A 115,343-nucleotide genomic window follows, 5' to 3' on the forward strand; every position below is an offset into this window, starting at 1 on the left:
ATATTGGCACCATCAACATAATTCACCCATCCATTGGGATGCGTACCATATTGAATGCACATCGCATGAATGCTCTTCATAATAGTATGCAAACGGGTATCAACTTCCTCTCGAGTCCAATTTAATCGCATGCTATTTTGCGCCATTTCCAATCCAGATACGGCAACCCCACCAGCATTGGCAGCTTTGCCCGGAGCAAATAATATTTGTGCCTGATGAAATTCATGAACGGCTTCTGGGGTACAGGGCATATTCGCTCCTTCAGACACTACCTGGCAACCTCCTTTCAACAATGCTTCTGCATCATTTCCATCTAATTCATTTTCAGTTGCACAAGGCAGAGCCACTTCACAAGCAATCCCCCAAGGACGCTTTCCAGCGTAATACTCACACCCATACTTCTCTGCATACTCCTTAATCCTTCCCCGCTGAACATTTTTTAACTCCATTACATAATCCAGTTTTTCCCGATCAATGCCATCCGGATCATATATAGAACCTGAAGAATCAGACATAGTAACCACCTTTCCTCCCAATTCCAAAACCTTTTCAGCAGCGTATTGGGCTACATTACCAGAACCTGATATTGCTACTGTTTTACCTTGAAACGACTCTCCTTTTCCCTTCATCATTTCCTCAGCAAAATAAACAGCACCATACCCAGTAGCTTCTGGACGAATCAAGCTTCCGCCCCATTCCAAACCTTTCCCAGTCAACACGCCGGTAAATTCATTTCTCAGTCTTTTGTATTGGCCAAATAAAAAGCCAATTTCTCGACCACCAACCCCAATATCACCTGCAGGAACATCCGTATTCGGACCAATATGCCTTTGTAATTCAGTCATAAAACTTTGACAAAATCGCATCACTTCCGAATCGGTTTTATTTTTTGGATCAAAATCAGAGCCTCCCTTGCCACCCCCCATTGGCAAACTGGTCAGGCTGTTTTTAAAAACCTGCTCAAAAGCTAAAAATTTCAAAATACTCATATTTACAGTTGGGTGAAATCGCAAGCCTCCTTTATAAGGACCAATTGCTGAATTCATCTCAATTCTGAATCCACGATTTACATGTATGTTTCCTTTGTCATCAACCCAGGGAACTCTAAACTGAATAACTCTTTCGGGCTCAACCAGACGTTCCAATATTTTCGATTTCAAAAACCGTGGATTGCCTAGCAGAAAAGGTGCTAACGACTCAACTACCTCGTGAACCGCCTGGTGAAACTCACCTTGGTATGGGTCTCTGGCTTTTACGTAAGCCATAAATTCCTCGATAAATTGATCTTTAGTCTTAACCATGTTGAAGTTTTTTATTTTAACTATAAGTTCCTAAATATAAGCGTGTTTTACAAGCTGTTCTTTAACAGTAAGAAAATATCTTCAAATGGAATTTATAAACCAGAAACTTGATCCAAAGGCTATCACATTCGCTTTTTCAGCGAGCAAACCGTGATGGCTTAATCTTTAATAGCTGCTTTTTTAAAGTGGATGCTTTGTTGTATTTTTACACCCTCAATTAAATAATTAAAAATGAAACAAGCAGAAATCCACACCAGTAAAGGAGTAATGAAAGTAGAATTTTATGAAAACGACGCTCCCGGAACTGTTGAAAATTTTATCAAGTTATCAAAAGATGGCTTCTACGATGGGTTGACATTCCATCGGGTCATTCCAAATTTCGTTATTCAGGGAGGATGTCCTGATGGAACAGGAGCAGGTGGCCCCGGATATAGTATCAAGTGCGAATTAGATGGTGACAACCAATATCATGACAGAGGTGTTTTATCAATGGCTCACGCTGGAAGAGACACTGGTGGCTCTCAATTTTTTATTTGCCACAGTCGTGAGAATACTGCTCACCTCGACCGCAGACACACTTGTTTTGGGAAAGTTTTCGAAGGTCTTGAAGTAATCGACGACATTCGCCAGGGAGATGAGATTGAAAAGATTGTAATTATTGAAGAATAATACTGCAACTTTATAATTAGATAAGCGATAGGATTGGGTTTTTCCAATCCTATTAAAATAACTATTTATGCTAGGAGGTGGAGCCATAGCAGCCATGATGCAATCATTGCGAAGCAACCGAAACCTTATTAAAGAACGGCACAATAAACATCAGGCTTTTGAAAAGAATGGGAAATTGCTGCATAAAAAGCTTCAATACAAACAGGTATCTCCCAGGCAAACAGAACTATTCATCCAAAAGATAAAAGCGAGAAAGAAAAAAGAAAAGCAAATCCGGGTTGTCATCTGGGTAATTGCAATCGTCCTGGTGGCAATTACGATCTATTTTATCTCCATCTAAATTCCAAATAAAGTACCACTCCATTAATCTTTTAAGTTTATTCAGCTGTTACTACACTCAAAGTAATAGTTGTATGAAAAAGAAAAACTGGCAAATAAAGCTGGGCATCTTCCTTATGATTTTTAGTGGTGTTTTTTTCGCATTAACCATATTAGTTCCTTTTATGGAACTAGAAACCAACCAAAAGGTATTTTGGTCATCGGCAAGTTTCATCGCAATGGAAGTAGTTTTTTGGATCGGTGGATTAATCGTAGGGAAAGAGCTTTTCACAAAATACAAAGCCCGACTCAACCCGGTTAATTGGTTTAAAGAAAAGAACAAAAAGAAGAATTACTAAACTTCTTTAGCTGGCCGAACTAAAATAACAATTAAGAGAAACATCAAAACAGCAGCACCTGCCCCGGCGATAAAAGCTGAAGATATTCCGCCTAAAGCATAAAAAATTCCTATTAAAAGTGGACCAACAGTTTGTCCGACACGCAAAACCATCGCATTTAGCGACATAAATGCTGCACGTTCCTGAATGGAAGCCAATCCAACCAACATATTCTGAATCGACGGAATTAAGATCCCATGTCCCAGTCCAAATAATACAATAGCAATCAGGGTTCCTTCCCATCCCATCGTGAATGCAAGAAATAACATGGAAAGAAAATATAAACCCGTTGAAATCATTAATTGCTGCCTGGGGGCGATCACTTTATTTATTCGAAATAATTGAGAGGAAGTCAAAGCAGTAACCATCGACATTAATGACATGGTTCCCCCAATGATGACAGAATCAGCTTCGAAACGATTCTCCAAGAGCAATGGGAAATACGTTAGGTATGCTCCGTAAAGAATGACAAACAATAAGATATTGGCAAAAAACAGCCCCCAAACAATTGGACGATTAATGGTGCGCCAAACATTTCCAAAATACTCTTTCAACCCACGATGATTTTGAGGTTCGGGATTGTTCAATCCATAAATTACCCATATACCTAGCGGAATTGCGAGCACAGGCAAAACAAACACATACGACCAGCCAAAAACGGTAAGCAAACCTCCTATTGCCGGATAAGATGCAGTTCCAATGCTCAACACACTCGCATTATACCCCATCGCCGAAGTTCGTTGCTCTCCCGAGAACATATCACCAATCAATGTAATATTAATACTTGCCAACGAACTGGCGCCAACTCCCTGCACAAAACGAAGTACCAGCAGCCATTCATAATCACGGATAAAAGCACAAGACAAACCTGCTATCCCAAAAATAAATAAGGAAGGAACCAATATGATCTTTCTCCCTAAGCGATCAGCCAGCACTCCCGTAACAGGAGTTAAAAAGATACCCGGCAAAGTAAATGAAGCAATTAACCAACCTACCTGCTGAGCTGTAATATCAAAATACTTGATGATAGTCGGAAATGCTGGAGTTATACTTGCAACTCCCATTACTGCAACCAGGGTGGTGCTAAAAATTATATACAGACTTCTGCTTTTGAATATAGACTGATTGCCACTCATGAAGATTCCATTTTAGGGGAATAAATGTAAGTATATTAAGAAAACGGACAAAGGATATACAATGTTCTGGCATAAAAACGGAACCATCATCTAAAGGACTTTGACAATGTTCGGATCACAGATCATATGCTTGAACCGCGTCACGCCCCTTATACTTCATTGAAGTTTGACGGCTTTTCGCTTTCTGTTTCAGCTCGCATTATATTCTTTCGCAAACCCATATGTTTCTTGAAAATTTCTTTCCTTTTTTTTCAACTGAGCAAAAATCAGAAATTTTAAGTTCCGATTTATTTATTAGAGTTTTAATATCAGAGGTAGATACAATGACTATGCGAGTAGCCAATTTAGAGGCCGATTCTATAATATTGAAGTTTATTGTATCATTTGAAGAAGTATATAAATTATACGGAAGGTCAATGATTGCTGCATCGTACTTATTATTAATATCTTTAATATCTGAGCGATATACACTGGCGGCATAGTTATAGTGTGCAAGGTTTTCTCTTGTGTATTTACAAGCTTTCCAATTGATGTCACATCCCTCTATGTCGAATTCGGAAATGCATGCTTCCAACATTACGGTGCCAACGCCACAACAAGCGTCTAATAAACGATTGGCTTTGTTACCTTTTGAAGCAATACTGACCAGTGCTTTAGCAATATCCATGTTTATTGAACTGCTAAACGAACAAGGTTTCTTTTTGTGTTTAAACCAGTCGGTATTGTGTTTCTTTAAAACCCCGAAATACCAGGTATTTTTATAATTGCAGATCGAGTAAGTTATCAATGGGGTAATATAATCGGGATCACCTTCTATACAATATCCTATGTCTTTTAACTTGCTAAGCCTTTCGGTATATATAGTAGAGTCACCATCCAATACCATGTATTCCGCTTTAAATCCATCAACACGAATATTTTCTTCCTTGACCTTTTTTAGCAGCATAGAATAATCTGCTGAAGATGAAATAATCTCAAATCTGTTTTTAATAAAAGGACTGATTGATGGATCAACTTTGATATCCGAAAACAGTAAGTTATTCTTTTCTTCTTCGTCAAAAATTTGCCTCGATTCCAACTTACATAATTCCCTGTTATGAATGTCGTATTTAAATGAATATATGTAGCGGTGATTGGTCATAGTTCATGTCAAATAGTTGTGCGAAATTATTAATTATATCATACATGGTATATAAAAGTTAACTGTTGGTACATGTTGTCGTTGCGGATTTCGAAGAGCGTTCCTGTCCGAAGGACAAGGAACTGCGAAACGAGAATCCGCAGTTGGCGTACCACCAAACCCCGCCCTGCAATATGTTTTTGTTAACGCCTGGCTTTTATTTGTTTTTATTAATAATTTCAATTTTATAGGTTCCAGTTTCATTTGCGGGTTTCTGCAGTTTTCCAATAACTACAACTACTAGAAGAACCACAATTATTGTTATCAAAAAATTTCTCCAAGTTTTAATATTAGATTCATGCGGACCTGACATTTCATCAGATATCGCCCCTTTAAATCCTTTAAGTGCCCAAACAACAAAGGCTCCAATTATTTCAATTACAAAATTTCCAATTGTACCACGCATCAAATTTCTTTTTGAATTGGCAATTTTCTTTTTCTTTTCAAGTCAATGAAAAATAACACAATTGATAATATAAATAGTGCTTCTGCGATCCTGTTTAATGTGCCTAAAAGAGGAAGGCTCCAATACATGCGAATTACTAAAATCAAAAACATTAAAGCACCTGTCGAGAACATTATTAGTCTAAAGACATTAGTACTAATTCCTTTCATGGAGTCAATTAGCCAACCATGGTAATCCTCATTTTTAGGAAAGTCGTGTACAAGCTTTTCAAATCCTTTTATGGATTCTCTATATCGTTTTTTGTAATACAAAGATGAATACTTATAAAACCTCAAATCTTCGTCAAAGTCCAAATCTGAATTTCTATACTTTTTAAATTCATCCAATTTCTCAAACTTTTCAACTGTTTCTAAAATTCTTGAATACCTTGACTTTTCAAGAAGAGAAGCTAAATAGTCAATGTAGATATAATCAATTTCTCCTATTTCATGAGATTTTTTGAATAATAAAGAATCTTCGTTTGTTTCGAAAAAATCGATAATTGATAATAAATCTCCATCTTGAATTTTTTCAAATTCTTCTGCTAAAATTGAGGTCTCCATCATATCTCGTTTTTTTCAAGCTTGGCGTTAACGTACGTGTATATGCCGGGTGCATTATATTTCGAGTATAGCATCCGGTGTGTACATAGCTGATTAAATTCATCTTACAATTAAAAACTACGCCTATCAGACTTTTTATTCTTGCAAGAGATTTTTTGCTTAGGGGCATGATTGTTGGCTTAAAATTTCACCTAATTTACAAAATCAACCCTTAACTATTATTATGCTTAGCTAATTTGGATTGGTTATAAGCGCCCCCCAAATCGATCTTGCGACGGATTTGTCCCCCTACCGGTAAGGGGATGAGGAGTTTGTCCATGAAATGGACATAATAACGGAAGGGGTCAAGCTGAAAAGACTTCTTTTGGAGATACTGCCAATGCAATTTTAAAAACCACCTCCGTGGAGGTTCGTCCAAAGCTAAAAAGTTCCCCAGGGAAGGCATGGAGGTTTATCCAAACCATGAAATGCTAAGCGGAGAAGCTTTGGAGGTTTCTCCATGGCCTGACTTTTACACCGGGAAGCAATGGAGATACCTCCAAACCACAAAATCTGCAAAAGTGAATGCGTGGAGATACGTCCATTTGTTAAAATAGTATAGTAAACGTTTTCAAATGTATCTATCCATAGACACGGAGTTATTTATTACATAATCTTGATACATGTTCAAAAACATGAATAACTATTTACCTTGATTAATTCTATTTATCGTAAATTGTGACACTGTTAATCTAGAAGTGCATCTTCCACCCCAAAAAGCAAACATTCAAGTGTAAGGTGTGCAAAACAATTAAACAAATTTATTATGATCGAAAAAATGATTTATCAAAGTCGTGTGACCGAAGTCAACGCAACCACTACGCGCCTAATTGGTGCTTACCAAAACACCAGTTTGAGCAGCGACACCAACCTTTCTGCCATCCTAAACAGCCTCGAAGCCGAGAACTCACAGTTAACCCTTGCCATTCGTCGAACCAAAGTAGAATCGGAGCTGGAAGAAAAAGATGAGCTTCGCGATAACCCATTGCGGGGACTATTTCATATGGTTACAGGCTATTTGTACCATCCCGACGCACAAATACAAAATTCGGCTGAAACCGTTTATGCCATCCTTGAAAACTATGGCATGTCGATGATTGATGAAAGCTATGCCACCGAATCGTCACTGGTAAGTTCGCTATTAAAAGACCTTGCAAAAGCCAATGTTCTGATAGCCATTGGCAATTTATCGGGTTGCGATGCACTAATCGCCCAATTGCAAACCGCACAGAATGAATTTGAACAGGCCCGCGTTGCTTACGAAACTGAAAAAGCCCAGGAAAGTACCGAGGAAAATGCAACCGAAATAAAAAAGAAAGTGGTTTATCACATCAACAGTAAACTGGTGATTTACCTGCGGGCAATGGTGTTGGTAGATGAGTCAAATTATGGTGATTTTGGCCGCACCATTGCAGAAATCATTGCCGACAATAACTCAACCGTAAAGAAACGCGCAAAAAAAACGGAGCCGGAAGACTAATCTGTTTTGTTTTTTTGATTAGGGGTGTAACAATGAAGCCCGGTCGCTTGCAGACCGGGCTCTTCTTCTTAGGAAAAATTTATTTACCAACCGTTTTCTTTTAAAAGATAAAAATTTCGTCGAACTCAAAAACAGGATATTCTCTAACAATTCAATTCAATATTTCTTAACTTAGGATGCACGATTTAAAGGTTCTGATATAAAACTTTCGTATATGGATGATAAAGTCGAGATAGAGCTACGTAAGTTTGTGGCACCTGAATTTATTTTTGGGAAGGATGCCAGACTAAAAGCGGGGAAATATTGTCGTTACTTTGGAGCTAAAAATGTATTGATTGTCACGGACAAGGGAATAACAAAAACTCCATGGCTAAACGAGGTTATTGCAAGTATTGAGGAAGAAGAAATTCAGTATAAAATATTTTCCTCTGTCTCGCCGAACCCGAGGGATTTTGAGGTAATGCAAGGTGCTCAATATTACCAGGAAAATAAATGCGACATACTGTTGGCAATTGGAGGAGGGAGTGTTCTTGACTGTGCAAAAGGTATCGGAATTGTTTCCACCAATCATAAACAGATCCACGCATTTGAGGGGGTTGATATGATTGATGTCCCCATGCCACCGCTAATTTGCATACCCACAACTGGAGGAACCGCGGCTGATGTCTCTCAATTCGCCATCATCAACAATACCGTTGAGCGATATAAAATGGCAATTATCAGCAAGGCCGTAGTTCCGGATATTGCCCTTATCGATCCCGTTCCGCTAACAAGTATGAACCACTTTCTGACGGCGTGTACGGGAATGGATGTGCTTTCACACGCATTTGAGGCTTTTGTATCAAATGCAAGTTCCAATTTCACCGACCTGCATGCATTGGAATCGATCAGACTTATTAATCAAAATCTGATTCCATCCGTAAAAAATCCATCAGACCTGCAAGCACGCGGGAAAGTGGCTTTAGCAAGCTTGTATGCTGGCCTGGCTTTTTCGAATGCCAGTTTAGGATGTGTTCACTCAATGGCTCACAGCCTTGGTGGGTACCTTGACCTTCCTCATGGAGAATGCAACGCAATACTGCTACCTCATGTGGTCAATTACAATTTTCAAAATGCACCGGAAAAATATAAGACCATTGCTGAGAATATGGATATTAAAACCAATCATCTCACACAAAAACAGATAAAAGAAGAACTGACAAATAAACTAATTGCCTTAAAAAAAGAATTGGATATACTTTCAACACTTAATCAAAAAGGAGTGACAAGTTCTGTGATTCCACAGTTGGCAAAAAAAGCAATAAAAGATCCGTGTAACGCAACGAATCCCAGGCCACCGGAAGAAAGAGATCTTGAAGTTATCTATTCTGAAGCGATGTAAGTCATGAAAAATCAGTGGGAAGAGCATCGAAATAAAATTATTGGGCTTGGAGACCGCTCAGCGAAAAAAAGCTATTACCCTCAACTGCAAAATAAAATTGAGGAGCTAAAGCTATCAATTGAGAGCTTTCAATCTGTTCTGAACAATGCGAATGATATGATCTTTGTTCATGACAAGAAGGGGGAAGTCCTTATGATTAATGAGCAAGTATATCAATCATTGCAAATTCCCAGAAACTTCGCAACTCCTTTAACAATCCACGAATTAAGTTCCCCTAAAAATGATTTGTCTAAACTGGACGATTATTGGTCTGAGGTTCTTGCAGGAAACCCAATGGTTTTTGAATGGATTACTAAAAAGTACCAGTCGGATGAAACCATTTTTGTTGAGGTTGCCTTAAATAAAACAGACTGGCACGGAAAAGAAGCCATTGTTGCGATTGTAAGAGACATTTCAGATCGTAAGAGGTATGAAGAAGATCTCCTGGCAGCGAAATTACATGCAGAGGAAAGCGACCATTTAAAATCTGCTTTTTTGGCAAATATGAGCCACGAAATAAGGACTCCGATGAACAGCATTCTTGGATTCGCAGACTTGCTCAAAGAAAGTACAATCGAACCTGTCACGCAAAAACGATACCTGGATATCATCATGCAAAGTGGGGATCGACTACTTGGTATAATCAACGACTTAATTGATATATCTATTATAGAAGCGGGACAAATAAATATTAAGATAAAAGAAACAGATATCAATCAATTATTAACGGATCAGGTTAGTGCTTTCTCTCCAGAGGCAAAACGAAAAAGCATCTCTCTTATCACAGAAATACCAAATTCCTCAGTTCCTTTCCGCCTAAATTCTGATCCTATTAAATTAGGACAAATAATAACCAACTTAATAAACAATGCCTTAAAATTCACTCAATCGGGATCAATTACAGTTGGGTATACATTCACTTCAGATAAGTTCATTCAATTTTTTGTAAAAGATACAGGTGTAGGCATTCCTGAAGAATTACACGAAATTATTTTCGATCGATTTCACAAAACAGATATTGTTGTTGACAAAATAATTGAAGGAACCGGACTTGGGCTCTCCATATCAAAAGCATTTATCGAATTATTGGGAGGAAAAATATGGGTTGAAAGTACCCCGGAAAAAGGCTCTTGTTTCTATTTTACCCATCCAAATAATATCAACTCACAATCTTGAAAAAAAAGGGATGATTATTTTTAAACCATCCCTTCCTATTTATCTGCAAACTTATTTTACTTGAAATTCCGGATGTCCTGTTTGCCACAAGGCAAAACTGAATATGTCCGCAATTGACTCAAATGTTTTGGATTTGGAATCTCCAATCCCATGCCCGGCTTCAAAATCAACTAACAAGAGTATCGGTTTGTCCGAAGCATTGGCATTTTGAAGTTTTGCTGCAAACTTAGCGGGTTGCCAGGCAATCACCCGGGGATCATTCATACCTGCTGTTACCAGCGTCGCCGGATAATTTTCACCGTCTTCAATGTGATAATAGGAATCCATTTCTATTAAAGCCATACACTCTACAGAATCTTTAACTGTGCCAAACTCCGGGACATTAATAGGGCCATTTGGTGACTCTTCAGCACGAATCGTATTCATACATCCAACCTCTGGAATTGCCACCGCAAATAAATCCGGTCGTTCGGTCATTGCGCGACCAATTAATATTCCGCCAGCACTTCCACCATTAATAGCAATTTTCTTTGCAGAAGTATAATCTTCATTAATCAGGTACTCAGCACACGCAATTAAATCTTTCCATGTATTTGGTTTGTTAGTTTTCATTCCATCCTTATGCCATGCTTCTCCTAACTCGCCTCCACCACGAACATGTGCGATAGCTACCACACAATTCCTGGTAGTTGGCAAAAGGACAAAATTCGGACTGAACCTTGGATTAATTGACATCCCATATGCTCCATAACCAAACATAAATACCGGGTTATTGCCGTCCTTTTTTAAATCATTCTTGTAAATTAGTGATAACGGAACTTTAACACCATCATGTGAAAGCACCATCACTTCCTCAACAACCAGATCATCATACTCTGGATATTCTGCTGTAGATGATAAGTTCTCCAATACAAATTCATTACTTTCGGGGAAATAACGATATCGCATAAAGTCATTGGTCCAACCTGAAATACTCAGCCAGATTTCATTGGAGGAAACATTTTTATTACTCAATAAAACGGTTCCTGCTGCAAAAGGCAACTTAAGTTCTACAGCATCCTTTTCTTCAAATGGAAGCCTGTATGCCTTTGCCTCGACTCCATTTCTAGTTAAATAATAATAGAGTGCATCTTTGGTCAGTATGTAATTATTGATTTTCGCATCTGGAGACTCCGGCACCAAAACTTCCGCTTTTTGAAGATCAGGATCAGAAACTGGCATTGTCAATATCTTGAAATTAGGCGCAGATTTGGGGGTGTAAATAAAAAAGTTTTTCCCATTGGTTCCAAAATTATAAACACTGTCCTTCGGCGCAAATAATCGCTTCCAAGCAATCTTATCTTTATCCAATTCCGAAAGAGGAGCATAAAATACATTCAAGCGATTATCCACACTTGATAATATTCCAAATAACAATTTGGGATCACGATCATAATACATAATTGGTAATTCCTCTGGTTTTATTCCCAGTTCAGGATATTTTGCGCCAGAAAAAACTTCTTTATCCGATAGTGGATCTGTTCCCAGAACATGCAAAAGAGTTTTCGTGTTTTTCTCTCTTTCCATATCATGAACATCACCACTGCTCATTTGATGATATAAAAAGCTTTCTTCACCCGGCAACCAGGATGTAGCCCCCATCCAACAATGATCAATTTTCTCCGGATAGAACTCTTTCTTTTTAACATCCATAATTTGAAGCACTCCGTTTTCGGATCCGTTTGGAGCAACCTCCATGGTTACCTTTGTTCCATCATTTGAGGGAAGGAAGCTACTAATCACGTAATGCTTTGTCGTGTCGTCGCTAAATGTCTCCGGATCATACAATAACGATTCTTCACCTTCAAAACCTTCCCTCATAAACAATTTACCGGTTTCATCTTCAGGAGTCATCTTCAAATAGAAATACCAATTATTATCGGTAATTGCCAGACTGTAAATCCTTGTTGATTTCCGTTGATCTAATTCTTTCAATTTTTCGATTAGCGGAGCTCGCCCCGAAATACTACTAAGAACCTCGCGGGTATAATCCGATTGTTTTTTCATCCAACCGACCACCATGGAATCATCCAGATTTTCCATGTAACGATAGGGATCAGTTATGTCAACGCCAAAATACGTATCACTTACTGGCTGAGCTTCGGCCAAAGGTGGCAGATTCGTGTTTTTCTTTTGACTACAACTAATTAAGAAGAAAATAAACAGAAGAAAGAGAAGGTGTTTTGTTTGCATAATAAAAAAGCTTTGAATTCGAATAAAGGACACAAGTATAAACCCGTGGGGAAAAGAGGATTAGGAACAAAACGATATACAAGTTACGAAAAACACAAGTAACAAACTGACTAATAACAACATTTTCCAACTTTTCGTCAACTACAATTTCAGGCTTTCTCATAATTCAGAAGATTAATAATCTTATGCACTCTTGCCAGTTTTTTCTATCTTTGCGCCTCAATCGAAAATGCTTTTAATCAACCAATACGATGGAATACAAATTCTGGGACATTGAGCCGAAATGGCAAGCTTACTGGGAGGAAAACAAAACCTTCAAAACGGAAAACGATTTTTCGAAACCTAAATATTACATCCTCGACATGTTTCCTTATCCGTCAGGAGCAGGGCTTCATGTGGGACATCCGGAGGGATACACTGCAACAGACATAATCAGTCGTTACAAACGGATGAAAGGTTTTAGCGTGTTACATCCAATGGGATGGGATGCTTTTGGATTACCAGCAGAGCAATATGCCATTCAAACCGGAACCCATCCGGCAATTACTACTCAGAAAAACTGCGACAATTTCCGCCGTCAGATTAAAACACTCGGATTGAGTTACGATTGGGATCGTGAAATCAATACCACCGATCCTAAATATTTCAAATGGACACAATGGATATTCACCAAACTGTATAGCACCTGGTTTGATTACGAACAAGGAAAAGGCAGACCAATTAGCGAACTGCCAATTCCTGAAGAAGTGAAAGCCGAAGGTGATGCAGCCATCAAAGAATACATTAGTAAAAAACGTTTGGCCTATTATGACAATGCCCAGGTTTGGTGGTGCGATAGTTGTAAAACTGTATGTGCAAACGAGGAAGTATTGACCGACGGCTCACATGAAAAGTGTGGGAACCAGGTAATCCGCAAAAACCTAAAGCAATGGTTGCTTCGTATTCCACACTATGCACAACGTTTACTGGAAGGTTTAGATGAGTTGGACTGGCCTGAAGGCGTAAAAGACATGCAGAAAAACTGGATTGGAAAATCCATTGGAGCCGAAGTCGATTTCATTATTGATGGATTAAACGAAAAACTTCGAGTATACACCACCCGCCCTGATACTTTATTTGGAGCAACCTACATGGTAGTTTCTCCTGAACATCCAATGCTATCAAAGCTTGTTGTTGATGAGAAGAAAGCTGAAGTTGAAAAATATACCCAGGCTGCTTCCTTAAAATCGGATCTGGATAGAACAGAATTAGCAAAAGAAAAAACCGGTGTATTTACCGGAAGTTATGCCACGAACCCAGTAACGGGAAAGCTAATTCCAATTTGGGTTGCTGATTATGTATTGATGGGATACGGAACCGGTGCCATCATGGCGGTGCCTGCACACGATACCCGTGACTTTGAGTTTGCTGAGAAATTTGAAATTCCAATCAATTGTATTCTCGACCCAAAAGATGCAGACGAGGAAACCCGCGAAAAGGTACTAGCAGGAAAAGCTTGCTGGACCGAAGATGGTGCTTATATCAATTCATCAAGTGATGCAACCGGGCTCGACATTAATGGATTGAGCAAAAAAGAGGGTATTGCAAAAGTAAACAGTTGGCTGGAAGAAAAAGGTATTGGAAAAGCCACTACCAACTTCAAACTTAGAGACTGGTTATTCAGCCGTCAGCGTTATTGGGGAGAGCCATTCCCTGTTATTCACTGGGAAGATGGAGAAGTAACCGTTGTTCAAGATGAGCTTCCTGTTACCTTGCCTGATATGGAAAAATTTGAACCGGGCGAAGGTGGCGAGTCTCCTCTGGCAAATGCAGGTGATTGGTTAACTGTCGTGGATGAAAATGGCCGCAAAGGTCGTCGTGAAACAAACACGATGCCTCAATGGGCAGGTTCTTGCTGGTATTTCCTTCGTTATATTGACCCGAACAATGATGAGCAAATATTCGACCCAAAACTGGAAAACTACTGGATGCCGGTTGATTTATATATTGGAGGAGCGGAACATGCCGTACTTCACTTATTATATTCACGTTTCTGGCACAAGGTCTTATTTGATTTAGGAGTCGTTTCAACTAATGAACCATTTAAAAAATTATTTAACCAGGGAATGATCCTGGCATTTGCTTACGAAACTCAAACCGGAGCAAAAGTTACTTCGGATTTGGTTGAAGAAAAAGACGGTAAATATTTCCACACTCAAACTGGAGAAGAATTGCGTCAGATTGTAGCAAAAATGTCCAAGTCTTTGAAAAATGTAATTAACCCTGATGATGTTGTTGAAAAGTACGGTGCTGATGCGCTGCGCCTATACGAAATGTTTATGGGTCCTTTAGATGACACCAAACCATGGGCTGAGAATGGAGTGAAAGGTGTTTTCGGATTTTTAGGACGTGCCTACCGCTTCTTTGCCAACATGGATAACATCACTACTGGAGATGAAGATTCTGAAGTATTGAAATTGCTTCAACAAACCATCATTAAGGTTGGTGATGACATTGAAAACCTGAAATTCAACACAGGAATCTCTGCTTTGATGGTTTTCAATAATTTGGCAATAAAAAAAGGTAAAGTAACCAAAGCAACAGCAGAAACCTTTGCCAAAATATTGTCACCTTATGCTCCACACCTTGCAGAGGAACTTTGGCAATTGTATGGCAACGAAAAAACGCTGGCGTACGAGGCATGGCCTGTAGCCGATAAAAGCCTGCTGTTAGAGGATACTCATGAGTACCCGGTTTCATTTAATGGTAAAATGCGTTTCAAACTGGAACTTCCATTAGACATGCCAAAAGATGAAATTGAGAAGATTGTGTTGGAGCATGAACTTTCACAAAAATGGTTGGGAGGCAAATCCCCAAAGAAAATGATTGTCGTTCCAAAGAAAATCATCAATGTAGTAGTATAGCGTTACGACATATATAAAACAGAAAAGGATGGATTCTTTAATTAGTATCCATCCTTTTTCGTTTCAGAACGCATATGAACAGTTTATTTATAAACTAAACCGAGCTTTCCTCCCCCACATTTATCAGCCGCGAAAAAAATATAATCAATTAAAATCCTCTACCAAGAACTTAAATTGAAACTGGATGTCACTAGTCCGTATTACACACTGAAAAACAAAAACTTACTATGGACTTAAATTATACACTAACTTCTATTTTATGAAAAATGCACTTTTGATCTTGTGTTTTATTTTCTTTTCAGCAACAACGGGGGTGGCTCAATCGCCAAATGGCATTATCGTGAAGAACTATAAAAATCAAAAGACTAAATTTATAGAGGAAGGCTCAAAAATTACGGTCAAAAAGTACGGACAGATTTTCAAAGGCACATTTCAACTGGCAAGCAACGAAGCTATTCTTGTAAACTCAGATACAATTCTTATAAGTGAAGTGCAGGAATTGTACTCTAAAACAGCTGGCAGCAACATTGGAGGAATTGCTTCCACAGCAGTTGGAGGATGGGCTGGTGCAGGTGGAATTATTGGGACAGCTGCCGTACTATCAGAGGGCAGTTATGCGATAATACTCATTCCTTTTACTGCTGCCATCGGTGCATTGGGAACATTTGGCGCAATAAAAGGCATTCAGCTTCTTTCCAGAGGCAAAAAATATAAATCGGTAAAATGGGAGTACACCCTTAAATACGATAAAATTCCAAAATAAAAGCGATTCGATTATATCGCACTAAATGACTTTTTCCCATACTTTCTTTTTTAAAAAAGATATTTTTTTGCAGCCAATTTTAGTAGGAGAATTATCCTGCCAACATACAGCAAATAATAACCAGTATAAAAAAGAGAGTAAATGACCCACGAACGGAAATTGAAGTTAAAAACATTATTTACAGACTACCTGATTACCACATTTGGGATGACACTGTATGTTCTTTCCTGGACTATTTTTCTAATCCCTGCAGAAATCACGGGTGGCGGAATTAGTGGATTATCAGCAGTAATCTTTTACAGTTCAAAAATTCCAATCGCAATTTCCTATTTTATTATTAATGTATTTCTGGTTCTGATTGCTATAAAAATTTTAGGAGCAAGCTTCGGCATTAAAACAATTTATAGCATGGGGGTCGCAACATTATTATTTTGGCTGACTCCTAATCTAATTACAGAACCACTGATTGATGATACATTCCTTTCTGCAGTTCTTGGTGCCATGATGGGAGGTATTGGCATTGGGCTGGTATTTACTCGTGGAGGAAGTACCGGAGGAACCGACATCATCGCAATGATCATTAACAAATACAGGAATATTAGTCCGGGCAGAGTCATTATGTACTGCGATGTAATAATAATAGCTTCTTCCTACTTTGTTTTTCAATCGCCTGCCAAACTAGTTTACGGTTATGTTACCATGTGGGTAATTTCGTATACAATCGATGCTTTTTTAAATGGAGCCAATGCTTCTGCTCAAATTTTTATATTTTCGAAAAAGTTTGACGAAATTGCCGATTACATCAATAAAAATGCTGGTAGAGGCGTTACTGTTTTTGATGGAACCGGCTGGTTCACCAAAGAAAAAGTAAAAATTGTAATGACTGTTGTCCGTAAAAGGGAATCAAGCTTAATCTTCAGAAAGCTAAAAGAGATTGATCCCGAAGCCTTTATCTCCATGGGGAGTGTCATGGGAGTTTATGGACAAGGGTTTGATAAGATTAAAATTTGATATGAAAAAATATATTGCAGAAGGTGTCTTAACTTTTATAACTCTTAGCATACTAGTATTCTTTATTATATACCCTCCTGCAAAAAAAGATATTATTCTTGTTGAACCCGAGCCAATAATTACTCCCGAACCTGTTTTAAAATTTGGCTTACCAATTGATTCATTCTTTGTTGAAAAATCGTCAATTGCACGAAATCAAAACCTGTCAGACATTCTTTCAAAAAAGGGGGTCTCTTACCAAACCATTGACCAACTGGCTCGAAAATCAAAACCATTATTTGATGTAAGGAAAATAAAATACAAGAACCCGTACTACTTATTTTTGAGTCGTGATACTGTCCATCAGCCACTATATTTTGTTTATGAAATAGACCCGGTTGATTATGTCGTATTCGAGCTCAATGACAGCCTGGATATTTACCGCGGGCAAAAACCCATTGAGACCAAACTTAAAACGGCCTCCGGAACTATCCAATCTTCGTTATGGAATAGCATGACTGACAACAATGTCAATCCTGTATTGGCGATTGAGCTCTCCGAAATATATGCCTGGACAATTGATTTCTTTGGAATCCAAAAAGGAGACAAATTCAGGGTAATTTATGAAGAACGTTATGTGGATAGTACTTCAGTCGGAATTGGCCGAATTTACGCGAGTCAGTTTCAGCATATGAATGAAGATTTTTATGCTTTCCTTTTTGAACAAGACAGTTTGGAGAGTTTCTTTGATGAGGAAGGAAAAAGCTTGCGAAAAGCTTTTTTGAAAGCGCCTTTACGATTCTCTCGCATCAGTTCACGATTTTCGTATAGTCGAATGCATCCGGTACTTAAATATCGCCGTCCCCATTTAGGTATTGATTATGCAGCTCCCACAGGAACGCCTGTTCAGTCAATTGGAGATGGGATTGTCACGAAAAAAGGTTACCAGAGAAGCGGCGGTGGTAATTATATATACATAAAACACAACTCAGTTTATACTACCTGTTACATGCATTTAAACGGTTATGCAAAAGGAATTGCTCCGGGGGTTCGCGTAAAACAAGGACAGGTGATTGGCTATGTAGGAAAAACAGGACTAGCTTCGGGACCGCATCTTGACTTCAGGGTTTTCAGAAATGGTTCGCCAATGGATCCTTTAAAAGTAAAAGCTCCACCTGTTGAACCCGTAAAAGAAGAAAACCTACCAAACTACAATTTATTCAAAGATTCTCTTATGAATGAATTACAGAAGGTAAGTTTTCCTGAAACGATTGCGGTGAAGAATTAGTCTATTCTTCTTCCTCCATTATGATTTCTTCAATCACACGGGGAAAATGTTCATATTCTAACACATGAACCTTTTTTGCGACATCTTCAGGAGTGTCACTTGGTGAAACTTCACATGTTGTTTGAAAAATAATGTCACCATCATCATACTTCTCGTTCACGTAATGAATAGTGATTCCACTTTCCTTTTCCTTATTCTTAACCACTGCTTCGTGTACAAAACTTCCATACATTCCTTTTCCGCCATAACGAGGTAACAATGCCGGGTGAATGTTAACAATGGTGAATTCTTCCGTTAAACTACGTGGAACTAACCAAAGGAATCCGGCCAACACAATCATGTCGATCTTTCTTTCGTCTAGCATTTCCAACACCTCAACACTATTGTAAAGCTCTTCTCTTCCAAAAGTAAATGTTTCAATCCCAAGCCTTTCAGCTCTAATCAAAGCATATGCATTTTCATTATTCGACCACAAAGAGTCAATTTCAATATAACGGTTGCCCTTAAAATACTCGATAATATTCTGGGCATTAGTGCCTGAGCCCGAAGCAAAAATGGCAATTTTCTTCATAGAGGATATATTTTCTAAAATTTTAAATTGAACATTAGAATAAACTGTTCGATTATAGTTGGACATATATGTTCCGCTAAGCCCCAAACAGCTATTTATTTCAAATTTTCTTTGATATATTTTGGGTAAATTTATTACTTTGCACCGGATTTTTGAAAAACAAATTTGAATATTAACTTAAAATTAGAACTATGTCTGACATTGCAGGTAAAGTAAAAGCAATTATTGTCGACAAATTAGGCGTTGACGAAAGCGAAGTAACCAATGAAGCTTCTTTTACAAATGACTTAGGTGCAGATTCTTTGGACACTGTTGAATTGATCATGGAATTTGAAAAAGAATTTGATTTGGCTATCCCAGACGATCAGGCTGAAAAAATTTCTACAGTAGGCGAAGCTATCTCGCACATCGAAGCTAACGTAAAGTAATAAATCAGAAACAACTTTTATGGAATTTAAACGGGTAGTTGTAACCGGACTTGGAACCATTAACCCGCTTGGTAATTCTATTGAGGAATATTGGGAAGGGATTAAATCTGGGAAAAGTGGTTGCGCTCGAATTACAAAATTCGATGTGGATCTACAAAAAACCCAGTTTGCATGTGAAGTTAAAGACTTTGATCCTACAGTTTATGTAGAGAAAAAAGAAGTGCGTAAGCATGACCTTTATACTTTATTTGCATATGGAGCAGCACAACAGGCAATTGAAGATTCAGGCATTGACCTTGAATCTATTGATACCGACCGTGCCGGCGTGATTTGGGGTGCAGGTATTGGAGGTCTTCAAACATTCTTTGAAGAAGCCAGAGCCTACAACATTGAACGTCCCAAGTTCAATCCTTTCTTCATTCCTAAAATGATTGCTAACATTGCAGGTGGTCTACTCTCTATCCGTTATGGATTCAGGGGGCCTAATTTCACGACGGTATCGGCTTGTGCTTCGGCATCCCATGCTATGATTGAAGCATTCAATTATATACGAATGGGTAAAGCAAACCTATTTATTACCGGAGGTTCAGAAGCTGCAATTAACGAAGCAGGATTAAGTGGTTTTAACTCCATGCGTGCACTTTCTACCAGAAATGATGATCCTACTACTGCATCTCGTCCATTTGACAAAGACCGCGATGGTTTTGTAATGGGAGAAGGTTCTGGAGCCCTCATTTTTGAGGAATATGAACATGCTGTAAAACGTGGAGCAAAAATTTATGGAGAAGTTGTAGGTGGTGGAATGTCAGCAGACGCCTACCACATGACTGCCCCAGACCCGGAAGGAAAAGGCGCTTCATTGGTCATGAACTGGGCACTTGAAGACGCTGGCATAAAACCGGAAGATATTGATTATATCAATGTCCATGGAACCTCTACCCCACTTGGGGATATTGCTGAGCCAAAAGCAATTCAAAAATGTTTTGGCGATCATGCTTATAAATTAAGTATTAGTTCTACCAAATCAATGACTGGCCACTTACTTGGTGCCGCTGGTGCTGTTGAAGGTATTGCATCTATACTTGCCTTAAAAGAAGGTATTGTTCCTCCAACGATTAATCATTTCACTGATGATCCGGAGATCGATAATAAGCTTGATTTCACATTCAACAAAGCTAAAAAACGTGAAATGCAATATGCATTAAGCAACACGTTTGGTTTTGGTGGTCACAATGCGACAGTAATTTTCAAAAAATACTGATAAACGTGATACGAACGATTGTTCAAAAGATAAAACTCTTTTCTTCTAATAGAAAAGAGTTTTATTTATTTCTTAAATCATTGTTCGATATTTATCCCAGCAACTTGAATCTTTACGAAACTGCTTTAATTCATAAATCAGCATCGAAACTGGATTCTCAACAAAACTGGGTAAATAACGAGCGTCTTGAATATCTAGGCGATGCTATTCTCGGGGCTGTAATCGCTGACTTTTTGTATAACCGATATCCGAATATGGATGAAGGTTTTCTAACTCAAATGCGCTCCAAATTAGTCAATCGGAGTTTCTTAACAGAACTCACGTTCCGAATTGGCCTCAATAATTACATCAAGTCAAAAACAAATAACACAGCTGAGAACAGCCACATTTACGGAGATGCTCTGGAAGCATTAATAGGTGCTCTTTATCTAGATAAAGGATACCATACCACCAAACAATTTATAACACGCAAACTTTTACTGGATTACGTTGACTTAATTGAAGTTCAGCGCTCCAATACCAATTACAAAAGCCAACTTATTGAGTGGAGTCAAAAGGTGAAAATGGATATTAGTTTTGAAACTACAGAGCATCCTCAAAACGACAATAATCAACCTTCGTTTATGTCCAAAGTTATTCTGGAATCTGATGAAATTGGGAAAGGAGAAGGAGCATCAAAAAAAGAAGCTCAACAAAATGCATCGGCTAAAGCATTAGCCTATTTGAAACAGAAATACCCGGCAACTTTCTAAAAAGAAAAGGCGGAACTTTGTAGCTCCGCCCTAAAAACCAAAACCTAAATTCACCTTGTAAAACTCAGTTAAACCCAAAACTGAGTGTCGACATTTCCTCAATGCCAGTATCACAAATATAGCTATATTTGAGGGGGTTTATTGCTAATTAATGTTAAAGCCTGTTAAGAATTATTGCCAAATATGCATCCTCGAAATGAAGGCTGTAATCCAATGTTAAATATTGTTAAGCCCTGAAATAACGTATATTTTAAAGGCTATCTTTGTATCTATGAGTAGGAAAATTATTCTTAGTTTGATTGTTTTGATGGCGTTGGTGATGACCAGCCTAATTTTGGTTCAAACCAACTCGATTAAGAAAGCTTTTCAAATTAAAGAAGAACAGTTTGACCAAACAATTAATCGGACAATAGTTGCTGTTGCTCGACTTCTTGAGCAGAACGAAGCATCTTTGTTAATGAGAGAAAATTACATTTCTCAAGGAAATTCCTCAAATCAAATTTTTCCGAATTCTAATCGATCAAATATAATTCAGGGTTCGAACAGTCAGAATAGTATAAGCTTTTCTTATTACCGCTTTTCTCAACAAAAAAACAATTCGTCCAGTAACTTTCAAGAAGAATTATCCATTAGTTTTTCAGATTCACTCGCTGCAAAATCAAACGAACGAGGCCGTCCCGGGGAGTTCCCATCTGCGTTTGATATGATACATGATTACGACACTTATATGCGCGAGCAATATGAACAACGCTTAAATGAGCAGGCAAATTATTACCGAATACTTCGCTATCAATCACTATTTTCAAACCTACCGGTTAAGGACCGAATTAACCAGCAATTACTTGATAGAGCTCTTAAAACAGAATTTAGAAATAGTGGTATTAACCTGGATTTTAAATATGCAGTAAAAGTATACCCTCAAGGAAATGAGCAACATGTTTTGGGAGATCGTGATTATGCTCCGGGCAAACGCAAACAATATCAAAACTTACTGTTCCCAAATGACTTACCGGATCCCAAACCAGTATATTTAAGTGTCTATTTTCCAAAAAGAGAAAGTTTCTTGCTAAAAGAGACTGGAATTATGGTGATACCTACTGCCTTACTTACAGCGTTGTTAATCGCTATTTTTGTATACACCATTTTGATCATTTTAAAGCAAAAAAAATTATCAATGATCAAGAATGACTTTATTAATAACATGACTCATGAGCTGAAAACGCCAATCTCAACGATTTCGTTAGCGAGTCAAATGCTTCACGACAATAGCATTAGCAATACCCCCAGAACCATTGAGCATGTTTCAAATGTTATTTTGCAGGAGAGTAAACGATTAAGTTTCCAGGTTGAGAAAGTGCTGCAGATGGCTGTTTTTAATGAGGGACGTTTAAAATTGAAGTTTAAAGAAGTGCGTATTAATGAGCTTATTAATAATGTAATCCTTAACTTTGAACTACGTGTAAAAAACAAGGATGGGGAATTAACAGCGGACATTCGTGCGGAAAACGACCAAATAAAAGGGGATGAGGTTCACGTTACCAACGTTATTTTTAATTTATTAGATAATGCAGTAAAATATAGCAAAGGGAAACCGATAATCACGGTGTCTACTGAAAATCAAAAAGATGATATCGTAATTACTGTAACAGACAAAGGGATTGGTATTCCAAAAGAACACATTGATCAGATTTTTGAACGCTTTTACAGAGTTCCTACTGGTAATGTGCATGATGTTAAAGGATTTGGCCTTGGATTGAGTTATGTGAAAAAAATTGTCGACTCCCATCAAGCAAAAATTAAGGTGGAGAGTGTCATAAATAAGGGAACAAAATTCACCCTATATTTCCCTCTAAATTTGAAAGAAAATGGAAAAAAAAGTAAAACTATTATTGGCAGAAGACGATGAAAATTTAGGTCTGCTTTTAAAAGAATATCTGATAGCAAAAAATTTTGATGCTGACTTATACGGAGATGGAGAGGTTGCATATCAAGGTTTTCTAAAAAAACAAGATTATGATTTATGTATCCTCGACATCATGATGCCGAAGAAAGACGGAATGTCTCTGGCCAATGATATTCGAATGCAAAATCATGATATCCCTATTATTTTCCTGACGGCAAAAAACTTAAAGGAAGATGTCCTTGAAGGTTTCAAAATGGGAGCTGATGATTATATCACCAAACCATTTAGCATGGAAGAACTCATCTTCCGTATTGAAGCCATTTTGCGGCGCACATCGCAAGAAACAAAAAACAATGAGCAATCCGTTTACAAATTAGGAAAGTTCAGTTTCGATCCAAGAAAACAAACCTTATCGACCGATGAAGATTCGGTAAAACTTACCACCAAAGAATCTGAATTGTTACGATTACTTTGCAACAATGCGAATAAGGTTCTCGAACGAAATTTTGCACTAAAAACGATTTGGATCGATGACAACTACTTTAATGCGCGAAGTATGGATGTTTACATTACCAAACTAAGAAAGCATTTAAAAGATGAACCAACTGTTGAAATCATCAACGTTCACGGTAAAGGATACAAATTAATTCTATGATTTAGGCATCAGCACGGATAACAGAAACGGCTTCTCAAATGAGAAGCCGTTTCTGTTATCTTATATTTTCTGCTTACTCAAACATATCCTTCATCTTCTCGAAGAAATTCTTATCCCCACTTCCAGGTGTTTGCTTAAAGTTCTCCGACTCCTGAAGCTTTTCAAGCATCTTTCGTTCCTCAGATGAAATTTTCTTTGGCGCCCACGCATGAATACGAACTAACAAATCACCTTTTCCATATCCATTTACGTCTGGCAAACCTTTACCTCTCAATCGCAATATTTTCTCAGGCTGAGTACCTTCTTCAATTTTAACTTTCACTTTATTTTCCACCGTTGGAATCTCTGCAGTAGTTCCTAAAATAAAATCCGGCATACTCAAGAAAAGATTGTAAATCAGATTATTTCCATCACGAATCAAATCCGGGTGAGATTCTTCGTGGATAACCACTAGCAAATCTCCGTTCACTCCTCCCCGTCTTCCTGCATTACCTTTACCTGAAACATTCAATTGCATCCCTTCGCCAACACCAGCTGGAATTTTCACAGAAACAACTTCTTCACCACGAACAACGCCTTCGCCATGACAGCTTGTACATTTATTCTTGATGATTTGTCCTTCGCCATTACATGACGGACAAGTAGCGGTAGTCTGCATCTGCCCAAGCAGAGTATTAGTAACACGAGTCACATGACCGCTCCCTCTACAAGTTGAACAGCTGGTAAAATCAGAACCTCCCTGAGCGCCACTTCCATGACAGCTATCGCAGGTTTGATATTTCTTAAGCTTCAGTTTCTTCTCAACACCGTTTGCTATATCTTTCAGGCTTAATACAACTTTTAATCGAAGGTCCGACCCACGGTGAACACGTCGGCTGCTCCCACGACTGCGAGAGCCGCCAAAGCCACCAAAACCGCCAAAGCCGCCTCCTCCAAAAATATCACCAAACATCGAGAATATATCATCCATCGACATATCGTGCTGGCTAAAGCCTCCTGCTCCGCCACTAACCCCGGCATGCCCATACTGATCGTAGCGCTGACGTTTCTCCGGACTGCTTAAAACTTCATACGCTTCAGCAGCCTCCTTGAACTTCTCCTCAGCTTCTTTATTATCCGGGTTTTTATCGGGATGGTATTGAATGGCTTTCTTCCTGTAAGCTTTCTTGATCTCCTCTGCAGAAGCCCCTTTACTCACCCCCAATATTTCGTAAAAATCTCTTTTTGTCATGGTGATTTTTGTTTTGCCTATTCGCCAATTACTACTTTCGAGAAGCGAATAACCTTTTCATTAAGGATATAACCTTTCTGGATTACATCAACAACTTTCCCTTTCAACTCTTCTTTTGGAGCAGGAATTTTGGTAACTGCTTCATGCAAATCAGTGTCAAACTCCTGTTCGATAGCTTCTATTTCCTTAATCCCATTTTGCTTCAAGAAGTCCTGAAACTTTCCATAAATCAAGTTCACGCCTTGCTTCAAAGGATTTTCATCTTCCATTTCACTAAATGCAACAAGTGCACGCTCAAAATCATCAATAACTGGAAGAATATTTACCAATACGCCTTCGCCGCCAGTTTTCATCAATTCCATCTTTTCTTTCAAAGTGCGCTTCCGGTAATTGTCAAACTCAGCCTGCAAACGAATATGTTTATCTTTCATTTCAGCAAGCTCATCTTCAATCTTTTTGATCTTTTCTTCAGCTTTATCTTTTGTTGACTTCTTTTTTTCTGATTTCTTATCCTTTTTGCTTTCTTTTTCAGCAGTTTCAACTTTCTCTGAAGTTTCCTGTTCTTTTAAGTCTTCCACTTCTTGTTCCTTTTTAATTTTTTCCTCTGCCATGTTTTAAGCGATTTAATTTTACGGTTTGACAGTTTACAAAAATATTGCCATTTGTCTTTAAAGGACATTTTGACATTTATTTTCAGAATGAGCTGTCAAAAGTATAAAAAGAAAGGCAGCACCCATGTACTGCCTTCCACAATATTGAATCTGATAATGTTATTTTAAAAGTTTCTCAAGCGTATTTGTCAATAATGGCCCTCTCAGTCCTTTTGCAACAATCACTCCATCTCCATCAATAAGGAAGTTCGCAGGAATTCCTCTCACACCATAAACGGCAGCATACTTTGAACTCCAGCCCATAAGGTCGCTCACGTGGTACTCCCATGAAAGTTTGTCATCACTTATCGCCTGCTTCCAATTCGCTCTGTTTTTATCTAATGAAACGCTAAAAACAGTAAACCCTTTACCACTTTTAAATTTTTTATCTTTGTATGTTTCATACGCTTTTACAACAGTTGGATTTTCGCGTCGGCATGGACCGCACCATGATGCCCAAAAATCAATTAAAACAAGTTGACCTTTCAAATCCGAAAGCTTCAATTCTTTACCATCAATAGATTGTTCAATAATGTTTGGAGCTTTATCACCCACATTGATCCCAGTTTTAGGTTCATCACCTGCAAAACTATTAACACACATCCCTACAATAATGGCAACCAAAATCAAAAATCGTTTTTTCATCATTATTTTTTTTCTGAAGATAAAATATTTGTCAATTATAACAAAAAGAAGAGTTAAATGCTGATTTACAAATCGATAATTTAGAAACATTAACAAAAATCCACCGACATAAAAGGCTAATCTACTCTGGTGATTTTTGCTCCAATTGCATTTAATCGTTGATCAATCTGCTCGTAACCCCTGTCGATTTGCTCTATGTTGAATATTTTGCTTTTACCTTGAGCCGAAAGGGCTGCTATAAGCAAAGCAACACCAGCTCTAATATCAGGAGAAGACATGGTTGTTCCACGCAATTGGTGTTTTTTATTTAAGCCAATTACCGTTGCCCGGTGCGGATCACAAAGAATAATTTGCGCTCCCATATCAATCAATTTATCGACGAAAAACAGCCGACTCTCAAACATCTTCTGATGTATCAGCACGCTTCCTTTGGCCTGTGTGGCAACCACTAAAAATATACTCAGCAAATCCGGAGTCAAGCCGGGCCACGGAGCATCAGCGATGGTCATAATTGAACCATCAATAAAAGTATCAATTTCATATTCATCCTGAGCCGGTACAAAAATATCATCGCCCCGTTTCTCTATGCGAATACCTAATCGTTTAAAGGAATCCGGAATAATACCCAGGTGTTCTATTCCTGCATCAGGAATGGTAATTTCAGAACCAGTCATGGCAGCCAAACCAATAAAACTTCCAACTTCAATCATATCCGGTAAGATATGATGATTGCATCCATTTAAACTATTTACACCTTCAACATGCAAAAGATTTGAACCAATGCCTTCGATTTTCGCCCCCATACTCTCCAACATCCTGCAAAGCTGTTGCAAATAAGGTTCACAAGCAGCATTGTATATTGTGGTTTTTCCTTCTGCCATAACTGCAGCCATCAAAATATTGGCAGTTCCTGTAACTGAAGCTTCATCCAATAGCATGTAGCGACCTTTCAGACCATTGGTTTCTACACTGTAAAAATAATTTTCTGCATCGTAATTAAAAGAAGCGCCCAGATTTTGAAGACCAACAAAATGGGTATCCAACCGACGACGACCAATTTTGTCACCACCTGGCTGAGGAATATATGCCTGGCCAAAACGAGCAAGCAATGGACCAACAATCATAATTGACCCACGCAAGCGAGCTGCTTGCCTGGCAAATTTTTCAGTTTGTAGATAATCGAGATTAACCTGATCGGCTTGAAATGAGTATGTTCCTTTTTGAACCTGTTTCGTTTTTACACCTAGCTCACCTAAAATCTCAATCAATTTGAGTACATCCCGAATTTCCGGGATGTTTGTTATGGTAACAAGTTCTTGTGTAAGGAGTGTGGCACAAATAACTTGTAATGCTTCGTTTTTTGCACCCTGAGGTTTTAATACCCCTTTAAGTTTAGTTCCACCTTCAATTTGAAATGTTGCCATCCCGAATAAGTTGGTTAGTCGTTTTTGCGATGTTTCTTACCTGGACCTCTTCCCACTGTCTTGGTCTTTGGGCGAGCATTTCGATAAAGAATCTCTTTTGTATCTGTCAAATCAAGATCTGTTCTTTTAATTCTACCCTTTGATAAAATTTCAAGATCGGCATAGATCTTTTCATCATCTACGGTGTCCTTATTCCAAACCAGAAAGCATTTTTTCATGTGATTAGCCAAAAGCTTAATTAATTGCTCCTTCTCTTCACCGCTTTCATATGCTGCAGCTTTTTCAATTAATGCCTGCATGGTTTTACCATAGTGACGTTGCCTTATAGTATTTTCACTATAAGGAACTATTTTGGGGCGCTCTTGAAATGTTTCCTTTTTGGGAGGATCATACGGATAATCAATATCCAATTTAAAATCAGACATAATTGCCAGGTGATCCCAAAGTTTATGTTTAAAATCGTTGATATCTCTTAAGTATGGATAAAGGTTTCCCATTATATCAATAATCGTTCTTGCCGCACGATTCCTCTCATCGCGGTCCTCGATGGTCATAATGTGATCCACCATATTTTGAACATTACGCCCATATTCAGGCAGGGGTAACTTCGATCGGTTCGAATTATAATCCATTTAATAAATCTTATCTATAAAATCTTGTATCAAATAAAGGTCGATAAATCAGGTAATTGTCATGGGTAAATGAGCATGAAGGCAATTCTTAACTGCAAATCTAACTGAAAATATCTTGAGAACAAACCTTTTCAATAAATTCTTATCTCTCTCAACCCACAAAAACCTGTATATAAGCATACTAGCGAACTATTTTCAATTTTGCAAATTTGAGTAACAATTGCTTCTGTCCTGTATTCTTAAAAAAAACTGTTGCCTTAAGATTAGGAAAACTTCCTTCTATTTGAAGCACTTTCCCTTTCCCAAAACGCTGATGCTCTACATTCATACCAGCCTGTATATCACGAGGATCATCCCCATCAGCAGTATTTGCTTCCTTTTTTGCCTCCCGAAGTTTTACTAGTTTTTGATTTAATCCCGGCTGATCACTTCGAATGGGTCTTCGATTTTGAATACCAGCATTGGGCTGTGCTCCAAACTTACTTTGGGTTCTATTTAGTGGCTCATCAAATCGAATTTCATTGCTCTCTTCCGGCAGGTCTAAATATTGATTGTCCAAATCTTCGATAAAACGACTGGGATTGCAAAAATCCAATTTTCCCCAGCGATAACGTTGACGTGCATAGCTTATATACGCATTTTCCTCCGCTCGGGTTATTGCTACATAAAAAAGTCTTCGTTCTTCTTCGTATGCCTCCGGACTCATATTATTCCCAAAATTATTAGACGGGAAAAGATTCTCTTCCAATCCAACAATAAACACATTCTTAAATTCCAGACCTTTTGCTGAATGAACCGTCATCAAAGTAACTTTATCCCTATCTTCATCTTTTTCAGAATCCTGGTCTGTCAACAAGGCAACATCTTCCATATAGTTACCTAATGAATTAGGCAAACCTTCTTCTCGTGCATTGATGGTAAATTCCTGAATACCATTCAACAATTCCTGAATATTCTCAAATCTACTTAATCCTTCAGGAGTTTTATCATTGTACAGGTCTTTCATAAGGCCTGTTTGAGTAGCTACTTCTGTCGCCATTTCATACGCATCAGCAAACTGATTCTTTTCTGCAAACTGATTGATAGTTGCAGCAAATTGCTGAATTTTTGTAAGTGTCCCCTTATTCAATCCTGCATGATTTTCAGTACCACTTTGAAGGACAATATCAAAAACACTTGTGCCAACAGCAAGCGCCGCTTGTTCCAACTTGGTTAACGTGGTAGCTCCAATTCCTCTTGCCGGGTAATTAATAATTCGTTTCAGCGCCTCATTATCCTTAGGATTAATTATTAAGCGAAAGTATGAAAGCAAGTCCTTAATTTCTTTCCGTTGATAAAAAGAAAGTCCCCCATAAATTTTGTATGGAATATTACGTTTTCGCAAAGCTTCCTCAAATATTCGGGACTGTGCATTTGTACGATATAAAATGGCATAATCCTCGAACATGTAATGCTTACGCATTCTGGTTTCAGTAATTTCATTGGCCACCAAATATCCCTCTTCATTATCTGTAATAGCCTCCATTACCTTGATCAAATTACCCTGATCTCTTTCCGAAAAAACGCGTTTAGGTATTTGTCTTTTATTTTTGGCAATTACACTATTTGCAGCATTTACAATTGTTTGGGTAGAACGATAATTTTGCTCAAGTTTAAATATCTGATGTTTTGGATAGTCTTTCTGGAAGTTCAGTATATTTTCAATTCTCGCACCGCGGAATGAATAAATACTTTGTGCATCGTCGCCTACCACACAAATATTATGATGAGAAGCAGCCAGGTTCTTGATAATCAAATATTGTGCAAAATTGGTATCCTGATACTCGTCAACCAGCAAATAGTCAAACCGTTGCTGATATTTCTGAAGAACTTCTTTATGGTCTCTAAAAAGAATATTGGTACGTAATAGTAAATCATCAAAGTCCATGGCACCAGCAAGCAGGCAACGCTTATCATATTCCTTATAAATCTCACCAATACGAGGCATTCGAATACTCATATCATACTCGCGAACCTGGGCATTATTTTGGTAGGCAACCGGAAGAATCAAGCTATTTTTTGCTGAGGAAATCCTACCAGAAACAACGTTGGGCTTGTAGGTTTTATCATCCAGCTGAAAATCTTTAATGATGGTTTTTATTAAGCTTTTTGAATCTGCTGAGTCATAAATTGTGAAATTGGATGGGAACCCGATAATCTCAGCTTCTGTCCGCAAAATCCGAGCAAATATGGAGTGAAAAGTACCCATCCACAAATACCGGGCAACGTTTGCACCAACAATCTTCGCAATACGCTCTTTCATTTCCTTCGCAGCCTTGTTTGTAAACGTAAGTGCTAAAATACTGCCAGGTTTTGCCCCCTTCTTTATCAAATGAGCAATTCGATAGGTAAGCACGCGTGTTTTCCCGGATCCTGCACCAGCAATAACCAACGAAGGACCGTCAATTGTCTCAACTGCCTTTCTTTGTGATCCATTCAATTCATCCAAATAATTCACCATCACATATCTTTTTCGAAATGAGCTTCAAAAGTATAACCTATTTTTTACTTTCACGAAACATGGGATTAGGTAGTTTTCAACAATGTTCTTCAGGAAAAAAATCGAAGCCCGTAAAAGATAATTCAATTTTTAGCGTTAACATTGTATTGTTGAATAATACAAGTTGAAATACGATAATGAACCCACGAATCAAAAATAGCATTTTAATTTTTCTTTTTACCCTAATCGCCATTGGCTCAAAAGCACAAATTACAGCAAACGCTGACACATCAGTTGTTACAGATTACACCTCTGGAACCCAAGATTCAATTTATATTTTTTGCGGCAACGAAGGAGATACCAATGCGAATCTAACAGCAAGTTTTTCATCAGGAGCCGGGGCCAATTACGAATGGTTAAAATACGACAATACATCCGGAACTTTTACAGCTTTCCGAAACGATAATAACGGTACAACATCTTCAACAATTGACAATCTGGAAGATGGTGGATACCGGGTGAATGTAACTTCAGGCACCTCAACAGAAACTTACACAGCATGGGTATTTAACAACTGGTATACCGTAACTGCGAATATCGCAGAATCAAATTGCGACTACCTTCAACTGGATGGATCTTTTGATCAAGCTAGTTTCTCCTATTATGATCTTTCAAATGGAAATGCAATTGAGCTTTTTAAAGACGTCAAAGTAAGATGGGAAGCTGATGGAGCAAACATTTCAGTTATCATTGCCCCACAGCTATACAATCCTCCGCCAAGAGAAACAGAATATATACTCACTGCCTATGACCGTTTTAATTGCAGTGGATCTGATACAATCACTTATAATTCAATTGTTACAGAGGCCAAATTCACCGCGTCCCCCATGGAAGGTGAAACACCGCTTGAGGTGAGCTTTATCAATGAATCAGAGAATGCTGATGAGTATGAATGGTTTTTCTTTCGTGATTTGATTGACATTAAAAAGGAAGCCGAAGAAACCGGGACAGTTTCTGATAGCATCATGGATAATGCGATAGACGAAAGTCCAACATATATTTATAACGAATCTGGAACGTATGACGTGAAGCTTGTCACTACGAAAAATTCCGAATTCTACACCTGTACAGACACATTTTACCTGGAAGGTTTTATTGTGGCAGATACTTCCTTTATTGAAGCTCCAAATGTGTTTACACCAAATGGTGACGGAAGTAACGATCAGTTTATTGTGAAGTACTGGTCAATCAAGAAAATTAAAATCAGCATTTTTAATCGCTGGGGTAAAAAAGTGCATTTCTACGAAAATAATAATGTTCCGGGATTTGAAATCACGATGGAAGAATCAGCATGGGATGGCAACATTGGAGGACGAAAAGCGAGTCCAGGAGTTTACTACTATGTAGCTGAAGCCGTTGGCCGTGATGACCGAAAACGGTGGGCTCATGGATTTGTTCACCTTTTCACTGAAAAGTAAAATCCAAAACTTTGTTAGAGGAATTCAACTATCCGTACCACTCCCGTTCCCTGCCGGATAGATTTTTCAACGTATCAATGGCAATATTTACATCGTTTACCAGCTGAAAATCAAACATTCCAACACAAATAAAATCTGCACCATTTTCAAAGGCCCACTTAAATCCATCCTCGGGCTCGATAGCTCCTGCCGCTAACACCTTAAATCCCATAACAGGAACTTTTGCCCGATTTACAAATTCAATGGTCCGATCAGGGAAAAGACAAAATATATTATTGTGAAATTTATTATGATCCAAATAATTCGTTCCATCGACTTCAAAAGGCACCCGGTTTTCCATGGGATGAGCAGACCAATATTGATCATGATGCATCGTTTTCATATAATAATCAGGGATAATTCCTTGTTCTTCACAAGCAATTAGCGAATCTACTGTATGCGATGCCAATCCTGCGGTATATCCCTGAGTGCGAATTTTATCCAACATCTTTTCAATCACATCAAACTTCCCATCACGAACCAACCAATCACACCAATTGCCTTGCACCTGCACAATATCAACACCATAATCAATCGCCTTATTAATATTGACGAAATAATCATTTTTATCCATTTCGGGAGCAACTTGCGAAATGACCTTTATTTTACTTCCGGTCATCTGTTTATACTTTCGAATTAATGGATTCGACGGAAAACCAATATTGATGGTATCAATTCCGGCACTTTCCGCCAGCATTAAAGTTTCATAAACTTTCTTTTCCGTGTTATAAGCCTTAAACAAAGAGGGAACATAAATTAAATCTCGAGAATGAGCCCAACCACCTATTAAATTTCCACCAAGTACCAGCCGGCTTATGGAATGACTTCCAATTTTCCCTTTAGGCAATTCGCCTTTCAATTCACTAAGAGCACTTTGCTTTACTTGAATAGTTGCACCAGACATTACATCCACACTATACTTTTTCTGACTTTGGAATGCGCTTACTCCCACAACTCCAAGTATTGGCAAAGTTGCCAGGTTTTTTAAAGCCTCTCGCCTTGTATTAACTTCGCTAATAGGCTGCTCATCTTTTTTCTCCTTTGACTTTCTCAAATAAGAGATGAAACGATCCACCCCATATCCTCTTTCTTTTAAGAAAAGAAAGAAAACCAACACGACAGCTTCTATAAATATTCTATTGACAATATATACACTGCCTTCGGTCTGCATTACCAGGGATGCTCCAAATGGTGGGTAAGCAAAATAATACATAGAAAGCAATACAATACCTGCTATCGACGCATATCGGATAAATACGCCTAGAAACAAACCAAGACCGATCAGAATCAATCCATAGATATTTAACAAATCAACAACTTGGATCAAAAAAGACGAAGATGCGAGCCAATGATAAAAGATGGAAATAAAACTATTGGAATTAATGAGAAAATTATAAGCTGTCCAATCTTCGGCAAACAACTTTGAAACTCCTTCAAATAGGAAATGCCAACCAATTGCAACACGAAGAATTGTAATGAAAAACTGTCGGGCGTGGAGAGATGACACAGGCTTCATAAGTAGTTAGTTTAAATAGGTTTGACTGCTAATGTAGATATTTTTTAGCAAAAATCTATCAAACAACCAATTTACAAACAAACACCTGTTTTAATCTATCAACTCATGAAACGGAAAAAGGACGAAAAGCATAACTCCCCGTCCTTTTTATATTGTGTGGTTTTGATTTATTTTTTCCCTTTATCGTAGCTATGATCATGAACCGCTCCAACAGACCTTCCAGAAGGATCCGCATTATTTTGGAAAGACTCATCCCAAGCAAGAGCTTCGGCAGTACTACACGCAATAGATGGTACCGATGGCACACAAGACGCTGCAGTGTCTGATGGAAAATGCTCTGCAAAAATTGAACGATAATGATACTCCTCTTTTGATCTTGGAGTATTAATTGGAAAACGGAATTTTGCGTTATCCATCATTTCATCAGTCACCTGGTCACTTGCAACCTGCTTCAATGTATCAATCCATCCATATCCAACGCCATCCGAAAATTGTTCTTTCTGACGCCATGTTACACTTTCAGGTAAAATATCTTCAAAGGCTTTGCGAACAACCCATTTCTCGATTTTTCCATCCTTTGCCATTTTATCTTCCGGATTAATCCGCATTGCTACATCAATGAATTCTTTATCAAGGAAAGGCACACGTCCTTCAACTCCCCATGCAGCAAGAGATTTATTTGCACGCAAACAATCATAAAGATTCAATTTACTAATTTTTCTCAATGTCTCATTGTGGAATTCTTCAGCATTCGGTGCTTTGTGGAAATAAAGGTATCCTCCAAAAATCTCATCTGCTCCTTCTCCTGTCAATACCATTTTAATTCCCATTGATTTGATAACACGCGCCAACATATACATTGGAGTGGAAGCACGAATCGTTGTTACATCGTAAGTCTCAATATGGTAAATTACATCACGAATAGCATCTAACCCTTCTTGAATAGTATAGTGAATTTCGTGGTGAACCGAACCAATATGATCTGCAACTTTACGTGCTGCAGCTAAATCCGGAGAACCTTCCAAACCAATAACGAATGAGTGTAACTGCGGCCACCAAGCATCTCTCTCGTCTCCATCCTCGACTCTCTTGTTTGAGAATTTTTTAGCCAATGCAGAAGTAATAGACGAATCCAAACCTCCTGAAAGAAGCACTCCGTATGGTACATCTGACATCAGTTGACGATGAACTGCATCTTCCATTGCCTTTTTCAAATCGTCAATGCTGGTGGTATTGTTTTTTACATTTTCATAATCCATCCAGTCACGGTTCCACCAACGTTTCAATTCACCGTCTTTGCTAGACATATAATGTGCCGGAGGAAATTCTTTGATTGTTTTACAATACCCCTCCAATGCTTTCAATTCTGAAGCGACATAGAAGTTACCGTGCTCATCCCATCCCATATACAAAGGAATGATACCAATGTGATCACGAGCGATCAAATACTCATCCTTTTCCTGATCGTAAATAGCAAAAGCAAAGATTCCATTCAAGTCTTCCAGAAAATCAACTCCCTTATCTTTGTACAAGGCTAAAATTACTTCACAGTCAGATCCTGTCTGAAACTCGTAAGAATCTTCATATTTTTTACGAATTTCGGTATGATTATAAATTTCACCATTTACTGCTAAAATCAGATTTCCATCTTTGCTATACAATGGCTGACCTCCTGATTCAGGGTCGACAATAGATAATCTTTCATGAGAAAGAATTGCTTTTTCACCACAATAAACACCCGACCAATCCGGTCCACGATGACGTACCCTTTTGGACATCTTTAAAACTTGTAGCCTCAAATCTTGAGAATCAACCTTCAAATCGAAAGCACCAACAAATCCACACATATTGAATATTTTAAATATCTATTTCTAGTCTTCATAACTATCAAGGGCTCAAAAATAATCGTTTTGTTTTATTTTAAAAACACAAACTGACATTTTTCTAATTAAATTCAGATAAAATTGACAAATAAACCATATTATTGACTATTTATTTTCAATTTGAAATTCAATAAATATTTAATCACCCCCTTAAAAAAGACAAATTCCGCTCAAAAAACATATAATAAAAACAAACAACATTAAAAAAATCCACCCTCATCCGAAAATAAATCAAATATTTTCAACACACCCCCTAAAGACCAATCAATGCACTCAAAAAAATAAAAAATACAAAAAAAGACAGTCAAAAGACTGTCTTTCATTTTATAATCTTTATAAAATAACTTAAACATTAAATCTGAAATGCATGATATCACCATCCTGAACAACATATTCTTTCCCCTCTATGGCCATTTTCCCAGCTTCCTTACATGCCTGTTCAGATCCTAACGAGATAAAATCATTGTATTTAATAACTTCTGCCCGAATGAAACCCTTTTCAAAATCACTATGAATTACTCCGGCAGCCTGCGGTGCTTTAAATCCCTTTTTATATGTCCAGGCTCTTACTTCTTTAACTCCTGCGGTAAAATAGGTTTCTAATTGCAACAATTTATAAGCAGACTTAATCAATTTGTTAACTCCTGATTCCTGAAGTCCTAAATCTTCCAAGAACATTTGTCTTTCATCAAAGTCCTCGAGTTCCGCAATGTCAGCTTCCGTAGCAGCCGCAATCATAAGCATTTCAGCATTTTCATTCTTGATAGCCTCCTTAACGGCATCCACAAACGCATTACCACTCACCACCGAAGGTTCATCAACATTACAGATATAAAGAATTGGCTTATTTGTAAGCAACTGTAAATCTTTCGCCAGCTTACTATCACTATCATCCACTTCAACAGTTCTAGCCGATTTCCCTTGCAACAATGCTTCTTTGTAAATCGATAATACCTTAAACAATCTTTTTGCTTCCAGATCATTTCCCGTTTTAGCCATCTTCTCAACTTTCGCAATCCGGGCTTCAACGGTCTCCAAATCTTTCAATTGCAACTCAATATCAATCGTTTCTTTATCCCGAACCGGATCAATTGTTGTATCAACATGAGTAATATTCTCATTCTCGAAGCAACGCAAAACATGGATTATTGCATCTGTTTCCCGAATATTTCCAAGGAATTTATTCCCTAATCCTTCACCTTTACTTGCACCGCGAACCAAACCGGCTATATCAACAATCTCCACAGTAGTAGGCACTACTCGTTGTGGATTCACCAGTTCTTCCAATTTGATTAACCGATCGTCAGGAACAGTTATCACACCAACGTTTGGTTCAATTGTACAAAAAGGAAAATTTGCCGACTGCGCCTTCGCATTAGACAAACAATTAAACAATGTTGATTTACCAACATTTGGCAATCCCACAATCCCGCACTTTAAAGCCATTTTTATCTTCTTAAAAATTGAGCGGCAAAGTTAATGCTTTTTAGCTATTTTTGGATACACGAAGCAAAGCTGTAAATTAATTTAATAAACAATTTGCATCTTTATACGACAAACGTGTCTATTACACCTAATACCAAATAAATGATTATAAAAAACCTGTCAATCGATTGTGTAATTTTTGGATTCGATGGAAACAATATAAAAGTTTTGCTCACACAACATAACGCAGCTTTTCTGAAAGAACAACTAGAATCCATGCCCGACTACGATGAGCTCAAAGATTTATACAGAGATCACCCGGCCTTGGTTGATAAAAATTCATGGAGCATATTTGGTGCCCATTTGCCAGCAGAAATGGATTTAGATCAATTTGCATCTGATTTCTTAAATGAAATAACAGGAATGTCGGATGTATTTCTGAAGCAATTTCACTGCTTTGGTCAAAAAACACGAGTACCTCATTACCGGGTTGTAACTGTCGCCTATTATGCGTTGATTAATCCAGCTAACCATCAACTCAAGAAATCAATAATCACCAATGAGTTAAAATGGTTTACACTGGACAATCTTCCAAAATTGAATTTTGATCATCGTGATATCGTCCAAAACGCATTGGAAAATCTCAGAAAAGAAGTCAGATACCATCCCATCGGATTTCACTTGCTCCCCGAAAAGTTCACCTTAACCCAAATTCAGACTTTGTATGAAGTGATTTTGGATAAAAAAATGGACACCCGAAATTTTCGAAAAAAGATAAATAATATGGGTTTGCTCATCGACACAGGTCAAAAACAACAAAACGTATCTCACCGTGCTGCAAAACTTTACAAGTTTGATATTAACGTTTACGAACGATTAAAAAATGAAGGACTTAAATTTAGAATTGAATAGTTCTAATTAATTTTGCAAAAGGAATTAAACTATTCCGAGCAAAAACAATCTCTAGTATAAACGTTTATAAGGCAGAATGAGCAATGACCAGCAATTGATTGAAGAACTTCAAAACGAAAGCACAAAAAGGAATGCTTTCGGAACGCTGGTATCAACTTATCAAGAGCGATTGTATTGGCACATTCGTAAAATTGTTCTGAATCATGACGATAGCGACGACATCCTTCAAAACACTTTTGTGAAAGCATGGAAAGGAATTCATAATTTCAGAGCCGAATCGGGTATTTATACATGGCTGTATCGAATTGCAACCAATGAATCTTTAAGTTTTCTGGAACAGAGGAAAAGAAAATCAATGGGCGGGATGGATGAAATTAAAGACTATTTATTGGAGAACCTGGTGACTGACACGTATCTGGATGGAGATGAAATCCAGATGAAACTGCAAAAGGCAATCGCCTTACTTCCAACCAAACAACGATTGGTTTTTAACATGAAGTATTTCGATGAAATGAAGTATCAGGACATGGAAAAAATTCTCGAAACGTCAGAAGGAGCACTTAAAGCGTCTTATCATCATGCAGTTAAAAAAATTGAAGAATATTTAAAATCAGAGACATAAGAAAAGTAATTTCACACCTCGGTTAAACTTTTATACATTTAAAAAGTCAAAAGGGAAAGTTTAAAATGAACGAACAAAAAAACATAGAATCACCACTTTCAGGAATTCCTAAAAAAAATCCGTTTGAGGTTCCTGAAAATTATTTCGAAACCTTGCAAGACAAGATTGAAGCAAGAATTGATGCCGAAAATCTTACTTTATCAAAGAAACAGCAAGTGATTCGAATACTAAAGCCTGTATTATCTATGGCTGCAAGCTTTGCATTGGTTTTTCTTTTAGTGTATTACCCATTAAACAGATTCCTCCCAGATTACCTGGCCAAGAAGGAAATTTCTAATTACAACGAAGCGATAAACACATCAGAGGATGACCTAATATTCTCTTATCTTTCTATTTCAGAACATTCGATATACGAAATTTTTGGAGATAAAGAAGAACAAATAAATAACGAAGTAAGTGAAGAAGAAGTTCTTGACTATCTTACGATTGCAATGAATGAGACAGAAATCTTTGCGGAATTAAAAAACTGAAAGTTTAAAATTTAATGAAATGAAAAAAATTATTTTATTTCTTGCTTTAACAATAACAGCTTCAAACTATGTCCTTGCTCAACGAGAAATGAAGATTGATGACGAATGGATGCAAAAAATCAGAGCAGAGAAGATTGCTTTTCTAACAAATAAACTTTCACTAACGCCGAAGGAAGCTCAAGATTTTTGGCCAATCTATAACGAATTTGAAGAGAAACGCTTTGAAATACACATGAAGCGCAGACACATGGAACACGAAACCATGGATAAGACTGAGGGATTGACGGATTCTGAACTAAAAGCGATTTCAAATGATTTTATTAACTTATTTCAGAAAGAAGCAGATATAATGAAAGAGTACAATAAAAAATTCTTCAATGTTTTACCTGCGGAAAAAGTAGTCCGGTTTTACGATGTTGAAAATGACTTTCGATCCCATTTGTTACAGGAATTTAGAAAGGAAAGAAAAAACGGTGAACCTAGATAAATTAAGAGGCAGATTTAGCTGCCTTTTTTTTATTGTATAAACTTTCCGCGGTCCAGAAAACCAACTGTATCATTGATCCCCTCATACATCAAGGTATCTTCCTCAACAAATTTCACAACAGTTCGATATTCCTTTACAAATTCCTCGAGGTAAGGAGAAGTTTTTGCAGGTCTCCTAAACTCTAACGCCTGCGTGGCATTGTAAAGCTCAATGGCCAACACTTTCAAAACATTATTCGCCACTTTCAAAGCTTTTGTAGCGGCATTCCCCCCCATACTCACATGATCTTCCTGCTCATTGGATGATGGAATTGAATCTACCGAAGCCGGTGTGCACAACTGCTTATTCTGACTAACAATGGATGCTGCAGCATATTGGGGAATCATAAAACCTGAATTCAGGCCTTGATTAGCAACCAAAAATTCAGGCAAATTACGCTCGCCAGAAATCAAGCGATAAGTGCGTCTTTCTGAAATACTGGCTAATTCTGCCAAAGCTATTGCCAAATAATCAAGTGTTAGAGCCAATGGTTCTCCATGAAAATTTCCGCCAGAAATAATTAAATCGTCATCGGGAAAAACAGTTGGATTATCAGTTACCGAATTAATTTCAGTTTCAACAACACCAGCAATATAATCCACTGCATCTTTTACTGCTCCATGAACTTGAGGAATGCAGCGAAATGAATATGGATCTTGCACATGCAACTTTTCTCGTCCAATTATTTCGCTCCCATCAAGAATATGCCTAAAGTTCCGCGCAGTCTCAATTTGTCCTTTATGAGGCCGGATTTCTTGCACTTGCGCCATGAAAGGCTCAATTAATCCATCATAACAGTCCAATGAAAGCGCACCAATAATATCCGAATATTTTACAATTTTAAAAGACTTTAGCAATGTATAAACCCCATGCGAACTCATAAATTGAGTTCCATTCAGAAGAGCTAAACCTTCTTTGGCCTCTAAACGAATTGGCTCCCATTTCTTTTCTTTCAGAACCTTCTGTGCCGAAACCTTCTTTCCTTTATAATTTACAGTCCCCAACCCAAGAAGCGGTAAAAACAACATAGCCAGTGGCGCTAAATCACCGCTCGCACCAAGCGATCCTTGCTCAAAAACTTCTGGTAGAATATCTTCGTTAAACAGATCAATAATTCGTTGAACAGTGATTAACTGAACGGCTGAATTACCTTTGGCCAATGCATGTGCCTTTAACAACAACATAATCCTCACCACATTCGAAGGAATTTCATCACCAATATTGCACGCATGCGAAACTACCAGATTTTCCTGCAACTTACTCAAGTCAGATTTTGATATTTCGCGATCACAAAGTGCTCCAAACCCGGTATTTATGCCATAAATGGGGTCTTCACTTTCTGAAAGTTTTTGATCGAGGTATTGCTTTGATTTATTGATTAACAGAATAGACTCTTCTGATAAAACCAGCTTTCTTTTTTCCTCTAAAATTTCTTCAATCAATTCGAAAGTTATAGGTTTCGGAGTGATACAGTGATTCTTTTGCTTCATCATTTGTAAGTTATTTGAATAAAATATTGAATACGAATAGAAACGGATGACAGTTGTTTTTAACAATGTCGATTTTATTCAAAATGAAGCATCATGGAAAACGAGTATCGCTTCCCAGTAGTTTTATCGGACGGTCGTCCTTTTTATATGAATGGATAAGTACCTGCCACATACTAGCAAGTACGGCAATTAAAGCTTATACAGAAAGGATTTTTATCAGTTCTTCCGGTGTTACCAATTCTTGATTACCCGACTTCATTTCTTTAAGATTTACCTTTCCCTGTTCCATCTCCTGCTCTCCTACCATAGCAACGTAAGCGACTTGTTTACGATCTGCCCAGGTCATTTGCTTTTTCATCTTGGCATTTTCAGGATAAATTTCAGCATTCACCCCCGCTTGTCTTAATTTTGAAAGTATAGGTAAACAGAAAGCTTCTTCCTTTTCTCCGAAATTCACAAACAACACTTTTGTTGAAGTAATTGCTTCGTCCGGAAAAAGTTCCAATTGGGTCAACACATCATAAATACGATCGGCACCAAACGAAATCCCAACTCCTGAAACATCAGGCATTCCAAAGATTCCGGTTAGGTCATCATACCTACCTCCACCACAGATACTGCCAATCTGAACATCGTTGGCTTTAACTTCAAAAATAGCACCAGTATAATAATTCAGGCCGCGAGCCAAGGTTAAATCAAGTTCAACAATAATATTTAACTCAAAACCATCAAGGTATGCAAATAGCTTGCGAACTTCTTCAATTCCTTTTATACCAATTTCAGATTCTGAAATCACCTTCTCAATTTGATCAAGCTTTTCAGAATTATCGCCACTCAATTTTAAAATCGGTTGCAATTTCGAAACGGCTTCTTCAGAAATTCCCTTATCCAGTAATTCCTGATTAACTTTTTCCAGACCAATTTTATCGAGTTTATCAATAGCAACCGTAATATCAACAATTCGATCTAACTCACCAATAGTTTCGGCAATACCGGCTAAAATTTTACGATTATTGATTTTAACCGTTGTATTGATATTTAATATATCGAAGACATCGCTGATTATTTGAACCAATTCCAACTCATTCAACAAAGAATCACTTCCAATAATATCAACATCACACTGATAAAATTCACGGTAACGCCCTTTCTGCGGCCGATCGGCACGCCACACAGGTTGAATTTGATATCGTTTAAACGGAAACGAAATATCATTTCGATGTTGAACCACAAAACGAGCGAAAGGAACTGTCAAATCATACCGCAACCCCTTTTCTGAAATTTTATTCGTCAGGCTGATGCTGTTTCTTTTTTGCAACTCACCCTCATCAACCTTTGAAATAAAATCACCGGAGTTCAATATCTTAAAAAGCAACTTATCACCTTCTTCTCCATATTTTCCCATCAAAGTAGATAAGTTTTCCATTGCCGGAGTTTCAATAGGTTGAAATCCGTAGGTTTGAAAAACTGCCTTAACTGTGTCGAAAATATAATTTCTCCTTGCCATTTCTGTAGGAGAAAAATCGCGAGTACCTTTAGGAATTGATGGTTTTTGAGCCATAACTTTTTGCTTTTCGTTGAAGCTGCAAAAATAACCAATTTAAGGATGCGTTCAAGCCCTCATTGGAAATAATAAGATTTTCTGCTGATCACAAGTTGAAAAGATAGCCAATTGAGAAACTAAAAAAGGATGTATTCGGGTATTCAATGGTATAATCCATCGAATGAGGAAAATTCTTTTTCCATGAAAATTCGATGTCAAAATTTTTGAGAGAAAGATTTAAGGGAACTTCAATACTAGTGTTCAACATTCCAAAAACATCTTCATAATAATAGGTATCAGTCAAATCCGGATATTGATCAAGTAAATACGCAGACAAATCATATTCAACTGTTTCGGACCCATAAGTGAACGATACTTCCGGCTCTATACGCAGCTTATTTAATCTTCCGAATTTTAACAAGTTGATTTTACTATAGATATCCCATGAAAGTTGAGTTCCAAATTCTTTTCCTAACAAAAATGAAGCATCAAAACGTGTACTTACAATTTTACTTTTCAAGGTCGTTCCAACATTTAGGCTGCTTGTATAAATGGGTTCATAGTCGGGATCTTGGTTGTTGTAAAAAAACAAATCATAAGATGCTCTATACCTTAAAAATTTTATTTTTTTCAATCCCTTTCCATATCCCAATGTGAGCACAGTTGTTCTATAATTTGGATCCAGGTCACTATACCACGCTCCGGAAACCCCAGCATAAAAACCTTTTGTGTGTAAATAAAAAAGCTGACTGGATAAATTATATTGATCAATACCTATTTCACGGCCGGCATAAAAAGTTTTCGCATCATAATTGGCTCTCCAATACAAAAATTGCGTACTGTAATCCTCTGCAAATAGATCTGAATAAAAATCATCAAATAGCACAGACTCCACCAGCGAATCAAGGCGATTTTCCTGAATCTCCAGAATAACATCTTTCTGAGCCAAAATACTACCAATTGAAAACAAGAATATAAATGACAATAAAAACTTTTTCATTCCGATATGATGAATAGATTATTAGATAAAGAAAATCTGCCAGCTGGAAACTGGCAGATTAGAAAGAATAATGCATTGGGCTAGTTTCCCCCTTTTTGACCCTGTCTTGCGCGTTGTCTCAAGGTTTCAACTTGTTCGTCAGTCAAATTTCCTTTGAATTCCTGACGTTGTTCCTGACGAGTTTCACGTGCTTGCTCCATTAAGGTTAATTGTTCTTCAGACAAAGACGCATGAAATGCTTCACGTCTTTGTGCACGGGTCATTTCAGTATTCTGTAGGATTGCTAATTGCTCTTCGGTTAATGAACCTCTGATCGCCTCGCTCATAGGCTGATTCGCGGCACGGCCACCCATAAACTGGCCTTTTCCTGCAGTTTCACCATTCATTCCTTTTTGAAGCTTACGCATTTGAGAATTACTCATTGTTGCACGAAAAGTTTCTCGTTGTTCTTCTCTTAATGCTTGATTTTCTTCCCACATAGCTAATTGTTCTTCCGTAAAGGTAGCATGAAGTGCTTCCCTTTTCTCCTCACGGGTCATTTCAGTATTTTCCAGAATAGCCAATTGTTCTTCCGTAAAAGTAGCGGTAAATGCTTCCCGTCTTTCTTGATTCTCAACTCTGTTTTGTTCCAGAATTCCCAATTGCTCATCAGTTAGTTGAAGCCGATTTCTTTCCCCTTTCCTTTGCTGAATTGGTTCCTCTGTTTGTGCCATCGCTGATCCAACCATTATGGCCAGAATCATCGTCAATGCTGCTAATGTTCTAACTAAACTTTTCATTCTATTTTCTATTTAATTTGATAAATTGATTGATTTCATGAGTGAACCGAACTCAACACATTCTACCCTACCTTTTGTATTGTAAAATTTTAATCAGAACAAGAACAAACGCACAAGCACGTGATTATATGCACATTAAAACTCCAAAATGACGCAATTAAAATTATACAACTTATAAAAACAGATACTAAAATGAGAAATTAATAAACATCGCAGGTGTAAAAGGAACAGCTTCGGCATGGTAATTTACAGTTACATCCTGGTCATCTGGAATTTGTATAAAGTTGGCATACTTGATGTTCTCATAATTAAAAACATTCAAAATAGAGATACCAGCTTCAAGCAATACTTTTTTTGTTGTCAATTGATAAATCAATGCCACATCAAATCGATTATATGGTTTTTCAAGATCACCACCAGCCTGTAAATTTCGTAAATCAGGGAATCCAGATCCATATACATAATTCATTGAAAAGAAAAAGGGTTTCAAATTTAATATGGTCGCAAACTTCACTTCATGACGTTGGTCGTGCAGTGCCCGTCTATATTTATCAAGAATAAAATAGGGGAATTTCTCCAAGGTTTCACTAAGTGAATAACTAACCCAGGCAGAGTGCCCTTTATATTCTTTCTTGATGAAAAAATCCAAGCCTTTACTTTTGCTCTGACCGATATAAACATCCTGAAAACGTTGATTTTGTCTATACCTGGTCAAGCCTTCAGTGCGTTTATCATATCCTTCCACACTAACCGTAAAATCATTTTTATTATAATTTAAACCAACAACGAAATGTCTGGATTCCTGAACAGGAACCTGATCTCCATCACTAATTGTCCAGAAATATCGATAATCACCAAATTCGTCAACAACAGAACTTCTAACCAAAAATTGATTATAAAGCCCCCATGCACCGGTCAACTTTAAATGATCAGTAAATCGAATCTTTGCAGACAAACGTGGCTGAATAGAAGTCTTCGATAATCCAACTAAATAATTTCCTCTCAATCCGGCAATCAGTTGAATTTCGGGAAGGATAGACCATCGATCCTGAATAAATCCACTTACTCGGGTATCGGTCAGTTCCTGATTAAAAACATTTACTTGAAAAGAATCTTCTCCTGATTGAATTCGATCATAAAAATAATTCGCTCCAAATTTTAATTGGTTTCGATCAGTCAATGCCAATTGGTGGTCAATTTTTAATGCCAACTCTCCAACCTGATTCTTTGAGTCGGAGTCTGTACTTTCCCAATTTATTCCACCTCCACCCTGTCCATTTCCACCAGGTCGCTGAACTTGCCAGCCATCACGCAAGATTGAAACTTGAGTTTCGATTCCCGATGCCGAAAAGGTAAAATGAGTCTGTGATCCATCCGACCAACCTTTCCCATAATAGAAAGATCCACCTGTTTGGTAATTGTGCTCCTCCTGCTCATTAACTATCCGAGTTTGCCGTGTCTCATTAACAATAGAATAGGAAAAACGGTCGGTTGCCCCCATCCAACTGATGCGATATGAATCTCCATTTTTTGTGTTTCCAGAGAATTTTAAATTAAAATCACGAAAATTATAATCCGGATAAATATACCGATCCACCAAATTTCCAGTATTAGCATTTCGCCCTCGGGCTACACTTAGTACATTTTTATCGTAGAGTTCATAATATGTTTGCCTGAAAGCTACGACCACCGAAGCTTTTTTCTGAATTGGCAAACTAAACATACCATTCAGTGTCATATTATTCAAGGTGAGATTTACATGAGGTGATTCTTTATCGCCGTCAACACCTGTAATATTAACTAATCCTCCTACACGTTCTCCATATTCAGCTCCATATCCACCTTTAAAAACCTGTATATCTTTTGCCATGAATGGATTTACAGCACTGATATTATCGTTAAAATTCTTCATTCCGAATAAGGTGAACCCATCAAATAGCACTTGGCTCTGACCTTCGTAACTTCCCCAAATAATGAGATCATTTGATTGTTCTCCAGCGGCTAAAATACCAGGTTGCAGTCGAAGTAAATTAAAAACAGAATTGTCACCATTTCCCGGCAAGTAATTTGCCACTTTATGGTTTAACTGAAATCCACCAGCTGTTTCACCAACCAGAATATTTCGCACTACCTGTTTCCCTTCAACACGTACTTCCTTTAACTTGACATTGAAGGATTTCAATTTCACAATATGATTGATGCCTGCAGTCAACAACGTGTCCAGTAAGTAATACCCCAAATGCGAGGCGCGTAAATGATAGAGGCTATCCTCTGAGGTAAACTGAAAATTTCCCATTTGGTCGGATATACTTCCAAAATCATTTGCAAGTGCATGTGTATATGGCAGCGCTTCTCCTGTTGATGCATCTATAAATTGCCCCGCTAGTCGGAAAACAGGCTTTTCTTTTGGTTTTACGAAAATAGGATAAATAACAAAAATACCTCTGCTGCTTTCATAAGCCAGAGGTAAATCAGTCAATAAAAAATCAAGGGCTTTTTCTGGCGTACTAAATTTTTTATCGGCAGTAATTTTATAGGTTGAAAGCCTGGAATCATCAAATGAAAATTGAAGATTATAATGATCTCTCAAATCAATTAGAACTTCATTTAACGGTTTTTGCTCAGCCTTTACAGAAACAGACTGAGCTTGCAAACCAACACTTGAAGAGATCAGCAATAAAATGAATAGCAACTTCATAAAAAAGCAGCTAATTATTTGGTATGATTTGGTATTCACCCTGTTGTTTTTGTACAAATTTAGCACCAAACGAACGACTCAGCAAACCTAATACATCCTCAATAGGTTCTTCCCGTGAGAAATTTCCAGTATAATTTCTATTCATCGTTGGCGGCACTTGAATTTTCACCCCATATTGACGTTCAATTTCCTTAACAACTTCTGGAAATGGAACAGAGGTAAAGAAGAATTCATTGTCAATCCAGCTAATTGTACTTTCAGGTTTTACTTCATGTCTAACGTAAAAACTGCCAGCATCATTTAGCTCTGCCTGATCATTTGGCATTAATATTACTATGGCATTTGAGGCTTTTACCTGCACCTTCCCTGTCAGACAATTAACACGATAATCGTTTTCCCTCGAGTAAATATTAAAACTCGTCCCCAGAACTTTCGTTTGTCCCTGAAATGAATTGACCACAAACCTGTTTCCTTTTTCAACTTCAAAGAAGGCTTCACCAGAAAAGCTAAGTTTTCGTTCAATTGACCACCAAAGTGGATAATATTTCAAGGTAGATTCAGCATTCAACTGAACTTGTGATCCATCAGGAAGACTCACCGTTAAATGCTGACCGGAAAGAGTTTCAACGGAATGAGAATAGAAACGCAACAAGCCTGTAATTCCCACTAACAATATGAATAAAGCAGCAACAGCATAACGAAAAGCTGGACGAAAAAAGAAAATCACCGTGGCTGGCTTGGAAGTTTCCATTCGGCTCTCCATTTCCTCCCAAATAGCTGATTTGTTTTCCTTCCAACCTATTTGGGTAACATCAGAAAGCTTTTCGTAGTCTTTCCAAGTAATAGATGATTGCTTATTTATTTCTTCCTTCTTCATGATACTCCCAAATTCAATTTTAAGTCTCTAAGTGCCACCTTCATTCTTTTCTCCACCGCCTTTACACTAATACCTAATCGTTGTGCTATCTCTTGATATTTTAGGCCATCCATTCTGCTCATTAAAAAAACGATTCGCTGCTTTTCAGACAATTCAGCTAAAGCTTTCTCATATTTACCTTTCATTTCATTGTACTGCAACTGTTCATCCGGACTGTCATCATCCTGCCCAAACTCAATCCCCTTCCGATAATCCAATTCCAGTCTTTGCCTTCTATATTTACTAATGAACTCGTCTGATGCAATTTTGTAAAGTAACCCCAACGTCTTTTTGCCTTCCCATTTCAACTGCTTTTCCCATAGTCGCATAAATACATCTTGTGCAACATCTGTCGCCAAATCCCGATCTCCCGACCGATAATAAACGTAAGCCCGGATATCGTCAAAGTGCTGATCAAAAACTATTTTAAATTCCTGCTTTGTCAAAGCCTTTACCTTTTAAAACCACTAACTCAAATTACAAATCCTTTTTCGAACCTAACGAATTATCCGTTCTTTTTTATTCATAGTCCGTTTAAAAAAAGTTTTACCCTACCTCCATGTTCATTTTATTTTTTAACTTCATGAAATCATGAAACGATATATCTTATTATTAAATATATGCTTGTTCATCCTTTTAAGCTACAGCAATAGCTATTCTCAGGAAAACATGAACAAAGAATTATTCATGACTTATGAGGATAGCCTTTCAATTAGGAGTGTATTTAATAATTTCAATAGCAAAAAAGAATTACCAATTGGTATTCTTATTACTGAAATCGGAAAATCATTCCTGAAAACTCCTTATGTAGCTCAAACTCTTGAAACCGGCCAAGTTGAAGTAATGGTTGTTAATTTACGACAATTTGACTGTACAACATTTGCAGAAAACTGCCTCGCATTTGCTCAATGTATAAAACACGATCAGACCACAATTGAAGGTTTCATTTCAGAACTTAAGCGGATTCGTTATCGAAGTGGCGAATTTGATGGATACTGTTCACGCTTGCACTACTTTAGTGAATGGATTTCAGATAATGAACAAAAAGGACTGGTAATTCGGCCTAAAGATGTTATGAAAAAAGAGTTACCTATCAAAGTTAATTTCATGTCGAAACATCCTGACAGCTATCCTGCGCTTTACGATAATCCCAAATTCATACCATTAATTGCAGAAATTGAGGAGAATATATCCAGCCAGGAATTCAGCTATTTACCAAAATTTGAAATAGCCGAAAATGAAAATTTATTGAAAGAGGGAGACATTGTTGGAATCACCACAAACATTTCAGGACTGGATGTTGCACATGTTGGGATTATAACATTCAAAAATGACCGGGTTCATTTGCTTCACGCTTCATCTTCTTTAAAAAGAGTTGTTGTATCCGACAAACCACTTTCAGATTTTCTTCAAGCTAAAAAATCATTTACGGGTATCATTGTTGCCCGACCAATCGAATAAACTACTACTATGAGAAAAAACCTGTTATTAGTTACGCAAGTTGCAGCATCAGTGCTGCTATTCTTTTCGTGCAGCCAACCTGTAACAACTCAAAAATCATTGCCAAACATTGTAATTATTCTGGCTGATGATCTGGGATATGGTGATATCAAAGCACTCAATCCGGATTCTAAATTAGAGACACCCCAAATAGACAATCTAATTTCTGAAGGTGTGCAATTCAGTGATGCACACTCGAACTCTTCTGTTTGCACACCAACAAGATATGGAATTTTAACAGGAGAATATTGCTGGCGAAGCCGGATAAAAAAAGGAGTACTTCTGGGATACAGTCCAAGTTTAATTGAAGCCGATAAACTTACAATCCCGAAATTTCTGAAAAATAAGGGGTACCAAACCGCATGTATTGGAAAATGGCACCTGGGTATAGATTGGAAATTGAAAGATGGAAGTTACATCTCCGGCGAACCCGGAAAAGATTTCAGCCAGGAACTAATTGGCTTTAAGGATCACGAAAAGATTGATTTTATGTCCGAAGCCAAAGGAGGAGCTAAGGGTGCCGGATTTGACTATTCATTCATTCTACCTGCCTCTCTTGATTTTCAGCCATATCTTTATCTTGAAAATAATTTGTGTGCAGAAGAGCCAACCGCTCAAACTGAAGGAAATGATTTAAACACTGGAGCAACTGGAGCCTTTTGGCGCCCGGGAATAAAGTCTCCATCGTTTGAGTTTGACCAAGTTCTGCCAACCTTTACCGATAAGGCTGTTAATTATATCAATAAGCAAAAAGACGGAAAAGAGCCTTTCTTCCTCTATTTCCCGATGAATGCACCTCATACTCCATGGATGCCAACTGATGAATTTAAAGGTAAATCAAACGTTGGGCAGTATGGCGATTACGTACAAATGGTAGACTATGAAGTCGGTAAAGTTCTGCAGGCTCTCAAAGAAAATGGGCTTGACGAAAATACGCTTGTATTTTTCACCAGTGACAATGGCGCCTACTGGAAACCCAAATTTATTGAAGAGTTCAGCCATCGTTCAAATGGGTATCGCCGAGGCATGAAAGCTGATATCCACGAAGGTGGACACCGCATTCCTTTTGTTGTTAAATGGCCCGGAAACATTGCTGCTGGCACACATTCTGATGAAACAATTTGTCTTACCGATATTTTCGCAACTATTCAAGCGGTAATCGAAGAGCCTGTTAAACAAGAAGCCGTTGACAGTTACTCGCTGTTACCAGCCATATTAAATCAAGGTGAACTGAATCGGCCACCAGTAATTCATCATTCGTCGCAAGGGATGTTTGCCATTCGTAAAGGTGAATGGAAATATGTTGAAGGATTGGGATCAGGAGGTTTTACTCCACCGGCAAGAATAGAGCCTGAGGAAAATGGACCAACGGGCCAATTATATAATATGAAGTCTGATTCTGTTGAACAAAATAACCTGTTCCTTGAAAATCAGGAAAAAGTAACAGACTTAAAAAATGAATTAGATTCAATCAGGGAATAAGTTTTCCCTTTAGCCACGCTGGGCGGTTGGTTGTAATTCCAACAACACCAAGTTCAACCAACCGTTCAGCTTCAGAAGGTTCATCTACCGTCCATGTCAAAACTTCCAGACGATTATCATTAGCCATTTGCATAATCTTCTCATCAATAATTTTGTGATATAAATTCACTCCTTCCAAACCGTTATCAGCAACTTCTGCCAGGCGCTGATTTAATTCTGAAATATCGTTGCAAAGCCAATAACAAGGACTTTCTGGAAACGCTTTTTTTGTATCCAAAATAGTCGACCACCCAAAACCAATAAAAGTAATTCGATCTGATTTACCACTTTTATCGATTATACTTTTTAATGAAGGAAGCACTTCACTCCCACATTTAATTTCAATTACCAATGTTTTTCCTTCCGGGATTGTTTCAATCACTTCTTCAAGGACCGGTATTTTTTCACCACTGTATTTATCCGCCTTCCAACTTCCCACATCTAATTTTCGTAACACTGATGATTCCGTATCTTTTATCTCGTATGCTTCTCCGCTTGTTTTTTCAGTATTGGCATCATGAATAACCATTACTTTCCCATCTTTCGATAAATGTACATCAATTTCAACAGCGTCAGCACCTAACTGCCAGGCGAGATTTGCTGACGAAACCGTGTTTTCAGGAGCTAAATGTGAGGCTCCCCGATGGGCAATAAACTTAGGCTGGGCAACCGTGCTGATCGCCATGCTCAATAATACCAACAAGATGGACATATTTTTCATATTTCAAAGTTTATTTCTGTAAGTTGCAATTTCTCGAACGAATAATGATCGTTTAACTTCTTAAAAAAAGATTAAATTTGCATTGATCTAATCATTCGCCATGAAGAAATTATCCCAAAAAGCTGTAGTCGGTTTTTTAAAAGCTTTTTCACATTTACCATTTTGGGCAATTTACATTTTGTCTGATTTCTTTTATCTTATTATTTATCATGTTATTGGCTACCGAAAGAAAGTCGTGTACACCAATCTTGGCAATGCATTTCCAGAAAAAAATGAAAAAGAAATTGAACAAATTGCCAAAAATTATTATCACCATCTATGCGATTTGAGTTTGGAATCGATCAAATTGCATCACATCAGTTATAAAGAACTTGACAAGCGGCTCACCTTTACAGGTTTCGATAAAATAAATGAATATTTCAAACAAGGTAAAAGTATTATTTTGTGGGGAATGCACTACAATAATTGGGAGTGGAATTCCAGTATTCAACGTCATATTCATCATCAACTGGTAATGATTTTTAATCCAGTAAGAAATAACCAGGAAATGGAAAAATTCATTCTTGGAATGCGTGAGCGATTTGGAGGAACTTCAATCCCGGTGCATCATTCGGCACGAACGGCAATGCAATTCAACCGGAATGAACGGCCGGGGATGCTTTGGCTGGCTGCAGATCAAACTCCTTTTCAAACCTCACAATATTGGACAACATTTTTAAACCAGGAAACACCATTCTTTAGGGGACCGGATAAGATTGCCCACAAAACGAATCAGCCCATATTTTTTATTTATTTCCAAAAAACAGGGCGAGGGAAATATCACTCCGACCTAATTGAATTATTCTCAGAACCTGCAAAGGAAGATCCGGAAACAATTATGATGACCTATATAGAAGTAGTGGAACGGATCATTAAAAACAAACCGGATTATTGGCTATGGTCACATCGCAGGTGGAAACACAAACGATCTGATGATGTTAGCCTGACCGAAAGAATGGATGTTACTGAATACCTACCAAAAGAATTTAAAAACTTGTGAAAAAAATAGGGAGTCATATCGGAACCCTCTTTTTACATTTGATGGCATTATTGCCACTTCGAGTGCTATATTTGAAAGCCAATTTTCTCTATTTTGTAACCTACTACCTCATTGGCTACAGAAAGAAGGTGGTATTTAGCAATCTTCAAAATTCATTTCCTGAAAAATCGAAAGAAGAAATTAAACAGATTGCGAAGAAGTTTTACCATCATCTTGGCGACATAATGGTTGAATCCGTTAAGTTAAAAACCATGTCCATTAAAACACTGAAAGAGAGAATGGTCGTAAAAAATCCGGAATTGGTGAATCGCTATTTTGATCAGGGAAAGAGTGTGATTGTCCTTACTATGCATTACAATAATTGGGAATGGCAATCGATTTTACAGCAATATTTAAAACATCAATGTTTGATGGTGTATAATCCTGCCCGAAATCTCATATTTGATGCATACATCAATAATATGCGCAAACGCTTTGGCAGTAAACTAGTCTCAACCAAGAAAATATTGAAAACCGTTTTGAAATCACAAAGGAAGAACGAGCCAACGCTAACCTGGCTCTGTGCCGACCAACGTCCAAAAGCAAATACCCGATTCTGGACTACTTTCCTCAATCAGGATGCAGGATTTTTTCCGGGGCCTGAGAATTTGGCAAGGCATACCAATCAAGTGGTATTGTATCAACATATTGAAAAGAAAAGCAGGGGGAAATACGAAACTCATTTTGAAGTACTCTGTGAAAACCCTAAGAAGGTAGCGGCTGATGACATTCTTAAATCCTATGTAAAAAAAATAGATTCAATCATTAAGGATAAGCCTGAGTTTTACCTTTGGTCTCATAAACGTTGGAAACATAAGAACCCAAATCAAACAACCACATAGCACCCTACAATGAAAAACCTGAAAATATTCATAAAAGATAATAGTCTTGCATTGTTGCTAATATTTGCATACATCTTGCTTTTAGCTCCATATTCACTCAACTACATTTTTTACATGCCTGATGAAAGGCATTACGTTGATGCTGCCATATATATGCTCAAGCATGGAGACTACCTGAGTCCACATAACCCGGATGGAGGATTTCGCTTTTTAAAGCCCATTTTCACCTACTGGGTGGTACTTTCCAGTTATGTGATCTTTGGAATTAGTGAATTTAGTTCCCGCTTTCCTTTTCTGCTGGCTGCGGGGATGGTGCTTTGGCTGACGTACCGAACAACATTACTTGCATTCAAGAATAAAGAAACAGCCATACTTTCAGTAATAATCCTTGGTGCAACCCCAATACTACATCGGTCAACACCGTTAACATTGACCGATCTTTTGCTACTGATTTTCTTACAAGTGATGATTTGGGGAGTTATTGGACTGCTGGTTTCCAATATTAAAAAATCCGGCTACTTGTGGGCAATATACATTGGAGCAGGAATGGCAGTGATGACAAAAGGATTACCTGCAGTTGCTTTCCTCATGGTTGCTTTATTCTTTCTATTAGTTAATCCATGGCGACGTTTCCGATTGAAAGAAATTTTGCATTTCCCATCTTTGATCATCGGATTGGTGCTCGGTAGCTTTTGGTATGTAGCAATTTATCAACAACACGGATCAGAAGCAATTGCCAGCTTTGTTGAAGACCAGGTAGGTATCCGCGTTGCTGAGAAAATTGGTCTGATTGCGGTTAATTTTTTCTCTTCTGTACTAGTGATCATCCTTATCATGTTTCCACTGATGCTACCTGGCTGGAGAAGCCTGTTTTATCGCCACTCAGAAATAAACCAAAACAAACAAATAAAGTCCATTTTGGGATTTTCAGTGCTGTGGGTTTTGGCAATGATTGGAATGGCCAGCTTAGTTTCCAAGTTTTATTATCGTTATCTGGTGCCGGTGATACCGGTGATGGCGATGGTAATGGCATATTTTATTTGGTCGCAACAATCTAAAAAAGGAACAAAGCGTCTACTCAAAACTGCCCTAATTATTGCCTATGCAATTTTCATCTTAGTGAATATTGCCGGAATTGCATCAGCCATTCTATTCATGGCCCCCAAATGGTATTTTGCAGTATTTGTAATTAGCATAGGAATTTCAAGTTGGTATTTCACCAAATGGATCAATGAAATACTACTAAAACAATCGACTCTCACCTACCTATTAATGGCTGGTATATTCTTTGGATTATTCTTCGTTATTAAGCCGATCAGCTATCCGGGAGAGGGAAAACAAATTGCGGAAAAGCTTCAAGAATTAAAAATTAAAAATACAGATGCCATTCAGTTTTATGGCAAAACCCGGTCTGCATCACGACTTCGGGTGGCAACTAAGGGAGAATTTTACTTAAAAGCATGGCAGCCTTATCAATCGCAAATTTTGCCGGAAACTGAAGTTGTAATTATTGCTGACACCTACCTCGACTCTTTGGCTTTAGATGATTTTAAGATATATCCAGCTTCAGCCGTTTGGGGTGATATCCGTGTTGATGAAATCTACCAAGCCAAAACCGAGAAAGAACTAAATGAATTGAAATTCAAACGATCTGATTTATATTTCATAGGAATTCGAGAAGAATAAAAAAATGCTGTAGCAGCCGCTTAGCCGTTAATCGGCTTAGCGGCTAAACAATCCTATATAGTGAGGACTTATAATTAGAAGATTTTCTTCATTAAGATCTCGTCCAAGTAAATGTTCGATTGAATATTCAATTCATCAGAGTTCAAGCGAGTCAATTCAAAAGCCAATTCTTTGTTGACCATTGAGCCATTTCGTTGTCCTGTAAAATCATTATACGAAGACATCTCCCATGCAGATGGATGATCAACGAGTCCGGCAACTACCGGATTTTGGTGAATATAGAGCATACAAACCGCGGAATAATCAAGCTCCCCAAAATCACTAACGGAAACGATGCTTTCCTCATTTAACATTTTTGCTTTAGTTTGATGTGCAAACAGTCTGCCTCTCCTTTTGTACACTTTATTGTAAGCTTGGGTATATGAACTTATAAGCAAACCCAATTTTAACGATAAAATTTGTATTTGATAACGATGCTTTTCCTGACTCAACAATATACCCTCTTCTGTTGGTTGTAATAAGAAGTGAAAATGATTTGGCATCAAACACCAGGCCATTATATTGCAATAGGGCAACATATATTCCCGAACCTTACCTAAGAAAAATAAATAGTTTTCTCGCGATTGAAATACGACTTCATTTGATCTGTTATAAATATGATAAGTGGCGTCTTCTTCAAACTTCATAAAATAAAAGAGATGGGTGGATAATTTTCATCAAGTTACAACATTTGAAAATAATATGCCAAACTACTGCACGAACACATGCGCTAAGCCGATTAACGGCTAAGCGCATAACACAGACACTAAAGGTTATTCAGCCAGCCTTCGATATTATCAATTGCCTGAACCATTTTGGGACAGTTCTGCCTAATAAAATCTTCACTCAATGGTTCACTGCCATTCTCGTCCATAGCTTTTTGCAAAACCATTTCTCCATCAAAATCCACATAAGCCATTCTACAGGTTAATTCTTCTGTTTGTCGTCCAAAATCAATTCCAGGAAGTATCGCAACACCGGTATCTTTTAAAAGAGCTTCACACAACTCAAACGAGGTTAGGATACCTTTTGATGCCAACTTCTCCCGATAATGTTCAAAATTAGTGAATAGATAAAACCCTCCTTTGGGCATCGGCATTGTCACATTTTGCGCTTTCAAGCGGGTCGCCATGTATTGTCCCAACGCTTTTAATACTCTTCTTGAATGTATTAAATATTGATCAATCTCCGGATTTTCCTGAAATGCCGAAATTGCTGCATACTGAATAGGCGCACTCGTTGAGGTATAGGTTTCGCTGGCAACTATTGCCATAGCATCCTGCAACCAGCGCAATTCCTTCGGGAAAGTGAATGTCCCCAACCTCCAGCCTCCGGCTCCAGCCCATTTACTCAGCCCGCTACTGATAATTGTACCCTCAGGATAAAACCTTGAAATGGAAACATGCTCACCGGAATGATCCAACAATCCATAAATTTCATCAGAGATTAAAATCAGGTTATATTTTCGAGCTACTTCTGCAAGCTTCTTCAAACGAGTTTTCGGATAGGTTGAACCCGTAGGATTGGACGGATAATTCAAGATAACCACCCTAGGTTTATTAGGATCATTGCGACAAATTAAATCCAGTTTTTCAGGACTTAGTCTCCAATCATTATCCTCACTTGTGGGAACCCATGTAACATGCCGCCCCGCAATACGAGCCTGTGGAGAGTATGAAACCCAGCTTGGAGTCGGAATGATCAATTCACCGTAGTAAACCAGTTGCAAAATAAAAATTAGCTCTTTTGATCCTGGCCCTATCATAATATCTTCAGCTGAACACTTGGTACCTTCATGCCGATAATTAAATTCAGCAATAGCCTCCCGCAAGGGCATCAACCCGCGAACAGGCAAATAATCTTTTTGATGGGCATTCTGACGCAAAGCTTCCTGTACATTTTTAGGTACGGGAAAAGGCGATTGCCCCAGCCCTAATTTGTAAACTGTTTGTCCCTTTTGAATTAACTGGTTACTTCGCTCATTAATCAGCAGGGTCGCAGATTGATTCAATCCACGGACATTTAAGTTTAGATTGACAAAATGGTTACTTTTTCGGACTCGTGGCATGGCGATACATTTTTTGGATTAATGCTTTGGTTATTTATAATCTGATACCTTTTTAAAGTGCAAAAGTTCACTTGAGTTGGATTTTTATACTGTTTTTATTTGGGAAGTTTGAAGCAACAACTGTATCGAACTAAAAAAAATCGCGCTTAAGCATTTACAAATTGCACCATCACAGTAAAGAATAAAACAGAACATGTTAAACTCTATTGAAGCTGAACTGTTTATAAAAGCAAACTTAAAAACAACTGATTATGAGTTTGCTGGAACAATTAAAGACGATGACCGTTGTGGTTGCGGATACCGGGGATTTCGAATCAATCAAAGAGTTTAAACCACGGGATGCAACCACCAACCCCTCACTTATTTTAGCGGCAACAGAAGATGAAAAGTATCAACGCCTCATTGAACAGGCTGTTGTATATGCTAAAACAAAAGGGGGATCAAAAGAAGAAAAACTGACTATTTGTATGGATAAGTTGTCAGTTAATTTCGGTACTGAGATTTTAAAGATTGTTCCCAAACGCGTGTCTACCGAAGTTGATGCCCGTTTGTCATTCGACACGGAAGCTACTTTAGCAAAAGCCCGCCAGTTGATCAAATTATATGCTGATGAAGGTATTCCAAAAGAAAAGATACTGATAAAAGTAGCGTCAACATGGGAAGGCATTAAAGCGGCAGAAATTCTCGAAAAAGAAGGAATTCACTGTAACCTGACCTTGCTGTTCAGTATGGCTCAGACCATCGCCTGTGCCGAAGCCAAGGTACAGTTGATTTCGCCTTTTGTTGGGCGCATTTACGACTGGTACAAGAAGGATCGCAGCGTTGACGATATTCCGGTTAGTGAAGATCCGGGCGTTGCTTCTGTGACCGAAATTTTCAAATATTACAAGAAGTATGGCTATAAAACAGAAGTAATGGGTGCCAGCTTCCGCAAAGCCGGAGAAATTACAGAACTTGCCGGATGCGATTTGCTAACCATTTCACCGAAGTTATTGAAAGAGCTGGATGAAATGGACGGAACGCTTGAGCAAAAATTGAAGGCAGACGATTTGGGTGACTACAATCAACCGAAAATTTCACTAGATGAAAAAGCCTTTCGCTGGATGTTGAATGAAGATGCCATGGCCACCGAAAAACTGGCTGAGGGAATTCGAAAATTCGCCGCCGATATCGTTAAGCTGGAAGCAAAAATCAGGGAGAAGTTATAGGGATATTTTTGCTGACGAAACTCAGAAAGATTACCATTTCAACTCAATTGAAATCGTAACTGAAAATGCACATGGGAACCTGCTTAATCCGCAATATCTTATGCCGTGATCATATGCTATTTCTTATTTGTCAATATTCTTCTAATTTCAGGATTAACCATTTTAGGATCAATTTCATCTGTCATTTCTAAATATCTTAATGCGCTATCCTTTTGTGCAAAATAAGAATAGGCTCCCGTAAGCTTTCCTAGTATCTGGGCGTTCTTTGGCTCAAGTTCCAATGATTTTTTTAAGCAATCCACTGTTTTATGAAGCAATTCTTCATCCTTGGTCTTCAAATATAATTGGGCATAACTTGTCGAAATTGATTGCCAAACCTTCGAATTATCAGGTTCAATTTCAATTGATTTTCTTAAATATTTTATTGAACCTTCAAAATCAGATTGCATTCCTAAAATATTTCCAAACCCCCAATATACGCCTGCATTTAGACTATCAAGTAACCAAGCTTGATTAAATCTCAGCATAGCTGTATCAAGCTGGTTGCGATAAAAATAATCCCACGCCCTTTGGGCATGATATTTCGAAGCAATTTCTCTGTTTTCAAAAGTTTTATCACAACTTGCCAGGAATTCAATGTCTAATCTTATCTGCTCCTTACATTTTTTCTGATTTCCATACTCAGGAAGTTTATTAATTCCTTCGGGACAATGTTCGCTATTACAAGCAATTGCAAAACTAAAAATCAAAAATATCAATATTTTATTCATCCTAATCAATTTATCTGTATTCATTTAAATAAGGTACTCTAAACAGTTGGTAAATATTGTCTGGGCGGATTTAGAAGAGCGTTCCTGTCCGAAATACAACGGGCAAACTCGGCAGAGGGACTTGTTGAATCGATAAGAGCCCCGCCTACTATATAGAATTTGTTAAGCAACGTAATTTTTAAATTATTCATTTTCAACTTCAAGATATAATATGTATCACAATATTTATTTACTATAAAATTTTTGCTGCTTTTGTTCTATTGCATTTCCAACATAAAGTTTGAAGATTGTCATATGTAGTCATCCCTCCTTTAGACAGTGGAATTTTATGGTCAATTTCTAATAATAAATTTGGTTCATCTTCAATTCCTAAACCGCAGGAGCAGCATTTGTAATTATCTCTTCCTTTGATTTTATCTCTTAGTTGAGAAGTCATTAAGGCTCTTTGGCCAGCAATACTTTTCGTCCATTTTATTATATCATTTAAGTAATTGATCAGAAGATTAAGATTTTCAATATTTAGCTTTATATCACATCGCGAAGAACTGTTACCACCTGCTGAAACATATTGAAAGGTAAAAGTTGGAATATATGTTTCACTAATATCAACTGTCTCAAATCCTAATTTTCTAATTAATTGTTCATTTCTAAATTTCTTTATTAGAAATGGAATAGATTTCGATATCCTTCTCATAATTGAATTTCTCTCTCTTTTTAATAAATCTTTACCCTGTTCGACAGATGTGAAATCATTTAGTACTTTCTCAAATTTAGAGAGTGACTCTTCATCATTTTTTATACCAAAATATTTACAAAGGTATTTTATTGGTTGGTTACTAGCATTTTTGCAAACGTTAGCAGAACAATGATGTATTTGATTACTTTGGATGACCTTGCTCCATTCTTTTCTTTGAAAATTATATGCACTATTATCAGTCAATTCTCCTATGCCATAATTGTATGATTCTATGTTTACATAGGAACCCTTTAATTCTTGTATATAATGGTTCAATTCGTTGCAATTATCTGTGTATTCTCTAATACTGCCCTTTATGTGTTTAAATTTTTTACTTCTAAAATATAATTCAAAATATAACAGGAATGCAATAAACGCACCCAAGACAGAGAGTATTACAGTAATGATTACATAAATATTATCAGCAATTAATGTAAAAATCGCGGATAGTATCTTGAATATAAAGAAAATCACTATTCCAAATATTGCTAGTATTCCAATAAACTCGTCAGATTTTTTTGACATATCTTCTGGTTTGATTAAAGAAGGAATCCATATCTGTTTTTAATCTTTTAGATTGGTAGATTTGGTTCTTATCATACTGGATAACGCATTCGGAACGACACATTAGTGCCATTTACATTTCCTGCATTTATCACAAAATGTTTATAATACAATAAAATAGCATTTTAAGTGACACTTTTTGAGTTGCTATTATTCCACGAATTTAGGTGCTAGCAATTTCAAAACTCATCTAATTTACGAAATTGATCTTTAATGATATTTATGATTAGCTAATTTGGAAAGGTTATAAGCTGGGATAACCGCTAAGCCGATAAACGGCTAAGCGGATAGGATAATTACACCATAACCATTTGAAAGAGTGGAGCCCCTCAGTTCTAAAAAATTCAGAATATTGAAAATGGCAATGGAGAGACCGTTGAAAATTTCACAGGGAGGAATTGATCGCCGAGAAGCCTCTGAGAATCTCAGGTCGGGGCAAAATCCTTTTTGTCTCATAAACCACTGAAAACCTTTTGGGACTAAGCTCTGTTGTACTTTTTTCAATTTCTGCCACAATTTTCACGTTTCAGTCTTATTTTTGGGCATTTCTGCCGCAATTTTTAAAGTCCTGTTGAAAATTTTTCATTCTCTGCACCGCAGAGATTCAAAATTTTGAGACTGAAAGAGGAAATAACAAGCAGGGATACCCATTTTACCGCAGAATGCACTAGCAATATCCGCTAAGCCGATAAACGGCTAAGCGGGTAAGCGGGTAAGCGACTGCCAAGAATATTTTCAAAAATACTTATCAGCTTCCTCAATGGGGATGGGCGATAACAGAGGTACGGGTGGTGAAGTTTCCAACTTTGGATTTAGTCAGCGGATAGAATCCACTGCACCCAACAATGTGCTTTAAAAAAGAAAAAGCCCGGATAAACCGGGCTCATTTGTTTGTGTTATGCTAAAGAGATTTACATTTTCTCAATTTACTTATGGAAGAACCGTATCTCCCATCAGGAACATATCAACTTCACGTGCTGTTGCACGTCCTTCGTTGATGGCCCATACAACCAATGATTGTCCACGACGGGCATCACCGGCAGCAAATACCTTTTTCAAGCTGGTTTTAAATTCGCCATACTCTGCTTTAAAGTTAGAGCGACCATCGCGTTCCAATTCAAGTTCTTCGGCAATCTTGTCTTCAGGTCCTAAGAAACCCATGGCAAGTAATACCAATTCTGCTTCGGTTCTCTTTTCAGTTCCGGCAATTTCTTTCGGGAACATGCGACCTTCTTCATTTTTCACCCACTCAACATTCACCGTATGAATGGCTACCAGGTTTCCTTTATCGTCACCCTCAAATTTCTTGGTCATGATTGAATATACACGTGGATCTTCTCCCTGCGTATATGCAGCCTCATGCTGACCATAGTCAACTTTAAGGTTTGATGGCCATTCTGGCCAAGGGTTCACGTCCTTGTTACGCTCAACAGATGGTTTTGGTAAAATTTCCAACTGTGTAACTTTATTACAGCCATGTCTTAACGATGTAGCCACACAGTCAGTACCAGTATCACCACCACCGATAACAATTACATTTTTACCTTTTGCAGAAATGTATTTTTTATCTTTCAGCTTGCTGTCCAGTAAACTTTTTGTATTGGCAGAAAGATATTCCATTGCAAAATGAACACCTTTTAGCTCACGGCCTTCCACGTTCAAATCACGAGGTTTAGTGGCACCGTTTGCTAAAACTACTGCGTCAAACTCTTTTAAAAGTTTCTTAGAACTAATATCTTTTCCAACTTCAGTATTTGTTTTGAAGGTGATTCCTTCTTCTGCCAGGATATCCACTCGACGCTGAACAACACCTTTGTCCAACTTCATATTTGGAATACCATACATCAGCAATCCACCAATGCGATCGTCACGCTCAAAAACAGTTACTGTATGACCCGCTCTATTTAATTGAGCTGCGGCAGCTAATCCTGCAGGTCCAGACCCAACAACAGCAACAGTCTTACCTGTTCTGCTTTCAGGTGGTTCAGGAACAACCCAACCATTTTCAAAGCCATTATCAATAATTGTCCGCTCGTTATCGTGAATAGTAACTGCAGGCTCATTAATACCAAGAACACATCCGGCTTCACATGGAGCAGGACAAACCCTGCCTGTGAATTCAGGGAAGTTATTGGTATGATGTAGGCGATCAAGTGCATCTTTCCAGCGTCCACGGTAAATCAAGTCATTCCATTCAGGAATTAAATTATATACCGGACAGCCAGTTGCTCCATTGTGCAACATCTCGCCACGGTGGCAAAAAGGCACACCACAATCCATACATCTGGCGCCTTGCGTTTCGCAAGTTTCTTTATCACGTAAAACGTATACTTCGTTCCAATCTTTCAAACGCTCTTCAATCGGACGTGTTGGATTGGCGACTCTTCTATATTCTAAAAATCCTGTAAGCTTACCCATGTTCTTTCCTTTACATGTTTGCAATGTGCATATCAAAAGCAGCATCAATGATGTCAGCTTCTTTATCATACTTACCCGTGCTGCGGGCTTTATCAATATAATTCAGCATTCGTTTGTAATCCGTTGGAATCACTTTCACGAATTTAGTTACTGAATATTTCCAGTCAGAAAGAACATATTCGGCAACAGAAGAACCTGTTTTCTCCAAATGTGTTTCAATCATCGCCTTCAATTCTTCCTGCTCTTTTTCATCTTCTACTCGTCCGAGCTCAATCATTTCCATATTGCAAAGACTTGGGAAACTATTTTCAGTATCCAACACATATGCAATACCTCCCGACATACCCGCACCAAAGTTGCGTCCTGTTTTTCCAAGAACAACAGCTTTACCACCGGTCATATATTCACAACCGTGATCACCGATACCTTCCACAACGACTTCAGCTCCGGAATTACGAACACAGAAACGTTCACCGGCAACCCCGCGGATATACGCTTTTCCACCAGTTGCTCCGTAGAAACTAACGTTACCAATTACTATGTTTTGCTCTGGAATGAACTGTACGTTTTTAGCAGGATAGATTGTCAAGTGACCTCCGGAAAGACCTTTTCCAAAGTAGTCATTCGCATCACCCTCAACTTCCAATTCGATACCTTTACACACAAACGCACCAAATGATTGCCCTGCAGAACCGTTCATTTTATAATGAATTGTTCCGTCTGGTAAACCTTCTCCTTTGTGCACCTTGGTTACTTCATGGGAAAGAACAGTACCCACACTGCGGTTAATATTCTTTATTTCATATTCGGCGTAAACCTTTTCACCATCGTTGATGGCTTTTTGAGCAGCTTCAACAAATTTCCAATCCAGAATTTCTTCCATATGGTGGTTTTGCTCTTTGCTACAGAACAGGCCTTGCTCTTCGCCAACTGTTTCTTTATATAAGATTGGGCTTAAATCCAAGCCTTTATATTTCCAATGATAAACATCATCTTTGAATTTCAAGCATTGTGCTTGTCCTACCATTTCTTCGATAGAACGGAAGCCAAGCTCTGCCATAATTTCGCGAAGACCATTTACAAGGAATTCGAAGTAATTTACGACCCAATCCGGATTACCTTTAAACTTAGCACGTAATGCTTCATTTTGAGTTGCAACCCCGACAGGACAAGTATTGCTATGACACTTACGCATCATGATACATCCTTCAACAACCAATGCAGCAGTTGCAACACCCCATTCCTCAGCTCCTAACAAAGTTGCAACAGCTAAGTCACGAGAAGTTTTCATTTGTCCGTCAGACTGAACAACAATCCGGTTACGCAGTCTATTGCGAACCAACGTTTGGTGCGTTTCTGAAAGACCAAGCTCCCAAGGCAAACCAGCGTGTTTAATAGAACTTAAAGGAGATGCTCCAGTTCCACCATCATATCCTGAGATTAATACTGCATCAGCTTTTGCTTTACAAACACCAGCGGCAACGGTACCAACACCAGTTTCAGATACCAGTTTCACATTGATTCTAGCATCACGATTACTGTTTTTCAAGTCGAAAATTAGCTGAGCCAAATCTTCAATTGAATAAATATCATGGTGAGGAGGTGGTGAAATCAAACCTACTCCAGGAGTGGAGTTTCGTGTACGACCAATCCAACCATTTACTTTATGACCAGGTAAGTGACCACCTTCACCAGGTTTTGCTCCCTGAGCCATTTTAATCTGAATCTCTTTGGCCTTGCTTAAGTAATAACTGTTTACTCCAAAACGACCTGATGCTACCTGCTTAGTTGCAGAACACATATCATCTCCGTTTGGCAGTTTTGTATATCTAATTGGGTCCTCACCACCTTCTCCCGAGTTTGATTTCGAGCCAATGCGGTTCATCGCGATTGCCAAGGTTGTGTGAGCTTCCCACGAAATAGAACCAAAAGACATTGCTCCTGTCGCAAAACGCTTCAAGATATTTTCAGCTGGTTCAACTTCATCAATAGAAATTGGATCTCTGTCAGAATTAAAATCCATCAAACCACGCAATGTAAATGCTGCTTTCGTCTGATCATCAACTTCCTGACAGTATTTTTTATATTTATCGTAATTATTCTCTCTGGTTGCTTCCTGCAATAATTGAATTGCTTTTGGACTCAACAAGTGGCGTTCGCCATCTTTTCTCCAGTGATATTCACCACCTGGCTCCAATACTTTTGCACCACCAGATCTGGTTGGATACCCTTGACGATGTCTGGCCATTGCTTCTTTGGCAATGTCATCCAGGTTTAGCCCTTCAATACGGCTAATTGTTCCGGTAAAGTATTTGTCAACCACATCTGAATTAATTCCCAGAATCTCAAAAATTTGAGCTCCCTGGTAAGATGCAAGTGTTGAGATTCCCATTTTAGAGAAGATTTTCAACAATCCACCACCAATTGCTTTGATGTAATTGCTAATTGCTTTCTCCTGAGTAATTTTACCAAGCGCGCCATCAGCAACCATTTGCTTGATCGAGTCAATTGCCATATATGGATTAACGGCAGAAACACCGTATCCTAACAATGTAGCAAAATGATGAACCTCACGCACATCACCCACTTCCATAATGATATCGGCCTTACCACGTTTTCCGATACGAATTAGGTGGTGATGCACTGCAGATGCAGCAAGGATTGATGGAATTGGAGCATGATCAGTACTAATTGCAAAATCTGTTAATAAGATAATTGAATATCCTTCATCAATTGCATCTTCAACGTAAGAACATAAACGTTCCAACTTTTTCTCAAGCGTTCCTTCCAATCCATTTGCCTGGAAAACAATGCTTATCTTCTTAGTCTGAAAGTGAGTATGATCTACATAAGCCAATTTAACCAACTGCTCATTAGTTAATACAGGCTGAGGAATTGCGATTCTGCGACAATGCTCTGCAGATTCAGTAAGAATATTTTTAAACCCACCGACATACGTTCTCAAATCCATTACTACGCGTTCGCGAATTGGATCAATCGGTGGATTGGTAACCTGTGCAAATAACTGCTTAAAATAATGCGACAAATTCACAGGGCGATCAGAAAGCACTGCCAATGGATTGTCAGCACCCATAGATCCCATTGCTTCTTTTCCGCTTTCAGCCATTGGCTTAAGAATCACCTCGATATCTTCGTTCGTGAAACCGAAGGCCTTTTGTCTTTTAAAAATGGTACTTGAATCAGGATCTTTCAATTCCAAATCAGGAATAGAAGGAAGGTCATCAAGATAGGTCATATTATCTTTAACCCAGTCACCGTAAGGTTGACGAGTACAAATATCAGCTTTCAATTCTTCGTCAGAAATGATGCGACCTTGCTCCAGGTCAGCAACAAACATTTTACCTGGTTGTAAACGTCCGCGAATTTTCACTTCATCATGATCGACATCGATAACACCTGTTTCTGACGCCATAATCAACATATCATCCTCTGTTACACAATAACGAGATGGACGTAAACCATTTCTGTCAAGTGTAGCACCTACTAATACTCCATCAGTGAAACAAACAGATGCAGGACCATCCCATGGCTCCATCATTGCAGAATAGAATTCGTAGAATTCTTTTTTGCGTGGATCCATCTCAGGATCATTTTGCCATGCTTCAGGTATTAACATCATCAATACATGAGGCAATGATCGGCCACTAAGCACTAGCATTTCAATGGCCATATCCAGATTTGCACTATCTGAAGCCTGCAAGTCACAGATAGGGAAAATCATTTCCAGTTCCTCGCGGGTAAATGCAGAACATTCAAGCAGTGCTTCGCGGGCACGCATCCAGTTCACATTTCCTTTGTTGGTATTAATCTCACCATTATGCGCAATAAAGCGGAAAGGCTGAGCTAATTTCCAGGAAGGGAATGTATTGGTTGAGAAACGAGAGTGTACCAAAGCAATTGCACTTACAGCAATTGGATTTGATAAATCTTTAAAATATAGAGTCACCTGATCGGTGGTCAATTGTCCTTTGTAAATGATGGTTTTGTACGAACAAGAAATAATGTTCAATCCATCATAGCCCAAACCTGCAACAGATTCGCGGGCAAGTCTTTCAGTATATTTCCTGAAAATAAATAATTTACGGTCAAACTCTTCAACCGACATTTTTTCAGGTTTCGCGATAAACAATTGCTGGATGTATGGTTCAGTCGCCATTGAGTCGCGTCCCAGATCTGAATTATCTACAGGAACTTTACGATATCCTAAATATGGCAATCCAAATTTATTTAAATTACGGCTGATTATATCCTTACATTCAGATCGTTTTCTATCGTCTTTAGGGAAGAAGATCATGGCAACACCATACTCGCCGAAGGTAGGAAGCTTAATCCCCTCCTTAGGACATTCCTCCATGAAAAGTTCATGAGGGATTTGTATCAAAATACCTGCACCATCACCACTTTTTATGTCGAAACCGGTTCCCCCGCGATGTTCCATTCGTGCCAGCATAGATAAGGCATCAGAAATAACAGCATGCTTTTTTCTGCCTTTTAAACTGGCAACAAACCCAATGCCGCAACTCCCGTGTTCAAATTCAGAACGGTATAAGCCTTGTTCTTTTTGAAATCCTTTCTGCATCATTTAAACAATTTAAAAATTTTTATCACCCATTCTTCACATTCCTGCTACTTCACGTCAGGACACAACACTAGCAATTGAAACAAGTTTCAACTACTATAAATTCATAAGCAAAACCCACAAAATAATTATGAAGTGAAAGCAAAAATAGCGATAAAAGCGCTAACATCCAATTTTTCAGCCAACAAAATATGCTCGACAACATGCCAAAAAACCTTTACTTTTTGTACTCAATTTTGTAATAGAATGAAATCAAGCTAGTTACAAAAACATGACAAAAGTCAGGTCCAAAACCTCCAACAATCAAGGTTAACGTTTAATTAACAGAAGTCATGTTATTTCAGCAAATTACCTATTGCCTTTTCGACTTTTCCGAAGTTAAATCCATCTAAAACCTTCTTCATCTTATGAGTAATTTCAGGTAAACATAGATTTCCAACACTTCCTGCATGGGTATGATTCACTTCCCGAGACGGTTCATACTCGCCTTTATCTATTGCAATTCCAACCTGTTTATAGGCATCCCTGAATGGCACACCCTCCTGAACAAGCTTATTTACATCTTCAACACTAAATACGAATTTGTACCTGTCATCTTCCAAAATATTTTCTTTCACTGACATTTCCGCCAACGCAAAAGACGCAATTTTAAGACAAGATTTTAACTCATCAAAAGCAGGTAAAAACACCTCTTTTACAATCTGTAAATCACGGAAATAACCGCTAGGAAGATTATTGACCATCATAGTAACCTGAACCGGAATTGCCTGTATTTTATTACAATGAGAACGCAGCAGCTCAAACACATCCGGATTCTTTTTATGCGGCATAATGCTTGAACCTGTAGTCAATTCTTTTGGCAGGGATACAAAACCAAAGTTTTGACTCATAAACAAGCAAACATCATACGCCAGTTTTGATAAAGTTGCAGCGATAGATGACATTGCAAATGCCACTGTTTTTTCCATCTTACCACGTCCCATTTGAGCATAAACCACATTGTAATTCATCGAGTCAAAGCCCAATAGATCGGTTGTCATTTGACGATCCAGTGGAAATGAAGAACCATAACCAGCCGCCGACCCCAAAGGATTTTGATTAGTTATTTTCCAGGCTGCCTGTAACAACATTAAATCATCAATTAAACTTTCAGCATAAGCACTATACCACAAACCGAAAGAAGACGGCATGGCAACCTGTAAATGGGTATACCCCGGCATCAAATGATTCTTATAGCTTTCCGCCTGCGAGATCATCACTCCAAACAACTCATTTGTAAGCTGAACCAACTCCTGAATTTCTCCCCTGGCAAATAGCTTCAAATCCAGCAATACCTGATCATTTCGCGATCGTCCACTATGTATTTTTTTTCCAACATCACCTAACTTTTCAGTTAGCATTGACTCTACCTGAGAATGCACATCCTCTACTCCTTCAGCAATCTCGAACTCTCCGGTTTCTGCTATCTTATAAATCGATTTCAGTTCGGCTAGTAAAAGACTCAATTCTTCGCTTTCAAGTAAATTGATTTTCTCAAGCATCGTTGCATGAGCCATTGAACCAAGAATATCAAACTTAGCCAAATACAGATCCAACTCACGATCTTTGCCAACTGTAAAATCTTCAATTAATTTATTTACCGAATAACCTTTATCCCAAAGTTTCATTACTGCCTCTTTTTTCAATAGAATTACTTCTATAATTATATAGAAATAATCGCTGCATTATACAATTTATAAGTATTTCGCCCAAAGATACTGAAATTATAAGCAAAGTTGTATTTCCACTTGCATCACCGAATGCAATTTGTTTTCTGGTTCACAAAAAATTCACCAATTTTGCAGACAATATATATCGTTCAAAAATCAGAACATGTTTGAAAAAAACAATCTTCGCTGGCTAGTCCTATTCGCTATAATTTTTGCATTAATTACGTATTATTTTGGTTTATTTATTGACCTTACCGGTGATGCAGGTAAATATGCTGCCATCGCAAAAAATATATTCATTGACGGTGACTTCATCAATCTAAAAATACATGGCGATCCATACGACCAGAAGCCTCCACTCCTATTTTGGTTGTCGACGCTTGGATTTCACACATTTGGCTTAACAAATTTCGGATATAAATTTTTTGCGGTCTTGTATGCATTAATTGGTGTTTTTGCAACCTACAAGCTGGCAGAAAGTCTCTATAATAAAAGAAGTGGAATTATTGCAGCGATAACCATCTTCACATCTCAGATATATTTTCTATACTGCATGGATGTCCATACTGACACAATTCTGCAAGCCAATGTTGCATTTGCATTATGGCAACTTCATGATTATCTGAAAAAGAGAAAAACGCTGAATTTCATTCTGGCATTTGTTGGAATTGGGTTAGCCATGATGAGCAAAGGACCAATTGGCGGAGCTGTTCCTGCCTTTGCGCTTGGAACTCACCTCTTGTTAAAAGGAGACTTTAAAGAAATCTTTAAACCAAAATGGATTATTGGTATTGCAATTGCTCTACTTACCGCCTCTCCTGCTCTAATTGGATTGTATAACCAATTTGGATTGGAAGGAATTAAATTTTTCTTTATAACCAACAACGTTGGAAGGATCACCGGGAACTATGTTGGAAGCAATACCGATTATATTTTCTACCTGCATACTATATTATATATATATGCCCCCTGGAGCTTTTTACTTGTTGGAAGTTTATTTTTAGAGTTCCGTTCTCTCATTAAAAATAAATTCAAACATGATGAATACTTTACGTTTGGTGGCATCTGGATTTTCTTCATCATCCTCTCTATCGCAAAAGGAAAAGCTCCAAACTATCTGTTTATCCTTATTCCGCTTTTCACTGCATTATTAAGTAAATGGATTGATTGGATATTTACCAATGGGACTAAAAAACTCCGAAACATTTTTGAAAATCTCCAAATCAGCATGGTCGGACTGTCGTGGATTGTTTTGCTTTCATTTATGATCTACCTCTTCCCTACAGATCAATTTGCGTATTGGACACTTGTTTTGGTTATTCTTATAATGACTATATATATATATACAAGAAAAAATATTGTTTGGATAAAGCTTTTTGTTCCAGGGATGCTAATCATCACGCTAATCAACTTTTACCTGAACACCCAAGTACTGCCATACACATTTCAATACCAATCCTCAATTGCTGCAACACGCACCTTTAATAAAGACGCATCCGACGACGCAGTTCTATACAATTATAATTACGAACAATTTGAACTGTTCTTCTACGGAAAAAATGAAGCTGTACATATTAAAGATTGGGAAATGCTGAATAAAGCGGCTCATACTCCAAATTCCTGGATATTCTGTTATGAACCCGGCTTGGAGGATATAAAATCAATGAATACACCTATTGATACGATCTACACATTCAAGCACAGAGGCATGAATCGGGTCGGAATTCAATTCATTTTACCAGAAACAAGAGAAAAATCCCTTAAAAACACCTACCTGGTGAAAACAAAATAACAAGCAATACTGCCTGCAATTATCTTTTCGATACAAAGTTTACAATTAATTAACACTTTAACACAAAACACATTGCTTTTGTGTCTTTTTGACATTTTATCACTTTCAAAGCTCACTTTATGCCAGAAAAAGCATTTTTTAAGCTTGCACCCCCTGTTTTTTTGACATTTTTCTAAAAAATAAATACTTTCCCGGACTGCACCCCTGTCATTTTTACACTAATTTTGTTGTTTATATGTCTTTTTGAAACATTTTACCCCTATTTAATATCTTTTGTTTTGAAAATATATATACTTTTGAACCGGAGACATTAAAGAACAAAGAGGGTCATCCCTCACAAAGAGCATTATTAAGAGATCACACGTTAAGGCAAAGCAAAACATTTTATTAAAGAAGTTTAGTTAAATCCTTAAATTTTTAAATCATGAAAAAGACACTTATTTTGATTTTTGTACTGGCAACAACTTTTGCATTTAACGTACAAGCACAAGACTCTTCTTTTGACACAGGAGTGGACATCTACTCAAGTTACATTTGGCGTGGTGCTAAATTTGGTAGCGGACCAGCATTTCAACCTTACGTTGAATATAGCACTGGTGGGTTTGCATTAGGCGCGTGGGGATCTGTTTCATCAAGTACTGATGAAGGTTACGAAATGGATTTGTATACAGGTTATGATTTCGGTCCTGTTTCAATCACTGTAACAGACTATTATTTCGGTGGTGACTGGACTGATGGTGACATGCATTATTTTGAACCTAGTCTTGGATTAGCTTTAGGTGATTTCGGTTTCACTGCAGCTTACATGACTGGTGACGGCGTTGATGACACTTACCTGGAAGCTTCCTACTCATTCTCTTCTCTTGATGTATTCGTAGGCGCAGGTGATGGACAATACACTGTAGATGGTGATTTTACTGTATGTAACGTAGGAGTTGGTACTTCTAAAGAAGTAAAACTTACTGACAGCTTTTCTCTTCCTGTTTCAGGATCTGTTATTCTTAACCCTTCAACAGGTGGATTCTTCATTACAGTAGGTATCTCTTTATAATCACTAAATACGACTTACAATGAAAAAAATTGAAGCTATTATAAGAAAAACCAAATTCGACGAGGTGACTGAAGCACTTCACGATGCTGGTATCGAATTCTTCTCCTTCTGGGACGTACGTGGGGTTGGACAATCAAGAGAAGAGCGGGTTTACCGTGGTGTTGTTTATGACACAAGTACTATTGAAAGAACTATTCTCTCTATTATCGTGCGTGACAAGAATGTTGAAAAAACAGTTCTGGCTATTATGAAAGCTGGTCGTACTGGTGAAATCGGCGATGGAAAGATCTTCATTTCTGACATTGCAGAATCATACAGGATTCGTACAGGTGAGTTTGGTGATGAATCATTGTTCATCAAAGGGAAAGAAGAATAATAACCATAAAAATTAGAATATCATGGACGAAACTTTACAAGGCCTACAGATAGGTATAGATAACATGTGGTTATTGATCGCCGCTTTTATGGTGATGTTTATGCAACCAGGATTTGCAATGGTTGAAGCTGGTTTTACCCGCGGAAAAAACACTGCAAACATCCTGATGAAAAACTTGATGGACTTTTCAATCGGTTCTTTACTATATTGGATTATTGGTTTTACATTAATGTACGGAGACTCTATTGGAGGATTCATCGGAACTCCAGATTTATTCTTCATGAGTGAGGGATTTGGTGACAACTATTCCGACTATGCTGACTTGTTCTTCCAAACGGTATTTGCCGCAACCGCTGCAACAATCGTTTCCGGAGCAATGGCTGAACGTACAGAATTTAAAGCTTACTTGATCTTTAGTATTGTTATTACTGTTCTTATTTACCCAATTTCAGGCCACTGGACATGGGGTGGTGGTTGGTTAAGCCAACTTGGATTCCATGACTTCGCAGGTTCTTCTATCGTTCACTCTGTTGGTGCATGGGTAGGTTTAGCAGGTGCTGCTATTATTGGACCTCGTATCGGTAAATATGGAAAAGACGGAAAAGCGAAAGCGATTCCAGGACACAACCTTGCATTGGGAGCTTTAGGTGTATTCATTCTATGGTTCGGATGGTTTGGGTTCAACCCTGGTTCACAGCTTGCTGCTGCCGGTACTGACAATGCTGTAGCTATTGGTCACATTGCTGTTACCACTAACTTGGCTGCTGCTGCTGGTGCTGTAACTGCAATGATGGTTTCATGGGTACGCTATAAGCGTCCTGCTCTTTCAATATCATTGAACGGTGCGTTAGCTGGTTTAGTTGCTATTACTGCTGGTTGTGATGCTGTTGATCCTGTTGGTGCAGTATTGATTGGTACTATCGCTGGATTTGTATTACCATTCGCAGTTGAATTCTTCGATAAAATATTAAAAATTGATGATCCTGTTGGTGCAATATCTGTACACGGTGTAAGTGGTGCTTTAGGTACCCTTGCTGTTGGATTGTTCTCCACTTCTGAAGGTTTATTCTACGGAAACGGAGCTAAATTACTAGGTATTCAAGCAATTGGAGTATTTGCATTCTTCGTTTGGGCTGCTGGTTGTGGTCTGATCTTATTCTACATCTTGAAGAAAGCAGGAGTACTTCGTGTCTCAAAACGTATTGAGGAGGAAGGCCTGGATGTCTACGAACATGGAGAAAGTGCCTACAATTAATAATTTCTTCAGCCTTTAAGTCTGTAGCTTTCTCAAGGGTCCGTCATTTGACGGGCCCTTTGCTATTTTGTACATTTACCTATTTGTGAAAAACTTCTTTTCATTATAAACGTTATTGATTACTAAATACCAGAAATACAGCAAAAATGAACCTCATACCAAAGCCAGTCAATAAATTCATCCACCAAGAAGCTTCATCCAGCATACTTTTACTCGGCGTAACCATTCTTACTTTGCTTGTCGCAAACATTGGATTTTACGACGAGTATTACTCATTTCTACATGAAAAGATCACTTTTGCAGTCGGTGACTTCCATTTGTCAAAAAGCTTGACATTATGGATTAATGATGGATTGATGGCCATATTTTTCTTTGTTATTGGGCTGGAAATTAAACGAGAAATTTTAGTTGGTGAACTATCCAATTTCAAAAAGGCGAGCTTGCCTGTATTTGCAGCAATCGGTGGTATGCTTTTTCCAATAATTATTTTTCTCGCATTCAATCCACAGCCGGAAACACAACAGGGCTGGGCAATTCCAATGGCGACCGACATTGCCTTCACCTTAGGTATTCTGAAATTACTGGGGAAACGAGTGCCTTATGGATTGAAAATATTTCTTACTGCATTTGCCATTGTTGATGATTTGGGGGCTATTATTATTATTGCGTTTTTCTACAGTGCAAGCATAAAATGGAACTTAATATTAATTGCATTTGCGATATTCTTTGTACTCCTTATTTTAAGCCATTTTCGAAAATACTCAGAGTACTTATTTTTTGTTGCAGGGATAATTATCTGGGTACTTTTCCTTAAATCCGGAATTCATGCCACCCTAGCTGGAGTACTAATTGCGTTCGCGATACCGATTCGTAAAAATATTAAGATTCAATATTTCCAGGAAGGGATGGATAAAGAACTAGAAAAGTTCAGAGTCGTTTCCTACGATCGCAAAACGAGGTATATTCTCACCAAAGCTCAACTGGAATCGGTAAATAGTATTGAATCGCTGACAGAACAAATTCAGTCTCCGGTTCAAAACCTGGAAAATAAGCTACATGGGTGGGTTGCTTTTTTAATTATGCCGGTATTCGCGTTTGCAAATGCTGGCGTATTAATAAGTGCCGAGAGTTTCTCGCAAATAAACTTTTCACTGGTTATTGCGGCCAGCCTTATTCTTGGAAACCTTATTGGGATTGGTGTTTTCTCCTATCTTGCATTAAAACTTAAGATTGCAGAATTACCTAAAAACACCAGTCTGAGAGATCTAATAATTGTCGGAATACTTGGTGGTGTTGGCTTTACTATGTCACTATTTATAACAAATCTTTCATTTGAAGATCAACTTTTTATTGATGCTTCAAAAATTGGGATTCTAATCGGTTCTTTAGTAGCAGGGATTGCAGGGTATCTTTTACTACGATTAACGCTAAAAGAGAAAAAGGAAAATTGACCGAGCTATTTCAAACTCTCAATTTCTCGAATGATAGGCTAAGCAACTCCTTTAAACCATTCTTGAAAATATTCGCCAACAACAAAAACTGGTTTTAAATCTTGATTAATAGCCCCAACAAGACTTACAACCCAAAGTATAAAAGCGATAATTCCTAAAATTACTCCTAAAGCAGGGATTACAGTTCCCACTAACCCGATAAGATAAATTCCTAAGGTTTGCCTTAAATAAAATGAACTTAGTTCGTCCTTTTCATTCATGTTTAGAACTAACACAATTATCCATCCAATAATTGTAATGTGAGAAATAATTGCTTTTGCATGTGGATTCATAATCGATACTTTTAGTTGACTGTAATAATAACTCTTAGCGAAATTAATATAAATAATTGTTTTAACGCTTTAATTACAACTAAAGGAAAAAAATGGCTACTCCCCCTACTGTTACAATTGCACCAACTACTTCTTTCCAATTAACTTTTTCCTTAAAAATAAGAATTGCAGGTGGAATAATTAACACTGGAACAATTGCCATGATCGTAGCTGCAATTCCCGCTTTGGTATGTTGTATTGCAAGCAAGGAAAATGAAACACCCAGAAAAGGGCCAAAAACGGAACCCAAAGTAATACGTTTCATTGCCGATTTATTTTTAACTGCCGAGACAACACGACCATATCGCTTCATAAAAAATAGTAAAACTGCGAAACCAACGATTCCTGTTAATACTCGTATCTGGGAAGCAGCAAAGGCATTATAGTCACCCATTCCCTTTTTACTTAAAACTAATCCTACTGCTTGTCCCAAAGCACCACCAAGAGCTAACAAAATCCCCGGAACTGAATATGCAGAAGTTAAACGCTTTCTTAACTTTTTATCCCCGTTCAGTTCTTTATTCTCACGCTTTAAAATAACGATACTGATTCCTGTGAGCGTAACAATCATCCCAAACCAGTTCATTGGAGATAACACTTCACCCAATATGAAATACGATATAAAAGCAGTGAAGGGAGGTGTCATGGCCATAATAAGCATCGAGATTCTTGCGCCCACGACCACAAATGCCTGGAATAAAAAAAGGTCTCCAATTACAAAACCAATCAGTCCAGATAAGGAAAGCCACATCCATGCTTCGAAGCTTGCATCAAACGGGAAATACATTCCACGGGTAACTTGAGTATATAGGCAATAAATGAAAAAAGCAATTACTAATCTGATTAGATTTACAGAAAGAGATCCAACTTTCTTTCCTGCAGATTCAAATGCCATGCTTGTTACAGTCCAAAAAATAGCTGTCAACAAAGAGGCAATTTCACCAAAATATGCCATTATTTTTCATCCTCCATATCGCTTAAATGAAGGTCAAGTGCCTTTACCGAGATTAATATTTCCTTGATTGAGAGTGATAGTGACAATATTAATAAAACCAGTGCAATTCCAAATATCAACTCTGCCCAGCCTTGCATTTGAATATACACCAGAAACATACACAGCACACACAGGAGCAAACTAGTGATTCCTAGAACTTGCATCGAACGGGTAAGAATCAATCTTGTCCTGAGATTTTCAATCTGTCCTAGTAACAATCTTGACGGATTTTCCTTAAAACTAGAATGAAGATTCCGTACAACTGTAGCATAAGCCAGAAATCGGTTGGTATATGCAAGCAATATCAATGATATTGCAGAAAATAATAAAGCGGGAGTTGTTAATGTTAATTGGTCCATAACAGATATTTGCTTCAAAAATAAAGATTTATTATTGATCCTAATACCAAAAGATTTTCATTTATATTTTCTTCCAACTTTCAGTAATTTAGTGGCATGTTGAAAATATTAATAATAAATAGCGCAGAACCTGAGATTTTCGAATTTGCTGTTAATATCGAAAAACTAATTCCGTCACATTTGGCAACCTGCCAAATTATTAACTACAGAGAAGCAATAGCTGTCAATGTGGATTCATATGATGGTATATTTATTTCAGGTTCGCCACAAGGAGATGACATTGTTGAGCATCATCAGCCCTATTTCCTATGGATAAAAGATTCAAAAAAGCCAATTCTAGGCATTTGTGCCGGGCACCACATAACCGGTTATTTATATGGAGCGGAATACCTAAGAAGTGTTGAACCCGAATCAGGAGATGTTTTAATTGAAGTACTGAAAGATGATCCCCTTTTTATTGATCTGCCTCACTCATTTTTAGTTCGCCAGATGCATAATGATTCAGTTCCGTTACCAAAAGGTTTTATCCATCTTGCTCAATCAAAAGTCTGTTTTAATCAAGCGATGAAACATGCAGAGAAACCATTATACACCTTGCAATTTCATCCGGAATATCTTAATCCTGAAATAATTCACAATTTCACATCGATCTGTATAAAATATAGAATGTTGTAAATCACTGCAAAATAGAAAAGGTGTTGATTTCTCAACACCTTTTTCTAATATATCTTCAAAAATCAAGCTTCCGCAGGAGGTCCGCCAAAACTCATAGGAGGCATCATGGGTTCATGACCACCACTACTCAATTTTATTGGACCATGCATTTTCTCGAATTTCTTAACGTTGTCTTCAAGGGCTAGTAAAAGTCGCTTGGCGTGTTCAGGAGTTAAAATAACTCTTGATTTCACATTTGCTTTTGGTATACCCGGCATAATGCGGACAAAGTCAAGAACAAACTCCGAGGATGAGTGAGTGATAATAGCCAGGTTTGAATAAATCCCCTGAGCTACTTCTTCACTTAACTCAATATTCAGCTGATTTTTTTTGTTATCTTCCATGAATTAGTCGCGATTTGCAGATTCTACTTCTTTTGTTTCCACCATGCGATCATATTCTTCACGAGAACCAACTACCAAGTTTTTGTATTCTTTCAAACCAGTACCTGCAGGAATCAAATGACCACAAATAACATTTTCTTTCAATCCGTCAAGATAATCAACTTTACCCTGGATTGCAGCTTCGTTAAGAACTTTAGTCGTTTCCTGGAATGATGCAGCAGACAACCAACTTCTTGTTTGAAGAGCAGCTCTGGTAATACCTTGCAGGATCTGACTTGAAGTTGCAGGAATTGCATCGCGCGACTCAACCAGTTTTTTATCCTTACGACGTAATACAGAGTTCTCATCACGTAATCTACGAGCTGTCACAATCTGTCCTGCACGTAATTCAGAATCACCTGGTTCAACAACTACTTTCTTGTTATAAATCCAGTCGTTCTCATGAGCAAACTCATTCTTGTCAACAATTTGTTTTTCCAAAAAACGAGTATCACCCGGATCAAGAATCTCAACTTTACGCATCATCTGACGAATAATTACTTCGTAGTGCTTATCGTTGATTTTCACACCCTGCATACGGTATACATCCTGAACTTCATTCAAAATATATTCCTGAACAGCAGTTGGTCCTTTAATAGCTAAGATATCCGAAGGAGTAGTTGCACCATCTGATAATGGTGTACCTGCTTTGATGTAGTCATTCTCCTGAACCAAGATTTGTTTAGAAAGTGGCACAAGATATTTTTTAACATCTCCATTTTTAGCGGTAACAATGGTTTCGCGGTTACCACGTTTGATTTTTCCTAAGGAAATTTCTCCGTCAATCTCAGATACAACAGCTGGGTTCGATGGATTACGAGCTTCAAACAACTCGGTTACACGTGGAAGACCACCGGTGATATCACCAGCTTTACCAGATGCTCGAGGAATTTTAACAAGTACTTGACCAGCTTTAACATTATCACCTTCATCAACCGAAATGTGACCACCTACTGGCAAGTTATATGCACGAATCACTTCGCCTTTTCCATCTAAGATTCTTAATGATGGGTTTTTGGTCTTATCTCTGGTTTCGATAATTACTTTCTCTTTATAACCAGTTTGTTCATCTGATTCTTCACGGAAAGTAATACCATCAATTAAGTGTTCAAACGATATTTTACCATCATATTCTGAAATAATAACACCATTATATGGGTCCCATTCACAAATCTTCTGACCTTTAGTTACATCTTGTCCATTTTCAATGTACAATTTCGAACCATAAGGAATACTATGATTTGATAAAGGAATACGAGTATTTTTATCAAAAATTCGAAGTTCAGCCAAACGACCAACTACAATTGCTACTTTAGCGCCTGTTTCATCAACAGAATCTACAGTTCGCAATTCTTCAATTTCTGCAATACCATCATATTTAGACTCAACAGTTGATTGTGAAGAAATGTTACCAGCGATACCTCCTACGTGGAAAGTACGCAATGTAAGCTGTGTTCCTGGTTCCCCAATCGACTGAGCAGCGATAACACCTACAGATTCACCTCGCTGAGCAAGATCTCCTGTTGCCAGGTTACGTCCGTAACATTTGCTACATACGCCATTCTTAGCTTCACAAGTCAATACTGAACGAATCTCAACACTCTCAATTGGAGAATCTTCGATTTTACGACCAATCTCTTCAGTAATAGTATCTCCTGATCTAATGATAAGTTCACCTGTTAAAGGATGGAACACATCATGCACAGTAGATCTACCTAAAATTCTATCATACAAAGAAGCTACAACTTCTTCGTTATTTTTTACAGCAGAAGCAATCAAACCACGCAATGTTCCGCAATCTTCATCAGCAACAATTACGTCTTGAGCAACATCAACCAAACGACGAGTAAGGTATCCAGCATCCGCAGTTTTAAGTGCGGTATCCGCCAAACCTTTACGAGCACCGTGGGTTGAGATAAAGTACTCAAGTACTGAAAGTCCCTCTTTGAAGTTTGCCAAAATCGGGTTTTCAATAATTTGCGCACCGGTAGAACCAGATTTTTGTGGTTTTGCCATCAATCCCCTCATACCACATAACTGACGAATCTGTTCTTTTGAACCCCTCGCACCAGAGTCAAGCATCATATAAACAGAGTTGAACCCTTGCTTATCGGTACTCAACGTCTTCATTACCGAATTGGTAAGTTTCGCGTTGGCATGTGTCCAAATATCAATAACCTGGTTGTAACGTTCGTTGTTTGTAATGAAACCCATGTTATAGTTTGCCATCACTTCTTCAACTTCCGCATAACCTTCGTCAACGATTTCCTTTTTATCTAAAGGAATGATAACATCTCCAAGGTTAAACGACAAACCACCACGATATGCCATCTTGTAACCAAGATTCTTCATGTCATCAAGGAAACGAACTGTCGTAGCATTTCCAGCTTTCTTAAAGATTTCGGAAATAATTGTACGCAATGACTTCTTTGTAAGAAGCTCGTTAATGTACCCTGCTTTTCGAGGTACTACCTGATTAAAGATAACACGACCTACGGTTGTTTCAACAATGTGCTTGAAGTACTCACCATTGTCATCAACATCTTCAACTTTCACTTTGATGATTGAATGCATTTCCAATCTACCTTCATTGTAAGCAATAATTACTTCTTCAGGAGAATAGAATGTCATTCCTTCGCCACGAGCGCCTTCACGGTGTTTGGTCATATAATACAGACCCAAAACCATATCCTGAGAAGGTACTGTAATAGGAGCACCGTTAGCAGGGTTCAGCAAGTTGTGAGAAGCTAACATTAGCAATTGAGCTTCCAAAATTGCAGCATTACCAAGAGGTACGTGAACTGCCATCTGGTCACCATCGAAGTCGGCGTTGAAACCAGTACAAACTAATGGGTGTAACTGAATTGCTTTACCTTCAATTAAGACTGGCTGGAATGCCTGGATTGACAAACGGTGAAGTGTAGGAGCCCTGTTCAACATCACAGGATGCCCTTTCAATACGTTTTCCAAGATATCCCAAACCACAGGATCTTTACGGTCAACAATCTTTTTCGCAGATTTTACTGTTTTTACAATACCACGCTCAATCAATTTACGAATGATAAATGGCTTGTAAAGTTCAGCTGCCATATCTTTTGGCAAACCACACTCGTGTAGTCTCAAAGTAGGTCCAACAACAATAACCGAACGTGCAGAATAGTCAACACGCTTACCTAACAAGTTTTGACGGAAACGACCTTGTTTACCTTTCAAACTGTCAGAAAGCGATTTCAGTGCGCGGTTATTTTCAGTTTTCACGGCATTTGATTTCCGTGAATTATCAAATAATGAATCAACCGCTTCCTGCAACATCCTTTTTTCATTACGAAGGATTACTTCAGGAGCTTTGATTTCAATCAATCTTTTCAGACGGTTGTTACGGATAATTACTCTTCTGTACAAGTCATTCAAGTCAGAAGTAGCAAAACGTCCACCATCCAATGGCACCAACGGACGCAAATCCGGTGGAATAACAGGCACAACTTTTACAATCATCCATTCCGGACGGTTGATGTTTTTGCTGGCACGGAATGCTTCCACAACCTGTAGCCTTTTCAAGGCTTCATTTTTACGTTGCTGAGAAGTTTCAGTGTTAGCCTTATGCCTTAATGTATAAGATAGATCATCCAATTCCAGACGTTCCAGCAATGCATAAAGAGCTTCTGCCCCCATTTTTGCAATGAACTTATTTGGATCATCATCATCTAAATATTGATTTTCTTTTGGAAGCGTATCCAGGATATCTAAATATTCTTCTTCTGTTAGAAAATCATTGACTTTAATTCCATCTTGAGCTTTAATACCTGGCTGAATAACCACGTAACGCTCGTAATAAATTATAGTATCTAATTTTTTGGTTGGCAAACCAAGTAGGTAACCAATTTTATTTGGCAATGACTTGAAATACCAAATGTGGGCAACTGGTACAACCAGAGAGATGTGTCCCATACGCTCACGACGTACTTTTTTCTCTGTAACTTCTACCCCACAACGGTCGCAAACAATTCCTTTGTAGCGAATACGCTTGTATTTACCACAATGACACTCATAGTCTTTCACCGGACCAAAAATACGCTCGCAAAACAAACCATCTCTTTCTGGTTTGTAAGTACGATAGTTAATAGTCTCAGGCTTTAAAACTTCACCATGGGAACGTTCTAAAATTTCTTCTGGTGAAGCCAGGCTAATGGCTATTTTGGAAAAATTGCTTTTTACTTTATTATCTTTTCTGAATGCCATATATCGATGTATATTAAACTGATTAAAAAGAGGAACAGAGTTCCTAAGTCATTAGTCCAAATTAACGCTTAATCCAAGTCCGCGTAACTCGTGGAGCAATACATTGAGCGATTCTGGAATTCCAGCCGGCGGCATTGGTTCACCTTTCACAATTGATTCATATGCTTTTGCACGTCCAAGAACGTCATCTGACTTCACAGTCAGGATTTCCTGAAGAATGTGCGATGCACCAAATGCTTCAAGTGCCCAAACTTCCATTTCCCCGAAACGCTGACCACCAAATTGTGCTTTACCACCCAATGGCTGCTGCGTAATCAGTGAGTATGGTCCAATAGAACGGGCATGCATTTTATCTTCAACCATGTGTCCCAGTTTTAGCATATAGATAATACCAACTGTTGCTGGTTGATCAAATGGCTCACCAGTTTCACCATCATGAAGTTGTGCTTTACCAAATGCGGGTATACCAGCTTTTGTTGTATACTCAGTTACTTCTTCCAGGCTTGCACCATCGAAAATTGGAGTTGCAAATTTCAACCCTAATTCTTTACCGGCCCAACCAAGTACAGTTTCGTAAATCTGTCCAAGGTTCATCCTTGAAGGTACACCTAATGGATTCAATACAATGTCTACCGGTGTTCCATCCGCCAAGAAAGGCATATCTTCATCACGTACAATACGTGAAACAATACCTTTATTACCGTGACGACCTGCCATTTTATCACCAATCTGTAGTTTACGTTTTTTAGCTACATAAACCTTTGCTAATTGGATAATACCAGCAGGAAGCTCGTCACCAATGGTTACATTATAACGTTTACGACGAGCAACAGCTTCGTGTTCTTTATATTTTGTGATATAATTAACAACCAATCTGAAGATCATATCGTTCTTCTCTTTGTCAGTTGTCCACTTAGTTGGATTAACTGTCAAATAATCGATTTCTTGTAATTGCTTAAGGGTGAACTTAACTCCTTTTGCAATAATATCACCTCCGTAATAATCTTTAACACCTTGACTTGTTTTTCCGTTCACCAGTGTAAAGAGTTTATCTTCAAGTTTAGCTCTCAAACCACTAGCTGTCCTGTCAAATTCTTCATCAATTTGATCAAGCAATGGTTTGGTTGCCATTTTACCTTTTTTGTCTTTTACAACTCTTGAGAACAATTTTTTATCGATAACAACACCTTTTAATGATGGAGAAGCTTTCAATGAAGCATCTTTAACATCACCGGCTTTATCACCAAAAATTGCACGCAATAGTTTTTCTTCAGGAGATGGATCCGATTCACCTTTTGGAGTAATTTTTCCAATCAAAATATCTCCAGGCTTAACATCAGCTCCAACTCGAATCAAACCATTCTCATCCAGGTTGCGGGTTGCCTCTTCACTAACGTTAGGAATATCCGAAGTAAATTCTTCAACACCACGTTTCGTATCGCGAACTTCAAGCGAGTATTCATCAACGTGAATCGATGTAAATACATCTTCACGAACAACACGCTCTGAAATCACAATCGCATCCTCATAGTTGTACCCCTGCCAAGGCATGAATGCAACCTTTAGGTTGCGACCAAGAGCAAGTTCTCCACCTTCAGTAGCATATCCTTCAGTAAGAACCTGGCCTTTTTGAACACGCTGACCTTTTTCAACAATAGGCTTAAGATCAACGACAGTACCTTGGTTCGTCTTTAAGAATTTCGGCAATTTATAAGTGACAACTTCTGGGTTGAAACTAACAAATTTCTCATCATCAGTCATATCATAACGAACGATGACTTCATTTGCGTCAACATATTCAATCACACCATCACTGGAAGCTGAAACCAATACACGTGAGTCACGAGCAGCATTTCCTTCCAAACCAGTTCCTACAATAGGAGCCTCTGGGCGTAGAAGTGGTACCGCCTGACGCATCATGTTAGATCCCATCAATGCACGGTTTGCATCATCATGTTCCAAGAAAGTAATCAGCGAAGCCGCAACAGAAGCAATCTGGTTAGGACCAACGTCCATCAACTCAACTTCATCTTTTTCAACAACAGGGTAGTCACCCTCCAAACGCGATTTTACTTTTTGATTAACAAAGTTACCTTCATCATCAATAGGAGCATTTGCCTGAGCAATAACTTTTCCTTCTTCTTCCTCTGCAGTTAAATAAACTACACCATCTTCAGATAGGTCTACAACACCATCTTTAACCTTACGGTAAGGAGTCGAAATAAAACCAAGATCAGTAACTTTTGCGAAAACACACAATGAAGAAATCAAACCAATGTTTGGACCTTCAGGTGTTTCAATCGGACACAAACGGCCATAGTGCGTAAAGTGAACGTCACGTACCTCAAATCCAGCACGTTCACGAGAAAGACCACCTGGTCCCAATGCAGACATACGGCGTTTGTGAGTCATCTCTGCCAATGGATTCGTTTGATCCATGAACTGAGAAAGTGCGTTGGTTCCGAAGAATGAATTGATTACGGATGATAAAGTTTTCGAATTGATCAAATCAATAGGAGTAAAAACTTCATTATCACGAACGTTCATTCGTTCACGAATGGTACGAGCCATACGGGCCAAACCAACACCAAATTGGTTAAACATCTGTTCGCCAACTGTACGAACACGACGGTTGCTCAAGTGGTCAATATCATCAACATCTGTTTTTGCGTTAACCAGCTTGATCAAGTATTTAATAATCTCTATAATATCTTCCTTAGTCAGAACTTGCGTATCCATATCGATATTCAGACCTAACTTTTTGTTGATACGATAACGTCCAACTTCTCCTAAATCATAACGTTTTTCAGAGAAGAATAATTTATCGATTACATCACGGGCAGTCGCCTCATCTGGCGGTTCAGCATTACGCAATTGACGATAGATGTGTAGTACCGCTTCCTTCTCCGAGTTACACGGGTCTTTTTGAAGCGTATTATATATAATGGCAAAATCTTGCAGATTTTGATCTTCTTTATGTAACAGAATTGTTTTTGTTCCAGAATCAACGATTTCTTCAATGTGATCATTTTCAATCACAGTTTCGCGATCAATCACAACTTCGTTACGCTCAATTGAAACAACTTCCCCGGTATCTTCATCAACAAAATCCTCTACCCAAGTTTTCAAAACACGGGCAGCTAATTTTCTTCCTACAACTTTCTTTAAACCGGTTTTTGAAACCTTCACTTCATCAGCCAATCCGAAGATTTCTAAAATTTCTTTATCACTTTCGTACCCGATGGCCCGTAACAAAGTAGTTACAGGTAATTTCTTTTTACGGTCGATATATGCAAACATAACAGAGTTAATGTCAGTTGCAAATTCGATCCATGATCCTTTAAAAGGAATGATACGTGCCGAATAGAGTTTTGTACCGTTTGCGTGTAGACTTTGTCCGAAGAATACACCAGGTGAACGGTGAAGCTGAGAAACTACCACTCGCTCTGCACCATTGATTACATATGTTCCACGCTCAGTCATGTATGGTACAGTACCCAGATATACATCTTGAATAACAGTATCAAAATCCTCATGCTCAGGATCGGTACAATACAATTTCAATTTAGCTTTCAGTGGAACGCTATAAGTTAAACCTCGCTCAATACATTCATCGATCGAATACCTTGGTGGATCCACTTGGTAATCAATAAATTCTAAAACGAAGTTATTCCGGGTATCCGTGATCGGGAAGTTTTCTTCAAATACTTTAAATAACCCTTCACTTTTTCTATTCTCGGGAGTAGTCTCAAGCTGAAAGAAATCGATGAAAGATTTAATTTGAACTTCGAGGAAATCGGGATAATCAAATTTTGTCTTGGTAGTAGAGAAACTAATTCTCTGGCTTTCAATATTTAATGACATGTATCAACAAAATTAAGTGAACTTAAAATATAAAAATACAAAAAGGCTTAGAATCCCACAACTGTGAGATTCTAAACCACATAGACCTTTTTATAGGGTCGTAAGTCTCTTATTTAAGTTCAACTTCAGCTCCAGCTTCTTCTAACTGAGATTTTAATGCTTCTGCTTCGTCTTTAGAAACCTTTTCCTTAATAGCTTTAGGTGCTCCGTCAACAACTTCTTTTGCTTCTTTAAGACCTAAACCAGTCAACTCTTTAACCAACTTAACAACAGCCAATTTAGAACTTCCAGCGGCTTTCAAAATTACATCGAATTCTGATTGTTCAGCAGCAGCTTCTTCGCCACCACCAGCAGCAGGTCCTGCAACAGCAACAGCTGCAGCAGCAGGTTCAATTCCGTATTCTGTTTTTAAAATGTCAGCTAATTCATTAACATCTTTCACAGTCAAGTTTACCAACTCTTCTGCAAGTACTTTTAAATCTGCCATTTTCTTAATTTTTATGCGATAAGATTGTAACTAAAATTATTCTTTTTCTGAAAGTGTCTGAAGGATTCCATGAATCTTGTTTCCTCCTGATTGCAATTGACCAACAACTGTTTTCATTGGTGATTGTAATAATGCAATAAGATCTCCAAGTAATTCGTCCTTAGACTTGATTGAGGTTAATGCATCCAATTGATTTTCGCCAACATAAACTGACTCTTCAACAAAAGCGGCTTTTAATACCGGCTTTTTATGTTTTTTGCTGAATTCCTTGATCAGTTTTGCAGGAACATTTCCTACTTCGGCAAACATCACAGATGTATTTCCTATAAGTGCACTGTAAAGCTCATCTGCATTCTTTTCAGAATTTTCAAGCGCTTTACGTAAGAGTGTATTTTTTACAACAACCAGTTTTACTTCTTTTGTAAAACATAGACGCCTTAAATCACTAGATGCTTCTGCGTTTAAGTCAGCAATGTCCGCCAGGTAAAAATGATTGTACGAGTTGATCTGCTCTGTCAGATTATTGATAATCTCTAATTTTTCGGATCTTTTCATTGTATCACTTTTTTCTAGTCAGCAACTGACTTAGGTTCAACTTGGATTCCAGGACTCATAGTGCTAGAAAGGTAAATACTTTTCACATATGTACCTTTAGCAGCAGCAGGTTTAAGTTTATTGATTGTATTGATAAACTCTTTAGCATTATCTACAATTTTATCAGCAGTAAAGGAAACTTTACCAATTGATGTGTGAACAATACCAAATTTATCAACCTTAAAATCAATTTTACCTTGTTTAACCTCACTAACAGCTTTTCCAACTTCCATTGTCACTGTTCCACTTTTGGGGTTAGGCATTAAGCCTCTTGGTCCTAGAACACGTCCTAGGGGACCAACTTTACCCATCACTGGAGGCATGGTAATAACAACATCAAAGTCTACCCATCCGCCTTTGATCTTTTCGACGTAATCGTCAAGACCAACATAATCAGCACCAGCTTCTTTTGCTTCCGCCTCTTTATCAGGTGTAACCAAAGCTAGTACGCGGACTTCTTTACCAGTTCCGTGGGGTAAAGACACAACGCCTCTAACCATCTGATTGGCTTTTCTTGGATCCACTCCCAAGCGAATATCGATATCCACAGAGGCGTCGAATTTGGTAAAAGTAATTTCTTTAACCAATTCAGAAGCTTCATTAAGCGAATATACTTTCCCCGCTTCGAGTTTCTCAAGAGCAAGCTTTTTATTTTTTGTAATTCTGCCCATTTTAAAAAATTTAATTAATTATCAGTTGGGAAATCACCTGTAACAGTAATACCCATACTTCTGGCAGTACCAGCAACCATTCTCATTGCAGATTCTACCGTGAAACAATTAAGATCAGACATTTTAGATTCAGCAATGCCTTTTACCTGGTCCCAGTCTACAGATCCCACTTTTTTTACGTGAGGTTCGGCAGACCCAGATTTAAGTTTCGCGGCCTCAAGCAACTGCACGGCTACTGGGGGTTGTTTAATTACAAAATCAAACGATTTATCTGCATATACAGTAATAATAACGGGGAGCACTTTACCAGCCTGTTCTTGTGTCCGGCCGTTAAACTGCTTGCAGAACTGCATAATATTAACCCCTTTGGCACCTAATGCTGGTCCAACAGGTGGTGAAGGGTTAGCTGCACCGCCTTTAATTTGTAACTTAATTAATCCAGCAACTTCTTTAGCCATAATTTAAAAATAAATAATTACTACTCCTTCTCGACTTGCATAAAGCTAAGCTCTAAAGGTGTTTTTCGTCCAAATATTTTGACCATCACTTTCAACTTCTTCTTCTCCTCATTGATTTCTTCAATGATTCCGTTGAATCCATTGAATGGACCGTCAGTAACTTTCACAGTTTCTCCAACTACATAAGGAATATTGATTTCAGCATCTGATTCAGCCATTTCATCAACACGTCCTAAAATACGGTTAACTTCAGACTGGCGCATTGGCACTGGATCTCCTCCTTTGGTGTCACCTAAGAAACCTATCACGTTGGGCATATTTTTCAACATGTGAGGAATCTCACCTACAAGAGCAGCTTCAATCAATACATAACCAGGGAAAAAATTTCGCTCTTTGCTAATTTTCTTTCCACTCCGAATTTGATAAACCTTTTCGGTTGGTATTAATACCTGTGAAATATACTCTTGGAGTCCAGCATTGGCAATCTCACTTTCGATATACTCTTTGACTTTCTTCTCTTTACCTCCGATAGCCCTAAGAACATACCATTTTTTTACGTGTTCGCTCATGTCGTTCTCCAAATAGTATTAATAAAATAAACTGTACACAAAGTTCATAATGTTCTCAAAAGAGATATCCATTACGAATACAACAAGTGCTATTATAAAGGAAGCAACCATAACGATAAATGCACTATTTTGCAACTCTTTCCAAGTTGGCCAGGAAACTTTATGAACAAGCTCAGTGTAAGCTTCTTCAAAATATAGTTTAAGTTTCATTCTATGTGTTTTTATTGATAGCCGGATGCCAAGAATCGAACTTGCTTTATATATTACTAAAAAAACTCCCAACTGAGTTCCATCCGTAAAGAATCCCGGGACCGAAAAAAGTCCCGGGACATCTTTAAGTTTTATATATTAGATATTACTCTAAAATCTCGGTTACCTGACCTGCACCAACAGTACGTCCACCTTCGCGAATTGCGAAACGAAGACCAGTATTCAAGGCAACAGGATAGATAAGACCAACAGTGATAGTAACGTTATCACCAGGCATTACCATTTCACGTCCTTCTTCCAAAGTAATCTCACCTGTTACGTCAAGAGTACGTAAGTAGAATTGAGGACGATATTTATTGTGGAATGGAGTGTGACGACCACCTTCTTCTTTCTTCAATACATAAACCTCAGCTTTGAATTTAGTGTGAGGAGTAATTGAACCAGGCTTAGCCAAAATCTGACCACGTTTGATTTCTTTTTTATCAACACCGCGAAGCAACAAACCTACGTTATCACCAGCTTGTCCATCATCAAGAATTTTGCGGAACATTTCAACACCAGTACATACAGTCTTACGACCTTCAGCACCTAAACCGATCAACTGAAGTTCATCACCTGTGTGAACAAGACCAGTTTCAATACGACCAGTAGCAACAGTACCACGACCAGTAATTGAGAATACGTCTTCAACAGGCATCAAGAATGGCTTATCGATATCACGAGGAGGAAGTGGAATCCAAGTATCACAAGCTTCCATCAATTCCATTACCTTTTCTTCCCATTCTGGTTCTCCGTTCAATGCACCAAGAGCAGAACCTTGAATTACAGGAGCATTATCACCGTCGAATTCATAGAAATCAAGCAATTCGCGGATTTCCATTTCAACAAGTTCTAACAATTCTGGGTCTTCAACCATATCAACTTTGTTCATGAAAACAACCAATTTAGGTACGTTTACCTGACGAGCCAAAAGGATGTGTTCACGAGTTTGAGGCATAGGACCATCAGTAGCGGCAACTACAATAATAGCACCGTCCATCTGAGCAGCACCAGTTACCATATTCTTCACATAGTCGGCGTGTCCAGGACAGTCAACGTGTGCGTAGTGACGAGTTGCTGTTTGATACTCAACGTGAGCAGTATTAATTGTAATACCGCGTTCTTTTTCTTCAGGTGCACTGTCAATAGAATCGAATGATTTTACTTCACAGAAACCTTTTTTTGCTAATACTGTAGTAATAGCTGCTGTTAGGGTAGTTTTACCGTGGTCAACGTGGCCAATGGTACCAATGTTAACATGGTCCTTATCCCTATTAAAATGTGCTTTAGCCATAACAATTATTATTTTAATATTTATTCAATCTAATCTGAGCCGAGGACGAGAATTGAACTCGTGACCTCATCCTTACCAAGGATGCGCTCTACCCCTGAGCTACCCCGGCGAACGTTCTTCAAAATTGAGCGGGAGACGGGATTCAAACCCGCGACCCTTAGCTTGGAAGGCTAATGCTCTATCAGCTGAGCTACTCCCGCAACTTTGATCGTTTCCTAAATCACAAGTATCAAATTCCTAATTCAGAATCATATTATTTTGTTATCTAGGTCTTCAACCTGGTGGGGAGAGCAGGATTCGAACCTACGAAGGCGTGCGCCAGCAGATTTACAGTCTGCCCCAGTTGGCCACTTTGGTATCTCCCCATACCGCTTTAATATCTTTAGAACTTTTCTAACGAGCCGAATCCCAGATTCGAACTGGGGACCCCGAGATTACAAATCACGTGCTCTGGCCAACTGAGCTAATTCGGCAAATTCCGCCCCTTCAAATTTTCATGTCAAATCCCCGGCAAACGTTCATTTAAGCTTGTTTTCGGGGACTTACAGCTCATAATCTCCGGCAAACCAGAGACTTGTCCAAAAAGGGTTTGCAAATGTATAAATATTTTTAATTAATTCACAAGAATTGAAGTTTTTTTTGAAATTATTTTTCCTTGAGTTTTTCCTTGAATTTAGTGAGTTGTCGGCGAATTGCATCCACAGATAAATCGATAGCTTCTTCAAAACTGTCAGCTTGTTTTTTTGCAAATAAATAATCTTTAGAAGGAATAGAAAGTTTAATCTCTGCAACCTTATTTTCAGCAGCCTCAGGCTTAAGAACTTTCAAAATCAACTCTGCTGATATAACACCCTCGAAAAAAGTATCCAGCTTGCTAATTTTTTTCGTAGCAAAATCAACTAATTTTTGATCAGCTGTAAAATGAACTGCGTGCACATTAATATCCATAATTTTTCCTCCTCTAATTTAAGCTCTAGGGTGAGCTTGTTTATATACGTTTTGTAATTTCTCCATCGAAGTGTGTGTATACACTTGCGTGGCTGCTAAATTTGCATGTCCCAACAACTCTTTGACGGCATTTAAGTCTGCACCCCTATTTAATAAATGAGTAGCATAACTATGCCTCAAAATATGTGGACTCTTTTTTTCTAATGTTGTTACCAAGCTCAGGTTTTTGTGAACAACCCGATAAACTAATTTCTCGTATGCTTTTTTCCCCTTGCTGGTTAAAAAGAAGAACACCTCTCCGTTTTCGACCTGCTGGTCTCGAACCTGAATGTACTCCTCAATCAACTGATTCAAACTTCGTGGGTAAGGAACGATTCTTTCCTTATTATTTTTACCCAGTACTTTTACAAGAAATTCGCTCTTTTGGAAATCACTATCTCTTAAATTAATCAATTCTGAAAGACGAATACCAGTCCCATAAAACAAACTTAAAATCATCTTATCCCTTAATCCTTCAAAATCATTTCCAAAATTTCCATTATCAAGCAAAATATGCAAATGATTCTCGTCAACAAACGAAGGAAGTTTTTTCGGGATCTTTGGTGTCGAAATTGCAGCAACAGGACTTACCTCTAAATACTCTTGTCGCATTAAGAATTTAAAAAACGATTTTAGAGCTGTAATTTTCCGGGTGACTGTCTTCGCTGTAACGCCATGGCTCATCATCTCGACAATCCAACTCCTGACCATTTTCGGATCAACCTTTAAGACGTCAAAATCCCCGACCGTTTTGAATAAAAACTCTTCAAATTGATCGAGGTCTTTCTTATAGGCGGTCACCGTGTGTGCTGAACACCTTTTCTCGAATTTCAAATATTTAAGAAACGATTCCTGATAGGGCATCGATATATCGTTAATAGCATACAGGAATCAGACTAATCTTACTAGTCTTCCTCGCGTTGCAGTTGTTGAATATAGATTGCTTTCTTAATCTCAACTCTTCTTGAAATAGAAGGTTTCGTATAAGCTTGTCTCTCACGTAATTCTTTAATTACGCCTGTCTTCTCGAACTTTCTTTTGAATCTCTTCAGGGCTCTTTCGATATTTTCGCCTTCTTTAACTGGAATAACGATCATTCTGTTTTATTTAAAACTGTTAATTTTTTGAGCCGCAAATTTATGAATTCTATGGTATTAATCAAATTTATTACAAAAATTTTAAAATTAAAAGATAGATGCATATTGAACCCGTTTATATTTCATAACAAACACAGTTAATTTTTGGTTTTAAGATAGGGGAAAATCTTAATATAAATTGAATCGCAAAGCAAATTTTCATCACGCAACTCATTTATATCATTTATAAACCCAACCTTACTTTTAAAGTCAACTAGAGCTTGGGCTTCTTCCCACCCCAAATAGGGATGACCAGCCAATTCTCTTTTACTGGCGAAATTGACATTAATTTTCTGAATTTTAGTTGAATCAACTTCGATAAGTGGCAGTATTTCAGAAAGTGTTTCATCTGGCAAACCATAGACTTCACAAAGTTGACCTACCTGATAATAACCACCAAGTAAATTTTTGTATTTAACAATCCTTTTCGACAACACATCTCCAATTCCACGCAACGTTTTAAAATCGGCTTCAGTTGCCCCATTAATTTCAAGTTTTTTCTTAGGTTGGGCAACACTCTCTTTTTTGAAAGATGTGTGCTTATTATCCGCGGATTGACTTGATTGATTAGTTTGGCGCTTATTTATGCGAACATACTGACCAATTGCCGAATATACAGAATCAGTCATCCCATATATTTTTTGAATGTCTTCACGCCTATAAAACTCACCTCCACTTTTTCGATACTTTAGTAAGTTCCATTTCACTTGCGGTGGCAAGTTTAAGCTATCTAACTGAAGAGAATCAATTTCATTTGGATCAAACGAAAACAACGTTTTTCTTTTTTCATTATCCTGTTCTACTAGTTGCTTTTCGGACTCAAATTTGGCAATCTGGTTTTGAAAGGCTAATAAGTCTGCTTCCCGGGGCTTCTCAAAACAATAAATTAATTGATTTGCAGCACCTGTTAGCACAATTAAAATGATTAATGCAATTAAGCCAATTCTTTCATTTCTTGTAAAAGTAAAATACTCGCGAATGATATTACGAAAGTTCATTTCAGGGTGGTTTTTCCTGAAAATTACAACAAATAATTATGATATAAAAATGGATACAGTTCTTAGATCTTCAGCAAACCTATACCACTAAGGAAAACTATTGCAATTGCTATTGGCGCGACAATCTTTACCAAAAACATGAAAGTTGAAAGAAACAACTCGGAAATACTTCCCCCTTTTTCTATTTCTGCACGAACTTTTTTCCTGCCAAATTTCCAGCCGATAAATAACGAAATAAATAAACCTCCAAGAGGAAGAAGCAAGTTTGCTGAAATCCAATCCATCAGGTCAAAGAAGTTCAAATCAAAAAAGAGGTAATCTTTAAATATCCCCATAGACAGTGAGCATATTATTCCAAGAAGCGCAATTAGAATAGTTGCAAATACTGTAGCTACTTTCCTTTTCATTTTCAGCTCCTCATGAAAATATGCAACGACCACTTCTAAAATTGAGATAGAAGAAGTTAAAGCAGCCACCGTTAAGAGTAAAAAGAATAAAATTGAAAAGATATACCCTCCAGGCATTTGTTGAAATACATTTGGCAAAGTAATAAAAACCAAGCCGGGACCGCTACTTGGTTCAATACCAAAAGCAAAGACAGCCGGGAATATTGCCACACCAGCTAAAATGGCTATCATGGTATCGGCAGTAGTAACTTGCACCGCAGTTCTTAGCAGGTTATTCTTATTGTCAATATAGGACCCATAAGTTATAAGTGTCCCCATGCCAAGACTCAATGAAAAGAATGCATGCCCCAACGCGCTTAAAACACCTTCTCCCGTCAACTTTGAGAAGTCCGGATGAAAGAGAAATTTTAAGCCTTCTTTTGCCCCGGGAAGAGTTATAGCGCGAATATCAAGGACAATAATTATTACTACCAGAATTGGCATTAATATTTTGACATTTTTTTCAATCCCATCTTTAATACCAACAATTACGATAGCACCTGTTAATACCATAAATATTAATTGAAAAAATACGGGCTTTAATGGTGATTCGATAAAAGTACCAAACATAGACCCTAATTGATCCGGACTTTTATCGGAAAACCCATCCATTGCCGCAGAAAACATATACTCAATACTCCATCCGGCAACGACACCATAAAATGCCAAGATCATAAAAGCTGCACCTACTCCTAAAATGCCAACAAATTGCCAAAGAGATTTTGGCGCCAACTTTTTAAATGCACCAAACGCATTCTTCCTTGATTTCCGTCCAATAATAAACTCTGACAACATCACTGGAAGCCCAATAGCCAGTATAAATCCCAAGTAAACAAACAAAAAAGCAGCACCTCCATAAACTCCAGTTATATAAGGGAATTTCCAAATATTTCCTAATCCCACAGCCGATCCGGCAGCTGCTGCAATCACACCAAACGTACTTGAAAACTCTGCCCTTTTATTTTTCATTTGCCTAAAATAATTTTTGTAATCAGATACTTAAGAATATTGAGTAGGTAAAAAAACGAATTATTTGTCTTAATAGAAAAAAAAAGACCCCTCAAACTGAAGGGTCTTCATTATTGCATAATATTAAAATTAATTTTTGCCAATACAATTTAGGTCTTCAAAAGCAGATTTAAGTCGGGCAATCATCGACTCCTCACCTTTTCTCACCCACACCCGTGGATCGTAATACTTTTTGTTCGGCTTATCATCACCTCCTGGGTTACCAATTTGTCCTTGCAAATAATCATGATTTTCGGCTTCAAATTTGCGAACACCATCCCAATAAGCCCATTGAGTATCTGTGTCAATGTTCATTTTAATCACACCGTAGGAAATTCCTTCACGAATTTCGTCAACTGTTGAACCTGATCCTCCATGAAAAACAAAATCCACTGGTTTTGAATCTTCCGTTTTATACTTTTCAGCAATATACTTTTGAGAGTCATCTAAAATTTTAGGAGTCAACTTCACATTACCTGGCTTATAAACACCATGTACATTACCAAATGAAGCCGCAATTGTAAAGTTAGGACTTACTTTGCTCAATTCTTCGTAAGCAAAAGCTACTTCCTCTGGCTGAGTATATAACAATGAGTTGTCAACATCAGTGTTGTCAACACCATCTTCTTCGCCACCAGTTACACCTAATTCAATTTCCAGTGTCATTCCAATTTTACTCATTCGAGCCAAATATTCCTTGCATATAGCAATATTTTCTTCAATTGGTTCTTCAGACAAATCCAACATATGCGAAGAAAACAGTGGTTTTCCGGTTTCAGCATAGTGCTTTTCACCTGCATCCAATAAACCATCTATCCAGGGCAATAATTTTTTTGCAGCATGATCTGTATGAACAATCACACGCACCCCATACAACTCAGCCATCTCATGTATATATTTTGCTCCGGCAACAGCTCCGGCAATCTGAGCATTTTGTCCATCCAATTTTAGTCCCTTACCCGCATAAAACTGAGCACCACCATTTGAAAATTGAATAATGACGGGAGAGTCAACCAATTTTGCAGCTTCCATAACAGCATTTACAGAACTGGAATTTACAACATTCACTGCTGGCAATGCGAACTGGCCTTCTTTGGCAATGCTAAATAGCAGCTGTGTATCAGAGCCAGTAACAACTCCAACTTTAATTTGATCTGAAATTTTTCCCATTTTTATTTTAAGTTTTAATGATCAACTACACCCAAAACTTGCAAAGTGGAAAAATGTTCATGACAATGTGTTAAGGTTTTTTTAAAATAAAAAACTCACCATGAACTTTCGTCCGCTAAGTGCTTAATTATTCCTAATATTGTCGCGGTTTTGAAAAAAACCTTCACTTTACTTTTCGGGTAAGTGTAAATATATAAAAAACCAATTTTTAAACGCATTTTTATCAACTAATTTTTAATGATATGGCTGTTAGTTACAAAGACTTAGGGCTCGTAAACACAAAAGAGCTTTTCCAAAAAGCTGTTGACGGTGGGTATGCTATTCCTGCTTACAACTTCAATAACATGGAACAAATGCAAGCAATTCTTCAAGCTTGTGTTGAAACAAATTCTCCAGTAATCCTGCAAGTTTCTTCAGGTGCACGTAAATATGCAAATGCAACTTTGCTTAAAAATATGGCAAAAGGTGCAGTAGAGTATGTAAAAGAATTGGGTTCAAACATTCCTGTTGTTCTTCACTTAGATCATGGTGATACTTTCGAATTGTGTAAAGATTGTATCGACAGCGGATTCTCTTCTGTAATGATTGATGGATCTCATCACTCTTACGAAGAAAACGTTGAATTAACCAAAAAAGTTGTTGAATACGCTCACGCAAATGGTGTAACTGTTGAAGGTGAACTAGGTGTTTTAGCTGGTGTTGAAGATGACGTTGTTGCAGAAGAATCAACTTATACAAAACCTGAAGAAGTTGAAGATTTTGTAAAACGCACTGGTGTTGATTCATTGGCAATTTCTATCGGTACTTCTCATGGAGCTCACAAATTTACTCCTGAGCAGTGTACTAAAAACGAAGATGGAGTATTGGTTCCACCACCATTGAAATTCGAGATTTTGGAAGAAATTGAAAAACGCATTCCTGGTTTCCCAATCGTACTTCACGGTTCTTCTTCAGTTCCTATGGAATATGTGAATGAAATCAATGAAAACGGTGGTTCATTAGCTGCTGCTGTTGGTATTCCTGAAGAGCAATTGAGAAAAGCTGCAAAATCTGCTGTTTGTAAAATCAACATCGATTCAGATGGTCGCTTGGCAATGACTGCTGCTGTTCGCAAAGTATTTACTCAAAATCCAAGTGAATTTGACCCACGTAAATATTTAGGACCGGCTCGTGAAGAACTGAAAAAATTATACATGCATAAAAACATCAACGTTCTAGGTTCTGCGAACCAAGCTAGTGTTGAAAAAGAATTAGCATAGTATTTTTTTGAAATATATACTGAAGGATGGCTTTTTAGTCATCCTTTTTTTTGTGTAAATTTTAGAATGGATAGCCAATAGCAAAGGCAAGGTTGAAATGTTCACCTTTAATTGGATAGTTGCCAATAATGAAACGCTTACCTTCTTCCAGTGCTGGATCAATCAACTTCATCCCCAAGTCAAGACGAAAAATGAAGTAGGTAAAATCGAACCGAAACCCCATGCCCGTTCCTACAGCAATCTGCTTATAAAATTGATCAAATCGAAACTGCGCACCCGGGCGATTATCTTTTTCATTGATTGCCCAGATATTTCCAGCATCAAGAAACAAAGCACCTTCAACAGGTCCCACGAAACGATAACGATATTCCAGATTGGCTTCTAGCTTAATATCTGAAGACTGATTTGGATATGCTCCGGCAGGTGCCTTATACGTTCCTGGTCCAAGCGAGCGAACCTGCCATGCCCGTATACCATTTGCACCTCCCGAGAAGTATTTCTTTTCAAAAGGAAGAACGTCAAAATTCCCGTAGGGCAATCCGATCCCTAAAAACGCACGCCCAACCAGCGAGTTATATTTATCAATCATATATCCATACCTATACTCAAAATCGGTCTTCAGATATTGCGCAAAACGGGTCCCCAGTACTTCCTGGTAACTAATCAACTGATTGGTGACCGAATCCCGCTCTGACACTTCATCTTTATTTATAAGTTTGGTATATGCAGAAAGTAAATTCCCCGCGGACTCAACGGACCACTTAAAATACCGATAGTTACTTCTTCGACTTAAATTTTGAGTATTATCAATTAGGGTATAGTTAAGTGCAAACACTAAGTGATCGGTAAAACTACTTTTGATATAAAGATCTTTGATCGAATTAATAAAATCCTCATTAAACTCGTATAAGTTTACGTAGTTAAAGTCAACGAGATTAAGATAGTGACTTCGATATATCGATGTTTTCCAATTATACCCAAACTTCAAGTTTGTGACGGTTCTTGTATAGTCTGGGCGTTGTTGAAAATTATACCCCAGACTAACACTTGTTTGTGGTATTTGAAAATTGAAAAACCTTTTACTCTTTAGCGGACTTAAGAATTTGGGAATATTCAATGAGCCTTCAATACCAAGCTCACGGGTATTAAAATCCAAATTATTTTCATTGATGAAAGCCTGTTGTCGCTCAACAGCGCCTTTTAGGTTTAGATTAAATATTTCAGCTCCCTTGTATAAATTCCGATGTTGATAATTCAAATTACCAGCGACACCCAAATTGCCGGAAGAATTGGTTCCTTCCAGGTCAACTGAAAATCCTTGACGAGGAAGAGCCGACAGCTGAAAATTAGCATCCAGCAAACCAGTATTCTCATCAACCATCGAATCCAACTCAGTAAAATTAATATTGACCACTTTAAACTGGCGTAACTGAGTTAAGGCACGATACGTTTTCTCAACATTCCGCAACGAATAGTAGGTACTATCCGGCATCCTGTTAAGGTTTTTGAAAACAATTGGTTTATATCGTAGCTCATCATGAAAAAAGAACCTGTAGTTATCCACAGCTAAAGTATCATTTTTCAACTGCCTCCTGTTTGAAAGCTGCGGTGGAACAAAATCAGGATTCACTAAATAATTTCGAAATTGATATTTTTTATGAGAAACGATTGAGTCAAATTCATTTTCCAAATCATTATCCAAAATCTCAAGTTCCAGATCAACCTGATGATTTCGCAAGGTACTATCAGCAACATATTGGATATGATCAGTTGTAAAGTTATAATACCCGTGATCTTTAAAATAAGAAGTGAGGCGTTCCCGTTCAGCATTTAATACATCAACATCAAATATATCACCTTTGCCTATTATTTGATTAACCGTATCAGCCATCAACAGAGGTCGAAGCTGAGGATCTAAAATCTTGTAACTGTAGTTTCGAATTCTATACGGAATACCAGCCTCGATGATATATTTTACATTCACCTTTTGTTTTCGTTCGTTTTTCACCAAGGAATCCTTGATTGCAGCATTGTAATAGCCTTTGTTACTTAAATAGGATTGAAGTTGATCTTTGGTTCTTAGGGTCAAATAATCTTCATAGACAACTGGTGGTTCTCCAATTCGTTTTAACCATCCTTTACTACTCTTCTTTGATGAAAGATTGTAAAGCGCCAGGTGAAACTTTATAAAACCAAGAATTTTTAGATTCTCCTTTTGTCGAATATGAGTTTTGAGATCTTCCCGGTTGATCGAGCGATTATCTATTTCAATATCCGTATCATTTAACAAATATTGTCCCTCGGGTACAAAACGAGACGAGGAGCAAGATGCCAGCAAAAGCAAAAAAATAAGCACAACCAGTGCTTCACTCAAATATGTTTTTGTTTTGCCTATCGTCATAAATTAATATTTCAACAAAAATAATCAGTATCATCCGCAAATAAATGCCAATCGCTTTATATTTTTACAAAATGTTTGCCACATCTGATGCTAAGTAAGAATAAAATAAAATTTATCCAATCACTTTCCCGAAAAAAAGTGCGCGATCAGGAACAGTTATTCCTGGTTGAAGGAAATAAAATCGTTTTGGAAAGTATTGATTCCGACTTCGGAATTGAAATGATTTGTGCGACTCCTGAATTCTCAGATCGATTTTTTGCGGATAAAAATTTGCAATGTGAGCTTATCGAATGTTCTGAAGATGAAATAAAAAAGGCAAGCCTATTACAAAATCCACAGCAAGCTTTGGCTTTGGTAAAAATGCCAACACCTGAATTATCTTTACAAAAAGCAACAGACAAATTATTTCTGGCTCTTGATTTTATTCAGGACCCCGGGAATATGGGAACGATCATCAGAATCGCTGATTGGTTTGGAATTAGGGACATCATCTGCTCCCAAAATACAACTGACTGTTTCAGTCCCAAAGTTATACAGGCAAGCATGGGAGCCATCTTTCGCACTTCAATTCATTATTTAAACCTGGAAGAAAGCTTATTAAAAGCCAATCATTTGGACATACCTGTTTACGGTGCATTTCTTGAAGGAGAAAATATTTATCAATCTCCATTAAGCCCAAATGGCATTTTAGTTATGGGCAATGAAGGAAATGGAATCTCTGAACAAATTGAAAGATTTATCGACCACAAAATTCACATTCCCTCTTTTGCTGGAAAAGAAAATGGTTCTGAATCATTAAATGTTGCTGTTGCTACCTCGATATGTTGCTCAGAATTCAAAAGAAGAACGATAAAGAAATAAGCAGCTACTATTTTCTTCTAATTCGAAGTCTCCACTTTTGAGTTGGATTAACTAGCTACCGAATATTTTGCACCAACGCATCTGCACACCGCTCCCCATCGATTGCAGAGGAAGCAATTCCACCGGCATAACCTGCACCTTCTCCGCATGGATACAGTCCTTTTACTCGAATATGCTGCAAGGTATCTTCATTACGCGGTATTCTTAATGGAGATGACGTTCTGGATTCCACACCAACTGCAATTGCCTCATTTGAAAGAAAACCCTTCGCCTTTTTATCAATTTGAATGATCCCTTCACGTAATCTCGACGCAATTCGTTTTGGAAGTTTAGCATGCAATGATGCTTCAATTAAACCCGGGCGATAAGACGACTCAGGCAAGTCTTGTGACTTTTTACCATCTATAAAGTCAGCGATTCGCTGAGCGGGTGCAAACTGCGTATTCCCATTGATCATGAAACAAAGTTTTTCAACTTGCTTTTGAAATTCCAAACCAGCAAAAACACCATGTTGCTGAAATTCTCTCAAATCTTCAGGTCTAACTTCAACCACTAAACCGGAATTGGCAAAAGGTGAATTTCGTTGAGAAGGAGACATCCCATTGACAACCAATTCTCCAGGTGCAGTCGCTGCAGGAACAATAAAACCACCAGGACACATGCAAAACGAGTACACTCCCCGATCGTTTACCTGCTCAACAAATGAATAGCTGGCTGCCGGCAAATAAGGTCCTCGACTAGGTTGATGATATTGAATAGAATCAATTAATGCCTGTGGATGCTCAACACGCACACCAACAGCAAAAGTCTTTGCCTCAAGATTTACTCCATTTCTATAGAGCATTTCATAAATATCCCTAGCTGAATGTCCTGTCGCAAGAATTAACGCATTAAATTCATATTGCTCACCAGTTGCGAGCTTTAATCCTTTACACTCGCCATTTTTGATAACTAAATCAGTCACCCGGCTATTAAATTTCACTTCACCGCCTGAAGCAATAATTTGTTCACGAATACGAGTGATTACACCTGGCAACTTATTTGTTCCAATATGAGGATGGGCATCAATCAAAATTTGAGGATCAGCACCAAACTGAACCAGCACCTCTAAAATTTTTTGAACACTCCCCCGCTTCTTCGAACGGGTATAAAGTTTGCCATCAGAGAACGTTCCTGCTCCCCCTTCTCCAAATCCATAATTCGAATCCGGATCAACCAGATGTTTCCTGTGAATTTTAGCAATATCTCTTTTTCGGTCGCTAACATTTTTTCCTCGTTCAAAAAGAACTGGTTTATATCCAAGTTCTATCAACCTTAAAGCGGCAAACAATCCGGCTGGGCCCGCACCAATAATTCCAATAGGCTGCTTGTTTTCAACGGATGGATAATGGTATTCTTTAGTGAAAACTTCCGGCTCCTCACCCATGTAAACACGCACAGCCATGTTTATTTTAATCTGCCTTTGGCGTGCATCAATTGACTTACGGCGAACAACCAATGCTGAAATTTCATTTTCGGCAACGCCCAATTTTGAAGCAACAACAGATCGATACAAAGCCTCATCAGACGCCTGTTTGGGTGTCAATGATATATTTAAATCTTTCTTCAATTCAATTTATTCGAAATGGAAACTAAGTGTAAATACGTTGGAAGTAAGTTCCTTGATAGCATGCGTATAATAGGCGCGTTGATCCTGACCAGCCTCATTTAGCTTATTGCCAATTCCCAAACTGGCTTTCAATTCAACAGACAACTTAAAGAAACGAAGATAAGTATCCCAACCAACTCCTCCTTCAATGTAAAAACCACCGCGTTTTACCCGAATCAAGTCTTCTACACCAGTTTTGGAAATATCAACTCTAAATGCAGGACCCGCAATTAGATAAGGGCGTTGATTATTAACACGACTGGATTTATATTTTAATAACAGCGGCAGATCAATATATGTAGTCTTCACCGAGAAATATTCATCGATGATTTCAACACTATTATTATCGTAGATCGGAACATTATATATCAATCGGCGCTCACCAAACGAAAGCCCCGGCAAGAAACGAAGGTCAAAATACTCGCCCAGACGAAGGTTACTCACAATAGACACTGTTAATCCGGGAACCAACGTTTTGATGTCAGAACGAACTGTATCAGTCGCAAGTACAGGCAACTCTCCCTGATACCTCGAATCAACCGGAATATTTGAATCGGTGACATCAAAAGCAGGATTATTTCCGATTGGTGTCCAGTGCTCCAGTCCAAAGTCGAGAGTATTTATTGCGATTGTAAAACCAAAGTGTAATTTCTTATCATCAAAGGTTGTGAGGTTCTTAACCTTAGGCCGCTGAGCAAAGGCAGGAATCAAAATCAACAAATAAAATATGATGCCAACTAGCTTTTTCACACAATAAGATTAAATTGGTTCCTTTATCAAAACCACAATTATAAGAAAATATTGCCTGCCAACCATTCCAACCGTCAGGTTTTATTTTACCGCCAGGTAAATAGTTGCAATACCAAAAGTTAAACGCTTTTGAGTAGTAGAAACAAAACCTTGCTTTTTCATGATATCTAAAAATTCCTGATCGTCCGGAAATGCCATTACCGATTCAGGTAAATAACTATACGCAGCAGAATCTTTTGAGATTAAACCACCAACAAACGGCAAGATATGAAAAAAGTAAAATTTATATAATTGCCTGAATGGGAAATATCGGGGTTTGGAAAACTCAAGTACGACAGCAACACCTCCCGGTTTTAATACCCGGTTAAATTCAGCTAGTCCCTCTTTCAGATTCTCAAAATTCCTTACACCAAATGCAACAGTTATTGCATCAAACGAACCATTTTCAAATGGCATTTGTTCAGAATCACCTTTCTGAAAATGGATAAGATGATCCAAAGAAAGCTTTTTCACTTTCTGCTCACCTACTTTTATCATTTCAGCTGATAAATCGAAGCCTACAATTTCCTTTGCACCAGTTTTGACAGCAGTTACGGCAAAATCACCCGTTCCGGTTGCAACATCCAAAATTCGTTCAGGCTTGTATTTACTTAAAATACGCACTGCCTTTTTGCGCCATAGTTTGTCAATCCCCAAACTCAAAAAATGATTCAGGAAATCATACTTAGGAGCAATATTGTCAAACATCTGCTCAACTTGCTGCTTCTTGTTCTTATCAGAATTCCGATATGGAGATACGGCCATTAAGCGTTTGGTATCATTTTATCAATATATCCGAGCGACTCGTCATCAACTCGAACTTCGCCTTTAGTAACATGCCCCAATGTGAAGAAAGGAAGTTTAGTTCCCTGCATGAAATCAACAAAATCGTCTTCCAAATCTTTTGGTACGCCGACAATTATTCGTCCCATAGACTCTCCGAATAGGAACGCATCTTTTCTAATTTCTGCATCCGTGGTAATATCGAATCCCAAACCAACAGGCATTCCTGCACGCATGAGTGAGAAAAACAGTCCGCCTTTTCCAACGGGGCTGGCTGAACTAATTAATTTCTTATCTACCAACTGACGCATAACTTCATGCAATCGACTTTCCACGTTAATATCAAACACCGGTAGTGGTGAATCATTGATCTCATGATAAAACTCGAGATACTCTGATGAGTTAATATCTTCGTGAGACTTTCCAATTACAAAAATATCGTTGCCCTTATTCTTTAATTGATGAGTTACCAGTTTATCCTTATCCGGAACACTCCCCACCATACTTATGATGATAGTTGGAGAGATTGGCCCATGAGCCGAAAAAGAATCAAATCGAATTTTACGCTCCGAAACTTTTAAACCAAACTTCTGAGCCGCATTTTCAAGTCCTTTTTTGGCACCTGAAGCAATAACCTGCCCATTGGGATTAGCAATATTGATATGATATAAGAAAGCACTTACTGCTTGCGGTTTTACTCCCTGACAGATCATTCTGCGGGCAGCACGACTAATCAAAATTTCGGTTGCAGTTTGAGGATCACTTTCAAGGTGATGATGCAGTGCATGAGTGGTCATCGCCATCAACGCACCATTATCTGAAATAAAAATCCCACTTTCATCGTTCTCTTTACCTGAAAGATTTTCAACTTCAAACCCTTCTTCGCTGAAATCATTAAAATAATTTACAGGAGTTAGGTTTGGATTAACCATTAGGTTAAAAACGATATCATTCATATCTTTGGGTTCTTCAACCTGGTCGATCAAAGAAGACTCTGTATTTTTTTGAATTAGTTCGGCCATACTCAATATTTTCAAGGAAATTGTGAAAACAAAAATAGTCAAGTAGTTGATTTTTCCGAAGAAAAAAGGAATTTTTAATTACACTCAAGAATACAAAATTTATTTGCCATGAGGAAAATAGCCCTGATTACTGGCGCTACTGCTGGTATTGGATTGGAGACAGCCAGAATTCTTTCAAAAAATAATTTTGATCTTATTTTAACAGGAAGACGAAAAGACAGGTTAGAACTGTTGAAAGAAGAACTTATAAAAGAAGGCTGTGAGATATTAACATTGAACTTTGACATTCAAAAAAAATCAGAAACTGATCAGGCACTTAATAGTTTGCCAGAAAAATGGAAAGCAATTGATGTGCTAATTAACAACGCCGGATTAGCAGCTGGTCTTGCATCTATCGATACAGCAGATGTTGATGACTGGGAAGCGATGATCGATACAAATGTAAAAGGCCTTTTATATGTTTCGAAACTTGTTTCTGGCTGGATGATTAAACGCAAGCAAGGACATATTATTAATATATCATCAATTGCAGGAAAAGAATCTTATCCAATGGGTTCGGTGTATTGCGGAACAAAACACGCTGTATCGGCAATTAGTAAATCAATGCGCATAGAACTCGCGCCTCACAATATTAAAGTCGGAACCATTAGTCCCGGAGCGGTAGAAACTGAATTTTCGACAGTGCGTTTTAAAGGCAATCAGGAAAAAGCAGATAAAGTATATGAAGGTTTTACACCATTAAATGCACGCGACATTGCAGAAAGTATTTACTTTGTGATCTCAAGGCCAGCACATGTCAATATCGATGATTTGTTGATCATGCCCATATCACAGGCATCTGCCAGAGACGTGTTTCGGAATGAGTAGTTGATAGTGAAAGGTTGAATTATTATTGTTGAAATAATTTATTTATGTCAGTTCTTGTTGATTCAAAATATCTAAAAAATTTTACTCAAGCAATCTTTGAGAGAATGGGATGTCCTGTTGATCAGGCCAAAGTAGCTGCAGAATGCTTAAACCAGGCTGATCTGCGTGGTGTTGATTCTCACGGCGTCGCTCGATTAGGGGGATATATTAGACTTTGGGAGAAAAAAAGATTGAATGCACAACCCAATATTAGAGTCGTGCATGAAACTCCATCTACCGGAGTTATTGATGGAGACTTAGGATTAGGGTTGGTCACTGCTCCGGAGGCGATGAAATTAGCAATAAAGAAAGCGAAGCAGGCTGGAACAGGTTGGGTTGCCGTGAAAAATTCTAATCACTATGGCATTGCTGCATTCCATGCAATGATGGCTTTGGAAGAAGACATGATCGGTATTTCAATGACAAATGCGAGTCCACTGGTATCTCCAACATTTTCTAAAAGCCGTTTTTTAGGAACCAATCCAATTGCAGTTGCTATTCCTGCTTTGAACGAACCTCCCTTTATCATCGACATGGCAACGACAACTGTTGCTAATGGGAAATTAGAAGTTCTTCAGCGTGAAGGAAAAGATGCTCCATTGGGATGGGCGCAAGATAAAGATGGTTTGCCTACAACAGATTCTTTCGCTCTAAAAAACGGAGGCTCAATGCTGCCTCTTGGTGGAGACCGACTTCATGGCGGACATAAAGGTTATTGTTTGGGAGCCATGGTTGACATTTTTTCAGCAATACTATCCGGTGCTAATTATGGACCTTGGGTTCCTCCATTTGTTGCTTTCTTAGATCCTCCAAATGATCCTGTGGGTGACGGCATTGGTCATTTCCTTGGTGCCATGCGTATTGATGCATTTCGACCTGCTGGTGAATTTAAATCTCATATGGATAACTGGATTAAAACATTTAGAAATGCTGAAACAATAGAGGCTGATAAAAAAGTATTGATTCCAGGTGATCCTGAACGGGAGCTAACAATACAGAGATTAGAAGAAGGTGTACCTCTTCAGGAAGCGGTAGTAGAAGATCTTCATCGGTTGGCAAAACAATTTGAATACAACTTTAATCCAGAACAACATGCCTGATTTATTAGTCATTACACCAGTTAAAGATTCCATTGAAACAACGCTGCAAACGATTGAGTGTATTGCCAATGCAGAGGGGGAGAATCGGCACATTATCTATAATGACTTTAGTTCTGAAGAAACCAAAGGTGTTCTGGAGGCTAATAAAAGTAAATACAACTACGAGCTAGTTAATCTCGAGGAAATTACACCAACTCCGTCTCCAAACTACAACCTGGTTTTACAAATAGCTCAGAAAGAAGCATTGAAAAATAATGTTCCACTTGTAATTGTGGAGTCTGATGTTTTAGTAAAAAAGGATACTTTATCCAGCATGCTAAAACATAGCCAGAAACTTGCAAAATGTGGGATGGTTGGAGCCATTACAACCGATGAATCCGGACAAATAAACTTCCCCTATCTGAATTTTAAGAACGAAAAAAAGCAACTAGTAAACACCTCTCATAGTTTGAGTTTCTGCTGCACATTGCTAAGCCCTGATCTGCTGAAAAGCTTCTCTTTTGAGGAATTATCCAGAGAAAAGGATTGGTACGATGTATTTATATCCAGACAATCAAAATCGATGGGTTTTAATAACTATTTACTGACGAATTTACCGGTGGTGCATATGCCACACAGTAGCAGGCCATGGAAACAACTTAAGTATACCAATCCTGTAAAATATTACTATCAAAAGCTTATAAAACGAAAAGACCGTATCTGATGGCTTTTTCTACCAACTATCAACGCCTAAGAATTGCAGGTCACATTCTTTTCTGGATCTGTAGTTTTGCATTTGCACTTTGGGCTTTCTATGTAGCTTCAGATGCTCAGATGGTTTATACTCCTGTCGTATTTCTAAGAGCGATTATTCCAAACCTGGGATTTGCCCTTGCAGTTTATCTCAACTTATTATTGCTAATTCCACATTTTTTAAAGACCAAAAACTATATATATTACACCTTTTGGTTATTGATTACGCTTGCAGCTTCATCAACGATAATTATTCTTTTACTGGATTATACAGTGAATTATGAAATTTCCAGAAAGTTATATTCTTCATACTTTTTTACAGCCGCTGTTTATGTTGGAGTTACTTCCCTTATCAAATTCGTAAAAGATTGGCTACACCTTCAAGATATCTCGCTTCGTTACAACAAAGTTGAACGTGAAAAATTGGAGGCTGAGTTAAGCGCCCTTAAATCACAGATTAATCCCCATTTCCTTTTTAATTGCCTGAATAATATTTACTCATTGTCTCTCGTGAATTCGAAACAAGCTCCGGAAATGATCTTAAAACTTTCAGATCTGATGCGGCATGTTCTTTATGAATCCAGAGAAAATTATATCTCACTGAAAAAAGAAGTCGAATTCGTCAAAAATTTCATTGAACTTCAACGGATAAGGCTTAGCAATAAAGTAGCGATTAATTTCAATCTTGAGGGTGAGGTGAAAAACAAACTGATCATTCCTTTAATCTTTGAGCCGTTCATTGATAACGCATTCAAACATAGTAGCAAATCAATTTCTGAAGATTCATTCATCAATATTGACCTCAAAATCAATGAGAATAAGTTATATTTTGAAGTGGAAAATAATTATGAGCCAACCAGCATAGTACGAAAAGACAAGGCGCACGGAATAGGATTGAAAAATGCACAAAAAAGGCTTGAGTATCTATATAAAAAAGAAGAATATAAACTGGATATCATAAAAAAAGAAAATATCTTTAAAGTGGTCTTAGAACTTACCCTAAAAGATAAACTATGAATGTACGTGCTTTAATAGTTGATGATGAGCCTTTGGCTCAACAGGTCATTTTAGAATATGCTAAAGACATTCCAAATCTTACCATTGTTGGGACTTGCAACAATGCGATTGAGGCAAGTTCTGTATTAAAAGAAGAAAGTATTGATTTAATGTTTCTGGATGTAAACATGCCCAGAATCTCTGGACTTGACTTCCTTAAGAATCTCCCAAATGCTCCGCAGGTAATTTTAACAACAGCGTATACTGATTATGCTCTTGAAGCCTATGAATTGAATATTTTAGATTACTTGAAAAAACCATTTTCTTTTGAACGATTTTTCAAAGCCTACCAGAAAGCTGAAGAACAACTTTCCCTGCTAAAATCTAAAAGCGAAAATAATGGCACTGAAGAAGATTACATTTTCATCAAGGCCAATAAAAAAACTATTCGAGTTGAAATATCAGACATTTATTTTATTGAAGGACTCGGAGATTATATCAAAGTACATTTGAAAGAGAGTCATTTAGTAACGAATCTTTCAATGAAAAAAATGGAAGAATTATTACCTGAATCTGATTTCTTTCGAATTCACAAATCCTTTATCATTCGTCTGGATAAAATAAAAGCTGTCACCGGAAATTTAGTGGAAATTGGGAATCAAAAAATACCAGTCGGTAACATCTTCCGCCATGCATTTCAAGAGATTATTGATAAAAGACTAATAAAGTAATCCAACTCCTATAAATCGAATCCCTGATCTTTTAATGTCTTTACGAGTTTTTCTGAAAAGAATATATTATCGGCTTTCTTATAGCGAACATCTGTAAACACCTGTGCGAGATTTTGCTTTCCATTTTCCTCCACAAACTTTTGCGAAATCTCCAATAGCTCCTTTTCTCTGTAATATTTCTCAATCGTGAATGAAGTGTTCTCTCGATATGTTTCGTGGTGCAAAATGGCTTCTAAAGGCAATCTATCGACCAATGCGGGATCTTCATCCGGATACCCCATCGTAATAGCAGTTAAAGGCACTACTCCTTCTGGTAATTTAAGTGTTTCTATAAACTCTTTTGCATTATATAAGGTGGTTCCCAAATAACAAATTCCTAAACCTTCAGATTCAGCAGCAATACAAATGTTCTGAGCAAACAGCATTGCATCAATAGTCGCATTTACAAACCACAAGAGATTATTATACCCAGCATCTGCATTTCGAAGCTTGCACCAATTATTAAACCTGTTTACGTCTGCACATATCGTCAACACTATTGGAGCCTGAGTAGCCATTCCCTGATTAAAGTGCAATGGAGCCATCATCTGCTTATTTTGCTCATCTTTGGTAACAATGACACTATATAACTGCATATTCCCGGTATTTGATGCGCGCATTCCCGCCTCAAGTACCTTATCCAGCAATTTCGATTCGATATCCTTATTTTTATATTTCCGAATTGATTTATGATTGAATAGAGATTCCATTATTATTTATGATCTAATTTTACGATTGTTTTTAAGAATTAGGCAAAGATAATAAAGATTGAGAAAGTAATAGAAGACCGACCTTATAGGCATTTAATTCAACTATACGTAGCAATAATTTATTTAACTTTTAGGTAAATTTACGTATTGCCCATCAATCCAAAACGATCTAATTTGCATTATCCATCAAAAATTGTTGAAGTGTTCGTAACTTACTGATTATTTACGAACAAAGAATCCCCCAAGCACCCCTGGGGGAATTTTTTTGCCAAATTTTATAAAAAAGGGATGACACCATTACAACTGGCGTCATCCCTTTTTTACTATTCCATTTTTCTTGTAATAGTAACCAATAAGAGATAAAAAAAGGGAGACCACTTGGCCTCCCCTTTTTAATCAATCAATTCGGTATTACCTTTTAACAATCCTTTCAGCTTTCACTACTTCACCATCTTTTACAAGAGTGATTACATAGATTCCGCTGCTTAAGTCTCCAGTATTGATAGTACCTGTTGGGTTAACAATGTCTTTAACTGGTTGTCCAACGATGTTAGAAATAACGATGCGAGACAATTCGTTAGCATTATCAACAGTCACATAACCATCAAATGGGTTAGGATAAACCTTGAACTCGAGAGAACCACTTACTTGGTCTTCAATACCGGTCTGGAAATCAGCACCAGTAGTGAATGTCCATGTAGTTTCGTCAGCAACACCTTCCCAGGCATTACCAGCTATATCTTCTAACGCACCTGCCTCAACAGTTACGAAATAGTCAGAATTCTTATCTAAACCACCATTAACTGCAGCATCATAAGTTACAGTAACAGTCATACCATCTTCGCTAACCATCTCTGCAGTTAAAGCGACAGTCACTAAGGCATCAGTTCCGCCAACGCCAGTAATCATTAGATTTCCACCCATTTCGCTTAAAGCAACTGCTTCATCAAAAGTGATTACCAATGCATCTGGATGATTATCCTCGATAGTTTCAGCGTTTGGTGAATATGTCAATGCCATAGGAGCAGTAGCATCACTAACAGTGCTAAAGTTCCAGTCATATGTTTGCTCATAGCCTGCAAATGCCATTGGCGATGTTGAGCTCATATTCATAATAGCACCCTCTGGAACTATAATATAGTACTCAGTTGCCATATCCTCAAGGTAAGCAGAAAGATCAAATCTAACTGTATCCAAGTCGAACATAACTTCATCAGAAGTAACATCGAAAGTATGAACAATAGTAGCACCATCATTGATATGAAGTTCGATCATTCCAGAACCTGCTTGTACTGGCACGTCAAATATCATTTCAGCCATTGTATTAACATCTACTTCAGTAGCGTCATCAGCTGGTGTCTTAGCAGTAACTTCAGGAGCTTTTGTAATCTCAACAGTGAACATCCAGTCGAATGCAGGATTTTTCAATGTAGCATCAACATCAGCTTCGAATGTTCCAGCAGCTAATTCAACTTTATAAGTAGCACCTTCAGTGAATACCATATCTGGATCAATCGTAAATGTTCGATCATTTACACGAACAAAAGCAGCTGCATTATCGCTGATTCTGAAGATTTCCAATGCAACACCTTCTTCATCATAAATAGCAACGTATCCGGCATCACTAAGATCAACATTACGATCCATCTCAATAGTAATCCATGAGTCTTTTGCAGCATAATTACCCATTGGAGCGTAAGAAGCTACCCCTGGATTTGCATCATCGCGTACTAAGAATGACCAATCATCTTCAGCTAACAGACCAGCAAATGGGTTGTCTGATAAATCAAGGAATGCACCAGCAGGAACAATCACATAATATTCGTTGTTAGTTGGGATTTCAGAAAGATCAATGATTTTCACATAGTCAGTATCTTCATCTCCTTCTTCAGGAACTAATGTAGTTACATCAACTTCTTTCTCTAACAAACCGTTCCATGTGTAAATCTGGATCATTCCAGTTCCAACTTTTACATCTTCATTGAAATTAAGTGCTAATACGTCATCTTTAGTAGCTGTAGCCTCTACCGCTGGCATATACACCTCTACTTCTGGAGCAATTACATCAACAGTGATATAATCATTACTAGCAATTACATGGGTTTGATCAGTATAACCAAGATTTAAAGGATCACTGTAAGCTGTACCAATTTGTAGGTAGTTAGAATATAACTTAACCATGTAATTAGTTTCACTATCCAGATTATCAGCTGGAGTCAATACAAATATAGTTGTATCTTCAGTCCACTCTTCAATGCTAACAGTAAAGTCAATGTCTACAGTAGCATCAGTGTTAGTTATTTTGAATGCAGTTTCCAAGTAATCAACATCAGGTTTAATATTGTTGTATTGAGCAGTTTCGCTGTAACGATAAACCTGACCACCGAAATGTGCTTTAAATTCTTGACCAATAGGAATGATTGTTGGATTCAGAGCATCTTCATTATCTGGAGAAATCATCACATTCTCATTAGGAACAGGAGTTACGATAGTCTCTACAGTAGTAAAGCTAACTTCTTTTGCTGCTGCTACGTTTCCTGCATCGTCAATGAATTTTTCCTTCATTCCAACAACATACGTTGTTCCTTCAACAAAACTTTCAGCAGGAACAATTGTGATAACCTCAGCAGCATATGATGCAGCAAAGTCAAGAGCTTCACCATCAACTGTCAAATATAGTAGGCTATCCAAATCATAGCTGTCGATAACTGTACCATTAGGCATAGTTACTGCTTCACTGAAAGTAATGGTAATATTAGAAGCAACAGGTACATCAGTGTCACCATCAGCTGGATCAAACTCAGTTGTTGGAGCCACATTGTCAATAGTTGTGAAATCCATTTCTATTGGTACCCAAACATTTCCAGACATGTCTTTAACAGAACCAGCTTCCATATCAATATAGAATGAATGTGGAGTATCATTTGCTTCTTCAACCCAGAATAAACGATCAGGATCAATAGTTACAACGTTGTCAACAACAGTTACATTAGCAGCATCAACAATCTCGAAGATTTCATCATCATCACCATTGTATACGATGAATGATGCACCTTCAGTCAACATTACATTTTCGTCAAATGTAAGTGTGAATACCTGGTCAGCTAATACGTCGCTAACTGGAGCAAATACGGCCGTTGGAGCAGTGCGATCAGCAATAGCAGCAATCCAAGCATTGTCACCAATAGCAGTTGGAACATCTGCCCACTCATTTCCAGCTTCATCAGTGATAGGACCACCAACTAGGACAATGATAAACTCATCACCATCAGCAGGAGTTAAACTAGATACATCAAAAGTCAAGTTAGTATCATCAGAAACAGAAACAGAAACTGCACCAGCTTCATTTAATGTTTCAGCATTATACAAGACTGCCGTCGTTAGACCTCCAAGTACCATATCATCATCAAATGCAATAGTCATTACATTATCCTTATCAAACATAGTTGGTAATGCATCAGCTATAGGAGCTGTTACGTCAGGAGTAGTAACATCATCAGTTACAACATCGGAAACATTTCCAACCTCGTCAGTAACAACAGCATAAACATCATAAAGAGTTTCTGACATTAAGCCGTCAATTTCCATTAAACCAAAGTCAGCTTCAACACCGTCTGCCATGATTGTAGCTGCATCAGGAGCATCACCACCAGCTTGTACAATATAGTATGCTTTACCAGCTGAATCGTCAGAAGTAATACTAAATGAAATCTCAGTTCCTGAAGCTGCTGCTACCGGAGCAGTCAATGTAGCTGTTGGTGCTACATAATCAGAAACTTTGAATGTTGTTTCGTAATCAGCACCAGCTGCCATCACCACTTCGTTTGTTTTTCCACGAAGTACGCCATCAGCAACATCAACAACAACAGGCTCATCGCTATCTTCTTCAGTTAATGGAGTAACTAAAGTTAATACGAATTGGTCTTTTGCTTCGTTAACAGTTCCTGTAAACTCGGCATCTGCACCACCTATAGTAATAGTAAAGTAATTTGCGATATCAACATCTAAAATCTCGCCACCTGCTGGAGTAACCAATTCAAGAGGTTTGTCAAATGTCAATACAATAGTACTACCAATTGCAATACCTTCACCTACTACAACTTCGTCATAAGTAACAGAAGTTAATTCAGGAGCAACTACATCTCTTGTTGTGAACGCCCAATCTCCAGCTGAAATCTCCTCATTTCCTAAGATTTTACTAGCAGGAGTTACAATATCTTTAAAAGCTTCTGCTTGAACAAGAACGTAATAATCTTTTCCATCTACCAATGTTACACCGAAGTTAATAGTTGCAGTTGTTCCGTTCAAAACAACGTCAGTTCCAACTCCAATATTAGCTTGAGCAACCATCAAATCAGTACCATCAAGTACCAAGTTTCCAGTTACAGCATCGATAGTAGCACCAGATTCGTTTTTATCAACATCTTCTACCAAGAAAATAGAAGTACCAGCTTCACCCAATACAACAGGTTCATCCCACTTAATAGTAAATACAGTATTTATATCGACCAACTCAGCTCCATCAGCAGGTACCAAAGTATCAACACCAGGAGCGGTATTATCTCCAGATGTTGCTGCACCAGGATCTAATGGATTCGAAGCGTTATCTGCTAAATCAGTTAAAATAGTAGCGCCGTATTCAATAGTATAATCTGTACTATAGTTTGTGACGGTTTGAGTATACGTAGCGACGGCACCATC

Annotated in this window: 98 protein-coding genes and 4 tRNA genes (2 of these 102 cut by a window edge); 41 read left to right on the forward strand and 61 right to left on the reverse strand. The window is 37.9% G+C overall.

Annotated elements, in window-relative coordinates:
* Nucleotides 1–1,301: the 5' portion of an NADP-specific glutamate dehydrogenase gene (gene gdhA, locus ACUNWD_RS07770; protein ID WP_445587226.1), read on the reverse strand. The gene continues 52 nt to the left of window position 1, outside the view; only the first 1,301 of its 1,353 coding nucleotides appear in the window; the start codon lies at nt 1,299–1,301; its stop codon lies beyond the left edge, outside the window.
* Between the two features lie 231 nt (nt 1,302–1,532).
* On the opposite strand from gdhA, the gene ACUNWD_RS07775 reads away from it, so the two are divergent.
* From ACUNWD_RS07775 to ACUNWD_RS07785, 3 genes are all read left to right on the forward strand, one after another.
* Nucleotides 1,533–1,970 carry a peptidylprolyl isomerase gene (locus ACUNWD_RS07775; protein WP_445587227.1) on the forward strand — a complete coding sequence of 146 codons (438 nt, stop codon included), beginning with the start codon at nt 1,533–1,535 and terminating at the stop codon, nt 1,968–1,970.
* Nucleotides 1,971–2,037: 67 nt separating this feature from the next.
* A complete protein-coding gene (locus ACUNWD_RS07780; protein ID WP_445587228.1) occupies nt 2,038–2,310 on the forward strand; it encodes a hypothetical protein in 273 nt (90 codons plus the stop codon).
* 73 nt (nt 2,311–2,383) lie between these two features.
* The gene (locus tag ACUNWD_RS07785) at nt 2,384–2,647 is read left to right on the forward strand and encodes a transporter suffix domain-containing protein (protein WP_445587229.1); all 264 of its coding nucleotides are present in this window, start codon (nt 2,384–2,386) and stop codon (nt 2,645–2,647) included.
* Here the strand turns inward: ACUNWD_RS07785 and ACUNWD_RS07790 are convergent.
* The 4 genes from ACUNWD_RS07790 to ACUNWD_RS07805 all read right to left on the reverse strand — a co-directional run bounded on the left by ACUNWD_RS07790 (nt 2,644) and on the right by ACUNWD_RS07805 (nt 6,013).
* A complete protein-coding gene (locus ACUNWD_RS07790) occupies nt 2,644–3,822 on the reverse strand; it encodes an MFS transporter (protein WP_445587230.1) in 1,179 nt (392 codons plus the stop codon). The two genes, ACUNWD_RS07785 and ACUNWD_RS07790, sit on opposite strands and share 4 nt — an antisense overlap.
* A 199-nt stretch (nt 3,823–4,021) precedes the next feature.
* Complete coding sequence (locus ACUNWD_RS07795) at nt 4,022–4,963, reverse strand: TRM11 family SAM-dependent methyltransferase (RefSeq protein WP_445587231.1); 942 nt, start codon at nt 4,961–4,963, stop codon at nt 4,022–4,024.
* A 196-nt stretch (nt 4,964–5,159) separates the two neighbouring features.
* Complete coding sequence (locus ACUNWD_RS07800; RefSeq protein ID WP_445587232.1) at nt 5,160–5,408, reverse strand: hypothetical protein; 249 nt, start codon at nt 5,406–5,408, stop codon at nt 5,160–5,162.
* Nucleotides 5,408–6,013 (reverse strand): hypothetical protein, encoded by a 606-nt coding sequence (locus tag ACUNWD_RS07805; protein WP_445587233.1) that lies wholly within the window; start codon nt 6,011–6,013, stop codon nt 5,408–5,410. The genes ACUNWD_RS07800 and ACUNWD_RS07805 overlap by 1 nt, the downstream gene beginning before the upstream one ends.
* 440 nt (nt 6,014–6,453) lie before the next feature.
* Between ACUNWD_RS07805 and ACUNWD_RS07810 the strand changes: the two genes are divergently transcribed.
* From ACUNWD_RS07810 to ACUNWD_RS07825, 4 genes are all read left to right on the forward strand, one after another.
* Complete coding sequence (locus ACUNWD_RS07810) at nt 6,454–6,606, forward strand: hypothetical protein (RefSeq protein ID WP_445587234.1); 153 nt, start codon at nt 6,454–6,456, stop codon at nt 6,604–6,606.
* Between the two features lie 209 nt (nt 6,607–6,815).
* Complete coding sequence (locus ACUNWD_RS07815) at nt 6,816–7,529, forward strand: DUF6261 family protein (protein ID WP_445587235.1); 714 nt, start codon at nt 6,816–6,818, stop codon at nt 7,527–7,529.
* 214 nt (nt 7,530–7,743) lie between these two features.
* Complete coding sequence (gene ercA / locus ACUNWD_RS07820; RefSeq protein ID WP_445587236.1) at nt 7,744–8,910, forward strand: alcohol dehydrogenase-like regulatory protein ErcA; 1,167 nt, start codon at nt 7,744–7,746, stop codon at nt 8,908–8,910.
* A gap of 3 nt (nt 8,911–8,913) precedes the next feature.
* On the forward strand, nt 8,914–10,125 hold the full coding sequence (locus tag ACUNWD_RS07825) for an ATP-binding protein (protein ID WP_445587237.1): 1,212 nt from the start codon (nt 8,914–8,916) through the stop codon (nt 10,123–10,125).
* Nucleotides 10,126–10,176: 51 nt separating this feature from the next.
* Here the strand turns inward: ACUNWD_RS07825 and ACUNWD_RS07830 are convergent, their stop codons facing one another.
* A complete protein-coding gene (locus tag ACUNWD_RS07830) occupies nt 10,177–12,357 on the reverse strand; it encodes a prolyl oligopeptidase family serine peptidase (RefSeq protein WP_445587238.1) in 2,181 nt (726 codons plus the stop codon).
* 251 nt (nt 12,358–12,608) lie between these two features.
* On the opposite strand from ACUNWD_RS07830, the gene leuS reads away from it, so the two are divergent.
* The 4 genes from leuS (at nt 12,609) to ACUNWD_RS07850 (ending at nt 18,301) form a co-directional block, all read left to right on the forward strand.
* Nucleotides 12,609–15,260, forward strand: a complete 2,652-nt coding sequence (leuS, locus tag ACUNWD_RS07835) for a leucine--tRNA ligase (RefSeq protein WP_445587239.1) — start codon at nt 12,609–12,611, stop codon at nt 15,258–15,260.
* A gap of 259 nt (nt 15,261–15,519) precedes the next feature.
* Entirely contained in the window at nt 15,520–16,023 is a 504-nt protein-coding gene (locus ACUNWD_RS07840; RefSeq protein ID WP_445587240.1) for a hypothetical protein, read from the forward strand.
* 141 nt (nt 16,024–16,164) lie between these two features.
* Complete coding sequence (locus ACUNWD_RS07845) at nt 16,165–17,034, forward strand: YitT family protein (RefSeq protein ID WP_445587241.1); 870 nt, start codon at nt 16,165–16,167, stop codon at nt 17,032–17,034.
* A gap of 1 nt (nt 17,035) precedes the next feature.
* Entirely contained in the window at nt 17,036–18,301 is a 1,266-nt protein-coding gene (locus ACUNWD_RS07850; RefSeq protein ID WP_445587242.1) for a M23 family metallopeptidase, read from the forward strand.
* A 1-nt stretch (nt 18,302) separates the two neighbouring features.
* On the opposite strand, the gene purN is transcribed toward ACUNWD_RS07850, so the two are convergent.
* Nucleotides 18,303–18,872, reverse strand: coding sequence for a phosphoribosylglycinamide formyltransferase (gene purN, locus ACUNWD_RS07855; protein WP_445587243.1), 570 nt, complete (start codon nt 18,870–18,872; stop codon nt 18,303–18,305).
* Between the two features lie 191 nt (nt 18,873–19,063).
* Here purN and ACUNWD_RS07860 point away from each other — a divergent pair, with 191 nt between their 5' ends.
* The 5 genes from ACUNWD_RS07860 (at nt 19,064) to rprY (ending at nt 23,871) form a co-directional block, all read left to right on the forward strand.
* Nucleotides 19,064–19,300, forward strand: a complete 237-nt coding sequence (locus ACUNWD_RS07860) for an acyl carrier protein (RefSeq protein WP_053181687.1) — start codon at nt 19,064–19,066, stop codon at nt 19,298–19,300.
* Nucleotides 19,301–19,319: 19 nt separating this feature from the next.
* Complete coding sequence (fabF, locus tag ACUNWD_RS07865; protein ID WP_445587244.1) at nt 19,320–20,561, forward strand: beta-ketoacyl-ACP synthase II; 1,242 nt, start codon at nt 19,320–19,322, stop codon at nt 20,559–20,561.
* A 5-nt stretch (nt 20,562–20,566) separates the two neighbouring features.
* Nucleotides 20,567–21,313 (forward strand): ribonuclease III, encoded by a 747-nt coding sequence (gene rnc, locus ACUNWD_RS07870; protein ID WP_445587245.1) that lies wholly within the window; start codon nt 20,567–20,569, stop codon nt 21,311–21,313.
* A 271-nt stretch (nt 21,314–21,584) separates the two neighbouring features.
* Complete coding sequence (locus tag ACUNWD_RS07875; RefSeq protein ID WP_445587246.1) at nt 21,585–23,219, forward strand: sensor histidine kinase; 1,635 nt, start codon at nt 21,585–21,587, stop codon at nt 23,217–23,219.
* On the forward strand, nt 23,179–23,871 hold the full coding sequence (gene rprY / locus ACUNWD_RS07880; RefSeq protein ID WP_445587247.1) for a response regulator transcription factor RprY: 693 nt from the start codon (nt 23,179–23,181) through the stop codon (nt 23,869–23,871). The genes ACUNWD_RS07875 and rprY overlap by 41 nt, the downstream gene beginning before the upstream one ends.
* A gap of 73 nt (nt 23,872–23,944) precedes the next feature.
* On the opposite strand, the gene dnaJ is transcribed toward rprY, so the two are convergent.
* The 6 genes from dnaJ to ACUNWD_RS07910 form a co-directional block, all read right to left on the reverse strand.
* Nucleotides 23,945–25,102 (reverse strand): molecular chaperone DnaJ, encoded by a 1,158-nt coding sequence (gene dnaJ / locus ACUNWD_RS07885; protein WP_445587248.1) that lies wholly within the window; start codon nt 25,100–25,102, stop codon nt 23,945–23,947.
* Nucleotides 25,103–25,119: 17 nt separating this feature from the next.
* A complete protein-coding gene (locus ACUNWD_RS07890; RefSeq protein ID WP_445587249.1) occupies nt 25,120–25,713 on the reverse strand; it encodes a nucleotide exchange factor GrpE in 594 nt (197 codons plus the stop codon).
* A 159-nt stretch (nt 25,714–25,872) separates the two neighbouring features.
* Nucleotides 25,873–26,397, reverse strand: coding sequence for a TlpA family protein disulfide reductase (locus tag ACUNWD_RS07895; RefSeq protein WP_445587250.1), 525 nt, complete (start codon nt 26,395–26,397; stop codon nt 25,873–25,875).
* Nucleotides 26,398–26,513: 116 nt separating this feature from the next.
* Entirely contained in the window at nt 26,514–27,821 is a 1,308-nt protein-coding gene (murA, locus tag ACUNWD_RS07900; protein ID WP_445587251.1) for a UDP-N-acetylglucosamine 1-carboxyvinyltransferase, read from the reverse strand.
* 14 nt (nt 27,822–27,835) lie between these two features.
* On the reverse strand, nt 27,836–28,453 hold the full coding sequence (locus ACUNWD_RS07905; protein ID WP_445587252.1) for a DUF4290 domain-containing protein: 618 nt from the start codon (nt 28,451–28,453) through the stop codon (nt 27,836–27,838).
* Between the two features lie 181 nt (nt 28,454–28,634).
* Nucleotides 28,635–30,953, reverse strand: coding sequence for an ATP-dependent helicase (locus tag ACUNWD_RS07910; RefSeq protein ID WP_445587253.1), 2,319 nt, complete (start codon nt 30,951–30,953; stop codon nt 28,635–28,637).
* Nucleotides 30,954–31,129: 176 nt separating this feature from the next.
* On the opposite strand from ACUNWD_RS07910, the gene ACUNWD_RS07915 reads away from it, so the two are divergent.
* Entirely contained in the window at nt 31,130–32,410 is a 1,281-nt protein-coding gene (locus ACUNWD_RS07915; protein WP_445587254.1) for a T9SS type B sorting domain-containing protein, read from the forward strand.
* 28 nt (nt 32,411–32,438) lie between these two features.
* Here ACUNWD_RS07915 and ACUNWD_RS07920 read toward each other — a convergent pair whose 3' ends face one another.
* The 3 genes from ACUNWD_RS07920 to ychF form a co-directional block, all read right to left on the reverse strand.
* The gene (locus ACUNWD_RS07920) at nt 32,439–33,965 is read right to left on the reverse strand and encodes a DoxX family membrane protein (protein WP_445587255.1); all 1,527 of its coding nucleotides are present in this window, start codon (nt 33,963–33,965) and stop codon (nt 32,439–32,441) included.
* A gap of 167 nt (nt 33,966–34,132) precedes the next feature.
* The gene (gene asnB, locus ACUNWD_RS07925) at nt 34,133–35,812 is read right to left on the reverse strand and encodes an asparagine synthase B (protein ID WP_445587256.1); all 1,680 of its coding nucleotides are present in this window, start codon (nt 35,810–35,812) and stop codon (nt 34,133–34,135) included.
* 381 nt (nt 35,813–36,193) lie between these two features.
* Nucleotides 36,194–37,294, reverse strand: coding sequence for a redox-regulated ATPase YchF (ychF, locus tag ACUNWD_RS07930; RefSeq protein ID WP_445587257.1), 1,101 nt, complete (start codon nt 37,292–37,294; stop codon nt 36,194–36,196).
* A 141-nt stretch (nt 37,295–37,435) separates the two neighbouring features.
* On the opposite strand from ychF, the gene ACUNWD_RS07935 reads away from it, so the two are divergent.
* From ACUNWD_RS07935 to ACUNWD_RS07950, 4 genes are all read left to right on the forward strand, one after another.
* Nucleotides 37,436–38,185: an NUDIX hydrolase gene (locus tag ACUNWD_RS07935; RefSeq protein ID WP_445587258.1), complete on the forward strand. Its 750-nt coding sequence runs from the start codon at nt 37,436–37,438 to the stop codon at nt 38,183–38,185.
* Nucleotides 38,186–38,261: 76 nt separating this feature from the next.
* Nucleotides 38,262–38,807 carry an RNA polymerase sigma factor gene (locus ACUNWD_RS07940; protein ID WP_445587259.1) on the forward strand — a complete coding sequence of 182 codons (546 nt, stop codon included), beginning with the start codon at nt 38,262–38,264 and terminating at the stop codon, nt 38,805–38,807.
* Nucleotides 38,808–38,872: 65 nt separating this feature from the next.
* Nucleotides 38,873–39,337, forward strand: a complete 465-nt coding sequence (locus tag ACUNWD_RS07945; protein WP_445587260.1) for a hypothetical protein — start codon at nt 38,873–38,875, stop codon at nt 39,335–39,337.
* A gap of 19 nt (nt 39,338–39,356) precedes the next feature.
* Complete coding sequence (locus ACUNWD_RS07950) at nt 39,357–39,824, forward strand: hypothetical protein (protein WP_445587261.1); 468 nt, start codon at nt 39,357–39,359, stop codon at nt 39,822–39,824.
* A 29-nt stretch (nt 39,825–39,853) separates the two neighbouring features.
* On the opposite strand, the gene hutH is transcribed toward ACUNWD_RS07950, so the two are convergent.
* The 7 genes from hutH to ACUNWD_RS07985 all read right to left on the reverse strand — a co-directional run bounded on the left by hutH (nt 39,854) and on the right by ACUNWD_RS07985 (nt 48,735).
* Nucleotides 39,854–41,356 (reverse strand): histidine ammonia-lyase, encoded by a 1,503-nt coding sequence (gene hutH, locus ACUNWD_RS07955; RefSeq protein WP_445587262.1) that lies wholly within the window; start codon nt 41,354–41,356, stop codon nt 39,854–39,856.
* Nucleotides 41,357–41,549: 193 nt separating this feature from the next.
* Nucleotides 41,550–42,914: a histidine--tRNA ligase gene (gene hisS, locus ACUNWD_RS07960; RefSeq protein ID WP_445587263.1), complete on the reverse strand. Its 1,365-nt coding sequence runs from the start codon at nt 42,912–42,914 to the stop codon at nt 41,550–41,552.
* Nucleotides 42,915–43,002: 88 nt separating this feature from the next.
* On the reverse strand, nt 43,003–43,896 hold the full coding sequence (locus ACUNWD_RS07965; protein WP_445587264.1) for a hypothetical protein: 894 nt from the start codon (nt 43,894–43,896) through the stop codon (nt 43,003–43,005).
* An 80-nt stretch (nt 43,897–43,976) separates the two neighbouring features.
* Nucleotides 43,977–44,675, reverse strand: a complete 699-nt coding sequence (locus ACUNWD_RS07970) for a hypothetical protein (RefSeq protein WP_445587265.1) — start codon at nt 44,673–44,675, stop codon at nt 43,977–43,979.
* Between the two features lie 187 nt (nt 44,676–44,862).
* Complete coding sequence (locus tag ACUNWD_RS07975; RefSeq protein WP_445587266.1) at nt 44,863–47,373, reverse strand: TonB-dependent receptor; 2,511 nt, start codon at nt 47,371–47,373, stop codon at nt 44,863–44,865.
* Nucleotides 47,374–47,383: 10 nt separating this feature from the next.
* Nucleotides 47,384–48,250: a FecR family protein gene (locus ACUNWD_RS07980; RefSeq protein ID WP_445587267.1), complete on the reverse strand. Its 867-nt coding sequence runs from the start codon at nt 48,248–48,250 to the stop codon at nt 47,384–47,386.
* On the reverse strand, nt 48,247–48,735 hold the full coding sequence (locus tag ACUNWD_RS07985; protein ID WP_445587268.1) for an RNA polymerase sigma factor: 489 nt from the start codon (nt 48,733–48,735) through the stop codon (nt 48,247–48,249). Before ACUNWD_RS07985 ends, ACUNWD_RS07980 begins: the two co-directional genes overlap by 4 nt.
* A 145-nt stretch (nt 48,736–48,880) precedes the next feature.
* Between ACUNWD_RS07985 and ACUNWD_RS07990 the strand changes: the two genes are divergently transcribed.
* Both ACUNWD_RS07990 and ACUNWD_RS07995 read left to right on the forward strand, forming a co-directional pair.
* The gene (locus tag ACUNWD_RS07990) at nt 48,881–49,750 is read left to right on the forward strand and encodes an N-acetylmuramoyl-L-alanine amidase-like domain-containing protein (protein WP_445587269.1); all 870 of its coding nucleotides are present in this window, start codon (nt 48,881–48,883) and stop codon (nt 49,748–49,750) included.
* 9 nt (nt 49,751–49,759) lie between these two features.
* Nucleotides 49,760–51,271 (forward strand): sulfatase family protein, encoded by a 1,512-nt coding sequence (locus ACUNWD_RS07995; protein ID WP_445587270.1) that lies wholly within the window; start codon nt 49,760–49,762, stop codon nt 51,269–51,271.
* On the opposite strand, the gene ACUNWD_RS08000 is transcribed toward ACUNWD_RS07995, so the two are convergent.
* Nucleotides 51,261–52,031: a glycerophosphodiester phosphodiesterase family protein gene (locus tag ACUNWD_RS08000; protein WP_445587271.1), complete on the reverse strand. Its 771-nt coding sequence runs from the start codon at nt 52,029–52,031 to the stop codon at nt 51,261–51,263. The two genes, ACUNWD_RS07995 and ACUNWD_RS08000, sit on opposite strands and share 11 nt — an antisense overlap.
* 100 nt (nt 52,032–52,131) lie before the next feature.
* On the opposite strand from ACUNWD_RS08000, the gene ACUNWD_RS08005 reads away from it, so the two are divergent.
* From ACUNWD_RS08005 to ACUNWD_RS08015, 3 genes are read left to right on the forward strand one after another with little or no spacing between them, the layout of a single operon-like run.
* Nucleotides 52,132–53,070: a lysophospholipid acyltransferase family protein gene (locus tag ACUNWD_RS08005; protein WP_445587272.1), complete on the forward strand. Its 939-nt coding sequence runs from the start codon at nt 52,132–52,134 to the stop codon at nt 53,068–53,070.
* On the forward strand, nt 53,067–53,951 hold the full coding sequence (locus ACUNWD_RS08010) for a lysophospholipid acyltransferase family protein (RefSeq protein WP_445587273.1): 885 nt from the start codon (nt 53,067–53,069) through the stop codon (nt 53,949–53,951). The genes ACUNWD_RS08005 and ACUNWD_RS08010 overlap by 4 nt, the downstream gene beginning before the upstream one ends.
* 9 nt (nt 53,952–53,960) lie before the next feature.
* Entirely contained in the window at nt 53,961–55,637 is a 1,677-nt protein-coding gene (locus ACUNWD_RS08015; RefSeq protein ID WP_445587274.1) for an ArnT family glycosyltransferase, read from the forward strand.
* A gap of 74 nt (nt 55,638–55,711) precedes the next feature.
* Here the strand turns inward: ACUNWD_RS08015 and ACUNWD_RS08020 are convergent, their stop codons facing one another.
* Complete coding sequence (locus tag ACUNWD_RS08020) at nt 55,712–56,323, reverse strand: transposase (RefSeq protein ID WP_445587275.1); 612 nt, start codon at nt 56,321–56,323, stop codon at nt 55,712–55,714.
* Between the two features lie 119 nt (nt 56,324–56,442).
* On the reverse strand, nt 56,443–57,744 hold the full coding sequence (locus ACUNWD_RS08025) for a pyridoxal phosphate-dependent aminotransferase (protein WP_445587276.1): 1,302 nt from the start codon (nt 57,742–57,744) through the stop codon (nt 56,443–56,445).
* Nucleotides 57,745–57,995: 251 nt separating this feature from the next.
* Between ACUNWD_RS08025 and tal the strand changes: the two genes are divergently transcribed.
* Entirely contained in the window at nt 57,996–58,952 is a 957-nt protein-coding gene (tal, locus tag ACUNWD_RS08030) for a transaldolase (RefSeq protein WP_445587277.1), read from the forward strand.
* Nucleotides 58,953–59,068: 116 nt separating this feature from the next.
* Here tal and ACUNWD_RS08035 read toward each other — a convergent pair whose 3' ends face one another.
* Nucleotides 59,069–59,479, reverse strand: coding sequence for a tetratricopeptide repeat protein (locus ACUNWD_RS08035; protein WP_445587278.1), 411 nt, complete (start codon nt 59,477–59,479; stop codon nt 59,069–59,071).
* Between the two features lie 183 nt (nt 59,480–59,662).
* Between ACUNWD_RS08035 and ACUNWD_RS08040 the strand changes: the two genes are divergently transcribed.
* Complete coding sequence (locus ACUNWD_RS08040; protein WP_445587279.1) at nt 59,663–59,764, forward strand: hypothetical protein; 102 nt, start codon at nt 59,663–59,665, stop codon at nt 59,762–59,764.
* 190 nt (nt 59,765–59,954) lie between these two features.
* On the opposite strand, the gene ACUNWD_RS08045 is transcribed toward ACUNWD_RS08040, so the two are convergent.
* The 4 genes from ACUNWD_RS08045 to argH all read right to left on the reverse strand — a co-directional run bounded on the left by ACUNWD_RS08045 (nt 59,955) and on the right by argH (nt 69,707).
* The gene (locus ACUNWD_RS08045; protein WP_445587280.1) at nt 59,955–60,983 is read right to left on the reverse strand and encodes an HNH endonuclease; all 1,029 of its coding nucleotides are present in this window, start codon (nt 60,981–60,983) and stop codon (nt 59,955–59,957) included.
* A gap of 969 nt (nt 60,984–61,952) precedes the next feature.
* The gene (locus ACUNWD_RS08050; RefSeq protein ID WP_445587281.1) at nt 61,953–63,440 is read right to left on the reverse strand and encodes a glutamate synthase subunit beta; all 1,488 of its coding nucleotides are present in this window, start codon (nt 63,438–63,440) and stop codon (nt 61,953–61,955) included.
* Between the two features lie 10 nt (nt 63,441–63,450).
* A complete protein-coding gene (gltB, locus tag ACUNWD_RS08055) occupies nt 63,451–68,043 on the reverse strand; it encodes a glutamate synthase large subunit (protein ID WP_445587282.1) in 4,593 nt (1,530 codons plus the stop codon).
* Between the two features lie 332 nt (nt 68,044–68,375).
* The gene (argH, locus tag ACUNWD_RS08060) at nt 68,376–69,707 is read right to left on the reverse strand and encodes an argininosuccinate lyase (RefSeq protein ID WP_445587283.1); all 1,332 of its coding nucleotides are present in this window, start codon (nt 69,705–69,707) and stop codon (nt 68,376–68,378) included.
* Between the two features lie 205 nt (nt 69,708–69,912).
* Here argH and ACUNWD_RS08065 point away from each other — a divergent pair, with 205 nt between their 5' ends.
* The 5 genes from ACUNWD_RS08065 (at nt 69,913) to nhaA (ending at nt 75,674) form a co-directional block, all read left to right on the forward strand.
* A complete protein-coding gene (locus tag ACUNWD_RS08065) occupies nt 69,913–71,541 on the forward strand; it encodes an ArnT family glycosyltransferase (protein ID WP_445587284.1) in 1,629 nt (542 codons plus the stop codon).
* Between the two features lie 424 nt (nt 71,542–71,965).
* Nucleotides 71,966–72,592 carry a hypothetical protein gene (locus ACUNWD_RS08070; protein WP_445587285.1) on the forward strand — a complete coding sequence of 209 codons (627 nt, stop codon included), beginning with the start codon at nt 71,966–71,968 and terminating at the stop codon, nt 72,590–72,592.
* Between the two features lie 19 nt (nt 72,593–72,611).
* A complete protein-coding gene (locus ACUNWD_RS08075) occupies nt 72,612–72,968 on the forward strand; it encodes a P-II family nitrogen regulator (RefSeq protein ID WP_445587286.1) in 357 nt (118 codons plus the stop codon).
* A 22-nt stretch (nt 72,969–72,990) separates the two neighbouring features.
* A complete protein-coding gene (locus tag ACUNWD_RS08080; protein WP_445587287.1) occupies nt 72,991–74,223 on the forward strand; it encodes an ammonium transporter in 1,233 nt (410 codons plus the stop codon).
* A gap of 146 nt (nt 74,224–74,369) precedes the next feature.
* The gene (gene nhaA, locus ACUNWD_RS08085; protein ID WP_445587288.1) at nt 74,370–75,674 is read left to right on the forward strand and encodes a Na+/H+ antiporter NhaA; all 1,305 of its coding nucleotides are present in this window, start codon (nt 74,370–74,372) and stop codon (nt 75,672–75,674) included.
* A 38-nt stretch (nt 75,675–75,712) separates the two neighbouring features.
* Here nhaA and ACUNWD_RS08090 read toward each other — a convergent pair whose 3' ends face one another.
* The 3 genes from ACUNWD_RS08090 to ACUNWD_RS08100 form a co-directional block, all read right to left on the reverse strand.
* Nucleotides 75,713–76,006, reverse strand: coding sequence for a hypothetical protein (locus tag ACUNWD_RS08090; protein WP_445587289.1), 294 nt, complete (start codon nt 76,004–76,006; stop codon nt 75,713–75,715).
* A gap of 79 nt (nt 76,007–76,085) precedes the next feature.
* Entirely contained in the window at nt 76,086–77,000 is a 915-nt protein-coding gene (locus tag ACUNWD_RS08095) for a DMT family transporter (protein WP_445587290.1), read from the reverse strand.
* Nucleotides 77,000–77,398: a DUF2721 domain-containing protein gene (locus ACUNWD_RS08100; RefSeq protein ID WP_445587291.1), complete on the reverse strand. Its 399-nt coding sequence runs from the start codon at nt 77,396–77,398 to the stop codon at nt 77,000–77,002. Before ACUNWD_RS08100 ends, ACUNWD_RS08095 begins: the two co-directional genes overlap by 1 nt.
* Nucleotides 77,399–77,494: 96 nt before the next feature.
* Here ACUNWD_RS08100 and ACUNWD_RS08105 point away from each other — a divergent pair, with 96 nt between their 5' ends.
* Complete coding sequence (locus ACUNWD_RS08105) at nt 77,495–78,073, forward strand: type 1 glutamine amidotransferase (RefSeq protein WP_445587292.1); 579 nt, start codon at nt 77,495–77,497, stop codon at nt 78,071–78,073.
* 62 nt (nt 78,074–78,135) lie between these two features.
* Here ACUNWD_RS08105 and ACUNWD_RS08110 read toward each other — a convergent pair whose 3' ends face one another.
* The 20 genes from ACUNWD_RS08110 to fbaA form a co-directional block, all read right to left on the reverse strand.
* On the reverse strand, nt 78,136–78,456 hold the full coding sequence (locus ACUNWD_RS08110; RefSeq protein WP_445587293.1) for a DUF3467 domain-containing protein: 321 nt from the start codon (nt 78,454–78,456) through the stop codon (nt 78,136–78,138).
* A gap of 3 nt (nt 78,457–78,459) precedes the next feature.
* On the reverse strand, nt 78,460–82,734 hold the full coding sequence (gene rpoC / locus ACUNWD_RS08115; protein WP_445587294.1) for a DNA-directed RNA polymerase subunit beta': 4,275 nt from the start codon (nt 82,732–82,734) through the stop codon (nt 78,460–78,462).
* Between the two features lie 51 nt (nt 82,735–82,785).
* Nucleotides 82,786–86,598, reverse strand: coding sequence for a DNA-directed RNA polymerase subunit beta (gene rpoB / locus ACUNWD_RS08120; protein WP_445587295.1), 3,813 nt, complete (start codon nt 86,596–86,598; stop codon nt 82,786–82,788).
* Between the two features lie 109 nt (nt 86,599–86,707).
* Nucleotides 86,708–87,085: a 50S ribosomal protein L7/L12 gene (gene rplL / locus ACUNWD_RS08125; RefSeq protein ID WP_445587296.1), complete on the reverse strand. Its 378-nt coding sequence runs from the start codon at nt 87,083–87,085 to the stop codon at nt 86,708–86,710.
* A 36-nt stretch (nt 87,086–87,121) separates the two neighbouring features.
* Nucleotides 87,122–87,640, reverse strand: coding sequence for a 50S ribosomal protein L10 (rplJ, locus tag ACUNWD_RS08130; RefSeq protein ID WP_445587297.1), 519 nt, complete (start codon nt 87,638–87,640; stop codon nt 87,122–87,124).
* A 14-nt stretch (nt 87,641–87,654) separates the two neighbouring features.
* Entirely contained in the window at nt 87,655–88,350 is a 696-nt protein-coding gene (rplA, locus tag ACUNWD_RS08135) for a 50S ribosomal protein L1 (RefSeq protein ID WP_445587298.1), read from the reverse strand.
* A gap of 14 nt (nt 88,351–88,364) precedes the next feature.
* On the reverse strand, nt 88,365–88,808 hold the full coding sequence (gene rplK / locus ACUNWD_RS08140) for a 50S ribosomal protein L11 (protein ID WP_445587299.1): 444 nt from the start codon (nt 88,806–88,808) through the stop codon (nt 88,365–88,367).
* Nucleotides 88,809–88,828: 20 nt separating this feature from the next.
* Entirely contained in the window at nt 88,829–89,377 is a 549-nt protein-coding gene (nusG, locus tag ACUNWD_RS08145; RefSeq protein ID WP_445587300.1) for a transcription termination/antitermination protein NusG, read from the reverse strand.
* Between the two features lie 18 nt (nt 89,378–89,395).
* The gene (secE, locus tag ACUNWD_RS08150) at nt 89,396–89,587 is read right to left on the reverse strand and encodes a preprotein translocase subunit SecE (protein WP_445587301.1); all 192 of its coding nucleotides are present in this window, start codon (nt 89,585–89,587) and stop codon (nt 89,396–89,398) included.
* Nucleotides 89,588–89,732: 145 nt separating this feature from the next.
* Entirely contained in the window at nt 89,733–90,920 is a 1,188-nt protein-coding gene (gene tuf / locus ACUNWD_RS08155; protein ID WP_445587302.1) for an elongation factor Tu, read from the reverse strand.
* Nucleotides 90,921–90,957: 37 nt separating this feature from the next.
* Nucleotides 90,958–91,029: transfer RNA gene (locus tag ACUNWD_RS08160), tRNA-Thr, on the reverse strand.
* A gap of 18 nt (nt 91,030–91,047) precedes the next feature.
* Nucleotides 91,048–91,120, reverse strand: a tRNA-Gly gene (locus ACUNWD_RS08165).
* A 79-nt stretch (nt 91,121–91,199) separates the two neighbouring features.
* Nucleotides 91,200–91,285, reverse strand: a tRNA-Tyr gene (locus ACUNWD_RS08170).
* 34 nt (nt 91,286–91,319) lie between these two features.
* Nucleotides 91,320–91,393 (reverse strand) — tRNA-Thr (locus ACUNWD_RS08175).
* Between the two features lie 172 nt (nt 91,394–91,565).
* Entirely contained in the window at nt 91,566–91,868 is a 303-nt protein-coding gene (hpf, locus tag ACUNWD_RS08180) for a ribosome hibernation-promoting factor, HPF/YfiA family (protein WP_445587303.1), read from the reverse strand.
* An 18-nt stretch (nt 91,869–91,886) separates the two neighbouring features.
* Nucleotides 91,887–92,771: a tyrosine-type recombinase/integrase gene (locus ACUNWD_RS08185; protein WP_445587304.1), complete on the reverse strand. Its 885-nt coding sequence runs from the start codon at nt 92,769–92,771 to the stop codon at nt 91,887–91,889.
* Nucleotides 92,772–92,812: 41 nt separating this feature from the next.
* Nucleotides 92,813–93,004, reverse strand: coding sequence for a 30S ribosomal protein S21 (rpsU, locus tag ACUNWD_RS08190; RefSeq protein WP_445587305.1), 192 nt, complete (start codon nt 93,002–93,004; stop codon nt 92,813–92,815).
* A gap of 137 nt (nt 93,005–93,141) precedes the next feature.
* On the reverse strand, nt 93,142–94,041 hold the full coding sequence (locus ACUNWD_RS08195) for a helix-hairpin-helix domain-containing protein (RefSeq protein ID WP_445587306.1): 900 nt from the start codon (nt 94,039–94,041) through the stop codon (nt 93,142–93,144).
* 62 nt (nt 94,042–94,103) lie between these two features.
* Nucleotides 94,104–95,456 (reverse strand): sodium-dependent transporter, encoded by a 1,353-nt coding sequence (locus ACUNWD_RS08200; RefSeq protein ID WP_445587307.1) that lies wholly within the window; start codon nt 95,454–95,456, stop codon nt 94,104–94,106.
* Nucleotides 95,457–95,585: 129 nt separating this feature from the next.
* A complete protein-coding gene (fbaA, locus tag ACUNWD_RS08205) occupies nt 95,586–96,665 on the reverse strand; it encodes a class II fructose-bisphosphate aldolase (RefSeq protein ID WP_445587308.1) in 1,080 nt (359 codons plus the stop codon).
* A 242-nt stretch (nt 96,666–96,907) separates the two neighbouring features.
* Here fbaA and ACUNWD_RS08210 point away from each other — a divergent pair, with 242 nt between their 5' ends.
* The gene (locus ACUNWD_RS08210) at nt 96,908–97,924 is read left to right on the forward strand and encodes a class II fructose-bisphosphate aldolase (protein WP_445587309.1); all 1,017 of its coding nucleotides are present in this window, start codon (nt 96,908–96,910) and stop codon (nt 97,922–97,924) included.
* A 61-nt stretch (nt 97,925–97,985) separates the two neighbouring features.
* Here the strand turns inward: ACUNWD_RS08210 and tamL are convergent, their stop codons facing one another.
* A complete protein-coding gene (gene tamL / locus ACUNWD_RS08215) occupies nt 97,986–100,325 on the reverse strand; it encodes a translocation and assembly module lipoprotein TamL (protein ID WP_445587310.1) in 2,340 nt (779 codons plus the stop codon).
* A gap of 87 nt (nt 100,326–100,412) precedes the next feature.
* On the opposite strand from tamL, the gene ACUNWD_RS08220 reads away from it, so the two are divergent.
* Nucleotides 100,413–101,186, forward strand: a complete 774-nt coding sequence (locus ACUNWD_RS08220) for a TrmH family RNA methyltransferase (RefSeq protein WP_445587311.1) — start codon at nt 100,413–100,415, stop codon at nt 101,184–101,186.
* A 55-nt stretch (nt 101,187–101,241) separates the two neighbouring features.
* On the opposite strand, the gene ACUNWD_RS08225 is transcribed toward ACUNWD_RS08220, so the two are convergent.
* From ACUNWD_RS08225 to ACUNWD_RS08240, 4 genes are all read right to left on the reverse strand, one after another.
* Nucleotides 101,242–102,795 carry an NAD(P)/FAD-dependent oxidoreductase gene (locus ACUNWD_RS08225; protein ID WP_445587312.1) on the reverse strand — a complete coding sequence of 518 codons (1,554 nt, stop codon included), beginning with the start codon at nt 102,793–102,795 and terminating at the stop codon, nt 101,242–101,244.
* 6 nt (nt 102,796–102,801) lie between these two features.
* Nucleotides 102,802–103,584, reverse strand: a complete 783-nt coding sequence (gene porT, locus ACUNWD_RS08230) for a type IX secretion/gliding motility protein PorT/SprT (RefSeq protein ID WP_445587313.1) — start codon at nt 103,582–103,584, stop codon at nt 102,802–102,804.
* An 81-nt stretch (nt 103,585–103,665) separates the two neighbouring features.
* Nucleotides 103,666–104,388 carry a bifunctional demethylmenaquinone methyltransferase/2-methoxy-6-polyprenyl-1,4-benzoquinol methylase UbiE gene (ubiE, locus tag ACUNWD_RS08235; protein ID WP_445587314.1) on the reverse strand — a complete coding sequence of 241 codons (723 nt, stop codon included), beginning with the start codon at nt 104,386–104,388 and terminating at the stop codon, nt 103,666–103,668.
* Nucleotides 104,388–105,428, reverse strand: a complete 1,041-nt coding sequence (locus tag ACUNWD_RS08240; RefSeq protein ID WP_445587315.1) for an AIR synthase-related protein — start codon at nt 105,426–105,428, stop codon at nt 104,388–104,390. Before ACUNWD_RS08240 ends, ubiE begins: the two co-directional genes overlap by 1 nt.
* Before the next feature lie 108 nt (nt 105,429–105,536).
* Between ACUNWD_RS08240 and ACUNWD_RS08245 the strand changes: the two genes are divergently transcribed.
* From ACUNWD_RS08245 to ACUNWD_RS08265, 5 genes are read left to right on the forward strand one after another with little or no spacing between them, the layout of a single operon-like run.
* Entirely contained in the window at nt 105,537–106,295 is a 759-nt protein-coding gene (locus ACUNWD_RS08245) for an SDR family NAD(P)-dependent oxidoreductase (protein WP_445587316.1), read from the forward strand.
* A 44-nt stretch (nt 106,296–106,339) separates the two neighbouring features.
* On the forward strand, nt 106,340–107,434 hold the full coding sequence (locus ACUNWD_RS08250) for an Ldh family oxidoreductase (protein WP_445587317.1): 1,095 nt from the start codon (nt 106,340–106,342) through the stop codon (nt 107,432–107,434).
* Nucleotides 107,427–108,137: a glycosyltransferase family A protein gene (locus ACUNWD_RS08255; protein WP_445587318.1), complete on the forward strand. Its 711-nt coding sequence runs from the start codon at nt 107,427–107,429 to the stop codon at nt 108,135–108,137. Before ACUNWD_RS08250 ends, ACUNWD_RS08255 begins: the two co-directional genes overlap by 8 nt.
* Nucleotides 108,137–109,183: a sensor histidine kinase gene (locus ACUNWD_RS08260; protein ID WP_445587319.1), complete on the forward strand. Its 1,047-nt coding sequence runs from the start codon at nt 108,137–108,139 to the stop codon at nt 109,181–109,183. The genes ACUNWD_RS08255 and ACUNWD_RS08260 overlap by 1 nt, the downstream gene beginning before the upstream one ends.
* A complete protein-coding gene (locus ACUNWD_RS08265) occupies nt 109,180–109,893 on the forward strand; it encodes a LytR/AlgR family response regulator transcription factor (RefSeq protein ID WP_445587320.1) in 714 nt (237 codons plus the stop codon). Before ACUNWD_RS08260 ends, ACUNWD_RS08265 begins: the two co-directional genes overlap by 4 nt.
* Before the next feature lie 8 nt (nt 109,894–109,901).
* On the opposite strand, the gene ACUNWD_RS08270 is transcribed toward ACUNWD_RS08265, so the two are convergent.
* A complete protein-coding gene (locus ACUNWD_RS08270) occupies nt 109,902–110,642 on the reverse strand; it encodes a nitroreductase family protein (protein ID WP_445587321.1) in 741 nt (246 codons plus the stop codon).
* Nucleotides 110,643–111,053: 411 nt separating this feature from the next.
* On the reverse strand, nt 111,054–115,343 hold the 3' portion of the coding sequence (locus ACUNWD_RS08275) for an Ig-like domain-containing protein (RefSeq protein WP_445587322.1). It continues 2,925 nt past the right edge of the window; only the last 4,290 of its 7,215 coding nucleotides appear in the window; the start codon falls outside the window, past its right edge; the stop codon is at nt 111,054–111,056.

The organism is Sunxiuqinia sp. A32, assembly GCF_052690465.1.

Coding starts and splice junctions, on each gene's coding strand:
- ACUNWD_RS07775 (WP_445587227.1), top strand. CDS start 1,533: ATGAAACAAGCAGAAATCCACACCAGTAAAGGAGTAATGAAAGTAGAA.
- ACUNWD_RS07780 (WP_445587228.1), top strand. CDS start 2,038: ATGCTAGGAGGTGGAGCCATAGCAGCCATGATGCAATCATTGCGAAGC.
- ACUNWD_RS07785 (WP_445587229.1), top strand. CDS start 2,384: ATGAAAAAGAAAAACTGGCAAATAAAGCTGGGCATCTTCCTTATGATT.
- ACUNWD_RS07790 (WP_445587230.1), bottom strand. CDS start 3,822: ATGAGTGGCAATCAGTCTATATTCAAAAGCAGAAGTCTGTATATAATT.
- ACUNWD_RS07795 (WP_445587231.1), bottom strand. CDS start 4,963: ATGACCAATCACCGCTACATATATTCATTTAAATACGACATTCATAAC.
- ACUNWD_RS07800 (WP_445587232.1), bottom strand. CDS start 5,408: ATGCGTGGTACAATTGGAAATTTTGTAATTGAAATAATTGGAGCCTTT.
- ACUNWD_RS07805 (WP_445587233.1), bottom strand. CDS start 6,013: ATGATGGAGACCTCAATTTTAGCAGAAGAATTTGAAAAAATTCAAGAT.
- ACUNWD_RS07810 (WP_445587234.1), top strand. CDS start 6,454: ATGGAGGTTTATCCAAACCATGAAATGCTAAGCGGAGAAGCTTTGGAG.
- ACUNWD_RS07815 (WP_445587235.1), top strand. CDS start 6,816: ATGATCGAAAAAATGATTTATCAAAGTCGTGTGACCGAAGTCAACGCA.
- ercA (WP_445587236.1), top strand. CDS start 7,744: ATGGATGATAAAGTCGAGATAGAGCTACGTAAGTTTGTGGCACCTGAA.
- ACUNWD_RS07825 (WP_445587237.1), top strand. CDS start 8,914: ATGAAAAATCAGTGGGAAGAGCATCGAAATAAAATTATTGGGCTTGGA.
- ACUNWD_RS07830 (WP_445587238.1), bottom strand. CDS start 12,357: ATGCAAACAAAACACCTTCTCTTTCTTCTGTTTATTTTCTTCTTAATT.
- leuS (WP_445587239.1), top strand. CDS start 12,609: ATGGAATACAAATTCTGGGACATTGAGCCGAAATGGCAAGCTTACTGG.
- ACUNWD_RS07840 (WP_445587240.1), top strand. CDS start 15,520: ATGAAAAATGCACTTTTGATCTTGTGTTTTATTTTCTTTTCAGCAACA.
- ACUNWD_RS07845 (WP_445587241.1), top strand. CDS start 16,165: ATGACCCACGAACGGAAATTGAAGTTAAAAACATTATTTACAGACTAC.
- ACUNWD_RS07850 (WP_445587242.1), top strand. CDS start 17,036: ATGAAAAAATATATTGCAGAAGGTGTCTTAACTTTTATAACTCTTAGC.
- purN (WP_445587243.1), bottom strand. CDS start 18,872: ATGAAGAAAATTGCCATTTTTGCTTCGGGCTCAGGCACTAATGCCCAG.
- ACUNWD_RS07860 (WP_053181687.1), top strand. CDS start 19,064: ATGTCTGACATTGCAGGTAAAGTAAAAGCAATTATTGTCGACAAATTA.
- fabF (WP_445587244.1), top strand. CDS start 19,320: ATGGAATTTAAACGGGTAGTTGTAACCGGACTTGGAACCATTAACCCG.
- ACUNWD_RS07875 (WP_445587246.1), top strand. CDS start 21,585: ATGAGTAGGAAAATTATTCTTAGTTTGATTGTTTTGATGGCGTTGGTG.
- rprY (WP_445587247.1), top strand. CDS start 23,179: ATGGAAAAAAAAGTAAAACTATTATTGGCAGAAGACGATGAAAATTTA.
- dnaJ (WP_445587248.1), bottom strand. CDS start 25,102: ATGACAAAAAGAGATTTTTACGAAATATTGGGGGTGAGTAAAGGGGCT.
- ACUNWD_RS07890 (WP_445587249.1), bottom strand. CDS start 25,713: ATGGCAGAGGAAAAAATTAAAAAGGAACAAGAAGTGGAAGACTTAAAA.
- ACUNWD_RS07895 (WP_445587250.1), bottom strand. CDS start 26,397: ATGAAAAAACGATTTTTGATTTTGGTTGCCATTATTGTAGGGATGTGT.
- murA (WP_445587251.1), bottom strand. CDS start 27,821: ATGGCAACATTTCAAATTGAAGGTGGAACTAAACTTAAAGGGGTATTA.
- ACUNWD_RS07905 (WP_445587252.1), bottom strand. CDS start 28,453: ATGGATTATAATTCGAACCGATCGAAGTTACCCCTGCCTGAATATGGG.
- ACUNWD_RS07910 (WP_445587253.1), bottom strand. CDS start 30,953: ATGGTGAATTATTTGGATGAATTGAATGGATCACAAAGAAAGGCAGTT.
- ACUNWD_RS07915 (WP_445587254.1), top strand. CDS start 31,130: ATGAACCCACGAATCAAAAATAGCATTTTAATTTTTCTTTTTACCCTA.
- ACUNWD_RS07920 (WP_445587255.1), bottom strand. CDS start 33,965: ATGAAGCCTGTGTCATCTCTCCACGCCCGACAGTTTTTCATTACAATT.
- asnB (WP_445587256.1), bottom strand. CDS start 35,812: ATGTGTGGATTTGTTGGTGCTTTCGATTTGAAGGTTGATTCTCAAGAT.
- ychF (WP_445587257.1), bottom strand. CDS start 37,294: ATGGCTTTAAAGTGCGGGATTGTGGGATTGCCAAATGTTGGTAAATCA.
- ACUNWD_RS07935 (WP_445587258.1), top strand. CDS start 37,436: ATGATTATAAAAAACCTGTCAATCGATTGTGTAATTTTTGGATTCGAT.
- ACUNWD_RS07940 (WP_445587259.1), top strand. CDS start 38,262: ATGAGCAATGACCAGCAATTGATTGAAGAACTTCAAAACGAAAGCACA.
- ACUNWD_RS07945 (WP_445587260.1), top strand. CDS start 38,873: ATGAACGAACAAAAAAACATAGAATCACCACTTTCAGGAATTCCTAAA.
- ACUNWD_RS07950 (WP_445587261.1), top strand. CDS start 39,357: ATGAAAAAAATTATTTTATTTCTTGCTTTAACAATAACAGCTTCAAAC.
- hutH (WP_445587262.1), bottom strand. CDS start 41,356: ATGATGAAGCAAAAGAATCACTGTATCACTCCGAAACCTATAACTTTC.
- hisS (WP_445587263.1), bottom strand. CDS start 42,914: ATGGCTCAAAAACCATCAATTCCTAAAGGTACTCGCGATTTTTCTCCT.
- ACUNWD_RS07965 (WP_445587264.1), bottom strand. CDS start 43,896: ATGAAAAAGTTTTTATTGTCATTTATATTCTTGTTTTCAATTGGTAGT.
- ACUNWD_RS07970 (WP_445587265.1), bottom strand. CDS start 44,675: ATGAAAAGTTTAGTTAGAACATTAGCAGCATTGACGATGATTCTGGCC.
- ACUNWD_RS07975 (WP_445587266.1), bottom strand. CDS start 47,373: ATGAAGTTGCTATTCATTTTATTGCTGATCTCTTCAAGTGTTGGTTTG.
- ACUNWD_RS07980 (WP_445587267.1), bottom strand. CDS start 48,250: ATGAAGAAGGAAGAAATAAATAAGCAATCATCTATTACTTGGAAAGAC.
- ACUNWD_RS07990 (WP_445587269.1), top strand. CDS start 48,881: ATGAAACGATATATCTTATTATTAAATATATGCTTGTTCATCCTTTTA.
- ACUNWD_RS07995 (WP_445587270.1), top strand. CDS start 49,760: ATGAGAAAAAACCTGTTATTAGTTACGCAAGTTGCAGCATCAGTGCTG.
- ACUNWD_RS08000 (WP_445587271.1), bottom strand. CDS start 52,031: ATGAAAAATATGTCCATCTTGTTGGTATTATTGAGCATGGCGATCAGC.
- ACUNWD_RS08005 (WP_445587272.1), top strand. CDS start 52,132: ATGAAGAAATTATCCCAAAAAGCTGTAGTCGGTTTTTTAAAAGCTTTT.
- ACUNWD_RS08015 (WP_445587274.1), top strand. CDS start 53,961: ATGAAAAACCTGAAAATATTCATAAAAGATAATAGTCTTGCATTGTTG.
- ACUNWD_RS08020 (WP_445587275.1), bottom strand. CDS start 56,323: ATGAAGTTTGAAGAAGACGCCACTTATCATATTTATAACAGATCAAAT.
- ACUNWD_RS08025 (WP_445587276.1), bottom strand. CDS start 57,744: ATGCCACGAGTCCGAAAAAGTAACCATTTTGTCAATCTAAACTTAAAT.
- tal (WP_445587277.1), top strand. CDS start 57,996: ATGAGTTTGCTGGAACAATTAAAGACGATGACCGTTGTGGTTGCGGAT.
- ACUNWD_RS08035 (WP_445587278.1), bottom strand. CDS start 59,479: ATGCTGAGATTTAATCAAGCTTGGTTACTTGATAGTCTAAATGCAGGC.
- ACUNWD_RS08040 (WP_445587279.1), top strand. CDS start 59,663: ATGTTCGCTATTACAAGCAATTGCAAAACTAAAAATCAAAAATATCAA.
- ACUNWD_RS08045 (WP_445587280.1), bottom strand. CDS start 60,983: ATGTCAAAAAAATCTGACGAGTTTATTGGAATACTAGCAATATTTGGA.
- ACUNWD_RS08050 (WP_445587281.1), bottom strand. CDS start 63,440: ATGGGTAAGCTTACAGGATTTTTAGAATATAGAAGAGTCGCCAATCCA.
- gltB (WP_445587282.1), bottom strand. CDS start 68,043: ATGATGCAGAAAGGATTTCAAAAAGAACAAGGCTTATACCGTTCTGAA.
- argH (WP_445587283.1), bottom strand. CDS start 69,707: ATGAAACTTTGGGATAAAGGTTATTCGGTAAATAAATTAATTGAAGAT.
- ACUNWD_RS08065 (WP_445587284.1), top strand. CDS start 69,913: ATGTTTGAAAAAAACAATCTTCGCTGGCTAGTCCTATTCGCTATAATT.
- ACUNWD_RS08070 (WP_445587285.1), top strand. CDS start 71,966: ATGAAAAAGACACTTATTTTGATTTTTGTACTGGCAACAACTTTTGCA.
- ACUNWD_RS08075 (WP_445587286.1), top strand. CDS start 72,612: ATGAAAAAAATTGAAGCTATTATAAGAAAAACCAAATTCGACGAGGTG.
- ACUNWD_RS08080 (WP_445587287.1), top strand. CDS start 72,991: ATGGACGAAACTTTACAAGGCCTACAGATAGGTATAGATAACATGTGG.
- nhaA (WP_445587288.1), top strand. CDS start 74,370: ATGAACCTCATACCAAAGCCAGTCAATAAATTCATCCACCAAGAAGCT.
- ACUNWD_RS08090 (WP_445587289.1), bottom strand. CDS start 76,006: ATGAATCCACATGCAAAAGCAATTATTTCTCACATTACAATTATTGGA.
- ACUNWD_RS08095 (WP_445587290.1), bottom strand. CDS start 77,000: ATGGCATATTTTGGTGAAATTGCCTCTTTGTTGACAGCTATTTTTTGG.
- ACUNWD_RS08100 (WP_445587291.1), bottom strand. CDS start 77,398: ATGGACCAATTAACATTAACAACTCCCGCTTTATTATTTTCTGCAATA.
- ACUNWD_RS08105 (WP_445587292.1), top strand. CDS start 77,495: ATGTTGAAAATATTAATAATAAATAGCGCAGAACCTGAGATTTTCGAA.
- ACUNWD_RS08110 (WP_445587293.1), bottom strand. CDS start 78,456: ATGGAAGATAACAAAAAAAATCAGCTGAATATTGAGTTAAGTGAAGAA.
- rpoC (WP_445587294.1), bottom strand. CDS start 82,734: ATGGCATTCAGAAAAGATAATAAAGTAAAAAGCAATTTTTCCAAAATA.
- rpoB (WP_445587295.1), bottom strand. CDS start 86,598: ATGTCATTAAATATTGAAAGCCAGAGAATTAGTTTCTCTACTACCAAG.
- rplL (WP_445587296.1), bottom strand. CDS start 87,085: ATGGCAGATTTAAAAGTACTTGCAGAAGAGTTGGTAAACTTGACTGTG.
- rplJ (WP_445587297.1), bottom strand. CDS start 87,640: ATGAAAAGATCCGAAAAATTAGAGATTATCAATAATCTGACAGAGCAG.
- rplA (WP_445587298.1), bottom strand. CDS start 88,350: ATGGGCAGAATTACAAAAAATAAAAAGCTTGCTCTTGAGAAACTCGAA.
- rplK (WP_445587299.1), bottom strand. CDS start 88,808: ATGGCTAAAGAAGTTGCTGGATTAATTAAGTTACAAATTAAAGGCGGT.
- nusG (WP_445587300.1), bottom strand. CDS start 89,377: ATGAGCGAACACGTAAAAAAATGGTATGTTCTTAGGGCTATCGGAGGT.
- secE (WP_445587301.1), bottom strand. CDS start 89,587: ATGAAACTTAAACTATATTTTGAAGAAGCTTACACTGAGCTTGTTCAT.
- tuf (WP_445587302.1), bottom strand. CDS start 90,920: ATGGCTAAAGCACATTTTAATAGGGATAAGGACCATGTTAACATTGGT.
- hpf (WP_445587303.1), bottom strand. CDS start 91,868: ATGGATATTAATGTGCACGCAGTTCATTTTACAGCTGATCAAAAATTA.
- ACUNWD_RS08185 (WP_445587304.1), bottom strand. CDS start 92,771: ATGCCCTATCAGGAATCGTTTCTTAAATATTTGAAATTCGAGAAAAGG.
- rpsU (WP_445587305.1), bottom strand. CDS start 93,004: ATGATCGTTATTCCAGTTAAAGAAGGCGAAAATATCGAAAGAGCCCTG.
- ACUNWD_RS08195 (WP_445587306.1), bottom strand. CDS start 94,041: ATGAACTTTCGTAATATCATTCGCGAGTATTTTACTTTTACAAGAAAT.
- ACUNWD_RS08200 (WP_445587307.1), bottom strand. CDS start 95,456: ATGAAAAATAAAAGGGCAGAGTTTTCAAGTACGTTTGGTGTGATTGCA.
- fbaA (WP_445587308.1), bottom strand. CDS start 96,665: ATGGGAAAAATTTCAGATCAAATTAAAGTTGGAGTTGTTACTGGCTCT.
- ACUNWD_RS08210 (WP_445587309.1), top strand. CDS start 96,908: ATGGCTGTTAGTTACAAAGACTTAGGGCTCGTAAACACAAAAGAGCTT.
- tamL (WP_445587310.1), bottom strand. CDS start 100,325: ATGACGATAGGCAAAACAAAAACATATTTGAGTGAAGCACTGGTTGTG.
- ACUNWD_RS08220 (WP_445587311.1), top strand. CDS start 100,413: ATGCTAAGTAAGAATAAAATAAAATTTATCCAATCACTTTCCCGAAAA.
- ubiE (WP_445587314.1), bottom strand. CDS start 104,388: ATGGCCGTATCTCCATATCGGAATTCTGATAAGAACAAGAAGCAGCAA.
- ACUNWD_RS08240 (WP_445587315.1), bottom strand. CDS start 105,428: ATGGCCGAACTAATTCAAAAAAATACAGAGTCTTCTTTGATCGACCAG.
- ACUNWD_RS08245 (WP_445587316.1), top strand. CDS start 105,537: ATGAGGAAAATAGCCCTGATTACTGGCGCTACTGCTGGTATTGGATTG.
- ACUNWD_RS08250 (WP_445587317.1), top strand. CDS start 106,340: ATGTCAGTTCTTGTTGATTCAAAATATCTAAAAAATTTTACTCAAGCA.
- ACUNWD_RS08255 (WP_445587318.1), top strand. CDS start 107,427: ATGCCTGATTTATTAGTCATTACACCAGTTAAAGATTCCATTGAAACA.
- ACUNWD_RS08260 (WP_445587319.1), top strand. CDS start 108,137: ATGGCTTTTTCTACCAACTATCAACGCCTAAGAATTGCAGGTCACATT.
- ACUNWD_RS08265 (WP_445587320.1), top strand. CDS start 109,180: ATGAATGTACGTGCTTTAATAGTTGATGATGAGCCTTTGGCTCAACAG.
- ACUNWD_RS08270 (WP_445587321.1), bottom strand. CDS start 110,642: ATGGAATCTCTATTCAATCATAAATCAATTCGGAAATATAAAAATAAG.